Raw genomic sequence first — 115343 nt, 5'->3', positions numbered from 1 at the left:
CGGACGGATGGGCGGCACGTGGCCCCCCGTCCGCCCACCCGCCCCCGGCGCGTGCCGGGGCCCGGGATCAGGCCATGTGCGCGAACATCGCGGCGGACAGAGTGCTCAGGGCGTACTTGAGGTAGTGCTTGACCATGATCGGAACCTCCCTCACAAAGCGCCGCCGGTCGGACGGCGCGGCCAGGTGATGAGCTGCCGCCCGGACAGGGCCGGAGAAGCAGCGGCAGTCTAGGAACGGGCACGAGCACCGCACCAGACGTCATGCGCGGATAAATCGCCTGAACACTCGATTATTTATGGAACCCCTCAGTCCGTATGAGGTTGCCGGAGGCCCGTGCCCCGGCCGAACGCAGTGTGGTCGCCCTCGCCACCCAGGGCGGCGCCGGCCGGGCGGTCACCCCGGGGCCGGCCCTCGGCGTCAGGATGGTGGAGGGCTCCGTCACCCGCGCTCACCCGAACTCGGCGCCGGCTCCCGGGGCGAGATCACCCGCATCCGCAGGGCGTGCCCCTGGGCGCAGGCGGTGCAGCCGCGGCCGGTCGGCGGTGCGCGGAGGGAGACAAGGAGACGGTGGTGCGCGGGCTGACGAGGGGAGGTTGACGGCGCGACAGGGAACGTGGGTGCGGTGCCGGGACGGCCCGCGCTACGACGGGCACCCGCTCGCGTACGGCGAGCCGCGCTGTCCAAGCGGACGGGATCTCTCTACGGTGGGTGCCGGACTGCCTCACGGGGGCGCTGGATCGCTAAGGGGACGGTGTGGAAGCCGAGTTGGCGGCACTTGCCGCGTCGGGGGCGACGACCCTGGTCGGCCTGATGGTGTCGGAGTCGTGGGAGCGCGCGAAGAGCGGGCTGGCCGCGTTCTTCGGGCGGCGCGGCGCGCGGCGCTCCGGAACCGCCGAGAACGACCTGGGGGCGGCGAGGGCGGAACTGGAGCGAGCCAGGGCGGCCGGTGACACCTCCGCCCAGGCCGCCGTACAGGCCAGGCTGCGGCAGCACCTGGAGGCGGTGTTCCGGCAGGACGCCGGGGCCGCCGAGGAACTGGCACGACTGCTGTCCGAGCTGGCCCCGGAGGCGTCGCACACCTTCGTCCACCTCGTCACCGGAGAGGTGAACAACGGCCCGGTCTTCCAGGGTTCGCACATCCACGGCGGCATCATCTTCAACGTCCCCTCGCCCCCGCTGCCCGCCTCGGCACCCGCCTTCACACCCGATCAAGTGCCGCCGGTGACCGTCCCGTTCAGCAACCGGACAGCCGAACTTGCCGCGCTGGACGCGGTGCTCGGCGGACGGGCGCGCGGTTCCGCGCCCACGGAAGGCACGGCGGGGCCCGCCGGTATCGGCGTAGGCGTCCTGAACGGGCTCCCCGGCGTCGGCAAGACCACCACGGCCTGGCGGTGGGCGTCGCTGGCCCGGGAGCGTTTCCCGGACGGACAGCTGTACGTCGACTTCGCGGCCCTGCGCGACCGCACGGGTCCCTCCCGGCAGACCGGCCGGACCACGCCGGGGGCCGGGGACGGGACCTCGAACGGGGCCGGGAGCGGCGCCGGGGACGGAACCGGGACCGGCACCCGCACCGGTGCCGGAACCGGCGCCGGGACGGCCGGCGCGGACGTCTCGGAGGCCCTCGCCATGTGCCTGCGGTCGCTGCCCGGAGGCGACGACGCCATCCCGGGCTCACTCGCGGAACGGACCAACCTCTTCCGTACGCGCTCGGCGGGTCTGCGCATCCTGCTCGTACTGGACGACGTGGACCAGCCCGCCCAGGTACGCGCGCTGATCCCCAAGGGCCCGGGCAGCGCGGTCCTGGTGACGAGCCAGGGCAGACTGGGCGAACTGACCCTCGACGGAGCGCGGTTGATCTCCGTACGGCCGCTGGACGCGCACGGCGGTCTGGCGTTGCTGAGGGACCGCTGCGGCGCGGAGGCCGTCGAGGCGGAACCGGAGGCGGCGGAACGCCTCGTCGAGCTGTGCGGCGGACTGCCGGTGGCCCTGCAGATCGTGGCGGCCCGGCTGGCCACCGACGACGCTCTGAGCATGACGGAACTGGCCGCCGAACTGGCGGACGAGACCGGAAGACTGCCGGGCCTGGCCCTGGACGGCCCGGACCCGGGCGGAGAGGAGATCTCGGTGTCCGCTGTGCTCGGCTCCGCCTACCGGCTGCTGCCCCCGGACGCGGCCCGGCTCTACCGCCTGCTGGGATGGCTGCCCACCGGCGTCTTCGACGCGGGCGTGGCGGCCGTCGCCGCCGGCACCGGCACGGCGGGCGCGAACCGTCTGCTGCGCGCTCTCGCCCGGGCGAGCCTGGTGGAGGCCGTCGGCGACGGCCGTTTCCGCATGCACGACCTGGTCCGCCTGCACGCGCGCGAGTGCGCGGCCCGGGAAGAGGCACCGGCCGAGCAGAGGGCCCTGACGGAGCGGGTGGGCACCCACTACCTCGTCCTCACCGCGTGCGCCGACCGCGCGCTCCGGCGCGACCGGCTGCGGATCACCGACCTGCCCGCCCTGCTGCGCGGCGTCGACGACCCCTTCGCCGCAGCAGGCGGCCCGCCGCCGCTGGAGTGGCTGGACACCGAACGGGCCGCCGTCCTGGCGGTGCTGCGCGCGGCGGTCCGGCAGGAACTGAACACCCTCGCCTGGCAGTTGGCCGAGGTGTTCACCGCGTTCTTCCTCCACCGCCGCTACCTCGGGGCATGGCGGGAGTCACTGGAACTGGGCGGCGGCGGCAGCGGCGGCGTCGGCGGACACGGCCGGACAGGTCGCCGAGGCCACGGCGGCCGAGGCGCGGCTGCGCAGCCTGCTGTCACGCCCCCTGCTGGACCTCGGCGAGAACGACCGGGCGGGCGCGGAACTGGACCGGGCCGTAGCCCTGGCCGAGACGTCCGGCCACCTGGTCCTGCGCGCGTCCGTGCAGGAGTTCCTGGGCCGCTACCGCGACCTCTTCGAGCCGTCGCGCGCCGCCGACGCCTACCGGCGCTCCCTGGAACTCAACGAACGGGCGGGGGAGACGCGCGGAGCGGCCATCGCCGCGTACTTCCTGGGCTGTGCGCAGGACGCGGCGGGGGACCACGCGGAGGCGATGGCCACCCTGCGCCGGGCCCGGCGCGAGCTGGAGGACCGCGAGGAGCCCGACCGGCGCATGGCGGCCCGGGTGACGGCCGCGATCGGCGTCGTGCACGGCCACCTCGGCGAGACGGACGAAGCGATCCGCGAACTCCGGTCGGCAGCCGATGAGTTGGCGGAGGTGCAGGCCACGCACTACGAGGCGCAGGCCCTGGTGCACCTCGCCGACCTCGCGAGCCGGGCGGGCGGGCGCGAGGACCTGGTCCGCGCGTGCCTGAGCCGGGCCGTCGCGATCCACGAGGCGACCGGCAGCCGCCTGGCGGAGGACCTGCGGCGACGCCTGGAGGACCTCGGCCGCTGACGGCGGTCAGCGCAGCGAGCGCCGGGCGTACCCGGGCCGGACACGGAGGACGACGTCCTCGTCCCGCACGTCACCGACCCGCAGCACCACCTGGACACCGGCTCCGACGCCGGAGGGGCCTTCGCCGCCACCGAGTCCGGGGCCGGGTCCCGGGCCGGGGCCGACTCCGGAGGGGCCTTCGCCGCCATCGAATCCGGGGCTGGACGCGGGTGCGGGTCCGGACTCACCTCCGGCAGGGACACCACCTCCGTCAGGGACACCACCTCCGTCAGGGACACCGCATCCGGCAGGAACACCGCATCCGGCAGGGCCACCGTCACTGCTCCGGGCACCTGCTCCGTCCAGCGGGTGACCCGCCCGGAGCAGGGCGTACACGACCGCGGCCGGCAGCCCGGGATCCGCGGCCGCCCCGGTGACGGAGACCTCCACCACCCGCCCGTCCCGGAGCCCGACCAGACAGCAGCCCCCGCGCACGGCCGAAGCCGCGAGGAGGCTGCCGGGCAGCCGGGCCAGCGTCTCCCCGATCCAGCCCAGCGCCGAGACGGAGGACGGCGCGGGCAGCCGCCGTAGGACTACCGAAGCGCTCTCGACGAGCCGGTGATCGCGTTCGTCGTCCGCGCAGGCGAGGTGGGTGAAACAGGACGACGTCTCCGAGGGCACCGTCCCGTACGCGCCGACGGAGGCCGGGAACCGCCGCACGGTGACGTCGGGAGCCGCCTCCGGACCGCTGACCTCGGTGATCACCTGCCAGGAGGTGACGGCCGAGGCGGGCGGCTCCGGCTCGGGCACCGCAAGCATCAGCGAGGAAGGCGGCGGGGAGGGCGGTTCGGGAAGTTCCAGCAGCCGGTACAGGGCGGTGCGGAGGCGGGCGAGGGCGTGCCCCGGTTCGGCGAAGGCCTGCCGGGCGACCGCCGCGTACCGGTCCGCGACGTGCTCACGCACCACGTCCTCCACCTGTCGGCGCAGGTCACCACGGGGATCCAGCCGCGGCGCGAGGGCCGCCATCCGGTGCACCGCGGTCCCGGGCACCGCGTCACCGCCGAACGCGGCCAGCAGCAGCGGCGTACCGGCCGCGGCCCCGTACAGCGTCACCGACCCGTGGTCGCCGACCAGCACGTCCGCGGCGACGAGCGCGGACCGCCAGGTGTGGACGGGCGGCACCAGCAGCAGCCCCGCGTCCACGGCGGCGGCCTGCAGCGTACGGAGCTGCCAGGCACCGTGGGCGGAACGCACGTTGGGGTGGGTGATCAGACCGACCCGGTACTCGTCGCAGGGCAGCCGGGCGAGGAGGCGGGGGAGCAGTTCGGGGTCGGTGCCGAGGAGCGAGGTGGGCCCCCACGTCGAACTGACCACGACCAGTTTCTGCCCCTCCGCGACACCGAGGGCCTCCCGGTACGCGGCCCGGCGCGGCCGGCTCGCGACCAGCTCGTCGAAGCACGGGTCACCTACCAGCAGCGTCCGCCCGGCGGCCTCGGGGCGGTCGGCGACCAGCTGCTCCTCCTGCGTCGGATGCGACACCGCCAGCCAGGCACGCCCCGACTCCAGCAGGGAGTCCGGTACGACCCCGGAGAGCCTGACCCGCGCGCTGCGTGAATCGGGCACGAACTTCTGGAACCCGACCCCGTGCGGCAGCACCAGCACCGGACAGTCGCCCTCCGGCACGTCGATGTTCTCGCTGGCGGAGAGAACGAGATCGGGACCGATCTCCCCCAACTGCTCCCAGGGCATGACCCGGCACCCGGTGCCGTTCAGCAGATCGAGGACCCCGTCGTTGAAGGCCGAGGTGGGGTCGTAGGCGAAGACGACGGCCACCCGGCCGTCGCCCCGAAGGAGCGAGGGCAGCGCCTCCAGCACCCGCACCGTCGAGGTGACCGTACGGGCGGCGACGACCAGGACCCGCTCCCCGCGAAACGTGCTCCACCGGTGCGCGTCGTCCCCCACGGGCACCCGGAGCCACCCCTGACTCCGACTACCGAACAAACCGCCCCGCCCCCCACCGGCTCGCGGCTCGCGGCTCGCGGCTCGCGGCTCGCGGCTCGCGGCTCGCGGCTCGCGGCTCGCGGCTCGCGGAAATTCTGAGCTTCTATCCCATTTCAAGCCGATTGACAATCTTCTGGCGGAATTCGACGGCAGGCCCTCGCGTGAAGGTACGTTCGGACGAGGTACACGGTAACGAATCGCCCCTGCAGGGAATCGCGGGAGGACGACGCCCTGGCCGACGGCCGTTAGGGTGACGTCGTGGTCGTTCTCACCGAGGCGAAACTGAGGGCACTGGCCGGGGCACGTTCCTTCGAACGCGGACGCGGATACGTGGACGCCGTGTCGGGGATCGAGGTCGGTGACGACTGGGTCAGAGCGTCGGTCCGCGGCACCGAGCGGTACGAGGCGGAACTGACCCTCGGCGGCCCCGGCGGCCTCGCGGGGGAGTGCGACTGCCCCTACGGCCAGGAGGGCAACTTCTGCAAACACCTGGTCGCGTTGGGCCTGACCATGATGACCCGCAAGGCCGACCTCCCTCGCCAGAGGAGAACGGCCCGGGACCGGGCGCGGGCCCTCGACGCCTGGCTGTCCGATCTCTCGCGCGACGAACTGCTGACTCTCGTACGGGACGAGATCGCCGAGGACCGGAACGTGCGACGCCGGCTGGAGCTGCGGGCGGCGAGCGCCGCGGGAGACCTGGCCGCGCTGAGATCCCGTCTGCGCGAGCTGTTCGACATCCGCCCGTTCGCTTCCTACGGCTACGTCGAGTACGCCGACGCCCGCGCCTACGCGGCCCAGGCCGGGCAGGCGGTGTCCGCGATCAGGGACCTGACCGGCTCGGGTCGCCCCGCGGAAGCGGTGGCGCTGGCCGGGGAGGCGATCGGCCTGCTGGCCGCGGCGGCGGAGAACGTCGACGACTCCGACGGACGGCTCGGACAGCTCGGCGCCGACCTCGCCGCGGCCCACCACGACGCCTGCCGTGCCGCCCGCCCCGACCCGGAGGAACTGGCGCACTGGCTGGTCACGCACGCCGTCGACGACGCGGCCGACCTGACGGACCTCGACCCGCTGGACTACGAGGACGTCCTGGGAGAGCGAGGGATGGACGCCCTGCGCCGGCACGCGGTCCAGGCCTGGCAGGCCCACCGCACCGGCTGGGCGGAGAAGGACCTGATGCGGCGGCTGGCCAAGGCGGGCAGGGACGTCGACACGGTGATCGCCGTACACGCGGCCGACCTCGCCCCGAACGGCCACACCCACCTGCTCATCGCCCACGAACTCGACACCGCCGGCCGCCCGGCCGAAGCCCTGGAGTGGGCGGAGCGAGGCCTCCGTGACGCCGCGGACCTGGCCACCGTCGACACCGCCCTCGTCGACCACCTCACCGACCGCTACACCCGAGCCGGCCGCCTCACCGACGCCGTGACCCTGCGCCGCGACCACTTCACCGCCCGCCGCACTCTCCTCACCTACCGGCAACTGCGCACCGCGGCCCAGGCCGCCGGCTGCTGGCCGACGGAGCGGCAGAAGGCCCTGACCCTGCTGAGCGCGGACACCGCCCACGGCCCGCACGCCCACCGCGGCTCCGTGCTGGTGGACGTCCTGCTGGACGACGAGGACATCGACGCGGCCTGGCAGGCGGCGAGGGAGTTCGGCGCCCACGACGCCCAATGGCGCACCCTCGCCGACCGCACCCGCGCCACCCGTCCCGCCGACGCCCTCACGGTCTACCTCCGCCTGGCCGAGCCTCTCACCCGCCAGACGGGCAACCACGCCTACGAGGAACTGGTGGCCCTCCTCCTGAGCATCCGCGCCTGCCACCACCACCTCGGCACGCAGGACGACTTCACGGCATACGTCACGGATCTGCGCGCCACCCAGAGGCGCAAGCGCAACCTGATGCGGCTGATGGACGAACGCGGCCTGTGACGGACGCCGGTGCGAGGGCCACCCTCGCACCTCTGCGAGCTTGATGGTGTGCCCGGGCGGTGGGCAGGTGGAGTTGAACGAGTCACTGGGGGGTTGGGGCTGGCTCGCGTCGGCCGGGATGGCGCCCCGGGAACGGTAGTTGAGGATTGCAAGGTCACAACCCGATCACCACCTTCACCAATTCCGCACATCGAAGGTGTCGCCGTAGGTAACTTCACCCCTCACGTACTGAAGCAGGGGGGACCTGTGAGCTACTACCAGCCTCAACCGCCGTTCCAACCGCCGCCGGGGCCGCTGGCCCCCCGACCCGCGCCCAAGTGGGCCCGCAAGCGATTCGTGCTGCCCGCCCTGGGTGTGGCGTTCATCATCGGCGTGGGCAGCGCAGGCGCCGCCGGCCAGGACCCGAACGCGACGAAGCCGGTGGCCAACGACAAGGTGCGGCCGACGGCGACGGTCACAGCCACTGCCACAGCCACGGTCACCGCGACGCCCACGGTGACGGAGACGGCGAAGCCGGAGCCCGCGCCGACGGTGACGAAGACGGTCAAGGTCAAGGTGACCGTCACGGCACACGCCCCGGCCGAGGACTCGGGAAGGGACGACGGTTCGACGTCGGGCGGTTCGTCGTCCAGCGGCGGCTCCGGTTCGTCGGGCGGCTCCAGCTCCGACGGTGGCGGCGCGACGGCCCGGTGCAACGACGGCACGTACTCGTACGCCGCTCACCACCAGGGCGCCTGCTCACACCACGGCGGCGTCGCGGTTTTCTACCGGTAGTCAACGCCTCGGGTCGGGGCTCCGACTGGCGGCGTGAGTATGAGGCCACTCGCCCGGCTGATGAAGAGAGGCCGGCCTCGCGTCTCCCGGACTTCTGAACCAGGGGGAGGTCCGGTCCTGCGGCCGACCGGTCTCGGTATGGGGAGCAGGGCAGGGTGGAAGACAGTCCACCAGGGAGGTGCGGTTGCCCTGGCGATCAGGATCGGCCGCGAAGGATCGAGGTCCAGGGAACGTCTCAAGAGCCCGCCACCCGCCGCCCCTCGCAACCCCCGACCTACATCCGCTGGAAGCGGTACCCGCCTGCACAAACACAAAGACCCCGCACTCAGCGTTTCCGCTGGTCACGGGGTCTTTCGGCACCTTCTTCGAGGTGCCCCCGGCAGGATTCGAACCTGCGCACACGGCTCCGGAGGGCGATTGTGTCCCAATCGTCTGTGCAGGTCACGGGTGCCGAGCAACCCGCAGATATGACCGCTCGTCCACAGATAGTCCACGCCTGGGCTGTCCATACCGCTAGGACGCTGGCGAGCATCGCAAGTCGAGCGGGAAACGGCTGGTCGTGTGCCGCCCGGCTGCCGGGTGCGCTCGAACACCGGTGTCGTAGCCATCTGCGCACGAGGGCCAGAGGGGATGGTGGCGAGCTGGCTAGGGTCACTGTAGCGATCACGGTCCCCCCGAGGTTGCGATACGTTAGGGTGGCGCGGTGAACCATGAGCTTCCTGTGATCAGTCTGTTCTCCGGGGCTGGCGGCCTCGACTGCGCCATCGAGAGCTGCGCTGAGCCACCGCTGGTCCAGGACGGCTCCGGGTCTCCGCTACGTGTCGCGGTTGCCACTGACTATGAGCAGACCGCTCTGGATACGCTGTCGGCCAACTTCCCACACACCAAGACGCTGTGTGGGGATATCCAAAAGATCCCGACCGCCGAGTTGCTGGAAGCCGGCGGGCTGAAGCCCGGCGATCCCACCCTGGTTATCGGTGGTCCTCCCTGCACCCCGTTCAGTAAGTCCGGATTCTGGATCGAGGAGAAGCGCAACAGCGCCGACCCCAATGCCTCCCTCCTCGACGAGTACGTCCGTGTGGTTCGTGAGAGCAAGCCCGAAGCCTTCATCCTGGAAAATGTGCAGGGCCTGACGTACAAGACCCATCAGGCTCAGTTCGACCGACTCATTGCGGGTCTCAAGGATGCAGGCTACAACCCGACGTTCCGTGTGCTCCTTGCGGCCGAGTATGGGGTTCCGCAGCTTCGCAGGCGAGTATTCGTCGTGGGGCGACGTGACGGTAAGACTTTCCACTTCCCCGAAACCACGCACTCTGGCGAGTCGGAGCGGGATCGGGTGATTGATCACACCAAGACTCCATTCACGAGTCTTCGCGAGGCGCTTGCCGGACTGCCGGACGTTCCTGAGGCTGGAGAAGTTGTCGAGGGAACCTACGCCGAACTCGCTGCGGAAGTTCCTCCTGGGCAAAATTACCTCTGGCACACCGACCGATATGGCGGCCGCAACGAGTTTAAATGGCGTAGCCGCTATTGGACCTTCCTGTTGAGGGCGGACCCCGACCGCCCTTCTACGACGCTGCAGGCTCAGCCAGGTCCATGGGTCGGACCTTTTCACTGGGAGAACGTGAAGAACGCGAATGGAGAAGAGCGAGCGCGTAGGTTTCGCGTTGCCGAGATGAAGCGGATCATGACTTTCCCTGATGAGTTCGTTTTCACCGGAGTGAAGCGCGAGGTGCAGCGGCAGATCGGTAATGCCGTTCCGGTGGAGTTGGGGAAGGTCGTCGTCCGAGCCTTGATGGAACAACTCGGCTATCTTGATTCTCGCGGTACTACTATTCCTAGTCAGGCTGGCCACGAACAGCTTGAATTGATCTAGAGTGGCATGGGGGGGCAATGGGAATAACAATAAAGAAGAGCACGGCGGAACAGGTTCTGAGGAAGGCGTACGAGGCAGCCGCTTCGGATGATGTATTCCTCGAAGATTGGATATTTCTGGCTACTTCGCTGCGCGAGGTAGATGCTCCAAGGACTTACACGGCTGCGCTTGTGACAGCATTGCTCGCGCGTGCATGTGATGACAGGGTTGACCCACGCTCCATCAAAGAGAAGTACGACGATCGCGCCTTCTCTCTGCGTACCCTTTGCCACGGTGTAGTAGTTCCGATGTCTGTAGAACTTGGATTTGATCTAGGGGCTACGGGTCGTGAGCCGATCAACAATCAGCCGTTCTTCCGTTACGACCATTACAGCGAAATCGTCAGGGTCCAAACGAAGGCGCGCCCCTATCTGGACCGAGTAAGTAGTGCCCTTGCTAGGGTCGACGAAGAAGACTATTCCACTGAAGAGTCGTTCCGAGCGCTTGTCGCTGTCTTGGCAGTGTGTATATCTGTGGCGAACAAAAAGCAGCGCGTTGCCGTCGGTAGTGCCATTGTCGAGGCAAGCCTAATTGCTGAGACACAGAGCTTCGTTGTGAGCGGCCACGACATTCCACGAAAGCTGCAAGCTTGTGTTGCGGCTGGCCTTGACATGGTCTATAGCGAGGTCGTCTCGCGAAGGATCAATGACCCTTCTCGCGACTTTCCCGGTGACGTCCAAGTGCTTTTGGGCGGCGATCCATTGCTGACAGTCGAAGTGCGTGGAAAGAGCGTGTCGGGGGAGGGGCTTGAGCAGTTCGTCAGCAGTGCAACCTATGCCGGCTTCCGACGAGTTGCGCTCATGGTCGATGCGGCGTCGCACGTGTCGCTCATGTCGGCCGATGATCTGACCAGCGCGCTTGAGCGGAAGTACGAGTGCATCGTCAAGGTGAACGAGAGCGTGTCGAGCTTCCTGCGTGACGTATTCGTCTGGTCGCCTCGCAACACCCACTCGATCCTTTCGGCCTTTCCTGAGGCAATGTATCGCCGAATGATAGAGATCGAGGTGCGGGACACCGAGATGGAGCGATGGGCCCAGCTCTTTCCTGAAGAAGCCTGACTCTGCGCTGGCACAGCCTTCCTGGGTGGGTCTCGATGCCGGCAGGAAGTGCATGGGCGGTCCCTCCCGGGCGGCTCGGGAATACCCGCGTGCCGGTCGGCTGGTCAGCGAAGCTGAGAAGCCCACGGCTCAGACCAGGTCGTCAGATGTCGCGGGCTTCCGTGTTCGTAACCGGTGTTGGAGGGTCTGCCCTGTACCGGCTGCGTCCTCCGTCTAGACGCCCGTCGTGTCGCGGCGACGAGCGAGCCTTGGGCCTATGGCTGGTGTAGGCAGCCTCTGGCGACGGCTGCATCCCGTAGCCTGCGCCCAATCTGCTTCCTCTGGCCCTTCGAGGGGACTGAAGTGAAATCTACGGAGGCGTGGTCGGGCTGAGATGTTGCTTCCGCATCGTCTATCGCGATGAGGCTCTCGTTCTGTATCTCGGCGACTGACAGCCCGTAGGTCCCGACCGAGTGAAACCCCAGGTCCTCTGTCCAGCGTCGGTAGGCTTCCGCGGGGCCGACTCTCTCGCGAAGAGTCGACAGCAAGTATTTGTCTCTTTCTGAGGGGACGAAAGCTTCGCTCGACGGCGACCCGTTGGGGAATTGCGACGGGTGAACTTGCCGGAGGAGAGTCTCGTTCACGTCCTGAAGAATGGAGGTCTCTGAAGACTGGGTCAATTCATACTCCCACTCTCAAGGAAGCGAACAAGTGCTGCCTCGTTGAACTCCACCTGCTTCTCTTGGAGTTCATCCGTCACGGTGTTGTCAGCGCAAAGGAACAGTTGGTCATCTGATTCTACGGCGGCGCTCATTTCGACATCGCCGCGTCGCCACTCCAAGACAATCGCCCCCTCCGAATTAGGGACGATGGCGACATCGACTCCGAGCGTGGCGAGACGAGGAATGAGATGCTCAACTTTGCTGGCGACCTCATCGCTAGGCGCCTGACTATCAGGACCAAGCCAAGTATCCGTCAGCTCTCGAATCTTTTGAAGTTGGAGGAGTAGTGTCTTCTCCTCCCACGACCGTACGGCAGTAATACCGGTAACGTTGAAGAGCTGGATGCTCTTCTGAGTGGGGTCGGAAGTCTCCCCCTCTACCTGAACATCAGGGGCGGTAACGCCATCTGCGGCTAGGAATTCCTTGGCGGCCACGGCGAGGTCGTGACGGGTTTGGTCTAGCCTGCACGTTGAGACACCTGAAGCAGTCCTGAGTCGAAAGCTCATGGTGGAACCGTCATACTCGACGATTATTCCCTCAAGCTGAACTCGCTGCGGCGTTGGCACCAGTTCCTCGATCTCCTCGAGGATTTCGCGAACTGCAAGGTCGACAGTGGCTCGCCTAGAATCCTGCTTAGGATCGCCCAGAATAATCGCTTCGGAATCTTGCAGGCTAGAACCGACTCGGCGGATTGCCCTCATCGAATCGGCTGAGAAGTTAATGGGGGTCTGACGAGTCCGTGCGATCTCTTGCAGGGATTCCGTAAGTACGTCACGGGCTCTCGAATAGATGCCGGACCACTCGTCCCAGTCCTGGTCGCTGATTTTTCCTGATGGGCGGTGGAGGACCATGCGAGGTCTAGCGCTGCCACTCGTGACGGCGATAAGGCGCAAGTCGAAGGCCTCATTGAATCCGTTGGGCAGTCGGCGCCTATCAGGGTTGCTCTCGAGCCACAGATCACGAGCAACCTTCAGTACGGCTTCGCGGAAATTGCCGACCTCGCGAGCCGTATCGGCAGGCATGCCAGGGGCATCAAATCGGTCGCCAGTCAGTGAGAAAAAGGCGAAGTAGTCCTCTTCGCTTGCATCCATGATCCACTCCGTCCCCCACTCGCCCTCCTAGAGGGAGACGTCTGAAGCTATCAGGTACCTCTGACAACGCCCCCCGCCGGCCACTCTGTACCAGCTAGGCCTCCTTGGGCAAGCAGGTTGCCACAAGCAATTGGTTCAACGGCGCGGCCATCCTGTCAGCGTGAGGTCGGCGTAGCGACTTTGGCCGGGAGCTGCTTTGGCGCGAGTGATCATGGCCCCGTAAGCTTGCGGCGCGTCGGGCAGTCTGTGGACCTGCCCGGTAAAGCACGACGTTGGGGCCATGATCTTCGAGGCTCGCGCCAAAGTGGCTGGCTAAAGTCGCGGAGCCGACCGCCCCAGCCACAGCGGGGTTCCCGTCTCGCCATGGCTGCGCCCGCCCTCCGGCCGGTGGCCTGGTGCGTGGATCAGCGGGCCGTACGAACGCCGCGCGCATCTGGCAGCGTCGGTCCGCATGCCGCCGCCACCGCGATCCGGCCTCTTGCGGTAACACAAAGCGTCTTTGACCTGCACCGTTGGGGATCACCGCTCGTCCTCGTGCCCGTGTTGGAATGTGGCCGCTGCGTGCGGCGACGGACGGGCGGCGCCGTGCGGCCGGTGGCGAAGACAGGTGAGGCGGCGCGGCGGCGACCGGCCGGCGCCGCCGCGCTTGGCGCGGCCCTCGGTCTTGATCCGACCTACCGGAAGTAGGCAACCGGGTGGAGAGGGGTGCGAGGTGGCCCCGGTAGCGGGTCGTTGGGGTCGAGCTGCTGTTGCGTCTTCCCCTTTCAGAGGCCGGATCGTGGTGGCGGTGGCGTGGGGGCCGGGCGCGGCCGTTGATGCGCTTGGGCGGAGGGCACGGCGGTCGGGTTGGCGATGCTCCAAGAGCGCTGTAGACCACCGGACCAGCGAGCGAAGCGAGCCTTGATGATGTAGAGAAACTTCCACCGCGCCAAGATCCGGAGCGTCTGACCAGGGCTGTCCGTCTGTCCGTCTGGTCCGCTACCGTGCGTTCCATGTCATCTGCTTTGGACACGCCCCAGAGTGCGGCCGAACTGGCTGAGTCCCTGTTGCCTCCGCTCGGAAACCGCTGGTTGCACACCCAAGCTGTCGCCCAACGCGCCCGCGAGGCTTCGCCGGCCGTGGCCGAAGATGACCGTGACCTCCTGGTCGCTGCAGCATGGCTCCACGACATCGGTTACGCGCCGGAACTGCGGGACACCGGTTTCCACCCGCTCGACGGTGCGCGCTACCTGGAAACACTCGGTGCGCCTTCACGCCTCGTGCGGTTGGTCGCCCACCACTCAGGCGCCGTGTATGAGGCTGAGCAGCGCGGTCTGACTGCTGAACTGGCCGTGTACGAACGGGAGGACTCGCCTGTCCTGGACGCGTTGATCTTCGCCGACATGACCACTGGTCCAGCGGGGCAGTCGTTCGACTTTGACCGGCGGATTGACGAGATCTTGGTTCGGTACGAGCCGGGCAGCGAAGTGCACGCCGCGATCAGCAAAGCTCGGCCGTACCTTGGCGCCGCTGTTGACCGTACGCGCGCGCGTCTCGCGGATCAGCCGATGTAGGGCGCGGGCCGGCCAGCCAAGCCGTGATCGATCCGCATGCGCATGGACGGGTGGATGTTCAGCTCGTCCAGCTTGCTCGGAGCGACGAACGCCACTTCCTTGCTCTCGCTGCTCGTCCGTACTTCGCCGCCCGTGATTCGCGCCCGGAAGCAGATGGAGAACTGCTGCCGGACTTCGCCGTCGTCGTACGCCATGACGTGCGCCGGATTCGTGTAGATGCCGACTAGGCCGGTCACCTCCACGTCGATCCCGGTCTCTTCCTTCGTCTCGCGCACGGCTGCGTCGGGCGCTGACTCTCCAACATCAACGCCGCCTCCGGGCAGCGCCCAAAGGTCGTTGTCCGTCTTGTGGATCAAGAGGACTTCACCAGCATCGTTCGTGACCACCGCAGTGACCGAGGGAACGATGCTGTTCGCCTTCGGGGCGTTCGGATCGTTGAAGTAGTCGACTCGTGCCATGCACCTAGCGTCGCATGCCTCGGTGCTGAAGTGATGGGCTACGCGGGCCGTCCTCGCTCCCATGCGCAGTCGAAGCTCCGCATGTAGTGCCGGAAGGTGCGGGCACCGGGGAGGTAGCGGAAGTGCAGGACCGGGTTCTGTCCCGCCGGCGCACCGAGGACGTGTGGGTTCACCAACACGTCATCGTCGAACCGATAAACCGAGTTGTAGAGGATCGTGTCGTGCAGTCGAACCTCAACACCTGGCGTGGTCATCGCCGGCTCGAGGTAGCGCCGGGTGATCCGTGCGCGTGCCGCCAGATCGCCGCCGATGCCTTCCTCCTCGCCCCGCTGCCGGACGGCTTCTGATTCTGGGTCGCCCAGCAGGATGCGCACTTGGGCGCCGGCCTTCGCCTTCTCCGCCAACAGGTCAGGCAGGTCCGGGTGGTTGTCGAAGAGGAACAAGCCTGCATAGACCAGGATCCCGACTTGGTCTGTCGCCTTCTCGATGAGCGATGACCACAGCGGCGCGGGAACCGCGCCTCGGTGCGGGTAGTACGTGATCAGCTCGGAAGTGCTGGCCGTCTCAGTCTGCTTCTCAACGGAGGGCCAGAGGTACACCTCGTCAACGCCCAGGAAGCTAGCGGCCTTCCATCGGTGTCCTCGGTGTGGTGTACGGCCGGTGGTGATCCACCGCTCAACACTCTTCGGGTCTACGCCGACGTGCTGAGCAACCGACTGGATCGTCTCGCCCTTCGCCGAAATCGTCGCGCGCAGACGCTCGTTCGCCATGACGTGCCCTTCTCTGGGACGTGCCGGGGACGTTTTGACGATACCTCAGACGTCCCTAAACGTCCATACGGACCGTGATGTGTCCACCACCTTTCGCGGTCTCCTGATCTCACTGCCGAACAAGGCGGTTCCGGCTCCCGAAATCAGGAGACAGACAATGCGTCAGATCCCCGTCGACACGAACGGCGCGACCCTGATGGTCGCCCAGCCCCCGCAGCCCAAGTACTCCGACCGGAAGACCCAGACGCGCGCCGTCGACACTCAGACCGGCGAGTTCCTGGTGACGCTGGACCTGCTGTTCGTCATGAACGGCAACGCCGAGGTCATCACCGTGTCCGTGGGTGAGTCGGGCATCACCGGTGAGCTCACCATGGGCACCCCGGTCGGGCTGACCGGCCTGATCGCGCGGCCGTGGGAGAACGAGTTCAACGGCCAGAAGCGGCACGGGATCTCGTTCCGGGCGGTCGCGGTCACCTCGCTGGTCGCCGGCGCTGCGAAGCCGAAGGCGGCCTGACCATGACCTGGTCCCTGGTCGCCCTGGTGCTGGTCGTCGCCGCTGCGGGTCTCCTGCGGTGGCGGCGCCCCGCCTGGTACTGGCTTACCTTCGGCGTCTCCCTCGCCGTGGTGCGGGTCCTGATCCGGTACGCGTCCGTGATGGACGCCTGCGGGCTGACGGTCCCGCCCTCGCGCTGGCGCCTCACTCTGGCTCGGGCCACGAACCGACCGGTTCCCGGTACCCGCGCCCCGCGCATCCTGCGTCTGCGGCCGACCCGGACCGGGCTGGTGCTGCGGCTCAAGCTCCGTCCCGGTCAGGACGCCTTCGACGTGGCCGCCTCGTGTGACCGGCTGCGGCACTCGTTCGCCATGTACGGCGTCACCTCGCGGGAACTGCGTTCCGGCGTCGTGGAAGTGCGGATGACCGGCTACGACGTGCTCAAGCGGGTGCAGATGCCGGCCAAGGTCGACACCCGTCCGATGCGGGTCCCGGTCGCGCTGAGGGAAGACGGTGCGGTCCACTACCGCGACTACCGAGCCGTGCCGCACGCGCTGACGCTCGGCGCCACAGAGTCCGGCAAGTCCGTCTATCAGCGCAACCTCGTGGCAGCACTCGCCCCGCAGCGGGTTGCCCTGGTCGGGATCGACTGCAAGCAGGGTGTGGAGCTGTTCCCGCTGGCTCGCCGGTTCTCCGCGCTGGCCGACAACCAGGACTCCGCCGCCGAACTCCTCGACGCCCTGGTGTCCCACATGGAGGACGTCTACCAGCTCATCCGCGCGGAACAGCGGATCACCGCTGACGTGCCAGATGCGGAGATAGCCGCCGACATCTGGGACCTGCCGGAAGACCTCCGCCCGGTGCCCATCGTGGTCCTGGTCGATGAGGTTGCCGAACTCGCCCTGTTCGCCACCAAGGAGGAAGAGAAGCGCCGGGACCGGATCATCACCGCCCTCGCCCGGCTCGCCCAACTTGGCCGCGCCGCCGGCATCTACCTGGAGATCTGCGGGCAGCGCTTCGGCTCCGAACTCGGCAAGGGCATCACCATGCTCCGCGCCCAGCTCACCGGCCGTACCGCCCACCGCGTCAACGACGAGTCCTCGGCGAACATGGCCTTCGGCGACATCGCCCCGGACGCTGTCCTCGCCGCGATCCAGATCCCCACCAACATGCCAGGTGTCGCCATCACCGGCGACTCGACCGGCGGCTGGGCCCGCATCCGTGCCCCGCACACCTCCCTGCGTCAGGCCGTGAACACCTGCAACCGGTACGCCGATCTGGCCCCGGACCTGCCCGCCCTGGCCCCCTTCCGGCCGGCGCTCGCCATCCCGACGCCGGTTGAGGCCCCGGCCGTCGAGTCCATCCCGGCCACTGCCTGATTTCTCCCGCTCCACGGTTGGCGCGACCGCATCGCGCCGGGCCCCTACCCGAGCCATGCCCGAAGAAGGGAGACCGCCCGCCATGTGCCCCGACTGCGAGGACTTCACCCGCACCGTGGTGATGCTCGGCGACCTAGCCCTGTACGCCGACAGGATCGGCGCTGACCAGGACTTCATCGACACCGTGGGCCCGTGCCTGGCGGCGTCGCTGCCCGAGCCGCCGCCCGGCACCTTCCCGCCCGGCTACGACCCGAACGAGGGCCCCGAGTACCCCAGCGAGGGGTGGTGACCGTGCCCGCCGCGAAGAAGCCCACCGCTCGCCGCAAGCCCCGGCCGAAGCCCTGCCCCGACTGCAAGGGCACCGGCGAGATCACCGAAACCGTCCGGGTCGGCGCCCGTAAGGGCCGTGCTACCGACGACCGGCAGACCGGCCTGTGCCTGACCTGCTGGGGATCCGGCGAAGCCACCACCGACTGAACCCGCCGGGGTGGGGCGGCCGGACCTCGATCCCCGCCCCGCCCCTGGCCCAACCCCCAAAGGGAGGTGACGACATGACCCGCTCGATCCGCCCGGACGCCGTCCTCGTACAGGCCGTGATCGCCGGCGCTCTGTCCTTCGCCCACCTTCACGACCTGGCCGCCGCCGCCGGACAGTCCGGGTGGAAGGCATGGGCCTACCCGATCTCGGTTGACCTGCTCCTGGTCGCCGCCTGGCGTCGGCTGCGCAACAGCGGCCCGTCTCGGCTGGCCTGGTGCTGGTTCCTGATCGCGCTGTTCGCCTCGCTCGGCGCCAACGTCGCCACCGCCGGCTTCCTCGACCTGGCCAACCCGCCCGCGCTGCTCCGCCTCGGCATCGCCGGATGGCCCGCGCTCGCCTTCCTCGGCGGCACCCTGCTCGCCCACTCGGCTGGCGATCCCGCACCGGTAACGGCGGCTCCTGCCCCGGCCACCAGTCCGGCCCCCGAGCCCGCCCCTGAACCGGAGCCCGCTCAGGAGCCGGTCACCGCTGCTGACGACACCCCGGCGCTACCTGCCGCTGACCCGGCCCCCGCTCCCGCTTCGGCTCCCGCACCCGCGCCCGAGGTAGCGGTCCCGGCTCCGCTGGTCGCTCACGCGCGCAAGGTCGCCGCCGACCACGAAGCCCGTACCGGCTCCCCGATCGACACCGACACCCTGCGCGCCCGCCTCGGCGTCCCCGCGCCCATGGCCGACGCCATCGCCGCCCAACTCGCCTGACAGACAAGGAGTTCAGCCATGCCCATGCGCGACTTCTTCCACTCCGTGATGCAGATCGGTCCGGTCCAGATCGGCACCCACCGCGACCGCCACGGCCAGACCAAGCACGCCGCCGTGTGCACCTCCGACGATTGCGGCTGGTCCGCCGACTACTCCAGCCAGTCCGCCGCCCAGCTCGCCGCCCGCACCCACCGCTGCCGCGTCCGCTAGGAGTCCACCGCCATGCAGGTTCCCCTTTGGTTCGCGCTGCTCGTCGTCGGCTACCTCGGCGTCAAGCTCGTCCGCCCGCCGGCCTGGCTCATCGCCGTCCTCCTGCTCGGCGGCTTCCTCCTCGCTGACAGCGTCCTGGCCCCGGCCATCAACGGTCTGATCAAGTAACGCCCCCGGAAGGGAGTTTCAACATGCTCCGCCCGAAGATCCCGACCATGCCCACCCCGACCGGGCACGTCACCCCGCCAGCCCCCGTCGAGCCGACCGCCGTCCTTCCCAGCCTCCAGACCCCGCCGGCCGCCCCCACGGCCCCGGCGCCGTCCCGTCCGGTGGTCCAGCTCACCCCCGGCACCGTGCTCGCCCTCGTCGGCGGCGGCACCGCCGTCGTCTTGGTCGTCGGCGCCGTCCTCGTCTCCATGCTCCTGGCGGTCGCCATCACCGGCGCCTCGGTCGCCGTCGTCCTGCGCTCGCTGCTCGCCTCCGAGACCAAGCGGCGCTGACCGGCTCCCGGAGCGGCCTCAACCGCCAAGTTTCCACCGCTCCGGGCGCCTCCCCTTCCCGATCCAACGGACCAGAAAGGCACGGCCCATCATGCCCCAGAGCAACCCGAACCTGCCGATCTGCCGCGACTGCGACGGCTTCGCCTCCGTCGCCATCGACACCGGCACCCGTCACGCCGACGGCACCCGCGTCACCCTCCGCGTCGACTGCCCGACCTGCAAGGGCACTGGCCACACCCTCCGCGCCTCCCTCGTCCGCGTCGGGAGGTGACCCGAGTGACCGTCCTCGACCTCTTCGCCGGCCCCGGCGGCTGGTCCGAGGGACTGCGCGCCCTCGGCCTGACCGACATCGGTATCGAGATCGACCGTGCCGTCTGCACCACCCGCGCCGCCGCCGGACATACCACCATTCGCGCCGACGTCGCCGCCTACCCCACCGCTCCTCTCCGCGGGAAGGTGACGGGGCTGATCGGCTCCCCGCCCTGCCAGACCTTCAGCGCCGCTGGCCTGCGCGCCGGGAACACCGACCTGCCCCTGTGCCACCAGGCTCTTGACGACCTCGCCCGCGGGAGGGACACCCGCGCCGTGCTCCGTGCCGCCTGCGTCGACCCGCGCTCCCTGCTGGTCGTCGAGCCGCTGCGCTACGCCCTCGACCTGCGCCCCGACTGGATCACCCTGGAGGAAGTCCCCGCAGTGCTGCCGCTGTTCGAGCACACCGCCCGCCTCCTGGCGGGCATTGGCTACTCAACGTGGACCGGCGTTCTCAACGCTGCTGACTTCGGCCTTGCCCAGACCCGCCGCCGCGCCTTCCTGGTCGCCTCCCGTACCCGCCCGGCCACGCCCCCGGAGCCCACCCACGCTGACGGCGGCACCCCTGCTGACCTCTTCGGTGACGGGCTCCCGCCCTGGCGGACCATGCTCGATGTCCTGGGCTGCCCGCCCGCTCTCGTCGTCACTCGCGGGAACCACACCACCGGCGGCAGCACCTTCCCCACGACCGGCCCGTCCTGGGCGGTCACCGGCCGCGCCCGGTCCTGGCTGCTCAAGGTCGGCAACCGCCCGGCCGCCACCCGCCGCCGCCTCGACCAGCCCGCCCCGACGCTGCTGTTCGGCAAGGCCCTGAACGACGTGTCCTGGATCGACTCCGAGGGCACCCCTATCCGCCGCCTCGCGGTCCATGAGGCTGCGGTCCTCCAGGGCTTCCCCGCCCCCTACCCGTGGGCCGGCTCACGCACCAAGCAGTTCGAGCAGATCGGCAACGCCGTACCCCCGCCGCTCGCCACCGCGCTCCTGAGGCCCCTCGTCCCGGCCGCGCTGGAGGTGGCTGCGTGAGCGACACCGCGACCTTCGCGGGCCTGGACCCGGTCACCCTGGGGGACCTCCTCCGGGTGGCCGGGCTCCCCGGCTTCGACCGCTGGCAGGACCAGATCAAGCGCACCGGCGGCTGCGCCGACCCGATCCACCTGCGCGGCTGGGTCGTCCACAAGGACAAGGTCACCGGGGAGACCCTGCACCGCTACAGCACTGAGAACGAGCCGGGAGGACGGCTCCGTGTCGCCTGCGGCAACCGCCGGGCCTCCCGCTGCCCCGCCTGCGCTTGGACCTACGCCGGGGACACCTACCACCTGATCCGCGCCGGGCTCGCCGGCGACCCGGACAAGGACATCCCCAGCACCGTCCGGGATCACCCGCGGGTATTCGCCACCTTCACCGCGCCCTCGTTCGGTCCGGTCCACAACCGGCCTGACCGTGGCGCCTGCCGCTGCGGCGCTCGCCACCCCGCCGACGACTCCGCCCTGGGCACGGCGCTCGATCCGGGCACGTACGACTACGCCGGCGCGGTGCTGTTCAACAACCATGCGGGTGAGCTGTGGATGCGCACCATCAACCGGCTCCGCCGTGAGATCGCCAAGCGGGCCGGGCTGACACAGCGCGAATTCGCCGAGGTCTGTCGGCTGTCCTACGGCAAGGTTGCCGAGTTCCAGAAGCGGGGCGCCGTCCACTTCCATGCCGTGATCCGCCTCGACGGCCCGGACGGAGCCGACTCCGCCCCGCCGTCCTGGGCCACCACCGACTTGCTCACCGACGCCATTCGCGCCGCCGCCGCGCACTCGTACAGCCGCGTCAGTGTCCCCGCCGCCGGCGACCAACCCGCCCGCACTTTCCAGTGGGGCCGACAGCTCGACGTACGGCCCATCAAGGCGTTCGGAGACGGCTCCGACCTCACCGAACAGGCGGTCGCCTCCTACGTGGCCAAGTACGCCACCAAGGCGGCCGAGAACACCGGCACCCTGGACCGGCGCATCGGTGAACTCTCCGAACTCGACCGCCACGGCGTCCCCGATCACGCCCGGCGTCTGATCACCGCGTGCCGAGACCTGGATGAGCTGTACCCGGACCGGCGCCTGTGGGCCTGGGCTCACATGCTCGGCTTCCGAGGGCACTTCTCGTCCAAGTCTCGCCGCTACTCGACCACGCTCGGCGCCCTCCGCCAGGTACGCGCCGACTTCCGCGCCGCACAGGAACGCGCCGCCCTCGGCCTGGACGAACGCGAGCCGGACACCGTCCTCGTCCTCGCTGACTGGCAGTACGCCGGCCACGGCCACACCCCCGGCGAGTCCGCCCTCGCCGCCACCATCCGGCGGGACATCGAACTCAACCGCGAAACCGCACGCGAAGCCTTGGAAGGAGAACTGGCGTGAAAGACGAGCTGATGACCGTTCCGGAAATCCTCGCCGAACTCAAAGGAGTATCACGCCGGACCTTCTACCGCTGGCGAGAATTGGGGCAGGCCCCGCGAGCTTTCAAGCTGCCCAATGGTGAACTGCGGGTGTGGCGCAGCGACTTCACGGCATGGCTGAACAGTCGGGAGAGGGCAGCGGCGTGAAGTCACTCGACGTGAAAGTCTGGGGCGTCCGGAAAAGGAACACCAAGAAACCGTCCTATGACGTGAGGTGGATCGTCTCCGGGAACGTGTTCTCCGAACAGTTCCGCACCAAGGGACTCGCGGACAACTACCGTTCCAAGCTCCTGCGTGCAATGCGCGACGGCGAGGAGTTCGACGCGGCTACCGGGCTGCCGGACTCGATGGTCGAAAAGGCGCCCACGATGACGTGGTATGCCTTCGCCTTGAAGTACCTCGCCATGAAATGGCCGCACGCTGCGCCGAACACCCGCGACGGGATCAACGAGTCGTTGACCGCTGTCACCGTGGCGCTCCTCGACGATCGTCCTGGGCGGCCGGCCGATGACCTAGTCAGGAAGGCGCTTCGTAACTGGGCTTTCGTCGTTCCCGGTCCGAACGACCGCGAGTTGCCGACCGAGATCGCGAACACCCTGCACTGGGTGGCTAAGGCATCGCGCCCTCTCTCGGACCTCGCCGACGCAGCGGTTGGCAGGGCCGTCCTGGACTCCCTGAAGCTCAAGCTCGACGGAACGGCGGCTGCGGCAGAAACCGTACGGCGCAAGCGGCGGACTCTGGTTAACGCCATGCACTACGCGGTGGACCTCGGCGAGTTCAAAGAGAATCCGATCACTGCGGTTCGCTGGAAGAAACCGAAAGTGGTCAAGGAAGTAGATCCCCGAGTAGTGGCGAACCCCGAGCAGGCTCGTGCTCTGCTGACTGCGGTCTCGTACGTCGGCGGATATGGGCGTGCGCGCGGCCGGCGACTTGTGGGCTTGTTCGCCTGCATGTACTACGGCGCCCTTCGCCCGGCTGAGGCTGTCGGCCTCAAAGAGGCAGACCTGAAACTGCCGGAAACGGGCTGGGGAACGGCTCTGCTGAATCGCACCCGCCCCAGCGTCGGCAAGCGATGGACCGACTCCGGCGAGACGCACGACGATCGCGGACTCAAGAACCGGCCCGTCGAAGAGGTCCGGCCCGTGCCGATCCCGCCGCAGCTCGTGGCGATCCTCCGAGATCACCTCTACACGTTCGGAACTGCGAAGGACGGGCGGCTGTTCACGAACGAGCGCGGGGGAGTGGTCGGCTCGTCCACGTACTACCGCGTGTGGCAGGAGGCTCGCGCGCTGGCTCTTCCGCCGGCCGTTGTTGCCTCGCCGCTCGCCGCCCGTCCGTATGACCTGCGGCACTCGGCGCTGTCGACCTGGCTCAACTCCGGCGTCGACGCGACCGAGGTCGCCGAGCGCGCGGGCAACAGCGTCGAGGTCCTGCTGAGCCGCTACGCGAAGTGCATCGACGGTCGGCAGGAGATCGCCAACCGCAAGATCGAAGAGCTGCTGCGCGAGTACGAGTGATCCCACGCGCGCCGTACGACGCTTCAGGCCCCTGGATCCGTCCGGAGGCCTTCGCCGTTTCCAGGTCTGACCAGGGTCGATGTCCCAAGATCCTGTCCACGAATAGTCCACGGACCCCGACATAGGGCCGCTCAGCGCTGCACACGCCTGCACATACGCGAAGACCCCGGCCTCAGCGTTTCCGCTGGTGACGGGGTCTTTGGGCACCTCATATTGGGTGCCCCCGGCAGGATTCGAACCTGCGCACACGGCTCCGGAGGCCGTTGCTCTATCCCCTGAGCTACGGGGGCGGGGTTCGTCGCGCTCTGTGGCGCGGCGACGGGTAGAACACTACCAGCTCCCCGGGGGTGGTCATGAACGTTTTCCGGGGGCGGCGGGAGGGGCGCCCGGTCCACTCGGAACCGGGGCGTCCCCCGCAGGGGGTGGAAGTGGGGAAAACCCGGACGCGGTGGCCGGGGGGCACCTACTCTCGAGTTGTGCCAGGGGCTTCCGGCCGGGTGCTTGTTGTGGACGACAACAAGGTCATCCGGCAGCTGATCAGGGTCAATCTCGAGCTCGAGGGGCTCGAGGTCGTGACCGCGGCCGACGGTGCCGAGTGTCTGGATGTCGTGCATCAGGTGCGGCCCGATGTGATCACCCTCGACGTCGTGATGCCCCGGCTCGACGGGCTCACGACCGCCGCGCAGCTGCGGGCCGATCCCCGGACCCGTGACCTCCCGCTCGCCATCGTCAGCGCCTGTTCGCAGGGGGAGATCGACGCCGGGCTCGACGCCGGTGTCGACGCCTTCCTCGCCAAGCCCTTCGAGCCCTCCGAACTCGTCCGGGTGGTCATGCGGTTGGTCGAGGGCCGGGGGAGGGGGCAGCAGCCCGGTTCGGCCGGCGGGGAGGGTGCCGGTCCCGGAGGGAGCGGCGACGCCCGGCGGGCCTGGCGCGGTACCCGGTAGCACCCCGGCCGGCCGGTGCCTCACAAGGCCGGCGGCCCGTGCATGACGATCCCGCCGTCCACATGCCGATACCCCGCGCAAACCGGCTCGCCTCCCCACCCCCCTCCTCCCCTACGCTTGTCCCGTGACCCCCGTCGAGCTCTCCCGTACCGTGCTGTGCGCGGTGCGCCGTGCTGTCGACGCGGGGGACCTGAGCGTGCCGCTCCCGGAGCGGGTCGTCGTCAAGCCGCCCGGCCCTGGCGGCTGCGGGGACTACGCCACCAGCGTCGCGCTCCAGCTCGCCCGGCCCGCCGGGCAGAGCGCGCTGCGCGTCGCCGGCGTGCTGCGGGACCACCTGATGGCCATGACGGCCGACGGCATCGGCGGTGTCGTCGTCACCGGGCCCGGGTTCCTCAACATCAGCCTCCGCGACACCGGCGCCGATGCCGCCTCCGGCCGGCTGGTCGGGGAGATCCTGCGCGGCGGCCGGCGGTACGGGTACGGACAGGACGCCGCCGGGCAGGCCGTTCAGCTGCACTGCGCCGCCGAACCCAGGGCCCTCGTCGTCGCCGACGTCCTCGCGCGGCTGCTGCGCGCCCAGGGCGCCCTCGTGCGCACCACCTGCGAGAGCCCCGTCCCCGCGCCGTGGCAGGCCGTGCTCGGTGTCCGCGTCGATGGGGCCGGGACGGGGCGGCCGGACGTCGACGTGGCGTCCGGGACGGGGCTGCTGGACGTCGACGCAGAGACCGGGACGGGACGGCCGGGCGTCGACGTACGGCCCGTTCCCGTCCCCGCGGCCGAGGTCCCCGCCCTGCTCGCCCTCGGCCGTGACGCCGGACGCTGGGCGCTGCTCCACCCCGCCGGCCACGACCGGCCCCGCACCGGCGCGGACCACCTCGTCCAGCGCGAGAGCAACCCCCTCTTCCGCGTCCGGTACGCCCACGCCCGCACCCGGGCCCTGCGCCGCAACGCGGCCGGCCTCGGCTTCACCGCACAGCCGGGAGCCACGGGCACCCCAGCGGCCCGCCCGCTGCTCGCCGCCCTCGCCGACCACCCCCGCGTCCTCGCCCGTGCGGCGCGCAACCGCACACCCGACCTGCTCGCCCGGCACCTCGTCACCGTCGCCGAGGCCGTGCCGCCCCTGCTGCCGGACGTACTGCCGCGCGGCGAGGAGAAACCCTCGGCCGCCCACCGCGCCCGGCTGGCGCTCGCCGAAGCCGCCGGGACGGTGCTGGCCGGCGGCCTGTCCCTGCTCGGCATCGACGCACCCGACCACCTCTGAGAGCGCAGAGAGACACACCGACATGAGCCGTTCCGCACATCCCGCCGGGCCCCGTCACGCCGATGTACTGCCCGAGGGCCACTACGCCGCCCCGCCGGCCGACCTCAACACCCTCGATCCGAAGGTCTGGGCGCAGACCGTGACACGGGACGCGGACGGTGTGGTGACCGTCGGCGGCGTACCCGTCACGCGGCTCGCCGAGGAGTTCGGCACGCCCGCGTACGTCATGGACGAGGCCGACTTCCGCGCCCGCGCCCGCGCCTGGCGCACCGCCTTCGGGCACGACGCCGACGTCTTCTACGCCGGCAAGGCCTTCCTGTCGCGCGCCGTCGTGCGCTGGCTGAACGAGGAGGGACTCAACCTCGACGTCTGCTCCGGTACCGAGCTGGCCACCGCCCTGTCCGCCGGGATGCCGGCCGACCGCATCGCCTTCCACGGCAACAACAAGTCCGCGGCCGAGATCGAGCGCGCGGTGAGCGCCGGGGTCGGACGGATCGTGCTCGACTCCTTCCAGGAGATCGTGCGGGTCGCGCACATCGCGCAGTCGCTCGGCAAGCGGCAGCGCGTCCAGATCCGGATCACCGTGGGCGTCGAGGCGCACACGCACGAGTTCATCGCCACCGCCCACGAGGACCAGAAGTTCGGCATCCCGCTCGCCGGGGGCCAGGCCGCCGAGGCGGTGCGGCGGGCGCTCCAGCTCGACGGTCTGGAGCTGATCGGCATCCACAGCCACATCGGGTCGCAGATCTTCGACATGTCCGGCTTCGAGGTCGCCGCGCACCGGGTGGTCGGGCTGCTCAAGGACATCCGTGACGAGCACGGCGTCGAGCTGCCCGAGATCGACCTCGGCGGCGGTCTCGGCATCGCCTACACCAGCGACGACGACCCGCGCGAGCCGCACGAGATCGCCAAGGCGCTCACCGAGATCGTGACGCGCGAGTGCGACGCCGCCCGGTTGCGCACGCCCCGCATCTCGGTCGAGCCCGGGCGCGCCGTCGTGGGTCCGACCGCCTTCACCCTCTACGAGGTCGGCACCGTGAAGCCGCTGGAAGGACTGCGGACGTACGTCTCCGTCGACGGCGGCATGTCGGACAACATCCGCACCGCCCTCTACGACGCCGAGTACAGCGTGGCCCTCGTCTCGCGCACCTCCGACGCCGAGCCCATGCTCGTGCGGGTGGTCGGCAAGCACTGCGAGAGCGGCGACATCGTGGTCAAGGACGCCTTCCTGCCGGCCGACCTGGCGCCCGGCGACCTCGTCGCCGTGCCCGCGACGGGTGCGTACTGCCGGTCCATGGCCAGCAACTACAACCACGCGCTGCGCCCGCCGGTTGTCGCCGTCGCCGACGGCGAGCCCCGGGTCATCGTCCGGCGGGAGACGGAGGACGATCTCCTGCGTCTCGACGTCGGGTGACGCAGGCACCGCCGCGCCGGAAGATCTCCTGTCTCCCGGCCCGGCGAAAATGAAATAAACGTCTCACGATCCGGACAAATGACAGAAACTCCGGTCCGGTGAGTGAGACTGGTCCCACCGTAGACGGTATGAGGAAACGAGGTCGGATGATGCGTACGCGTCCGCTGAAGGTGGCGCTGCTGGGCTGTGGGGTCGTCGGCTCAGAGGTGGCGCGCATCATGACGACGCACGCCGACGACCTCACGGCCAGGATCGGCGCCCCGGTGGAGATCGCCGGGGTCGCCGTCCGGCGCCCCTCCAAGGTGCGCGAGGGCATCGACCCCGCCCTCATCACCACCGACGCCACCGCCCTCGTCAAACGCGGCGACATCGACGTCGTCATCGAGGTCATCGGCGGCATCGAGCCGGCCCGGGCCCTCATCACCACCGCGTTCGAGCACGGCGCCTCCGTCGTCTCCGCGAACAAGGCCCTCCTCGCCCAGGACGGGGCCGCCCTGCACGCCGCCGCCGAGGAGCACGGCCGCGACCTCTACTACGAGGCCGCCGTCGCCGGTGCCATCCCGCTGATCCGGCCGCTGCGCGAGTCCCTGGCCGGCGACAAGGTCAACCGGGTGCTCGGCATCGTCAACGGCACCACCAACTTCATCCTCGACAAGATGGACTCCACGGGCGCCGGGTACCAGGAAGCCCTCGACGAGGCCACCGCGCTCGGGTACGCCGAGGCCGACCCGACCGCCGACGTCGAGGGCTTCGACGCCGCCGCCAAGGCCGCCATCCTCGCCGGGATCGCCTTCCACACCCGCGTACGCCTCGACGACGTCCACCGCGAGGGGATGACAGAGGTCACCGCCGCCGACTTCGCCTCCGCCAAGGAGATGGGCTGCACCATCAAACTGCTCGCCATCTGCGAGCGGGCCGCCGACGGCGCCTCCGTCACCGCGCGCGTGCACCCCGCGATGATCCCGCTCAGCCACCCGCTCGCCTCGGTGCGCGGCGCGTACAACGCCGTCTTCGTGGAGTCGGAGGCCGCGGGCCGGCTGATGTTCTACGGGCCCGGCGCCGGCGGCTCGCCCACCGCCTCCGCCGTCCTCGGCGACCTCGTCGCCGTCTGCCGCAACCGGCTCAGCGGCGCCACCGGCCCCGGCGACTCCGCGTACGCCGCGCTGCCCGTCTCGCCCATGGGCGACGTCGTCACGCGCTACCACATCAGCCTGGACGTCGCCGACAAACCCGGCGTCCTGGCCCAGGTCGCCACCGTGTTCGCCGAGCACGGGGTGTCCATCGACACAGTTCGCCAGCAGGGCAAGGACGGCGAGGCATCGCTCGTCGTCGTCACCCACCGAGCGTCCGACGCCGCCCTCACCGGCACCGTCGAGGCGCTGCGCAGCCTCGACACCGTGCGGGGCGTCGCCAGCATCATGCGGGTTGAAGGAGAGTAACCAGCAATGACCCACCAGTGGCGCGGAATCATCGAGGAGTACCGGGACCGGCTGCCGGTGTCCGACAGCACGCCGGTCGTGACGCTCCGCGAGGGCGGTACGCCCCTCGTCCCCGCGCAGGTGCTCTCCGAGCGCACCGGCTGCGAGGTCCACCTCAAGGTCGAGGGCGCGAACCCGACCGGGTCCTTCAAGGACCGCGGCATGACCATGGCGATCAGCAAGGCCAAGGAGGAAGGTGCCAAGGCGGTCATCTGCGCCTCCACCGGCAACACCTCGGCCTCCGCCGCCGCCTACGGCGTACGGGCGGGCATGGTCTCCGCCGTGCTCGTGCCGCAGGGCAAGATCGCGCTCGGCAAGATGGGCCAGGCCCTCGTGCACGGCGCGAAGATCCTCCAGGTCGACGGCAACTTCGACGACTGCCTCACGCTGGCCCGCGCGCTCAGCGACAACTACCCCGTCGCGCTGGTCAATTCGGTCAACCCGGTGCGTATCGAAGGGCAGAAGACCGCTGCCTTCGAGATCGTCGACATGCTCGGCGACGCGCCCGACATCCACGTCCTCCCGGTCGGCAACGCGGGCAACATCACCGCCTACTGGAAGGGTTACAAGGAGTACGCCGCCGACGCGGTCTCCACGAGGACGCCGCGCATGTGGGGCTTCCAGGCCTCCGGCAGCGCCCCGATCGTGCGCGGCGAGGTCGTCAAGGACCCGTCGACCATCGCCACCGCGATCCGGATCGGCAACCCCGCCTCCTGGACGTACGCCCTCGCCGCGCGCGACGAGTCCGGCGGCGCCATCGACGAGGTGACGGACCGTGAGATCCTGCGCGCCTACCGGCTGTTGGCCGCGCAGGAGGGTGTCTTCGTCGAACCGGCGTCGGCCGCGTCCGTCGCCGGTCTGCTGAAGGCCGCCGAGCAGGGCAAGGTCGACCCGGGGCAGCGGATCGTCTGCACCGTCACGGGCAACGGCCTCAAGGACCCCGACTGGGCCGTCGCCGGCGCTCCGCAGCCGGTCACCGTCCCGGTCGACGCGGCCACGGCGGCGGAGCGGCTGGGCCTCGCCTGACGGTTCCCTCTTCCCCCTGTCTGCGGTCCCGGACGGCGGACAGGGGGAAGAAGCGGACGGCGGACAGGGGGAGAAGCGGACGGCGCCGGGGCGGAGACCGTACGGTTCCAGCCGTTCCACCGGCCTCGCCGCCCCGGCCGTCCGGTCCGGGTCGGCCGTGGTCCGGTCGGCCAGGGGGCAGCAGGGCCGTACGGCCGTGAAGGCAGCCTGGCGCGACGGCGGTCGCCGTGACGGCGGTCCGGTCTGCCGACTGCCTCGCCCGTCGGCTGCCCCGGCCCTCGGCCGTCCCGCCCGCCGGCCGTCATCGGACGGCCGGTGCCTGGCGGTTGCCGCTCGGCGGCCGGTGCCTGGCGGTCGGTCCCTGACGCCAGGGCCCCGGCGGCCGCGCCCCAGCGAGACCGCTCGGGCAGTCTTCAACGCGGCCCCGTGGCCGACGTGGGCGCTACCGGCCGTCCGTACGGGTCGGCCGACGTGGGCGTTGCCCCGCCGTCCGTACGGCTCGGCCGTCTGTACGGCTCGGCCGTCTGTACGGCTCGGCCGCCCGCCCGGACGGCCGGGCCGCCGAGGCACCCGGTGCCACCCCCCAGCCCCACGATCCGTCCCCACGCCCCAGCCCCAGCCCCAGCCCCGCCACCCCACCCCGCCGCCCGCCCCGCCCGCGCAACTCCGCGACCTCCCAAGGCGTCCTCCCCCGGGGGATCCTTGGCAGGGGGCACGGAAAGGCTCGCGACACGCATCGTGCGCCTCCTGTGCGCCCTATGTCGCCACAGAACCTTCCTTCGATAGGCTGTAAGGAACCCGCCCACCGCATATGCCGCCGCATGTCGCGGTGCCGCGCCGTCCGTGCGGCCCCCGAGGGTCCTCACGGCCTCACGTGTCCGTCGAATCCCGGTCGATGTCACTCGACCGTCACGCAGCTCAAGGAGAGTCAACGAGCGATGGCCGGTCCAGCGTTCCGCGCCGCCGCCGTCCGGGTGCGCGTCCCCGCCACCAGCGCCAACCTCGGCCCGGGCTTCGACGCCTTCGGCCTCGCGCTGGGGCTCTACGACGACGTCGTGGTCCGGGTGGCCGACTCCGGGCTGCACATCGACATCGCCGGCGAGGGCAGCGAGACCCTGCCGCGCGACGAGAAGCACCTGCTCGTACGGTCGCTGCGCACCGCGTTCGACGTGCTCGGCGGACAGCCGCGCGGCCTGGAGATCGTCTGCGCGAACCGCATCCCGCACGGCCGCGGACTCGGTTCCTCCTCCGCCGCCATCTGCGCGGGCATCGTCGCCGCCCGCGCCGTGACCATAGGCGGCGACTCCAGGCTCGACGACACGGCGCTCCTGGAACTGGCCACCGAGATCGAGGGCCACCCGGACAACGTGGCGGCCTGCCTGCTCGGCGGGTTCACCCTGTCGTGGCTGGAGGCCGGAGCCGCCCGGGCGATCAGGATGGAGCCCTCCGATTCCATCGTTCCGGTGGTTTTCGTGCCCGCGAAACCCGTCCTGACCGAGACCGCGCGCGGACTGCTCCCGCGCACCGTGCCGCACGTCGACGCGGCCGTCAACGCGGGCCGTGCGGCCCTGCTCGTCGAGGCCCTCACCCGGCGCCCCGAGCTGCTGCTGCCCGCCACCGAGGACCGCCTCCACCAGGAGTACCGGGCGCCGGCCATGCCGGAGAGCGCCGCACTGGTGGAGCGGCTGCGCGGGGACGGCATCCCCGCGGTCATCTCCGGCGCCGGACCGACGGTCATGGCGCTGGCCGACGCGGGCACCGCCGACAAGGTGGAACGGCTCGCGGGGACCGGCTGGGCCGCCAACCGGCTGAGTCTCGACGCACAGGGCGCCTGCGTGCTGCCGCTGTCGGGCTGACACGCGATTGCCGGATGTGGAGAGGGGGAATGTTTGTTGGATCCGGTAGTGTTAATCTCAAGTCTGCACCCGACCCCACCATGGCGAGGTGCTTCGTGTCCCAGTCCGGGACCAACATTCTTCCGGGAGCTCCCCAAGCCACTCTGTGTTCCGTACGCCGTATCCGGGCAGTACGTCGTACGCGGACGCTGAGCGGTCCACAGGTGGGGATCCCCCCTCTGGGGGAGCTCCGGAAACGGTGCTACCACGCCACGTGACACCGGGTGCCACGGCTCGTCGCGGCAGCGCCACTCACCAGATATCTCTTCCGCCGCTTTGGCGGACCACCGCCCCGGCACGGTCCACACAGCAAGGACCGAAGCCGGACAGCACAACCGGTCGCCGAGCCAGACAGGCCGACGTCCGCTCCAGGGAAGGACCCTTCGTGAGCGACACCACCGATCTGATGGGCGCACGTGTCGAGGAGACCGCTGCCGCGCCCGCCACGGACGCCTCCGCGCCTGCTACCGGTGCCGGCTCCCGGCGGCGCCGCGGTACCGGCCTCGAGGGCATGGTGCTGGCCGAGCTGCAGCAGGTCGCCTCGGGCCTCGGCATCAAGGGCACCGCGCGGATGCGCAAGGGCCAGCTGATCGAGGTCATCAAGGAGGCGCAGGCCGCGGGAGGTGCCGCGCCCGCGAAGGCCGCGGCCGCCGCCGGCGACGCCACCGAGACCAAGCCGAAGCGCCGCGCCACCTCTCGCACCCGCACGGGCGACGACAGCGCCGCGGGCAAGAAGGCGGCCGAGGCGCCGGCCGAGAAGGCCGCTGCCCAGCAGCAGATCGAGATTCCCGGCCAGCCCGCTGGGGGTCCCGCCCTGGTCGAGCGAAGCCGAGACGTTGGGGGAGACGACGCTCCCGTCGAGCGGCGCCGGCGCCGGGCCACCGCCGAGGCGGGCAGCCCGGAGACCGTCACCGCCGAGGCGAAGGGCGACGCGAAGGCCGAGGCCGCCCAGCAGCAGGCCCAGGGCCAGCAGCAGCCGCAGCAGGGCGACGCCAAGGGTGACGCGGGCGACGGCGAGGGCCGCCGGCGCGACCGCCGCGAGCGCGGCCGTGACCGGGACCGCGACCGGGACCGGGACCGCGACCGTGACCGCCGTGGCGGCAAGGCCGACGACCAGCAGGGCCAGCGCCAGCAGAGCCAGCAGCAGGGCGGCGGCCGCCAGGACCGCAGCAGCGGCCCGCAGGACGACGACGACTTCGACGGCGGACGCCGGGGCCGTCGCGGCCGCTACCGCGACCGCCGTGGCCGCCGTGGCCGCGACGACGTGCAGGAGCCGCAGATCACCGAGGACGACGTCCTGATCCCGGTCGCCGGCATCCTGGACATCCTCGACAACTACGCCTTCATCCGGACCTCCGGCTACCTGCCCGGTCCGAACGACGTGTACGTCTCCCTCGCCCAGGTCCGCAAGAACGGCCTGCGCAAGGGCGACCACGTCACCGGTGCCGTGCGCCAGCCCAAGGAGGGCGAGCGCCGCGAGAAGTTCAACGCGCTGGTGCGCCTGGACTCCGTCAACGGCATGGCGCCCGAACACGGCCGCGGACGGCCGGAGTTCAACAAGCTGACGCCGCTGTACCCGCAGGACCGGCTCCGTCTGGAGACCGAGGCGGGCGTGCTGACGACCCGGATCATCGACCTCGTGTCGCCGATCGGCAAGGGCCAGCGCGGTCTGATCGTGGCCCCGCCGAAGACCGGCAAGACCATGATCATGCAGGCGATCGCCAACGCCATCACGCACAACAACCCCGAGTGCCACCTGATGGTCGTCCTGGTCGACGAGCGTCCGGAAGAGGTCACCGACATGCAGCGGTCGGTCAAGGGCGAGGTCATCTCCTCGACCTTCGACCGCCCGGCCGAGGACCACACCACGGTCGCCGAGCTGGCCATCGAGCGCGCCAAGCGCCTGGTCGAGCTGGGCCACGACGTGGTCGTCCTGCTGGACTCGATCACCCGTCTGGGCCGCGCGTACAACCTCGCCGCCCCGGCCTCCGGCCGCATCCTGTCCGGTGGTGTCGACTCGACCGCCCTCTACCCGCCGAAGCGCTTCTTCGGTGCGGCCCGCAACATCGAGGACGGCGGCTCGCTGACCATCCTCGCCACCGCCCTGGTGGACACCGGGTCCCGCATGGACGAGGTGATCTTCGAGGAGTTCAAGGGCACCGGCAACATGGAGCTGAAGCTCGACCGGAAGCTCGCCGACAAGCGCATCTTCCCGGCGGTGGACGTGGACGCGTCCGGCACCCGCAAGGAGGAGATCCTGCTGAACTCCGAGGAGCTGGGCATCGTCTGGAAGCTGCGCCGGGTGCTGCACGCGCTCGACCAGCAGCAGGCGATCGAGCTGCTCCTCGACAAGATGAAGCAGACCAAGTCGAACGTCGAGTTCCTGATGCAGATCCAGAAGACGACGCCGGCCCCCGGCAACGGCGACTGATCCGCACCGTACGGCAGCGAAGGGCCGCTCCCACCAGGGGGCGGCCCTTCGCCGTGGCCGCGCCCCGGCCCCCGGGCCCGGGCCCCCGGCCCCCGGCCCCGGCCTCCGCGCGCGGCGAGAGCTTCGCCACAGCACCCCGGTGGGCCGCTGTGCAACCTTTGCCCCGGTTACCTCGTCTGACCGTGAAGAGCGACGATGGTGCGGTACGGCTTCGACCCGGCCGGGCCTGACCCAGGCACCAAGGGGTATCCGACCGGATACGAGAGCTGAGGAGCACATGTCCGCCCAGAGCACACCGGACCCCGGCATACCGGGGAAGTCCCGCACCGACAGCACCCGCCGCAAGGGCGCCGGGGGCCGCCGCCGCAAGCCCCCCACGGGGCGGCGCAAGGCCCTGCTGGCCACGGCCTGGACCGCGGCGGGCATCGTGGTGCTGGGCGGTACCGGTGCCGGCTACCTGTACCTCAAGCTCAACGGCAACCTGAAGACGGTCGACATCAACCAGGCCCTCGGCACCGACCGGCCCTCCAAGGCGGACAACGGCTCCGAGAACATCCTGGTCCTCGGCTCGGACACCCGCGCCGGCGGCAACAAGAAGCTGGGCGGCGGCACCGACGACGGCAGCGCCCGCTCCGACACGGCGATGATCGTGCACGTGTACGAGGGCCACAAGAAGGCCAGCGTCGTCTCCGTGCCCCGCGACACCCTCGTGGACCGCCCCGAGTGCACCGACCCCAAGGGCGGCACGCACCCGGCCGCGCACGACGCGATGTTCAACGAGTCCTACGGCACCGGCGGCGCGACCTGCGCGGTGAAGACCGTGGAGTCGCTCACCGGCCTCCGGATGGACCACTACCTCGAGGTCGACTTCAGCGGCTTCCAGAAGCTCATCGACGACCTCGGCGGCGTCCAGGTCACCACGACCAGGGCCATCCACGACCCCAACAGCCACCTGAACCTCGCCGCGGGCACCCACACCCTCGACGGGAAGCAGGCACTGGGCCTCGTCCGCACCCGGCACGGCGTCGGCGACGGCTCCGACCTGGGGCGCATCCAGCTCCAGCAGGCCTTCGTCAAGGCACTGATCGACCAGGTCAAGCACGTCGGGGTCTTCACCAGCCCCAAGAAGCTCTACGACCTCGCCGACACCGCCACCAAGGCCGTCACCACCGACTCCGACCTCGGCTCGGTGAACTCCCTGATCTCCTTCGCCGACGGCCTCAAGGGCATCAGCTCCTCGCACATGACCATGGTCACCATGCCCGTCCGGTACGACCCGGCCGACCCCAACCGCGTGATCATCGAGGAGACCAAGGCCCGCCAGGTCTGGACGGCCCTGAAGAACGACCGGCCGATCCCGAGGACGGCCACCGAGGGCACGGCGACCGGCGAGGCCAAGGGCGTCGTGAGCGGCTCGTAGCGGCGCCGGGGCCGTGCGCCGGCGCGGCGGGGAATACTCCGCACCGAACCCCGGTTTGGGGAGATGGCCCCAGTCCTGGCAGACTGGTACGTCGGCCCCGGTTCACGTCCCCGCATCCCGCGGCGGCGACCCGGCGCCCTCCCGAACCTAGGAGACACCTTGAAGCGCGAGATCCACCCCGAGTACGTCGAGACGCAGGTCAGCTGCACCTGCGGCGCGTCGTTCACCACCCGCAGCACCATCGAGTCCGGCACCATCCGGGCCGAGGTCTGCTCCGAGTGCCACCCGTTCTACACGGGCAAGCAGAAGATCCTCGACACCGGTGGCCGTGTGGCCCGCTTCGAGGCCCGCTTCGGCAAGGCTGCCGCCGGCTCCAAGAAGTAGCGAGCCCCATTTCGCCGGTCCACGGCCGCGCCCCCACCGGGGCGCGCCCGGGACCGGCGTTTTTGGTCGTCCGCCCTTCCCCTCCCCCAGCAGTAGCAGGAGCCCAAGATGTTCGAGGCCGTCGAGGAGCTCGTCGTCGAGCACGCCGACCTGGAGAAGAAGCTCGCCGACCCCTCGGTCCACGCCGACCAGGCGAACGCGCGCAAGCTCAACAAGCGTTACGCCGAGCTGACCCCGATCGTCGCCACGTACCGCTCCTGGAAGCAGACCGGCGACGACATCGACACCGCGCGTGAACTGGCCGCCGACGACCCCGACTTCGCCGCCGAGGTCAAGGAGCTGGACAAGCAGCGCGAGGAGCTGACCGAGAAGCTGCGCCTGCTGCTCGTGCCGCGCGATCCCAGCGACGACAAGGACGTCATCCTGGAGATCAAGGCCGGCGCGGGCGGCGACGAGTCGGCGCTGTTCGCCGGTGACCTGCTGCGCATGTACCTGCGCTACGCCGAGCGCGTCGGCTGGAAGACCGAGATCATCGACGCCACCGAGTCCGAGCTGGGCGGCTACAAGGACGTCCAGGTCGCCGTGAAGGCGCGCGGGCAGATCGAGCCCGGCCAGGGCGTGTGGGCGCGGCTGAAGTACGAGGGCGGCGTGCACCGGGTGCAGCGCGTGCCGGCCACCGAGTCCCAGGGCCGCATCCACACCTCGGCGGCGGGGGTCCTCGTGACGCCCGAGGCCGAGGAGGTCGACGTCGAGATCAACCCGAACGACCTGCGGATCGACGTCTACCGGTCCTCCGGGCCCGGCGGCCAGTCGGTCAACACCACCGACTCCGCGGTGCGCATCACGCACCTGCCCACCGGAGTCGTCGCCTCCTGCCAGAACGAGAAGAGCCAGCTGCAGAACAAGGAGCAGGCGATGCGTATCCTGCGCTCCAGGCTGCTGGCGGCGGCGCAGGAGGAAGCGGAGAAGGAGGCCGCGGACGCCCGCCGCAGCCAGGTCCGCACCGTCGACCGCTCCGAGAAGATCCGCACCTACAACTTCCCGGAGAACCGCATCTCCGACCACCGGGTCGGCTTCAAGGCCTACAACCTGGACCAGGTCCTGGACGGCGACCTCGCCGCCGTCATCCAGGCCTGCGTCGACGCCGACTCGGCCGCCAAGCTCGCGGCCGCGTGAGGCCCGGGCCGCAGGGCACCGCGGCGTGAGGCGGGCACGGCCGCCCGGCACCCCCGCGGGACCCGGCGCCACCGCCGTACGGCCCCGCGGACGCGCGGCCCGCGGGCGCAGGGGCCCGCGGACGTACGGACGCACGGAGTAGTTACCGAGCACGGAGGACCAGCGTGCAGCAAGAATCCGGGGGGCGACCCCCAGGCCCCCGCAGCGTGCTGCTCGCGGAGGTGGCGCAGGCCACCCAGCGGCTGGCCGACGCCGGTGTGCCCTCGCCGCGCAACGACGCCGAGGAACTGGCCGCCTTCGTGCACGGCGTCAAGCGCGGTCAGCTGCACTCCGTCAAGGACGCCGACTTCGACGCCCGCTACTGGGAGGTCGTCGCCCGGCGCGAGCAGCGCGAGCCGTTGCAGCACATCACCGGGCGGGCCTACTTCCGCTACCTGGAGCTGCAGGTCGGACCCGGGGTCTTCGTGCCGCGGCCCGAGACCGAGTCGGTCGTCGGCTGGGCCATAGACGCCGTGCGCGCCATGGACGTGGTCGAGCCGTGCATCGTCGACCTGTGCACCGGCTCCGGCGCCATCGCCCTCGCCCTCGCCCAGGAGGTGCCGCGCTCGCGCGTGCACGCGGTGGAGCTGAGCGAGGACGCGCTGACGTGGACCCGCAAGAACGTCGAGGGATCCAGGGTGGACCTGCGCCAGGGCGACGCCCTGACCGCCTTCCCCGACCTCGACGGCCAGGTCGACCTCGTCATCTCCAACCCGCCGTACATCCCGCTGACCGAATGGGAGTACGTCGCCCCGGAGGCCCGCGACTACGACCCCGAGCTGGCACTGTTCTCCGGCGAGGACGGCCTCGACCTGATCCGCGGCATCGAGCGCACCGCGCACCGGCTGCTGCGCCCGGGCGGCGTCGTCGTCATCGAGCACGCCGACACCCAGGGCGGCCAGGTGCCGTGGATCTTCACCGAGGAGCGGGGCTGGGCCGACGCGGCCGACCACCCCGACCTCAACAACCGGCCGCGGTTCGCCACCGCCCGCAAGGCGCTGCCATGAGCCCGGCGCAGCCCACCACCAGGACTTCAGACCAGCAGTACGTGTACGAGGAGGCCCGCTGACAATGGCACGGCGATACGACACCAACGACGCCACCGACCGCGCGACGGGTCTGCGCGAGGCCGCGTCCGCCGTCCGCCGGGGCGAACTCGTGGTGCTGCCGACCGACACCGTGTACGGCATCGGCGCCGACGCGTTCTCCTCGGAGGCCGTCGCCGACCTGCTCGCCGCCAAGGGCCGCGGGCGCGCCATGCCCACGCCCGTCCTCATCGGCTCCCCGAACACGCTGCACGGGCTGGTCACGGACTTCTCCGAGATGGCCTGGGAACTGGTGGACGCGTTCTGGCCGGGCGCCCTCACGCTCATCGCCAGGCACCAGCCGTCCCTGCAGTGGGACCTGGGCGACACCCGCGGCACGGTCGCCGTGCGCATGCCGCTGCACCCGGTCGCCATCGAACTGCTCAACGAGTTCGGCCCGATGGCCGTCTCCTCGGCGAACCTCACCGGCCATCCCGCGCCGGAGACGTGCGACGCCGCCCAGGAGATGCTCGGCGACTCCGTCTCCGTCTACCTCGACGGCGGCCCGACCCCCGGCAACGCGCCGTCGTCCATCGTCGACGTCAGCCGCGCGGTGCCGGTACTGCTGCGCGCGGGCGCGCTGTCGGCCGAGGAGCTGCGCAAGGTCGTACCCGACCTTGAGGTGGCGAATTGACGGCGCTTGACACCCCCGGGCTCACGGCCCGGCTCCCGCAGGGGGGACCCCCATGCGTGGCATAGGCGGGAAGGACGAGCCGGTGATCCCGACGATCCCGGCCCAGCCGGCGCTGCCCGGCGGGGCCTTCCGCATCCTCCACGTCAGCACCGGCAACGTGTGCCGCTCGCCCATCACCGAGCGGCTGACCCGGCACTTCGTGGCGGACCGGCTCGGCGACCCGGCCGGCGGCGGTCTGATCGTGGAGAGCGCGGGCACCTGGGGCCACGAGGGCGCGCCCATGGAGACCAACGCCGAGACGGTCCTCGCCGACTTCGGCGCGGACGCCTCCGGCTTCACCGGCCGGGAACTGCTGGACGAGCACGTGATCCGCGCCGACCTGGTCCTCACCGCGACCCGTGACCACCGGGCCCAGGTGATCTCGATGGGGCACTCGGCGGGGCTGCGCACCTTCACGCTCAAGGAGTTCACCCGGCTGGTGAGGGCGATCGACCCGGCCACGCTGCCGCCGCTCCAGGACGGTGTGGTCGAGCGTGCCCGGGCGCTGGTGCGGGCCGCCGCGGCGCTGCGCGGGTGGCTCCTGGCCCCGAACGCGGAGGCGGACGAGGTCTACGACCCCTACGGCGCCCCGCTGCCGTTCTTCCGCTCCATCGGCGACGAGATACACGAGGCGCTGGACCCGGTCGTCACCGCCCTGACCGGCGTCCCGGCCCGGACCTGAGCCCGGGCGCCGGTGGTGCCGGCGCCGTCCGGGGCCGCGGCGCCCGCGCGACGGGGGCGCCGCACGGGCCGGTCCGGGCGGGTGCCGGGCGCCGGGTCACCGAGGGCCGCCCGGGCGCCCGGGCCTCACCCGTGCGTGCGTCCCCGTGAAGGCGTAACGGCCGAGCGGCCCCCGCGGCGCGGGCCTACATTGGACGTACGTCACCGTCGACCGTCCGGAGCCCACCATGTCGGTCATCCCCGGCCTAGAGGCCGATGTCCTGCGGCGGCAGGATCCGGAAGTGGCCGACATCGTGCTGGGGGAGCTGGCCCGGCAGTCGACGACGCTCCAGCTGATCGCGGCGGAGAACTTCACCTCGCCCGCGGTGCTGGCCGCGCTCGGCTCGCCGCTGGCGAACAAGTACGCCGAGGGCTACCCGGGCGCCCGCCACCACGGCGGCTGCGAACTCGTCGACGCCGCCGAACGCCTCGCCGTCGAGCGCGCGAAGGCGCTCTTCGGCGCCGAGCACGCCAACGTCCAGTCGCACTCGGGCTCGTCCGCGGTGCTGGCCGCCTACGCGGCGCTGCTGCGGCCCGGCGACACCGTGCTCGCCCTCGGCCTGCCGCACGGCGGGCACCTCACCCACGGTTCGCCCGCGAACTTCTCCGGACGCTGGTTCGACTTCGTCGGCTACGGCGTGGACGCCGAGAGCGGGCTCATCGACCACCAGCAGGTGCGCGCGCTGGCCCGTACGCACCGGCCCAAGGCGATCGTGTGCGGGTCGATCGCCTACCCGCGCCACATCGACCACGCCTTCTTCCGCGCGGTCGCCGACGAGGTCGGCGCCTATCTGATCGCCGACGCCGCGCACCCGATGGGGCTGGTCGCCGGGGGAGCGGCGCCCAGCCCGGTGCCGTACGCCGACGTGGTGTGCGCCACCACCCACAAGGTGCTGCGCGGGCCGCGCGGCGGGATGATCCTGTGCGGGAGCGAGCTGGCCGAGCGGGTGGACCGGGCGGTGTTCCCGTTCACCCAGGGCGGAGCCCAGATGCACACCATCGCGGCGAAGGCGGTGGCGTTCGGCGAGGCCGCCACCCCGGCGTTCGGCGCCTACGCCCACCAGGTGGTCGCCAACGCGCGCGTGCTGGCGGCCCACCTGGCCGCGGAGGGCCTGGCCGTGACCACCGGCGGCACCGACACCCACCTGATCACCGCCGACCCGGCGCCGCTCGGTGTCGAGGGGCGCACCGCGCGCGGGCGGCTGGCCGCCGCCGGGATCGTGCTGGACTGCTGCGCGCTGCCGCACTCCGGCGCCCGCGGGCTGCGCCTGGGGACGGCCGCGGTGACCACACAGGGCATGGGGCAGGAGGAGATGGCGCGGATCGCGGTGCTGCTCGGCAAGGTGCTGCGCGGGGAGCTGGACGGCGCGCGGGCGCGGGAGGACGTGCGCGAACTCACGGCCGCGTTCCCGCCGTATCCGGGCTGAGGCGGGCCGTGCGGGAGGGGCCGGGCAGGGCCTGTACACAGGGCTCGTACGGGGTGAAAGGGCCGCGCGGGGGTAGGCGCGGACCCGTGCGGAGTCCGCGCACAGCCGTATGTGCAACCATCGTCGCTACCCGGAAGTCCCCATACATATGCTCGCGTCGCTAGGGTGTGAGGCTGAGATGGCCAGCGAGACCTGTGGGGAAGCCTGTGCGTGAATACCTGCTGACGCTCTGCATCACGGCCGCGGTGACGTACCTGCTGACCGGGCCGGTGCGCAAGTTCGCGATCGTGGCGGGGGCGATGCCGGAGATCCGGGCGCGTGACGTGCACCGGGAACCCACTCCGCGGCTCGGCGGGATCGCGATGTTCTTCGGCATGTGCGCGGGCCTGCTGGTCGCCGACCACCTCACCAACCTCAACGAGGTCTTCGAGAAGTCGAACGAACCGCGCGCGCTGCTGTCGGGTGCCGCGCTGATCTGGCTGATCGGTGTCCTGGACGACAAGTTCGAGATCGACGCCCTGATCAAGTTGGGCGGCCAGATGATCGCCGCCGGTGTGATGGTCATGCAGGGTCTGACGATCCTGTGGCTGCCGGTACCCGGTGTGGGCACGGTGGCGCTCACCCAGTGGCAGGGCACCCTGCTGACCGTGGCCCTCGTCGTGATCACGATCAACGCGGTCAACTTCGTCGACGGCCTCGACGGTCTCGCCGCCGGCATGGTGTGCATCGCCGCCGCCGCGTTCTTCATGTACGCCTACCGGATCTGGTACTCGTACGGCATCGAGGCGGCGGCCCCGGCCACCCTCTTCGCGGCCGTCCTGATGGGCATGTGCCTGGGCTTCCTGCCGCACAACATGCATCCCGCGCGGATCTTCATGGGTGACTCGGGCTCGATGCTGATCGGTCTGGTCCTCGCGGCCGGCGCGATCTCGGTGACCGGGCAGGTCGACCCGGACGTGATGAAGCTGTTCTCCGGCTCCGAACGCAACGCCGTGCACCAGATGGTGCCCGTCTACATCCCGCTGCTCATGCCGCTGACGATCATCGCGATCCCGGCCTCGGACTTCGTCTTCGCGGTGGTCCGCCGCACGTGGCGCGGCCAGTCGCCGTTCGCCGCGGACCGCGGCCACCTGCACCACCGCCTGCTCCAGATCGGCCACTCGCACAGCCGGGCGGTGCTGATCATGTACTTCTGGGCGGCGCTGATCGGCTTCGGCGCGCTCGGCTACTCGGTCAACTCGGCCTCGATGTGGATCGTGCTCGGGATCGTGCTGCTCAGCTTCCTCGGGCTCGTCCTGCTGCTGCTGCCGCGCTTCACCCCGCGCGCCCCGCACTGGGCGGAGCAGTTCGTGCCGCCGCGCTACCGGCGCCGTCGCCGCCGGGGGGCCGTGGCCCCGGGCGCGGGTGCCCGCGCGGGGACGTCCGCAGGGACCGGCGCCGGGGCCGCCGAGGTGGAGGGGGCCGTGGAGGCCTCCGGTGCGCAGGAGGCCCCTGAGCCGGTCGCGGCCACGGTGGCCGGGGTCAACGGCGCGACCGCCGTGGGACCCCGTTCGCGGGTCCTCGACGGGCGCAAAGCCGGAACGTCACGCTGACGCCCAAGGTAAGAATCTGACTAAAGCGTTGCCTGTTCATGGGGGAGCAAAGCGGTCTAATACCAGACAAGTTGCCCTCGTTTTTGCACAGACGGGCACTGTCACTCTCATGTGTGACAGCCAGCACACCCACTTGGTAAAGACCGCATCAAATAGTTTGTGATACCGTTCACGAGAACCCCGGACAGAGCCGAAGGACCCCGATGCAAGGGTCCCTTGGTGATGAGGTTCCTCTCTCGGACCGGGGACTACGCTCGTCCATGACGACACCCTGCCCCCCTGTGAAAGCGGAGTTGCCGCCATGCCGTCCAATGACGTCCGGAACCTACTGCACACCGCCGTGCCCACCGCCGCCGTCGGTGTGGTCGCCGTGGCGGTCAGCGGTGCGGTCGCCGGAGGCAAGGGCGCGATCGGGGCCGTCGTCGGGGTGGTGCTCGCCATCCTCTACATGGGGATCGGTCTCTACGTACTGCAGTGGACCGCGAAAACGCTTCCGCAGCTCTTCCAGGCCATGGGCCTCATGCTCTACGTGGCCCAACTGCTGCTGCTCTTGATCTTCTTGGCCCTTTTCAAGGGCACCACGCTGTTCAACGCGAAGGCGTTCGCGTTCTCGCTCGTCGTCGCGACCGTCGTCTGGATGGCCGCGCAGGCACGCGCACACATGAAGTCCAAGATCTTCTACGTCGAACCGGACTCCGAGAAGAACGAGAAGTCCGAGAAGACAGGGTCTTCGTCGTGAGGGGTAGGCCCGGGATAAAGGCGTGTGAGATCTCCTGCTATCGTCCGGTGCCAACTGCGGCATCGCGGGCGCGGGCATCTGAGCTGACGCCTGCTCGATCGCGAGGCTCGATGCCCGCCGGCCGCCCCCACATCCGTCACACCAGTCCGGTGCCGACCCGCGGCTGCTCGCCGCGCCGACACAACGAGGTTGCCGTACCCATGCGCCACGCTGAAGGAGCCCGCGGTGAGTGCTGAACAGACCACGCTCGCCTTCGACTGGAGTTGCCGCGTCTTCGCCGACAACGGCTGCGGCTTTCCGTCGCCGGGCCTCCACTCCTTCCTCTTCAAGCCGATGTTCTCGGTCGGCGGCTACGACTTCGACAAGCCGATGCTGCTCGCCATCATCACCTCGCTCGTGGTGGTCGGCTTCTTCTGGGCCGCATTCAGCAAGGCCAAGGTGGTGCCCGGCAAGCTGCAGATGGTCGGTGAGGCGGGCTACGACTTCGTGCGCCGCGGCATCGTCTACGAGACGCTCGGCAAGCGCGAGGGCGAGAAGTACGTCCCGTTCATGGTCTCGCTGTTCTTCTTCATCTGGATCATGAACCTCTGGTCGATCATCCCGGTCGCCCAGTTCCCGGTGACGTCGATCATCGCCTACCCGGCCGCCCTGGCCCTGTGCGTCTACGTGACCTGGATGGTCCTGACGTTCAAGAAGCACGGCTTCGCCGGCGGCTTCAAGAACCTGACCGGTTACGACAAGTCGCTCGGCCCGGTGCTGCCGCTCGTGGTGGTCATCGAGTTCTTCTCGAACGTCCTGGTCCGCCCGTTCACGCACGCGGTGCGACTGTTCGCCAACATGTTCGCCGGTCACCTGCTGCTCGTGATGTTCACCGTCGCGAGCTGGTACCTGATGAACAGCTGGCTGGTCGCGGCCGGCGCCGTCTCGTTCGTCATGGCCATGGTCATGATCCTGTTCGAGCTCTTCGTCCAGGCCGTCCAGGCGTACGTGTTCGTCCTCCTGGCCTGCTCCTACGTTCAGGGCGCTCTCGCCGAGCACCACTGAGCCACCGTCCCGCACCGCCCCCGTCACAGACGTCCGGTGGCCAACCCCCACCGGTCCTTGAAAGAGAAGGAAGAATCAGCATGGCTGCCACTGAGACCCTTGCCGCCGTCACCGGCTCCATCGCCTCCGTCGGCTACGGCCTCGCCGCCATCGGTCCCGGCATCGGCATCGGCATCATCTTCGGCAACGGCACCCAGGCGCTCGCCCGCCAGCCCGAGGCCGCCGGTCTGATCCGTGCCAACCAGATCCTGGGCTTCGCCTTCTGTGAGGCGCTCGCCCTCATCGGCATCGTCATGCCGTTCGTTTACACCTACAAGTAAACCGCGGCGGACGACCCACCCCATTAGGGAAAGGCACTGATGACATGCAGCTGACACAGCAGCTGGTGCAGCTGGCGGCGGAGGAGCAGCAGAACCCTCTCATCCCGCCCGGCCCCGAGCTGGTCATCGGCCTCGTCACCTTCGCCATCGTCTTCTTCTTCCTCGGGAAGAAGCTCCTGCCGAACATCAACAAGGTTCTGGAGGAGCGCCGCGCGGCGATCGAAGGCGGTATCGAAGAGGCCGAGGCCATGAAGGTCGAGGCCCAGAGCGTCCTCGAGCAGTACAAGGCCCAGCTCGCCGAGGCCCGGCACGAGGCCGCGCGCCTGCGCCAGGAGGCGCAGGAGCAGGGTGCCGCGCTCATCGCCGAGATGCGGGCCGAGGGCCAGCGCCAGCGCGAGGAGATCGTCGCCGCCGGCCACACCCAGCTCGAGGCCGACCGCAAGGCCGCCGCGTCCGTGCTCCGTCAGGACGTCGGCAAGCTCGCCACCGAGCTGGCCGGCAAGCTCGTCGGCGAGTCCCTGGAGGACCACGCCCGGCAGAGCCGCGTGATCGACCGCTTCCTCGACGGGCTCGACGAGGCCGCTTCGACGGCTGAGGCGGCTCGATGACAGCGCACGGAGCGAGCCGTGAGGCTCTGAGCGCCGCGCGTGAGCGTCTCGACGCGCTGACGGACTCCACGTCCGCCGACGCCACGCGGCTCGCCGACGAGCTGGCGGCCGTCACCGCGCTGCTCCACCGCGAGGTCGGCCTGCGCCGGGTCCTCACCGACCCGGCGCAGTCCTCGGACGCCAAGGCCACGCTGGTCCAGCGCCTGCTCGGCAGCCAGATCGGCGGCCCCGCCGCGGACCTGGTGTCCGGCATGGTGCGCTCGCGCTGGTCGCAGTCGCGGGACCTGGTCGACGCGCTGGAGGAACTGGCGGACATCGCCGACCTCACCGCGGCGGAGCGGTCCGGCACGCTGGACGACGTCGAGGACGAGCTGTTCCGGTTCAGCCGGATCGTCTCCTCCAGCACCGAACTGCGTGCCGCGCTCACCGACCGTGCCGCGAGCACCTCGGCCAAGGTCGAGCTGCTGCACCGGCTGCTCGGCGGCCGGGCCAAGCCGGTCACCGAGCGACTGGTGACGCGCCTGGTGAGCGCGCCGCGGGGACGTAGCCTGGAAGCGGGACTGGAGTCCCTCTCCAAGCTCGCCGCCGACCGCCGCAACCGCATGGTCGCCGTGGTCACCTCGGCGGTCCCGCTGAGCGACGGCCAGAAGCAGCGCCTCGGCGCCGCCCTCGGCCGGCTCTACGGCCGCCAGATGCACCTCAACCTCGACGTGGACCCCGAGCTGGTCGGCGGAATCCGGGTGCAGGTCGGCGACGAGATCATCAACGGCTCGCTCGCGGACCGGCTCGACGAGGCCGCCCGCCGCATGGCGAGCTAGCAGCAACTCAACACGCAAGACGTACACGACGGCCCTGGTTGGGCCGTGCAGAGGATTCACCTCTTATTGGGGGGAGTCCCGAACTCGTGGAACACCCCCCCAAGTGAAACTTCGGGCCCAACAAGGAGAGCAGGGAACCCAGATGGCGGAGCTCACGATCCGGCCGGAGGAGATCCGGGACGCGCTGGAGAACTTCGTCCAGTCGTACAAGCCGGACGCGGCCTCGCGCGAGGAGGTCGGTACGGTCACCCTTGCCGGCGACGGCATCGCGAAGGTCGAGGGCCTGCCCTCGGCCATGGCCAACGAGCTGCTGAAGTTCGAGGACGGCACCCTCGGCCTCGCCCTCAACCTCGAGGAGCGCGAGATCGGTGCCATCGTCCTCGGTGAGTTCAGCGGCATCGAGGAGGGCCAGCCGGTCACCCGCACCGGCGAGGTCCTGTCGGTCGCCGTGGGCGAGGGCTACCTCGGCCGCGTCGTCGACCCCCTCGGCAACCCGATCGACGGCCTCGGCGAGATCGAGACCGACGGCCGCCGCGCCCTCGAACTGCAGGCCCCCACGGTCATGCAGCGCAAGTCGGTGCACGAGCCGATGGAGACCGGCTACAAGGCCGTCGACGCCATGACCCCGATCGGCCGCGGCCAGCGCCAGCTGATCATCGGTGACCGCCAGACCGGCAAGACCGCCCTGGCCGTCGACACGATCATCAACCAGCGCGACAACTGGCGCACCGGCGACCCGAACAAGCAGGTCCGCTGCATCTACGTCGCCATCGGCCAGAAGGGCTCCACCATCGCGTCGGTCCGCCGCGCGCTGGAGGAGAACGGCGCGCTGGAGTACACGACCATCGTCGCCGCCCCGGCGTCCGACCCGGCCGGCTTCAAGTACCTGGCGCCCTACACCGGTTCCGCCATCGGCCAGCACTGGATGTACCAGGGCAAGCACGTCCTGATCATCTTCGACGACCTGTCGAAGCAGGCCGACGCCTACCGTGCCGTCTCCCTGCTGCTGCGCCGCCCGCCGGGCCGCGAGGCCTACCCGGGCGACGTCTTCTACCTGCACTCGCGTCTGCTGGAGCGCTGCGCCAAGCTCTCCGACGACATGGGCGCCGGTTCGATGACCGGTCTGCCGATCGTCGAGACCAAGGCCAACGACGTCTCGGCGTTCATCCCGACCAACGTCATCTCCATCACCGACGGCCAGTGCTTCCTGGAGTCGGACCTGTTCAACGCCGGTCAGCGCCCCGCGCTGAACGTCGGCATCTCGGTCTCCCGAGTCGGTGGCTCCGCCCAGCACAAGGCGATGCGCCAGGTCTCCGGCCGGCTGCGCGTGGACCTCGCCCAGTTCCGTGAGCTGGAGGCGTTCGCCGCCTTCGGTTCCGACCTGGACGCGGCCTCCAAGTCCCAGCTGGAGCGCGGCCAGCGCATGGTCGAGCTGCTGAAGCAGAACCAGTACCAGCCGATGGCCACCGAGGACCAGGTCGTCTCCGTCTGGGCCGGCACCAACGGCAAGATGGACGAGGTGCCCGTCGCCGACATCCGCCGCTTCGAGAAGGAGCTGCTGGAGTACCTGCACCGCAAGGAGCAGGGCCTCATGACCTCCATCAAGGAGGGCGCCAAGATGTCGAACGACACGATCCAGGCGATCGACGACGCCGTCGCCGAGTTCAAGAAGCAGTTCGAGACCTCGGACGGCAAGCTGCTCGGCGAGGACACTCCGGCCGCTGCCGCCAAGTGACGTAAGGAAGGGACCTGACTCATGGGAGCCCAGCTCCGGGTCTACAAGCGTCGCATCCGATCCGTCACCGCGACCAAGAAGATCACCAAGGCGATGGAGATGATCGCCGCCTCGCGCGTCGTCAAGGCGCAGCGCAAGGTGGCGGCCTCCACGCCGTACGCGCAGGAACTGACCCGCGCGGTCACGGCGGTCGGCACCGGTTCGAACACCAAGCACCCGCTCACCACGGAGGCGGAGAACCCGACCCGTGCCGCGGTCCTGCTCCTGACGAGCGACCGCGGTCTGGCCGGCGCCTTCAACTCCAACGCCATCAAGGCGGCGGAGCAGCTGACCGAGCGCCTGGAGCGCGAGGGCAGGCAGGTCGACACGTACATCGTCGGCCGGCGTGGTGTGGCCCACTACAACTTCCGCGAGCGCACGGTCGCGGGGTCGTTCACGGGCTTCACCGACGAGCCGACCTACGCGGACGCCAAGACGGTCGCGGCACCCCTGATCGAGGCGATCGAGAAGGACACGGCCGAGGGCGGTGTGGACGAACTCCACATCGTCTACACCGAGTTCGTCTCGATGATGACGCAGACGGCGGTCGACCCCCGGCTGCTCCCGCTGCGCCTCGAAGAGGTCGCGGCGGAGGTGGCGCCCAAGGGCGAGATCCTGCCGCTGTACGACTTCGAGCCCTCGGCGGAGGACGTCCTCGACGCCCTGCTGCCGCGCTACGTGGAAAGCCGCATCTACAACGCGCTGCTCCAGTCGGCCGCTTCGAAGCACGCCGCCACGCGGCGCGCGATGAAGTCGGCCACCGACAACGCGGGCGAGCTGATCAACACGCTCTCCCGTCTTGCCAACGCGGCCCGCCAGGCCGAAATCACCCAGGAAATCAGCGAGATCGTCGGTGGCGCCAGTGCCCTGGCCGACGCGACCGCGGGGAGTGACAACTAATGACCACCACTGTTGAGACGGCCACGGCGACGGGCCGCGTCGCGCGGGTCATCGGCCCGGTCGTCGACGTGGAGTTCCCCGTCGACGCGATGCCGGACATCTACAACGCTCTGCACGTCGAGGTCTCCGACCCGGCGAACGAGGGCGCGAAGAAGACGCTGACCCTGGAGGTCGCCCAGCACCTGGGTGACGGCCTGGTCCGCACCATCTCGATGCAGCCCACCGACGGCCTGGTCCGCCAGGCCACGGTGACCGACACCGGCGACGGCATCACCGTCCCGGTCGGCGACTTCACCAAGGGCAAGGTGTTCAACACCCTCGGTGAGGTGCTGAACGTCGACGAGCAGTACTCGGGCGAGCGCTGGTCCATCCACCGCAAGGCCCCGCGCTTCGACGAGCTCGAGTCGAAGACCGAGATGTTCGAGACCGGCGTCAAGGTCATCGACCTGCTGACCCCGTACGTCAAGGGCGGCAAGATCGGTCTGTTCGGCGGTGCCGGCGTCGGCAAGACGGTGCTCATCCAGGAGATGATCTACCGCGTCGCCAACAACCACGACGGTGTCTCCGTGTTCGCCGGTGTCGGTGAGCGCACCCGTGAGGGCAACGACCTCATCGAGGAGATGTCCGACTCGGGCGTCATCGACAAGACCGCCCTGGTCTTCGGCCAGATGGACGAGCCCCCGGGCACCCGTCTGCGCGTCGCGCTGGCCGGCCTGACCATGGCCGAGTACTTCCGCGACGTCCAGAAGCAGGACGTGCTGTTCTTCATCGACAACATCTTCCGCTTCACGCAGGCCGGCTCCGAGGTCTCCACGCTGCTCGGCCGCATGCCGTCCGCGGTGGGTTACCAGCCGAACCTGGCCGACGAGATGGGCCTCCTCCAGGAGCGCATCACCTCGACCCGCGGTCACTCGATCACCTCGATGCAGGCGATCTACGTCCCCGCCGACGACCTGACCGACCCGGCCCCGGCGACCACCTTCGCCCACCTCGACGCGACGACGGTTCTGTCCCGTCCGATCTCGGAGAAGGGCATCTACCCGGCCGTGGACCCGCTGGACTCCACGTCCCGGATCCTGGACCCGCGCTACATCGCGCAGGACCACTACAACGCGGCCATGCGCGTGAAGAACATCCTGCAGAAATACAAGGACCTGCAGGACATCATCGCGATCCTCGGTATCGACGAGCTGGGCGAGGAGGACAAGCTCGTCGTCCACCGTGCCCGTCGCGTGGAGCGCTTCCTGTCCCAGAACACCCACGTCGCCAAGCAGTTCACCGGCGTCGACGGGTCGGACGTCCCGCTGGACGAGTCGATCGCGGCCTTCAACGCGATCTGCGACGGCGAGTACGACCACTTCCCGGAGCAGGCCTTCTTCATGTGCGGTGGTCTCGAGGACCTGAAGAAGAACGCCAAGGAGCTGGGCGTCTCCTGAACTCGCGTCTGAGTTCGTGTGAGGGGGCGGGCGCGTCCCGCCCCCTCACACACGCCCCTTAGAATTGACCCCAACACCCGGCGTCCCTGCCGGGTGGTGACCCGAGGAGCCACTCTTGGCTGCTGAGCTGCACGTCGAGCTGGTCGCCGCCGACCGCCAGGTCTGGTCCGGCGAGGCCACCCTGGTCGTCGCGCGCACCACGTCCGGCGACATCGGCGTCATGCCCGGTCACCAGCCGCTGCTCGGTGTGCTGGAGTCGGGCCCGGTGACCATCCGTACGAGTGAAGGCGCGACGGTCGTGGCCGCGGTGCACGGCGGTTTCGTCTCCTTCGCCGACAACAAGCTGTCGCTGCTGGCCGAGATCGCGGAACTCTCCGACGAGATCGACGTCCAGCGCGTGGAGCGGGAACTCGAGCGCGCGAAGGCGGAGGGCGATGCCACCGCCGAGCGTCGCGCGGACGTCCGCCTGCGAGCGGCGACGGCGGTGCGCTGAACCAGCGACACCATGTAGACGACACCCCTCAGCCGCGGCTGGTACCGGAGCGATCCGGTACCGGCCGCGGCTGAGGCGGATGTGGGTGTTTTTTCCGTTCCATTACCTAGGAGACGAGGAGGTCGGTGCCGATGGTCCTCGCTCTGACTGTGTGCTCGATCGTGGTCGCGCTCGTGGTGGTGGGACTGTTCGTCTTCGGTCTGCGCCGCAGGCTCATCCAGCGTTCCGGCGGCACCTTCGACTGCAGCCTGCGCTGGGACGTGGCCCTGGAGCCGGACACCAGCGGCAAGGGCTGGAGCTACGGGGTGGCCCGCTACAACGGCGACCGCGTCGAGTGGTTCCGGGTCTTCTCCTACGCCCCCCGTCCGCGCCGCACGCTGGAGCGGTCCTCGATCGAGGTGGCCGGCCGCCGGCGTCCCGAGGGCGAGGAGGAACTCGCCCTGCTGTCGGACGCGGTGATCCTCACCTGCCTGCACCGGGGCACTCGGGTGGAGCTGGCCATGAGCGAGGACGCGCTGACCGGTTTCCTGGCCTGGCTGGAGGCGGCACCGCCCGGCCAGCGGGTGAACGTCGCGTAGGACCGTTCGTCCGGCCCGGGGCAGGGCGCGGGCGCGATCACCGAGCCCCGCGAGCCCGGCTCGTCCGGCCCACGGGCCCCGGCTCTGCTGTGGCCCCTGCGCGTGAAGAAGCTCCCCCGGTCCGCCGACCGGGGGAGCTTCGGTGTTTCAGGGGAGCGGACGGTCCTTACGACAGGCCGCTGCTGAGGGCGCTCACCAGTTCACCGTTGCTGGTGTCACCGCTGAACTCCCAGAAGAAGGCGCCGCCGAGGCCCTGGCTGTTGGCCCAGGCCATCTTCGACTTGATGGTCGACGGGGTGTCGTAGGACCACCAGTTGCTGCCGCAGTGCGCGTACGCGGTGCCGGCGACGGTGCCGGTGACGGGGCAGCTGTTCTTGAGGACCTTGTAGTCCTCGATGCCCGCCTCGTAGGTGCCGGGTGCCGCTCCGGTCGCCGTGCCGCCCGGGGCGTCCTGGGTGACGCCGGTCCAGCCGCGGCCGTAGAAGCCGATGCCGAGCAGCAGCTTCTTCGCGGGCACGCCCTGGGCCTTGAACTTGGCCATGGCGTCGGCCGTGTCGAAGCCGTCCTTGGGGATGCCGGAGTACGAGGTGAGCGGGGAGTGCGGGGCCGTCGGGCCCTTCGCGTCCCAGGCGCCGAAGAAGTCGTACGTCATCACGTTGTACCAGTCGACGTACTGCGAGGCGCCCGCGTAGTCGGTGAGGTCGATCTTGCCGCCGGCCGAGCCGTCCGCGGTGACGGCGGCGGTGACCAGCTCCTTGCCGAACTTGGCGCGCAGCGCGGACATCAGGCCCTTGAAGGCCGCCGGTCCGCTGGTGTCGCAGGTCAGACCGCAGGCGTTCGGGTATTCCCAGTCGATGTCGATGCCGTCGAAGACGTCGGCCCAGCGCGGGTCGTGCACCAGGTCGTAGCAGGACTGGGCGAAGGCCGCCGGGTTCTTGGCCGCGTCACCGAAGCCGCCGGACCAGGTCCAGCCGCCGAAGGACCAGATCACCTTGATGTTCGGGTACTTGGCCTTCAGCTCGCGCAGCTGGTTGAAGTTGCCGCGCAGCGGCTGGTCCCAGGTGTCGGCGACGCCGCTGACGGCCTGGTCGGCGGTGAACGCCTTGTCGTAGTCGGCGTAGGAGTCGCCGATCGCGCACTTGCCGCCGGTGACGTTGCCGAAGGCGTAGTTGATGTGCGTGATCTTGGACGCGGAGCCGGACGTCACCAGGTTCTTGACGTTGTAGTTGCGTCCGTAGATGCCCCACTCGGTGAAGTAGCCGAGCTTGACCTTGTCGCCGGTGGGCGGGGTGGTGGTGCCGCCGCCGGTGGTGTGCACGGCGACCGAGCCGCTGACCGGACCGGTCTGGTCGGCGGTGTCGCGGGCCTGCACGGTGTAGGAGTAGTCGGTGCCGGCGGTCAGACCGTTGTCGGTGTAGGACGTGGTCGTGACGGTGGCGACCTTCTTGCCGTCGCGCAGGACGTCGTAGTTCTTGACGCCCTTGTCGTCGGTGGCGGCGCCCCAGGAGAGCTTGACCGAGGTGTCGGTGACGCCGGAGGCGGTGGGGGTGCCCGGCGCGGAGGGCGGGTTGTCGCCGGGGACGCTCGGGCCGCCGTCGCAGCTGCCGCCGTTGAGCGTACAGCCCGAGGGCGAGCCGGAGCCGGTGCCGTTGTAGCCGAAGGTGACCGAGGCGCCGGGGGCGATGGAGCCGTTCCAGCCGACGTTCTTGGCGGTCCAGTGGTTGCCGGAGTTGGTGACCGTGGCGTCCCAGGCGGAGGTGACCTTGGTGTCGGAGGGGTAGTCCCACTCCACGGTCCAGGAGCTGATCGCCGAGGTGCCGGTGTTCTTGACGGTCCACGATCCGCCGAAGCCGCTGCCCCAGTCACCGGTCTTGGTGAAGGTGGCGGTGGCGGTGGCCGCCGCGTCGGCGGCGGCCTGGGCGTGGCCCGAGATGCCGACGATTCCGGCGAGGGGGAGCACGAGGGTCGCCAGCCCCGCCGCGGCTCTGTGTCTGAAGCGCATGCGCGCCTCCTTGTCGGGGGAAGAATGTCAGGGGCATGACTGAGCCTTCACGCCCCGCGGTGCTGCGAGAGTAGAAAGGTCTGGACCATAGGTCAATAGGTCTGGACCAATGCACCGCCGCTTCCCCTGGCTCTCCAACTCCTGCGCCGGCGCGGCGGATTGCGCGCGACCGCGCGGCTCCAGCTTGCCCAGCACACGGCTGACGTGGGTCTTCACGGTGGCCTCCGCCCTCTCCGGGCGGAGCGCGATCTCGGCGCCGGACGGGCCTTCGCCTGTCTCGTGCGAGGAGGCCCGGCGTTCACGGGGGGAAGCGCATCCCATGCCGGCGACGCGGAGCACCGCCACACCGGTTTCCCAGGGTGCGGAGCGGCCCGACGGCCGGCCCGGCGGAGCCGGGGGGCACGAAAACGCGTACCGCGGGCGGCAGCAGGACCGGCCGGCGGCCGGTCCACAGTGCGACCGGCTCGCCGGCCGTCCGCATGCCCCCGGGGACGGACCCGGGGGACGAGGAGGGAGTGCCGGTCAGCGCTCCCCGCCCGGCACCCACAGCACGTCGCCGTTCTCCTTGTTCGCCGTCCGGGCGAGGATGAACAGGAGGTCCGAGAGCCGGTTGAGGTAGGTCGCGGTGAGCGGGTTCATCGTCTCGCCGTGCACCTCCAGCGCGGCCCAGGTGGACCGCTCGGCCCGCCGCACGACCGTGCAGGCCTGGTGCAGCAGGGCCGCGCCCGGGGTGCCGCCGGGGAGGATGAACGAGCGCAGCTTCTCCAGCTCGGCGTTGAAGCGGTCGCAGTCCGCCTCCAGCCGGTCGACGTAGAACTGCTCGACCCGCAGCGGGGGGAACTCGGGGTTCTCCGCCACCGGCGTGGACAGGTCCGCGCCCACGTCGAACAGGTCGTTCTGCACGCGGGTGAGGACCTTGACCGTCTCCGCGTCGAGGCCGCCCAGCGCGATGGCGGTGCCGATCACGGCGTTCGCCTCGTTGGCGTCGGCGTACGCCGAGATCCGCGGGTCGGTCTTGGCGACCCGGCTCATGTCGCCGAGGGCGGTGGTGCCCTTGTCCCCGGTCCTGGTGTAGATGCGTGTCAGATTGACCATGGCACCAGCGTAGTGAGAGCTGCGGACAGAAAGGGAGCCCGATCAGCTGCGGCGTCCGGAGCGTCCGGCGCGTCCGGTGCTTGCGGTGCCTGCGATCGCAAGGCGTCGGAAGGTCCTTGTGGCGGAGCTGTCAGGGCCTTTCGGCGACGCCGCGAGCGTGCGCGCCGGGTGTCGCGAGCCGGGCGCCCCTTTTGTTCGCAGTTCTCAGGCCCCGGCCGTGCGGAAGACCCGGGTGCCCGCGGTCACGGCCAGCGCGGCGAAGGCGACGGCGACCAGGGCGCCGTACAGCATGTGCGCGCTGGTGTACGCGCCGACGTAGGCGTCGCGCACCGCGTCCACCAGATAGCGGAACGGGACGAAGTGCGAGAGCACGTCGAGCCAGGCCGGTGCCAGGGTCATCGGGAGCATCAGGCCGGACAGCAGCATCGACGGCATCGACACGGCGTTGATCATCGGACCGAACTGCTGCGGGGTGGAGACCTTCATCGCGATCGCGTAGGACAGCGAGGCGAGCGCGAGGGTGAGCAGGGCGACGAACACGAAGCCGATGAGGATGCCGGCCAGCGGCGCGCGCAGTCCCATCACGAGGGCGGCCAGCACCAGCAGCACCGCCTGGAAGACGAAGACGGTGGCGTCGCGCAGTACCCGGCCCAGGAGCAGCGCGAGGCGGCTGACGGGGGTCACCCGCATCCGCTCCACCACGCCCTGGCCCTTCTCGATGATGATCGAGAAGCCCGCGAACAGGGCGCCGAACAGCCCCAGTTGGAGCAGCAGTCCGGGGACGAGCACCTGCCAGGAACTGCCGCCGCCGCCCAGCGGGAGACCGGTGAGCAGCGGCCCGAAGAAGAGCAGGTAGAGCAGGGGCGTCAGCACCCCGAAGAGGAGCGCGAAGCGCGAGCGCAGGGACTGCCGCAGGTAGCGGCCGTAGATGAGGGCCGTGTCGTGGAGAAGCATCGGGGTCCTTGAGAAAGGTCTAGACGGCGACGGGTGCGGTGTCGGCGGCCGGGGCGGGGCCGCGGCCGGTGATGGCGAGGAAGGTGTCCTGGAGGGTGGCGTCCGGCGAGCCGCCGTACTCCAGCTTGAGCGCGCTCGGTGTGCCCTCCGCCGCGACCACGCCCTGGTCGACGACGACCAGCCGGTCGGAGAGGGCGTCCGCCTCGTCGAGGTAGTGGGTGGTCAGGAAGACGGTCGTGCCCTGTTCGTCGCGCAGCCGGCGCACCAGGTCCCACAGGTCGGCGCGGCTGCCGGGGTCCAGGCCCGTGGTCGGCTCGTCCAGGAAGAGCACGCGCGGGCGGTGGGTGAGGGCCATCGCGATGTCCAGCCGGCGGCGCTGGCCCCCGGAGAGCGCGGACGTCTTGCGGTCGAACAGGTCGGTGAGGTCCAGCTCGCGCGCCAGTTCCGCGGCCCGCTCGACGGCCCGGGACCTCGGCAGCCGGTACATCCGGCCCTGGGTGACCAGTTCCTCGCGGACGGTGATCTGGCCGTCGACCCCGCCGGACTGGGCGACGTAGCCGCAGGCGAGGCGCACCCCGACCGGGTCGCCGGCCAGGTCGCAGCCCGCGACGGTGGCGGCGCCGCCGGTGGGGGGCAGCAGGGTCGTGAGCATCCGCAGGGTGGTCGTCTTGCCCGCCCCGTTGGGGCCGAGGAAGCCCAGGATCTCGCCCTCGCGGACGGTGAGGTCGATGCCGCGCACGGCCTGCACCGGGCCGCGCCTGGTCTGGAAGGTGCGGGCCAGTCCGGCCGCGCTGATGACTTCTGCTGTCATGCCGCCAGAAAAACAGAGACTCTTAAAATTTGCAACGTCCCCAAAATTTCAGAGACCCTAAGAAGGTTGGCGGGAAGGCTAGGATTCCTCCATGGCAGAGGGGCTCAGGGAGCGGAAGAAGCGGCAGACCAGGCAGTACATCTCGGACGTCGCCACGGGCCTGTTCGTCGAGCGCGGATTCGACGCCGTGACGGTCGCGGAGATCGCCGACGCGGCGAACGTCTCCGTCAACACCGTCTACAACTACTTCCCCGCCAAGGAGGACCTCTTCCTCGACCGCTCCAGCGGGGTGGTCGACCGGCTCGCCCGCTGGGTGCGCGGCCGGGACCCGGGGGAGTCCGCCGCCCGGGCCGTGCTGCGCGAACTGCGCGCGGAGGTCGAGGCCGTCTCGCCGCGCATCGGGCTGTTCCCCGGCTACGCCCCCTTCATGCGGGTGATCGAGGCCGCCCCCGCACTGCGCTCCCGGCTCTGGGCCCTCGGGCAGGACGTGCAGGCCACCTTGGAGCAGGCCCTGCGGGAGGAGACCGGCGCGACGGACGAGGATCCGCTGCCGGGCCTGATGGCCGGTCAGATCGCCTGGCTGCACGGCACCGTCATGGCCTCCGTCGGCCGCGAGATGCTCAGGGAGCGCCCGCCGCAGGAGGTGTCCCGGGAGGTGCTCGGCCTCCTCGACGACATGGAGGACCTGTTGAGCGAGAAGGTCCTCAACTACGCCGTCCGGGGCGCGCAGTGACCCCTCCCGGTGTGATGTCCGTCAATTGAGACGTGACGCGCGTTACTTACCGGTCACACAGCGCCGCGCGGGCGCTAGTGTCCGCCGAGAGGCATACGCAAAGAGCGTGAAAGCCGTCCAACAGCCGCGCGCGCCGCGCGCAGGCGCCTGTGCGGCCGTTCACCGGCGGTGGGCCCTCAGCAGTCGTTCACCAGTGGTCGTTCACATAGGGGAGTCTCAGTGGCACGGAAGCTCGCCGTCATCGGAGCCGGTCTCATGGGATCGGGCATCGCCCAGGTCTCGGCGCAGGCGGGCTGGGACGTCGTCCTGCGGGACGTCACCGACGAGGCACTCAGGCGTGGCACCGACGGCATCAAGGCCTCCTACGACAAGTTCGTGAGCAAGGGCAAGCTCGCCGCCGAGGACGCCGAGGCGGCGCTCGCCCGCATCACCACCACCACCGACCTGGACGCCGCCGCCGACGCGGACGTCGTCGTCGAAGCCGTCTTCGAGAAGCTCGACGTCAAGCACGAGATCTTCCGCACGCTCGACAAGCTGGTGCGCGAGGACACGGTGCTGGCCTCCAACACCTCCGCCATCCCGATCACCAAGATCGCGGCCGTGACGGAGCGCCCCGAGCGCGTCGTCGGCGCGCACTTCTTCTCGCCCGTGCCGATGATGCAGCTCGTCGAACTCGTCCGCGGCTACAAGACCAGCGACGAAGCCCTCGCCACCGCGCGGGAGTTCGCCGAGTCCGTCGGCAAGACCTGCATCGTCGTCAACCGCGACGTGGCCGGCTTCGTCACCACCCGGCTCATCACCGCCCTCGTCGTCGAGGCGACCAAGCTGTACGAGTCGGGCGTCGCCACCGCCGACGACATCGACCTGGCCTGCAAACTCGGCTTCGGCCACGCCATGGGCCCGCTCGCCACCGCCGACCTCACCGGCGTCGACATCCTGCTGCACGCCGCCGGCAACATCTACACCGAGACCCAGGACGAGAAGTTCGCCCCGCCGGAGCTGATGCGCCGGATGGTTGACGCCGGTGACATCGGGCGCAAGAGCGGGCAGGGCTTCTACAAGCACTGAGACCGCCGCGGGGGCGCCGGCATCACCCTCCGGGGTGAATTCGGTATCGGTTCGCACACAGACAGCAACCGCACCGCCGCACAAGCAGTCAGACGTTGCACAGTCAACCGTCACACGGAGCACGCCACCGCATTCACGGGGAGCGCATATGTACATCAGGGGCGACCACGCCGAGGTGGTCGTCGGGGGCCGCCTCGACGTCCGCACCGCGGCGGACGCCCGTACGGTCCTGCACTCGGCCGTGGACGACGGCGCCGGGGACCTGGTCCTCGACCTGTCCGGGCTCGACTCCTGGGACGCCACCGGCCTCGGCGTGATCATGGGCGCCCACCGGCGCGCCGGCCGCTGCGGCCGGCGGCTGGTGCTGCGCGGCGTGCCGGCCCAGATGCAGCGCCTGCTCGTAGCCACCCGGCTGCACCGCATCCTCGCCATCGAGGGTGGCATCGGCGTGGAGTCCCTGCCCCGCGTGTGACCGCCGCGCCCCGTCCTGTCCTCCGCGCCCCACGACGGCCTCCCGCCCGGCGGCGGCCTCCCCTCCCGCGCGGCCTCCCGCCCGGCGAGGTTTCCCGCCCCGCGCGGCCTGCCGTCCCGCTGCGGGAGGCCACGCGCGAAGACCCGGGCGGACGGCACGGAACCGTACGTCGCACGCAATCCTCACGAGACCGTGATGTCTCGGGCCGGGCGGCACCCCGGGCTGTCGTGGATACTGTGCGAAGGTTTAGGGTTCGGTCGCCCGCTGCCTCGCAACCCTCGAGCGGGCCCGGACCAGAAGCGACAGCGCGGAGTGCGGCACACGGCCGGGAGGGCTGGAACAGCAGCACACGACGCCTCTGGGGGGCTTGGAACCTATGGAACCCATGGACCCGAACGTCCGGGAGCCCGAGGACATGGGCCATGACGGCGACGGCCACGCGCCGGACCGGCGCCCGCCCAGGGAACCCCTCGCCGCCGACTTCCCGCCGTCCGCCGCCGCACCGGCCCGCACGGCGCAGCTCGTCACCGGTGACTTCCTGATCACCGTCAACCCCGTCGACGGCAGCGAGATCGAGGTCTGCCCGCCCGGGCGGCTCCCCGGCCCGCCGCCCAGGCACACACCGGCCGCACGCGCCGACGCCGACCGCGCCGCCACCCCGCCCGTCCCGCCCGGCCCGGCCCCGTCCCCCGAGCCCCTGCTGGAGCGCCACGACGAACGCGAGCGGCTGGTACGACTGCTCGCCCGCGGCCGTTCCGTCCGCCTGACCGGGCCCGGCGGCTCCGGCCGCACCAGCCTCCTCGACCTCGTCGCCCAGGACTGCGCGGCCCTCGCCCCCGACGGCGTCGTCCGTCTCGACGGCCACCGCCGCACCGCCGGCGACCTGCTGCACGACCTCTTCCACGCCGTGTACGGCGCGCCCGGGCACCGCCCCGGCCGCGACGAACTCCTCGACCACGTCCGTGAGATCGGCGCCGTCGTCGTCCTCGACGACCTCGAGTTCGGCGGCGCCGCGCTGGACGAACTGCTCGACGCCACCCCCGAGTGCGCCTTCCTCGTCGCCGCCACGCCCGACGTGCCCGCGCCCTCCCCCGACTCCGCCCTCGAAGAGGTCTTCCTCGGCGGCCTCGACCGCGCCGCCGGAGCCGAACTCATCGAGCGCGGCGTCGGCCGGGTCCTCACCGAGGAGGAGGCCAACTGGGCCGGTGACCTCTGGTTCGAGTCCGAGGGCCTGCCGCTGCGCTTCGTCCAGGCCGGCGCCCTGCTGCGCCAGCGCGACCGGCTGCGGGCCGGCACCAGCGCCGTGGAGGAGTTCGGCGTCTTCGCCGACGCCCCGCCCCCCGGCACCGTCCTCGACGGCGGCGACGGCGACGACGTCCCCCTGCCCTCGCTCGGCGAGGCCGCCGCCCCCGCCCCGCTGCTCGCCTCCCGGCTCAGCGCCTCCGCCCGCGCCACCCTGCGCTTCGCCGTCGCGCTCGGCGGCGAGGTGCCCCACCAGGCCCACCTGCCCGCCCTGGTCGGCGACACCCACGCCGACGCCGCGCTCGGGGAACTGGCGAGCTGCGGGCTGGTCTCCCCGGTCGGCGGCCGCTACCGGCTCGCCGCCGGAGTCCTCACCCAGCTGGAGGCCGCCGGATACGCCGAGGACGCCGAGGAGCAGGCCCGTGCGGCCGCCCGGCACTACGCCTGGTGGGCCGGCCACCCCTCGGTGACGCCCGAGCGGGTCACCGCCGAGGCGGACGCCGTCCTCGCCGCGCTGGCCGTGCTCGTGCCGCTCACCACGCCGCCCGGCGAGGACGAGGACGAGGGGAGCACCGCCGTCCGGCTCGCCCGGGCCGCCGCGCCCGCGTTCGCCGCCGGGCTGGCCTGGGGCGCCTGGGAACGCGCGCTGCGCTTCGGCACCGAGGCCTCCCGGCTGGCCGGCGAGGTCGCCGAACAGGCCTACTTCCACCATGAACTCGGCATCCTCGCGCTCTGCGGTGGCCTGCTGGACCGGGCCCGCGCCGAGCTGGAGGCCTCCATCGGCCTGCGCGGAGCCCTCTCCGACCGGCGCGGCACCGTCGCGGGACGCCGTGCGCTCGCCCTGGTCGCGGACCGCTCCGGCACCGCGCCCGGCGTCGGCACCGCGCCCGGTGCCTCGGCGGCCCTGGAGGCGGCGGGGGAGGAGTGGCCGGGCGGCCGCGGCGAGGAGCCCGTGCCCCCGCCCGCCCCCGTGCCCTTCCCGGCGCTCCGGGCAGCGGCCGACGAGCCCCCCGGCACGCTGGTCACCTACCAGCCCTCCACCGCGGGTACGCCCATCACGTCCCCGTCCTCGTCGCCGGCGGCCCCGGCCAGGCACCGGGCCCGCCTGAAGCACTTCGCCCGGCGCAACCTCGTGGCGGTGGGCGCGGGTGCGCTGCTCGCGGCCGTCCTCGGCACGGTGGTGACGCTCGGCGCCACCTCCCACAACGACGCCGACGACCCCTCCGGCCAGGTCGGCGGCAACCCGTCCGCGAGCCAGGGCACCGACGACGACGGCGCGGACACCGGCGTCCCGCAGGACGGTGGCGGAAGCGGGGGCGGCCCGGGCACCGGCGCCGGGACCGTCGCCGACACCGGTGGGGCTACCAGCCGTCCCACGGATCCGGGTCCCGACGGCACCTACGGCACGTCGGACGACCCGACGCCGCCCGCGGGGCCGGGCGAGCCCTCGCCGGGCGCCAGTTCCCCGGCGGCCACGGGCGGCGGGAAGGGCGGAAGCAGCGCGCCGGCACCGTCCGGGCCGGCGAGCACGCCGGGTTCGCCCGACCCGTCGCACACGAGGCCGACGAGCAAGCCCACGGGCGATCCCACCGGGCCGACCGATGCGCCGTCGACTCCGTCCACACCGACCGACCCGTCCACGCCGCCCCCGCCGGACCCGACCGAGTCCTCGACCCTGAGCCCGTCCAGCTCGGACTCGGCCAGTGGCCCCGCCCCCTCCGGCGTCCCCGGCTCCGCCGGCAGCTCGGCCGCCGCCCCCGAGAGCGGCGCCGCGGACACCCCGCAGGGCAAGGTGATCTGAGCAGCGGCCCGCGCAGGGCACATGCGGAGGGGCTCGGTCCGGTACAGAAACCGGACCGGGCCCCCTTCCCGCGGCGCCGCACGGCGCAGGCCGCCTCGGCACGGCGCTTGCCTCAGCCCCGCCACCGCCTCGGAACAGCCGTCGCCTCAGAACAGCCGGCGCCTCAGAACAGCGTCCGGCCTCAGAACAGCCGGCGCCTCAGAACAGCGTCCGGCCTCAGAACAGCCGCAGCTTGTCGTCCTCGATGCCGCGCAGGGCGTCGTAGTCCAGCACCTGGCAGCCGATGCCCCGGTCGGTCGCGAGGACCCGGGCCTGCGGCTTGATCTCCTGCGCGGCGAAGACGCCCCGCACCGGGGCGAGGTGCGGATCGCGGTTCAACAGCTCCAGGTAGCGGGTGAGTTGCTCCACCCCGTCGATCTCGCCGCGCCGCTTGATCTCGACCGCGACGGTCTGCCCGGAGCCGTCCCGGCACAGGATGTCCACCGGACCGATGGCCGTCATGTACTCGCGCCGGATGAGCGTGTAGCCCTCGCCGAGGGTCTCGATGCGGTCGGCGAGCAGTTCCTGGAGGTGCGCTTCCACGCCGTCCTTGATCAGCCCCGGGTCCACGCCGAGTTCGTGCGAGGAGTCGTGGAGGATCTCCTCCATCGTGATGATGAGCTTCTCGCCCGCCTTGTTGACGACGGTCCAGACGCCTTCCTCCTCGCCCGTGCCCTCCTTCAGCGTGCACGGCGGCGACATCCAGTTCAGGGGCTTGTAGGCACGGTCGTCCGCATGGATCGAGACGCTGCCGTCGGCCTTGACCAGGATGAGACGGGGTGCCGACGGGAGGTGGGCGGTGAGCCGGCCCGCGTAGTCGACGGAGCACCGGGCGATGACGAGACGCATGGTCGGCAACGCTACTCGACGCACCGTGCCGGACGCGATTCGCCCGTCCCGCTCCGCTCGCGTCCGACCGGTGCCTCGCGGGGGAGCGCCCCATTAGTCCCTGGATCACCCGTGTTCACTCGTGGCCGATAGTGTGCCCAACTCGACCAGCCGGTACGCGCGTTCGCCTGGTAACGCCTCGTTTCGTTGCCTACCGTAGGAACGGGAGGTCGCGAAGTGTGTACTCACCGTGTTCGGTATCGCGAACTCCCTCATCTGTCCGGCAACCCCTGCTGGTCGGGGGTGCGAGAGGAGAACCCATGTCGCTCGACGTCTCACCGGCCCTACTCGAACAGGCCGAGCGAGGCGAGGTCGACGAAGCTGCCTTCGTCGACTGCGTCCGGACCTCCCTGCCCTACGCGTGGGAGATGATCAGCTCCCTGGTGGCCCAGCTGAAGGTGGACGGCGGAGAATTCGCCGACAACCAGACGCCCCCGCCGGACGAGCAGGCACGCGGTCAGCTGCTGCGTGCGCTCGCGAGTGATGCCATACGCGGCGCGCTGCAGCGGCACTTCGGTGTGCGGCTGGCTTTCCAGAACTGCCACCGGGTCGCGGTGTTCCCGCTGGACGCCTCGGCCGACGAGCGGCTGGCCCGTTTCACGTCGGTGCGCAGTCAGCTGCTCAACCAGTCGCCGGAACTCAGGGACTGCTGAGGGGGGCAGGGTCTTCCGTCCGGATCAGGCCGGATCGGGGTGCGGTGCAAGGCCCCCCGAGCCCGGTGTGACCCGGAGGGGAGGCCCTGGTCATCGGCTTGCCGCCCCGCCCGCGGGAGGTGCATTCGGGCCCGGGGCGGCAGGTCTTCCGACGCCGGCACGGTCAGCTCAGCCGGGGGAGCACCTCGGTGCCGAGGCGTCGTACGTTCTCCTCCGTCGCGGCCAGGTCGCCGGAGCCCTCGACGAGCAGCGCGAAGCGGGTGATGCCGGTGCGCTCGGCGGTGGCCGCGAGCCGGTCGGCGCACAGCTGCGGCGTGCCCACCGGGTGCAGGCCGCACAGCAGCTCGGTGTAGGCCAGCGGGTCACGCATGCGGCGGCTGCGGCCGTCCACCGTGACATGGGCGTCCAGTCCTTGTTTCAGCCAGCCCGGCATCGCCTTCAGCAGGGTCTCCTCCGCGTCCGCGCGCCGGTCCGCGATCTGGCAGACCCCGGCCGACACATGGGCCGCGTCCCGGACCGTGTCGTCCGGGTGCCCGGCGGACCGCGCGCCGCGCTGCCACAGCGCGATCATCTCGGCCTTCTCCTCGTCGCCCACGTGCATCCCGAGCAGCATCGGCAGCCCGCGCTCGGCGGCCAGCCGGACGCTCGCCGGGGAGGTGCAGGCGACGACGACCTCGGGTCCCGGGACGTCGGTCAGCGCCTCGGCGGGGCGGGGCACGACGGCGACCTCCCGGAAACCGAACCGGTCGCCGCGGGCCGAAACCGACGGCTCGCGCAGCCAGCGCACCAGCAGATCGAGTGATTCCGGGAACCCCGTCTCGTACGCGGCGAGGCCCGTCCCGAAGACCTCCAGGTCCACCCAGGGGCCGCCCCGGCCCACGCCCAGCGAGAACCGGCCACCGCTCGTCACGTGCAGCAGGGCGGCCTGCTCGCCGAGCGCGACCGGGTGGGCGGTGGGCAGCACGCTCACCGCCGTCCCCACCCGCAGGCGGCGGGTGCGGCCGAGCAGCAGCGCGGCCAGGGTGACGGCCGACGGGCACGTCCCGTACGGTACGAAGTGGTGCTCGGCCAGCCAGACCGCGTCCAGGCCGGCCTCCTCGCTGACCTCGGCCGTACGGACCGCGCGGTGCAGCGCCTCTCCCTGGCCCTGCCCGGGGAACTGCGCCGCCAACACGAAACTTCCTACGCGCATCGCTTCTTCCTGCTTCCTCGGCTCCGACGCGGCGCTCCCCCACCGGGCATAACCGGCCGACACGTGCCGAGGACACGGCCTGGCGGAGGGATTTCCGGATTGTCTGCGGAATTGACCGTTCCGGAGGGTGACTTGGGCGGTTCGGCGGGGAATCCGGTTCGTTGCGCCTGCGCCCGGCGCCGCCGCGTACGCTGGAGGGACCCCGTCCTTCCGCAGAACCGGTGAGGTGTCCCGTGTCCCCGCGTCGCAACCGTCCCAAGGGTCCTGGCTCGTCCGGCCGGAGCGCGGAGGACGACGCGGCGAGCCGCTACGGCGGCTGGCAGTCCAGCGAGAGCTGGCAGGGCGAGGAGTGGAGCGTGCGCCATGTCGCCGGTGCCAACGCGCAGGGCAAGACGTACCGCTGCCCGGGGTGCGACCAGCTGATCGGCTCGGGCGTCCCGCACGTGGTGGCCTGGCCGGAGTACGCCGGGGTGGACGACCGCCGGCACTGGCACAAGGCCTGCTGGAACGCGAAGGACCGCCGCACCACACGGGTGCAGCGGTCCAGGAACGCGCCGCGGTTCTGAGACCCGGGACCCCGCGGGCGCACGGCCCCCGGTTCCGCGGGTCCTACACGTCCCGCTCCCGCAGCAGCGCCCAGGCGCCCGCGCCGACCACCGCGGTCACACCCAGCAGGATCCACAGCGGGTCCCAGCCGGACGGCCCGGACTCGCCGAGCGAGGTGGAGTAGAACACGCTGAGCTGGTTCGGGATCGAGTACTCGAACAGGGCGGTGCGCACGTTCTCCAGCGACCGCGCGAACATGAACAGCGCGATGACCAGCGGGGCGAGCACGAGGCCGATCATGATGGTGATGCCGGCCGCCGAGTGCCGCAGGATCGAGCCGATCAGCAGCGAGAGCAGGCCCAGCAGAGCCAGGTAGAGGCTGACGCCGACCGTCGCCTTGAACCACTCGGCGCCGCTCGGCTGGCGGACCGGACCGTCGCCCGCGAGCATCGCCATCTGCGCGAAGGCGACGAGCGCGGTGCACACCAGCGTGATCGTGAAGGTGAGCAGGAAGAACACCAGCGCCTTGGCCGCCAGCACCCGGCCGCGGGTCGGGCAGGCCGTCATGGTGGTCCGGATCATGCCGGTGCCGTACTCGGACGAGGTGGTCAGCACCCCGAGCGTGATCACGCAGATGCTGCCCAGCAGCACGCCGATGAAGCCCAGCACCAGCGGGTGCGACTCGTTGGAGACGTCCGCCGAGGAGGACACGGTCACCACGCCGACCAGCAGCCCGACCCCGACCACGATCAGGACGAAGACCCCCAGCGTCCACATCGTGGAGCGCACCGACCTGATCTTGGTCCACTCCGAGGCGAGGGCGTGTCCCAGGTGCGTACGGACGACGGGGATCGGCGAGGTGTAACCGGGGGCGGAAGCGGCGGATGCGGCCTGCCAGGAGGGCTGCGCGGCCTGCGGCATGGGCGTCTGCGGCGTGCTCATCGGGCGTCCTCGGACTTGGTGACGTCTGCTGCGGGGGCGGCCGGCGCGGCGGGCGCGGCCTGTGCGTACGGGTTGGGCGCGCCCGCGCCGGCGGCGCCGTACGGCTGGGGCTGCGCGCCGTAGGGACCGGCGGCGCCCGCGGCGGGCTGCGCCTGGGGCGGCGGCGGGGCGTACCAGCCGGGCTGGCCCTGGCCGGGCACCGGCAGGGGCGGCTGGACACCGGGCGGCAGCGGCTGCATCAGACCGGCCTTCTCGTCGGTCGTCGAGCGGTAGTCCACCACCGACTGCGTCATCCGCATGTACGCCTCCTCCAGCGAGGCCTGGTGCGGCGACAGCTCCCACAGCCGTACGCCCGCCTCGTGCGCGAGGTCGCTGATGCGCGGCAGCGTCAGTCCCGTCACCCGCAGCGCGCCGTTCTGCTCGGGCAGCACCTGCCCGCCGGCCTCGGTCAGCGCGGAGGTCAGCTTCTCGCGCTGCTGCGGCTCGGTGTCGGGGGTGCGGACCCGGGCGAAGTCCGCGGAGTTGGCGGAGATGAAGTCCGTCACGCTCATGTCCGCGAGCAGTTGTCCGCGCCCGATCACGATCAGGTGGTCGGCGGTCAGCGCCATCTCGCTCATCAGGTGCGAGGAGACGAAGACCGTACGGCCCTCGGCGGCCAGCGACTTCATCAGGTTGCGCACCCAGAGGATGCCCTCGGGGTCGAGGCCGTTGACCGGCTCGTCGAACAGCAGCACCTGCGGGTCGCCCAGCAGCGCCGCCGCGATGCCGAGCCGCTGCCCCATGCCGAGCGAGAAGCCCTTCGAGCGCCGGCGGGCCACTTCCTGCAGACCGACGACCCCCAGCACCTCGTCGACGCGGCGGGGCGGGATGCCCGACAGCTGGGCCAGGGACAGCAGGTGGTTGCGGGCGCTGCGGCCGCCGTGCACCGCCTTGGCGTCCAGCAGGGCGCCTACCTGGCGCGGGGCGTTGGGCAGCCGGCGGTAGGGGTAACCGCCGATCGTCACCGTGCCCGCGGTGGGGTTGTCCAGGCCCAGGATCATCCGCATGGTCGTCGACTTGCCCGAGCCGTTCGGCCCGAGGAAGCCGGTCACGGCGCCGGGCCGCACCCGGAAGGAGAGGTTGTTCACGGCGGTCTTGGCGCCGTAGCGCTTGGTCAGGCCGACTGCCTCGATCATGCTCCGGTCCCATCGGAAGGTAGCCGTCCCGAGGTTCAGGACAGCGGGGCACACGCCCCCGTAAGGCTGAGAGCTGCGAACAAAAGTGGGTCCCGGCGGGCGGCGCCCGGCGATCGGAACCCACTTTTGTCCGCAGCTCTTAGGAGGATATCCGGGCGCTGACGGTTCCGGCCAAAAGAAAGTAAAGACGTGGAGGCCCGGTACCGCATGATCTGCGGCGGTATGTACTCAGGCGTCCCGCTTGCGCAGAAGCGCGTAGCCGGCCGCGAGCGCCGCGATCACCCACAGCGTCATGATGCCGAGGCCGCCCCACGGGCCGTAGGGGGTGTCGTCGCCGACCCGGGGGATCACCCGCAGGATGCGGCTGCCCGCCTGGTCGGGCAGGTACTGGCCGATCTTCTTCGTCACCGAGACGTTGCCGAGGATGTTGGAGATCAGGAAGAAGAACGGCATCAGAATGCCCAGCGACAGCATCGGCGAGCGCAGCATCACGGCCACGGCCATGGAGAACACGGCGATCAGGGTCATGTAGAGGCCGCCGCCGATGACCGCGCGCAGCACACCCGGCGCGTCCAGCGAGGTCCGCAGCGAGCCGAGCATCGCCTGCCCGAGGAAGAAGGCGGCGAAACTGGTGGCCATGCCGACGAGCAGGGCCAGGGCGGCCGCGACGGCCACCTTGCTCGCCAGGAAGGTCCCGCGCCGGGGGACCGCGGCCAGTGAGGTGCGGATCATGCCGGTGCTGTACTCGTTGGACACCACCAGGACGCCGAAGACGATCATCGCCAGCTGACCGAGGGTCATGCCCGCGAAGCTGATGAAGGTGGGGTCGAAGGAGAGCCGCTCCCGGGCGGGCATGTTCCCGAACTCGCTCCTGGTCAGGGCCGAGATCAGCATGCCGAGGGCGATGGTGACCACCGCCGCCAGGGACAGCGTCCACACCGTCGACGCCACCGACCGGATCTTGGTCCACTCCGAGCGGATGATCTGCGCCACCGCCATGCCTCAGCCCTCCACCGTCGTCCGCGCCGCGCTCTCTTCCGGCCCCGCGTACGGCCCTGCTCCCGGCCCCGCATCCGGACCTGTTCCCGGTCCCGCATGCGGTCCTGCTCCCCGGCCGGACCCCGGTCCCGGCCCCGCCGGACCCGCCGCCGTCCGGCCGCCCCAGTCCGCGCCCCACCGCCGCTCGGCCGGCTCCGCGTGCGCGTGGTACTCCACCGAGGACGCGGTCAGCCGCATGAACGCCTCCTCCAGCGAGGACTGCCGGGTGCTCAGCTCGTGCAGCACCACCTGGTGGCGCGCGGCCAGCTCGCCGATCTCCTCGGACCTGCCGCCGTCCACCTCCAGCGCCCCGTCCCCGCTCTCCACGGCCTGGATCCCGGCGCCGTGCAGCGCGTCCAGCAGCCGCTCGCGGTCGGGCGTGCGGACGCGGACGCGGGAGCGTGCGTTGCGCTCGATGAAGTCGGCCATGGAGGTGTCCGCGAGCAGCCGCCCCTGCCCGATGACCACGAGATGGCCGGCGGTCAGCGCCATCTCGCTCATCAGGTGCGAGGAGACGAAGACCGTACGGCCCTGCGCGGCCAGCGACTGCATCAGACTGCGGATCCAGTGGATGCCCTCGGGGTCGAGCCCGTTGACCGGCTCGTCGAACATCAGGATCCGCGGATCGCCCAGCAGCGCGCCCGCGATGCCCAGGCGCTGGCTCATGCCGAGCGAGAACCCCTTCGCCTTCTTCCGGGCGACCGCCGTCAGACCCACCGTCTCCAGCACCTCGTGCACCCGGGCGGTGGGAATGCCGTTGCTCTGCGCCAGGCACAGCAGGTGGTGGTACGCGCTGCGCCCGCCGTGCACGGCCTTGGCGTCCAGCAGGGCACCGATGTACGTCAGCGGGTCCTTCAGCTCGTGGTACTGCCGGCCGTCGATGCGCACGTAGCCGCCGGTGGGGTGGTCCAGGCCCAGGATCATCCGCATGGTCGTGGACTTCCCGGCGCCGTTGGGCCCCAGGAATCCGGTGACGGTGCCCGGTCGCACCGTGAAGGTGAGGTCGTCTACCGCCACTTTCTCGCCGTAGCGCTTGGTCAGCCCCGCCAGCTCGATCATGCGGCCACGCTAAGGGCGCACCGCGCCCCGCGCCACCGGGCACCTGAGCCGTCCGGCCCCGCGGCACCCGGCGGGCCGCGGCCGGCCACCGCGTCCGCAAGCCCCTCCCGGGCGGTGACGGCCGCGGCGTCCGTACCCGCCCGGACACAGCACAACGCCGGCCCCCACGACCGCGAGGGGTCGTGAGGGCCGGCGTCACGCTCGTGCCCGGATTCGCCGACAGTGTCCCGGTGGCCGGCGCGGGGCCCGCTCACCGGGACCGCTGCCCCCGGGTTACCGCGTCTGCTGCGCCGGGACCCCGCGGGAGACCGGCTCGTCCTCGGCCGGGTTGCCCGCGGCGGCCACCGCGGCACCGGTCAGCGTCGCCAGCATCTCGCGGACGTTCGTCAGCTGGGCGTTGATCGAGTCGCGGCGGTTGGTCAGCGCCGCCAGCTCACGCTCGGACTCCGAACGGATGCGGTCCGCCTTGGCGTTGGCGTCGGCCACGATGTCCTCGGCCTGGCGCTGCGCCGTCTCCACGGTCTGGCGGGCGCGGCGCTCCGCGTCGGTGCGCAGCTTCTCCGCCTCCAGACGCAGCTGCTCGGCGCGGTGCTCGATCTCCGCGAGCCGCTTCTCCGCCTTCTGCTGACGGAGCGTCAGGTCGCGCTCGGACTGCTCGCGGCGCTTGGCCAGGTTCGTCTCGAAGTCGGCGGCGGCCTGCGCGGCCTTGGCGCGGGTCTCCTCGAAGAGGGCGTCCGCCTCCTCCCGCTTGGACTGCGCGTCCTTCTGCGCCTCGGCGCGCAGCTGGGAGGCCTCGCTCTTGGCCTTCTCGACGATCCGGACGCCCTCGTCCTCGGCCCTGGCCTTGCGCTCGGCGGCGAAGGACTCGGCGTCGTTGCGGACCTGCTGCGCGGACGCCTCGGCCAGCTCACGGTGCTGCTCGGCAGCGCGCGCGGCCTCCTCACGCAGATCCTTGGCCTCCTCCTCGGCGAGGCGGAGGATCTTCTCGACCCGGGCGCCGAGACCCGCGTATGACGGTTCGGCGTCGGAGATCTGGGCCTGCGCCGTCTGCGTCTCGAGGTGGAGCTCCTCGATGCGCTTCTCCAGCATCTTGGTCTGCGCGCGGGCCTCTGCGAGGTCGGAGTCGAGCCTGGCGATGTAGTCGTCCACCTGAGCGCGGTCGTACCCACGCCGCACATGCTCGAAGCCGTAGGGGGAAGTGTCGCTCATGGGGTTCCTGTCGAATGAGACCGGTGAGGTGATAGGTCGAATCCTAGGGGCCGAAGCGGTGTGTCATCGAGCGGATACGTGTTTGATCTGGAGAATGACACCTCTTTTGGGTGGCTGACCGCCGGAGCACTTGCCAAGTACCCCGGCGAAACCTTCGGAAGCTCCCCCGTGAGGCCCCGAATTCACCCTAAAGGCTAACCTTCTGACGACTTGCCACCGGACCGGGGTGCGCCCACCGTCGCGCCCGCCCGGACCCCGGTCTCCTTCCCGGACCCCGGCGCCTCGAAGGACTCCAGCGCCTCCAGCACATCCTGGACCCGGGAGATCTCGGCGTTGATGTCCTCGCGCCGGCGCACCAGGATCTCCAGCTCGCGCTTGCCCTCCTCGACCGTGCGCCGCGCCTCCTGGACCGCCTCCGCCTTCAGTTCCTCGGCCTCCTTGACGAGCTTCGCCTTCTTCTGCTCGGCCTCCTTGAGCAGCCCCTCGGCCTTCTTCACCGCGGCGATGCGCACCTTGCCCGCCTCGGTGTTGGCGTCCGAGACGATCTCCTTGGCCTTGGCCTGCGCCTTCGCCAACTGCTCCTCGGCGGCCTTGATCAGCGCGTCGCAGCGGTCGCCGGTCGACTTCATCGTCTCGGCGGCCTCGCGGCGGGCCCGCTCGTGCAGTTCCTCGATCTCGGTGGTGAGGCGCTGGCGCAGCTCCTCGGCGCGCTCGCGGATCTGCGTCGCGTCCCGGCGGGCGCCGACCAGCAGTTCGTCCGCGTCCGTACGGGCCTTCTCCACCGCCGTGTTGCCCTGGACGGTGGCCTCGGCCAGGATCCGCTCGGCCTCCTGGCGGGCCGCGCCCACCATCGTGTCGGCCTGCGACTCCGCGTCCGTCTTGGTCTTGACCGCGTTCGCCTGCGCCTCGGTGAGCAGCTTGTCGGCCTCGGCGGTGGTCTCGGTGATCAGCTTGTCGACCTGCTCGGCCGCCTCCGAACGCCGCTTGTTCGCCTCCTGGCGGGCCTCGTCCAGGGTCCGCTCGGCCTCCTCGCGGGCGGCCGTCATCAGCCGCTCGGCCTCCGCCGCCGCCTCCGCCTTGACCCGCTCCGAGTCGGTGCGGATCCGCTCGGCGCGGGACTGCGCGGAGCCGACCGTCTCCGCGGCCTCGGCGCGCAGCCGCTCCGCGTCCCCGGTGGCGTCCGAGATCAGCTTCTCCGCCTGGGCGACGGAACGGGTCCGCACCCGCTCGGCCTCGGTGAGCGCCTCGGTCCGCACCCGCTCGGCCTCCGCGGCCGTCTCCGTGCGCAGCCGGTCCGTCTCGGCGATCGTGTCGGCCCGCAGCTGATCGGTCTCCGCGACGGTGTCCGCGCGCAGCCGGTCCGTCTCGGCGATGGTGTCCGCGCGCAGCCGCTCGGCCTCCTCCGCCGTCTCCGTCTGCAGCCGCTCGGCCTCCGAACGCGCCTCGGAGATCAGCGCGTCCGCCTGCGTCGCCGCGTCCGAACGGATCCGGTTGGCGTCGTCCCGGGCGTCCGCACGCGTCCGCGTGGCGTCCTGCTCGGCCTGCGCGATCGTGTCGGACGCCTCGGTCCGCACCCGCTGCGCGTGCTCGGCGACGTCCGTACGGATCCGCTCGGCCTCCGCGATGGCCTCGGACACCGTGCGCTCGGCCAGCGCCTTGGCGGCCTCGGTCTCCTCGCCCGCCTCGCGCCGCAGCCGGGCCGCGTCCTCGCTCGCCCGCTCCCGCTCGGCGTAGGCGTCGGACCGGACCCGGTCCGCCTCCTGCTCGGCCTCCCGCTTCGTACGGTCCGCCGCGTGCTCGGCGGCCGAACGCAGCCCGGCGATCTCCTCCTGCGCCTGCTCGTGCAGCCCGGCCACGGAGTCCCGTACCTGCTGGGCGTGCTGCTCGGCGGCCGACACCATCTCGGTGGCGCGCCGGTCGGCCTCCTCCACCAGCCGGGTGGCCTCGGCCTGCGCCTCCTCCACCCGCCTGCGCGCCGACGCCAGCAGCTCCTCGCTCTGCTCGCGCGCCCGCTCCCGCTCCTGGCCGGCCTCCTGGCGGGCGGAACCGAGCAGTTCCTCGGCCTCGCGGCGGCGCCTGGCCGCCTCCTCCCGCGCCGCCTCCAGCGTCTCGGACGCCTCCGCGCCCAGCCGCTCCGCGGCGGCCTGCGCCTCGGCACGGACCCGGTCGGCGGTCTCCTGGGCCTCCGTCTTCAGGCGCTCCGCCTCGGCCGCGGCCTCCGACCGCAGCCGCACGGCGACGGCCTCGCCCTCGGCGCGGGACGCCGACGCGTCCGCGGCGGCCTCGTCCCGCAGCCGCACGGCCTCCGCCTCCGCCTGCTGCTGGAGCGTCCGGATCCGCTCGGCGGCCTCGGCGCGCAGCCGCTCGGCCTCCTCGGCGGCCTCGCGGCGGATCCGCTCGGCCTCCTCCCGGGCGTCGGTGAGGGACTGCTCGGCGGCGGCCAGGCGCTCCTCGGCCTCGGTGTGCAGCCGGGTCAGCTCCTCGGTGGCCTCGGCCTGCCGGGCCGCCAGCGCCCGCTCGGTCTCCTCGCGCAGCCCGGCCGCGGCGCGCTCGGCCTCCGCCCGGACCGACTCGGCGTGCTCGTCCGCCTCCGCCCGGTGCCGTTCGGCCTCCGCGCGGGCGCGCTCCAGGGTCTCCTCGGCCTGCCGGCGCAGCGCGGTGGCCCGCTCGATGGCCTCGGTGCGGACCTTCTCGCTGTCCGCGGTCGCGCTGCCGCGCAGCTCGTCGGCGTCCGCCTTCGCCTTGGCCAGCAGCTCCTCGGCGGACTTCGCCGCCTCCTCGATCTGCGCCACGGCCTCGCGCCGGGCCTCCGCGCGGATCTTCTCGCCCTCGGCGACCGCGTCGGAGCGCAGCTGCTCGGCCTCGCCGCGCAGCCTGCGCGCCTCCTCCTGCAGCTCGACCGTCTTGGCGCGGTACTCCTTGGTGTCGTCCTTGGCCGCGCCCTTGAGCTGCTCGGCGATGTCGTGCGCCTCGGCGCGCAGCCGGTCCGCCTCGGCCTCGGCCTCCGAACGGATCCGCTCGGCCTCCTCGGCCGCCGCCTTCGTGGTCTTCTTGGCGTCCTCGGACGCCTTGTTCAGCACGTCCTCGGCGGTCTTGGCCGCCTTGGACAGCTGGGTGGCCGTCTCCTCCGCGGTGACGCTGCGGGCCTTCTCCGAGGCCTCGGCGACGATCTTCTCCGCCTCGGCACGGGCGTCCGCGACCAGCTGCTCGGCCTCGGACTTCGTGCTCTCGGCCTCCTTGGTGGCCTCCTCGACCAGCCGGGCGACCTGCTCCTTGGCGGTGCGGGTGCGCTGCTCGTTGGCCGACTCGGCGCTCGCCAGCGCCTTGGCGGCGCTCTCCTTGGCCTCGGTGACCAGCTTCTCGGCCTCGGCCTGCGCCTTGCGCAGCGCCTCCTCGGCCTGCGCCATCCGCTGCTCGGCGGCCCGGCTCAGCTCGGCGCTCTGCCGGCGGGCGGCGTCCGACTCGCTGGCCGTGGTGGTGCGCAACTGCTCGGCGTGGTCGGTGGCCTCCTGCGCCTGGGTGGAGGCCGCGTTGAGCAGGCGCTCGGCGTCGGTGCGGGCCCGGCGCAGGATCTGCTCGGCCTCCGCACGCGCCGACTCGGCCTCGCCGCGCAGCCGCTGCCGGGCCTCGGCGGTCAGCCGCTCGGCCTCGGCGCGGGCCGCGGCCATGGCCTGCTCGGCCTCGGCGCGGGATTCGTCGAGGAGGCGGCGGGCCTGCTGCTCGGTGCGGGCGCGCAGCTGCTCGGCCCAGGCCACGTTCTCGTTGACGTGGGACTCGACGGTCTGCCGGCGCTCGGCCAGCTCCTGGTCGAGCTGCTGGCGCCGGGTCACCGCCTCCTGGTGCAGCTCAGCCTGGAGCCGGGCGGCCTGCTCGGCGTGCTCCTGGAGGATGCGCTGGGTCTGCGCCCGGGCCTGGCTCAGCTCGCGCTCGGCGTCGGCGCGGATCTGGTCGGCCTGCACCTGCGCCTGGCGCAGCAACTGCTCGGCCTGGTAACCGATGTCGGCGCTGTCGTAGGCGGGCCGGGTCATGATGGTGCGGCGCGCCTCGTGCAGCTTGGCGCGCAGCACCTCGACCTGGTAGCCGAGGTCCTCGGCGTGCTGGATCGCCTTTTCCCGCTCGGTCTTCAGCCGCTCCATCTCGGCCTCGAACCGAGAGAGGTGGTCGACGTCAGCCGCCGGCTCTCGCTCCTGGCGTTCGTAGCCCCGCACTGCGCGGTCCCATCCGTCCCCTGGTCGCAAGCCTGTCCAAACGAGCTCCGTCCATCCGCCGAACGGGGCCCCCGGGGGAATGGTGTCAGATCGACGGCGGAGCATGGGCTGCTGCCCCGTCGCTCGTCCCCCGAAACCCGGACCCCGGCGCTCCCGCCTTGACGGCAGGACCGGACCGTCCCGTTGCCGGGTACGATCGCCCCCAACCCTACCGGCCCTTATGCACGTCGGTCAGTGCTCGGCCGACTCGACGGGCGCCGAAGTGACCAGTTCTGTGAGGACGCCGTGGCAGTCCTTGGGGTGCAGGAAGGTGATCCGTGACCCCATGGAGCCGCGTCGCGGCTCGTCGTACAGCACGCGGACGCCCTTGTCCCGGATGTCCGCGGCGTCCGCGTCGACGTCCGCGGTGCCGAAGGCGATGTGGTGGACGCCCTCCCCGTTCTTCGTGAGCCACTTGCCCACGGCGGAGTCCTCGCGGGTCGGCTCCAGGAGCTGGAGGTAGGAGGCGCCGCCGTCCGACGTCCCGTTGATCCTGAGCATGGCCTCGCGCACGCCCTGCTCCTCGTTGACCTCGGTGTGGAACACCTCGAAGCCGTACGTGGCCCGGTAGAACTCGACGGTCGCGTCGAGGTCGTGGCAGGCGATCCCGATGTGGTCGATTCGCGTCAGCATGGTTTCAGTGGAGCGCGGGCGGGGTGGTTACGCAACGTGCGCGCGATCACACCGACGGCCCGATGACGGGGCCGACCGCCGCTCAGTACATTCGAAGTAAACCCTCGTTCACTCCTCGGCTGTGCAGGCCGGTAAGGGGAATCGCAGCTCATGTCTTCTGGAAATTCCGGTACGACCGGCTCGGTGATCGTCGCCGGCGCACGCACGCCCATGGGCCGGCTGCTCGGCTCCCTGAAGTCGTTCTCCGGTGCCGATCTGGGCGGTTTCGCGATCAAGGCGGCCCTGGACCGCGCGGGCATCGGCGGCGACCAGGTCCAGTACGTGATCATGGGGCAGGTGCTCCAGGCCGGCGCGGGGCAGATCCCGGCCCGCCAGGCCGCCGTGAAGGCCGGCATCCCGATGAGCGTCCCGGCGCTCACGGTCAACAAGGTGTGCCTCTCCGGCCTCGACGCGATCGCGCTGGCCGACCAGCTCATCCGCGCGGGCGAGTTCGACATCGTCGTGGCCGGCGGTCAGGAGTCCATGACCAACGCCCCCCACCTGCTGCCGAAGTCCCGCGAGGGCTACAAGTACGGCGCGGTGGAGATGCTCGACGCGATGGCGTACGACGGTCTGACCGACGCCTTCGAGAACATCGCCATGGGCGAGTCGACGGAGAAGCACAACACCCGCCTGGGCATCGGCCGCGCCGAGCAGGACGAGATCGCCGCCCTGTCCCACCAGCGCGCCGCCGCCGCCCAGAAGAACGGCGTCTTCGAGGCCGAGATCACCCCTGTGGAGATCCCGCAGCGCAAGGGCGACCCGGTGCTGTTCAGCAAGGACGAGGGCATCCGCGGCGACACCACCGCCGAGGGCCTGGGCAAGCTGCGCCCGGCCTTCACCAAGGACGGCACGATCACCGCCGGGTCCTCCTCGCAGATCTCCGACGGCGCCGCGGCCGTGGTCGTGATGAGCAGGGCCAAGGCCGAGGAGCTGGGCCTGGACTGGATCGCCGAGATCGGCGCCCACGGCAACGTGGCGGGCCCGGACAACTCCCTGCAGTCCCAGCCGTCCAACGCGATCCTGCACGCCCTGAAGAAGGAGGGCCTGGACGTCTCCGACCTCGACCTGATCGAGATCAACGAGGCGTTCGCCGCGGTGGCCGTGCAGTCGATGAAGGACCTGGGGGTGTCCACCGAAAAGGTGAACGTGAACGGCGGCGCGATCGCCCTCGGTCACCCGATCGGGATGTCCGGCGCCCGTCTCGTGCTCCACCTGGCGCTGGAGCTGAAGCGCCGGGGCGGCGGGGTCGGCGCGGCGGCGCTGTGCGGCGGCGGCGGCCAGGGCGACGCGCTGATCGTCCGGGTGCCCAAGGCCTGACGGCCGGGCCGTCCCCCCACCGACCTCTCGCCGTACGTTCGAATCGTCGTACGTGGAACACGTGAACGGAGCTGTGATGCAGGACGTCTCCTCGCTGGTGGCCCAGGCCAGGGACGGCCGGCCGCGGGCCGTGGCCCGGCTGATCTCGCTGGTGGAGGGGGCGTCCCCGCAGCTGCGGGAGGTGATGGCGGCCCTCGCGCCGCTGACCGGCAACGCCTACGTGGTCGGTCTCACCGGCTCCCCGGGGGTCGGCAAGTCGACCTCCACCTCGGCGCTGGTGACGGCGTACCGCAAGCAGGGCAGGCGGGTCGGCGTGCTCGCCGTCGACCCGTCCTCGCCGTTCTCCGGCGGCGCGCTGCTCGGCGACCGGGTCCGCATGTCGGAGCATGCCTCCGACCCGGGCGTCTACATCCGCTCCATGGCGACCCGCGGCCACCTCGGCGGCCTCGCCTGGGCCGCGCCGCAGGCCATCCGCGTGCTGGACGCGGCGGGCTGCGACGTGATCCTGGTCGAGACGGTCGGCGTCGGCCAGTCGGAGGTGGAGATCGCCTCCCAGGCCGACACCAGCGTCGTCCTCCTGGCCCCCGGCATGGGCGACGGCATCCAGGCGGCCAAGGCCGGGATCCTGGAGATCGGCGACGTCTACGTCGTCAACAAGGCCGACCGGGACGGCGCGGACGCCACCGCCCGCGAGCTGAACCACATGCTGGGCCTCGGCGAGGCCCGCGGCCCCGGCGACTGGCGTCCGCCCATCGTCAAGACGGTGGCGGCCCGGGCGGAGGGGGTCGACGAGGTCGTCGAGGCCCTGGAGAAGCACCGGGCCTGGATGGAGGAGCGGGGCGTCCTGACCGAGCGCCGCCGGGCCCGTGCGGCCCGCGAGGTGGAGACCATCGCGGTCACCGCCCTGCGCGAGCGCATCGGCGACCTGCACGGCGACAGGCGTCTGAGCGCCCTGTCGGAGCGGATCGTCGCGGGCGAACTGGACCCGTACCGCGCGGCCGACGAACTGGTGGCGGGCCTGACCCAGGGCTGAACCGCCCCGGCGGACCCCCGGAAACGGCGCCTGCCACGGCGCCTGCGACAGCCCGCGCCGGCGCGGCGCCATGCCCTCCGTCCCGCCCGGCGCGCGAGCACCGGGTCCGACGCAGGAACGGTCGGACGGCAGGACGATCCGACAGCGGGAGCGCCGGGCCCCCACGGAGGCCGCGGTGCCCCACGGAGGCGGCGGTCCGGCGGGTGGCCGGGCCCCCATCGGGGGAGCGGGTCCGACGGGCCGGCACCCCACCGGGGACGCGGGTCCGGCGGACGGGCCGGGGCCCCGGGGACGCAGCGGCCCCTGTGCAGCGCCCGGGGTCGCCGCCGTGGCGGGCCCGGGGGCCGTCCGGTGGCGCCTGCCGTGATGCCCGGAGAGGGCCCGGGGCTAGGGGCGTCCCCGCTGCCCCCGCAGGTGCTCCGCGATGGGCTTCAGCGCCTTGTCCAGTTCCGTCAGTGCCTCCGGATCCAGCAGGTCGATGAAGTGCCGCCGCACCGACGCCACGTGGTGCGGCGCGACCTTCCGCATCGTCTCCATGCCGTGCTCCGTGAGAACGGCGTAGAGCCCGCGGCGGTCGGACTCGCAGTTCTCGCGGCGCACCAGGTCCGCGTTCTCCATGCGGGTGATCTGGTGCGAGAGGCGGCTCTTGGACTGGAGGGTGGCGGACGCGAGATCGCTCATCCGCATCCGTACGTCCTCCGACTCGGAGAGGTTCACCAGGATCTCGTAGTCGTTCATCGTCAGGCCGAACGGCTGCAGGTCCTTCTCGAGCTGGTACGTCAACAGCCTGTTGACCTCCAGGTGGGTGCGCCAGGCGCACTGCTCCGCATCGGTCAGCCAGCGCGTGGCCGTCTCGGTCTCCATGAATGAAGTCTACCTAAGAAGTTGAAAGGCGAACTAGTGAGGGGTGGTGTGACGGCGCGCACGCGTTCGAGCCGTCACACTCCGCAGACTACCGCTCACAGCCCGAAGCGACGCTGGAGGTCTCCCAGCTGTCCGGGAAGGCGCGGTGCGCCGGCCTGCTGTCCCGGCCCTGCCGGGCCCGCCCCGCCGGGCACCCCGGGCTCGTTCGGCGGGGCCCCCACGGCCTGCTCCGCCATCAGTGCCTCCGACGACTGGAGCAGCACCGTCCCGGCCCCCACGAACTCGAACTGGTGCTCCTCCCCGGAGGCGCCGCCGAGCCCCGTCATCGCACGTAGACCGCCCAGGACGCCGGTCATGTACCCGTGGTCGTAGTGGTGGCACGGGGAGGGGCAGTCGGCCCAGCCGACGAGCGCCTGCGGGTCCACCCGGATCGGGGGCTCCATGAAGACCACCGGCCCGTTCGACGCGGCCACGAACTTTCCGGTTCCGATCAGCGTCAGGAAGCCCGGCACGATCGACTGCTTCAGCGCGAGACTTGGCTGAAAAGCAAGCAAGTTGCCCGAGCGAATGGTCAGGTTGCCGTCGTCCAGGTCGAAGGAGTTCACGTCGAAGGCCCGGTCGGCGAGGAGCATCTTGCCCGAGCCCTCCGCCACCACCCAGTCCGCGGCGTGCAGAGGCGAATGGAACGACGTCCGCACCAGACGGTCCAGCCGCCCGTGCCCGAAGCCGTTGAACTCGATCGCCCCGTAGTAGGCGATCATCTTCCCCTTCTGCAGGAACCACTGGCTGCCCTTCAGCTCCACACAGAAGGTGTAGTGGTTGACGTTGTCGTCGGCCGGCAGGGTCGCCGGGTCGTACACCACGGGCCCGGCGCCGGGCGTTCCGTACGCGCTCACAGCTTCTCCTCCGACGCCTGGACGTAGACCATGCCGCTGCCGCTCAGCTCCAGCTGGAACGCCTCCCCGGACCCCCGCCCCACCATGTCCCGCCAGCCCAGCGCGGCCGACAGCTTGTTGCGGACCTCGCCGTGGTGGGCGACGTAGGCCTGCGGGTCGACGTGGACCGGGCGCTGCGGGGTGATCGGAATCTCCAGGACCCCGCCGTGCGCCATGACCGCCACCGCGCCGTGCCCCTTGAGCGTGGTCGTGAACAGTCCCTGGCCCGTCACCTGACCGCGCACCATGCCCATGACCCCGCCCTGCGAGCCCATGAACATCGTGCCCTGCTGGAGGGTGCCCTCGAAGGCGAGCAGGCGGTCGGCCTCCACGTACAGCGTGTCGCCGGACAGGCCGATCACCTGGACGTGGTGCCCGCCGTGCCCGAAGAAGACCGTGCCGCTGCCCTCCACGGTCATCAGGGGCGTCGCCTCGCCGGCGACCCGGCGTCCGATCATGGACATCAGGCCGCCCTGACCGCCCTGGATGTTCGGGGTGAAGGAGACGTCGCCCCGGTACGCCAGCATCGCGCCCCGCTGACTGAACAGCCGTTGCCCCGGCACGACGGTGGCCTCGACCATCTTCGAGTTGATCTCACGGAAGGTCATCTCACACGTCCCCCGCGATCGTGTTCCGCTCGCTCGGCTGCACGTACACCAGGCCGTCCCCCTCGAAGCGGATCTGGAAGGCCTCCCCGCCGCCCTCGCCGAGGAAGGTGCGGAAGGTCACGCCGGACTGGAACGTCTGCCGCAGGTTCCCCTGGTGCGCGATGTACGCGCCGGGGTCGACGGTCAGCGGGTACTGGGCGCTCACCCGCAGCACCACGGCCGGCCCGTCCGACATGATCGCCGCCTGGCCGTGGCCCTCGACGGTGGTCGTGAACAGCCCGTTGCCCTGCGAGGCGCCGCGCAGCCCCGTGAACGTCGTGCCCGTTCTGAGGGCCGCGTCGGTCGCGAGCAGGTTGCTCGACTCCACGTACAGCTTCTCCCCCTGGAGCCGGACGAGATTGATCTCGGACGCCCGGTCCGCGAACCAGCAGGTCCCCTGCCCCCGCACCTCCATCACGGTCATCTGCTCACCGGTGAGCCGCCGCGTCACCATCCCGCGCAGGCCCTCACCGCCACCTGTCAGCTTCTTGAAGGCCATCTGCCCGTCGTACGCGACCATCGAGCCGTTCTTCGCCTTCACGGCGTCCCCGGTCATGTCGACGGCGAGCACCTTGCTGCCTTGCAGTCGGAACATCGCCACGGACAGAAGGTAGCGGCGAAGGGGGAGGAGAAGACAGGTCCCACGGGTGGAGACGGCCCCTGAGCGTCCCCCTAGGGAATCGAAGACGGATCGAAGACGGATCGACCACGGATCGAAGACCCTAGGGACTGTCCGCTCCCGGTGGTTTGCCACAATGGACGAAACTTTGTGCCTGCGTTCACAAACCCGGCCGCAGCTCCCGTGTCTCTCCCACCGAAGGTGACCTGTGGACATCAAGACCGCCACCGCCCTCCGCCGCCTCCGCCTGGTCTCCGCCCCCGAGGCGGTGAGCTTCATCCTCCTGCTGGTCTGCTCGGTCCTGAAGCGGACCACCGACTTCAACGCGGTCCCCGCGATGGGCTCGATCCACGGCGTCCTCTTCGTCCTCTACGTGATCTTCTGGGCCGACGCCTGGAACCGCACCAAGTGGCCGCTGAAGACCGCCGCCCTCTACTTCGTCCTGTCGGTCCTGCCCACCGGCGGCTTCTTCGCCGAGCGCAAGCTCAAGCGCGAGGCCGAGAACGCGGTCATCGCCTCCCGCGCCCGCCGCGAGGGAGTGGTGAACGCGTGATCGTCGCCTTCTCCGTGACCCCGCTGGGCGTCGGTGAGGACGTGGGCGAGTACGTCGCCGACGCCGTCCGCGTCGTCCGCGCGTCCGGCCTGCCGCACCGCACCGACGCGATGTTCACCTCGATCGAGGGGGAGTGGGACGAGGTGATGGACGTGGTCCGGCGCGCCGTCGCCGCGGTGGAGGCCCGCGCCCCCCGCGTCTCCCTCGTCCTCAAGGCGGACATCCGCCCCGGGGTGACGGACGGCCTCACCTCGAAGGTGGAGACGGTCGAACGGCACCTGGCGGGGGAGTAGCCCCGGCGGGCACCTCGCACCGGACCCGAGGCGGTCGCGCCCCTGTGAGACCGCCCCGGGCCACCTCGGTGTCTCTCATCGCCGCCGTGTCCGTGCCGTGTCCGTGCCGTGTCCGTGCCGTGGCCGGGCACCCGTCCGCCGCCGTGCCCCCTGCCACGCCCCCGGGCGCGGCCGTTGCCGTGGCCCAGCCCTGCCCGCCCCGGCCACCCCGCGGCCGGGCGCACCGCCCCCGCGCCCGCCTGCGCTCCCACCCCCGCTCACCGCGCCTCGCCCCCGGACGCCGCCAGTGCCATCCCCAGCGGTGTCCGCTCGTACAGCACCCGGTGCCCGTACCGCCGCGCCGTGAGCAGCCCCGCGTCCCGCAGCACCGTCAGATGCGCGGACACCGACGAGGGGGCCAGCCCGAGCCGGTGCGCCAGGTCCGACGTCGTCGCCGGGTCGGTCAGCGCGCCCAGCACCGCCGCCCGCCTCCGTCCCAGCAGCCGTACCAGCGCCTGTGCCCCCGCCGTGCCCGGCTCGGTCCACAGCCCCGCCAGGCCCCGCGCCGGATACACCAGCGTCGGCTGCCACGGAGGCTCGAAGCCGCTGATCACCTCCGGCCAGGAGAACACGCTGGGCATCAGCACCAGCCCCTGCCCGCCCAGATCGCGGCCGTGCTCGCCGTGCCAGTCCACGGTCAGCGTCCGCCCGTCCCAGGACAGCCGGCGGTCCAGTTCGGGCAGCAGCGTCTCCAGCCCCACCTCGGCCAGCCGCCGCGAGTGGAAGGCGATGTCGGCCTCCAGCAGCGCCCGCAGCCGCGGCCACTCCGGCTCCACCAGCACCCGCCACGCGGCTTCCAGCAGGTCCGCCAGCTCCCGCACCGCCCGCTCCGGATCCGCCAGCAGCGCCCGGCCTGCCCGCGACCGCAGCGCGCCCGGCGTGTCCGCCAGGGCCCGCCCCAGGTCCTCCCGGGCCGCCACCGGATCGGCCGCCCGCACCGCGGCGATCTCCTCCTCGAACGTCGCCGCGGGACCCAGCGGCGGCGGCCCCAGGAAGTCCGGGCTGTGCCCGCGCCGCGGCATGAGCAGCCACAGCGGCGCCAGGTCCAGCCCGCGGGCGGCCTCCCGGATGCGCCGCAGCCAGTGCGGGTGGTACCCGTGCCGGTCCGGCCGTCCCAGCGTCCGCACCGCCTCCTGCGTCTCCCACAGCGGCGACAGCGCGAACCGGCAGCGCAGCAGGTCGTCGTCGCCGAAACGCAGACGGAACGGCATGCGCACACCCCAGGGGAGGAAGATTCGGCCTGAGCCGAAAGACTAGGGTCCGCGACGGTCCGGCCGCACGCTGCCGTGCATGTCCCAGCGCTACACCCAGGTCTTCGCCGTCCCCGAGTTCCGCGCCGTCTTCGCCGCGCACGCCCTCTCCCTGCTCGGCGTCATCGTCAGTGAGATCGCGCTGTCCGTCCTCGTCTACGACCTCACCGGCTCGCCCCTGCTCAGCGCCCTCACCTTCGCGCTCGGCTTCCTGCCGTACGTGGTCGGCGGCACGCTCCTGGCCGGGCTGGCCGACCGCTTCCCGGCCCGCCGGGTCCTCGTGACGTGCGACCTGGTGTGCGCGGCGTGCGTGGCGCCCATGGTCGCGCCGGGGGCGCACATCGGCGTCCTGCTCGCACTGCGATGCGCCCTCGCCGTCGTCTCACCGGTGTTCCAGGGCACGCGCATGGCGACCCTCGCCGACATCCTCGGCGACGGCGACCTTTCGTCCTGGGCCGCTCCCTGCTGCGGATCGTGTCGCAGAGCGCGCTGCTCGTCGGTTACGGCCTCGGCGGGCTGCTGCTCACCGTGGTCAGCCCCCGGCACGCGCTGCTGATCACCGTGGGCACCTTCCTGGCCTCCGCCGCACTGCTCCGCCTCGGCACCCGGCACCGCCCGGCGCGCACCGGGCAGCCCGGCGCCCTGGTGGGCGACTCGCTGCGCGGCGCCCGGCGGGTGCTCGCCGACCGCAGGACCCGCGTCCTGCTCCTGCTCTTCTGGGTGCCGCCCGCGTTCTCGGTGGTGCCCGAGGCCCTGGCGGCCCCGTACGCCGCGGCGCTCGGCACCGGATCCACCGGGCTCGGCCTGCTGATGTGCGCGCTGCCCGTCGGCACCGTGGCCGGCGAGCTGTACGCGGGCTCACGGCTGGTGCCCGCCGCCCGCGAGCGCATCGCGCTCCCGCTGGTGAGCCTCGCGCTGCTGCCCTACCTCGGCTACGCCCTCCGCCCCGGCCTCGCGCTCTCCCTGCTGCTGCTCCTGGTCTCCGGCGCCGGGTCGGCGTACACGCTGGGCCTGGACCAGTGGTTCGTCGCCGCCGTTCCCGAGGAACTGCGCGGGCGCGCTATGACCCTGCTCACCGCCGGGCTCATGACCGTCCAGGGCGTGGGCATGGCCCTGGCGGGCGTCGCGGCCGAGTTCGCCGGGGTGCGCGCGACGGTCGCGGGGGCGGGGGCCCTGGGCACGGTGGCCTGCCTGCTGCTGGCCGGCGCCGCCCGGCGCACCACGGCTCCCGCACCGGCCGCCCCGCAGACCCGCGGGGACCGCACGGACCGCCCCGCGGCGTCCCGCACGGACCGTCCGGACCGAAAGGCGAGACGGGGCTGACCACGATATGACCGGCGGGTAGGGTCTGGTGCCGTGCCGAAGCCCCTCAGTCTCCCCTTCGACCCCATCGCCCGCGCCGACGATCTCTGGAAGCAGCGGTGGGGAAACGTGCCGTCCATGGCGGCGATCACCTCCATCATGCGCGCGCACCAGATCCTGCTGGCCGAGGTCGACGCGGTGGTCAAGCCGTACGGGCTGACGTTCGCGCGCTACGAGGCGCTGGTGCTGCTCACCTTCTCCAAGGCCGGCGAACTGCCGATGTCCAAGATCGGTGAGCGGCTCATGGTGCACCCCACGTCCGTCACGAACACCGTCGACCGCCTGGTCAGGTCCGGCCTGGTCGCCAAGCGCCCCAACCCCAACGACGGCCGCGGCACCCTCGCCGTCATCACCGACAAGGGCCGCGAGGTGGTCGAGTCGGCCACCCGCGACCTGATGGCGATGGACTTCGGCCTGGGCGCCTACGACGCCGAGGAGTGCGCGGAGATCTTCGCGATGCTGCGGCCCCTGCGCGTGGCGGCGCACGACTTCGACGAGGACTGACGCCCCTGTCGCGGGCAGTGCGCCCCGGGGCAAGATCTCCCGGAACGGACGGTTACGCTCGACCCCATGAAGAAGAGCGTGCTGACCCGCTACCGCGTCATGGCCTACGTCACCGGCGTGCTGCTGGTCCTGCTGACCCTCGGCGTCATCGCCAAGTACGGCCTCCAGATCGACGGCGCGGCGAAGTTCACCACCGTCATCGGTATCGCGCACGGCTGGCTGTACGTGATCTACCTGGTCGTCGCCTTCGACCTGGGCTCCAAGGCGAAGTGGCCGGTGGCCAAGCAGCTGTGGGTGCTGCTCGCCGGGACCGTGCCGACCGCCGCCTTCTTCGTCGAGCGCAGGATCAGCCGCGAGCTGGAGGCCAAGGTCACCGACCGCGCTCCGGCGGTCGCCGAGGCGTAACCGCACCGCCGTACCGCACGCGTACGGCGGTCAGCCGTCGACTTTTACTAGGACGTCCTAGTAAATTTGAAGCATGGACGCTGACGCCATCGAAGAGGGCCGCCGACGCTGGCAGGCCCGGTACGACGCCGCGCGCAAGCGCGATGCTGACTTCACCACGCTCTCCGGGGACCCCGTGGAGCCGGTGTACGGGCCCCGGCCGGGGGACGGGTACGAGGGCTTCGAGCGGATCGGCTGGCCCGGCGAGTACCCCTTCACCCGCGGGCTGTACCCGACCGGCTACCGCGGGCGGACCTGGACCATCCGCCAGTTCGCCGGGTTCGGCAACGCCGAGCAGACCAACGAGCGCTACAAGATGATCCTCGCCGCGGGCGGCGGCGGTCTCTCGGTCGCCTTCGACATGCCCACGCTCATGGGCCGCGACTCCGACGACCCGCGCTCGCTCGGCGAGGTCGGCCACTGCGGGGTGGCCATCGACTCCGCCGCCGACATGGAGGTCCTGTTCAAGGACATCCCGCTCGGCGACGTCACCACCTCGATGACGATCAGCGGGCCCGCCGTGCCCGTCTTCTGCATGTACCTGGTCGCCGCCGAGCGCCAGGGCGTGGACCCCGCCGTCCTCAACGGAACCCTCCAGACGGACATCTTCAAGGAGTACATCGCCCAGAAGGAGTGGCTCTTCCAGCCCGAGCCGCACCTGCGCCTCATCGGTGACCTGATGGAGCACTGCGCCGCGAACATCCCCGCCTACAAGCCGCTGTCCGTCTCCGGCTACCACATCCGCGAGGCCGGGGCGACGGCCGCGCAGGAGCTGGCGTACACCCTCGCGGACGGCTTCGGCTACGTCGAGCTGGGCCTCAGCCGCGGCCTCGACGTGGACGTCTTCGCGCCCGGCCTGTCCTTCTTCTTCGACGCGCACGTCGACTTCTTCGAGGAGATCGCCAAGTTCCGCGCCGCGCGCCGCATCTGGGCCCGCTGGATGCGCGACGTGTACGGCGCGCGGACCGACAAGGCGCAGTGGCTGCGCTTCCACACCCAGACCGCCGGTGTCTCGCTCACCGCCCAGCAGCCGTACAACAACGTCGTGCGCACCGCCGTCGAGGCGCTCGCGGCCGTGCTCGGCGGCACCAACTCCCTGCACACCAACGCCCTGGACGAGACCCTCGCGCTGCCCAGCGAGCAGGCCGCCGAGATCGCGCTGCGCACCCAGCAGGTGCTGATGGAGGAGACCGGCGTCGCCAACGTCGCCGACCCGCTGGGCGGTTCCTGGTACGTCGAGCAGCTGACGGACCGGATCGAGGCGGACGCCGAGAAGATCTTCGACCAGATCAAGGAGCGCGGCCTGCGCGCCCACCCCGACGGCAAGCACCCGATCGGACCGGTCACCTCCGGCATCCTGCGGGGCATCGAGGACGGCTGGTTCACGGGCGAGATCGCCGAATCCGCGTTCCGCTACCAGCAGGCGCTGGAGAAAGGCGACAAGCGGGTCGTCGGAGTCAACACGGCGACCGGCTCCGTCACCGGGGACCTGGAGATCCTGCGGGTCAGCCACGAGGTGGAGCGCGAGCAGGTGCGGGTGCTCGGCGCACGCCGCGGGGCGCGCGACGACGCGGCGGTGCGGGCGTCGCTGGACGCCATGCTGGCCGCCGCGCGGTCGGGGGCCAACATGATCGAGCCGATGCTCCGGGCCGTGCGCGCCGAGGCGACGCTGGGCGAAATCTGCGGGGTGCTGCGCGACGAGTGGGGGGTGTACACGGAGCCGGCCGGGTTCTGAGGCGGCTCGGCGGCGGTGGGGCGGCGGCCAGGAGGGCGTGCGGCGGCGGGCGTCACCGCCGCGCTGAGACCGCTGCCGCCACCGGCGCCGCCCCCGCGCCCGCCCGGCATCCACGGCGCCGCCCGCTCGCGCGGCCGGCGCCCCTCACGGGGACGCGGCGCCCAGCCCCAGCAGCAGCAGGCGGGTGAAACTGCGGACCCACTCCTCGTCGGCCGGTTCCGCGCTGACCAGGGTGCGGTGGACGACCGCGCCCGCGACGACGTCGAAGATGAGGTCGGCGGTGCGGACGGCTTCCCGCGGGTCCGTCTCCGGGGGGAGTTCGCCGCGGGCCTGGGCCCGTGCGCGGCCCTCCAGGACCAGCCGCTTCTGACGCTCCACGATCGAGCCGCGGATCCGCTCGCGCAGGGCGTCGTCGCGGGTCGACTCGGCGACGACGGCCATCAGCCCGCTCTTGGCCTCCGGCCGGGCCAGGATCGCCGCGAACTGCAGGACCACGCCCTCGATGTCGGCCGCCAGGCTGCCGAGGTCGGGCAGCCGCAGCTCGTCGAAGAGTTCGGCCACGGCGTCGACGACCAGCTCGTTCTTGCCGGCCCAGCGGCGGTACAGCGTCGTCTTCGCAACCCCGGCCCGGGTGGCGACGTCTCCCAGGGTGAGCTTCGACCAGCCCAGCTCCACCAGGGCCGCACGCGTGGCCGCCAGGATGGCCGCGTCCGCGGCGGCGCTGCGCGGGCGGCCGGCGCGGGAGGGCGGGGTGCGGCTCTGCATCCCCCGACCCTAACCGGCCGTCTCGCGGCCGTGACCGGGCGGGAAACCGGTGGGACCTGTGTGGTGGTGAGGGAGATCACCGGGAGACGGTTTCGCTGAGGCACTCGGTGCCATTACGCTACGGGTCGTAGCGAAAGCGCGGGCGTGGCCCGTGCGGGCGACGACCACGAGAGCACCGACCACAAGAGCATCACGCACGCGGCACACCCGGTCATCCCTTTGGCCGGAAGCGGACACGGACCATCAGAAACCGGCGCCCGGTGGGGACCAGGCGCCCGGCACGGTCCGGTTCATCCGGCCGTTTTCACTCAGACACGCGGAACGGGGGAGGATAGACGCATGCAGCCACGGAACATGTCCATGAGCGGAGTCGTCGACCTCGCCGCGGTGAAGGCGGCCCAGGAGGCCAAGGCGAAGGCGGAGCAGGCGCGCGCCCAAGCGGCCCGCGAAGGCGGGGCGGGGGCCGTGTCGCCCGCCGACCTCGTCATCGACGTCGACGAGGCCGGCTTCGAACGCGATGTCCTGCAGCGCTCCGCCGAGGTACCGGTCGTCATCGACTTCTGGGCCGAATGGTGCCAGCCCTGCAAGCAGCTGAGCCCGGTCCTGGAGCGGCTGGCCGTCGAGTACAACGGGCGCATCCTCCTCGCCAAGATCGACGTCGACGCCAACCAGATGCTGATGCAGCAGTTCGGGGTCCAGGGGATCCCCGCGGTCTTCGCGGTGGTCGCCGGGCAGGCCCTGCCCCTCTTCCAGGGCGCGGCGGGCGAGGCGCAGATCCGCCAGACCCTGGACCAGCTGGTGCAGGTCGGCGAGGAGCGCTTCGGCCTGACCGGTCTCACCGTCGACCCGGACGCGGTACCGGGCGGTCAGGCCCCCGCACAGGCCCCGGCCGCCGGTCCGCACGAGTCGCTGCTCAACGCGGCGGCCCAGGCGCTGGACGCCGGTGACCTCGGCGGCGCGGTCCAGGCGTACAAGAACGTGCTGGCCGAGGACCCCGCCCACCCCGAGGCCAAACTGGGTCTCGCGCAGGCGGAGTTGCTCCAGCGGGTGCAGAACCTCGACCCGCAGAAGGTCCGTCAGGAGGCGGCCGAGAAGCCCTCGGACGTGCAGGCGCAGATCTCCGCGGCCGACCTGGACCTGGTGGGCGGTCATGTGGAGGACGCCTTCGGCCGGCTCATCGACACCGTGCGGCGCACCGCGGGTGAGGACCGGGACGCGGCGCGGCTGAGACTGCTGGAGCTGTTCGAGGTCGTCGGCGCCGAGGATCCTCGGGTGAGCGAGGCACGCCGGGCGCTGGCACGGGCCCTGTTCTGACCCCCGCCGGGGCCGGGGCGCCGACCAGTCGCTAAACGCCAGGGCCTGTGATGCCCGGGTGAAAGATCTGCCGACGGTTCACCACAGCGGCCGCGCTTTGCCAAAACTTGGCAATCGCGGCCGCTGTTACTGCGAGTAAATGCAGGCTGTCGGTCTGCCCGGTTCCGTCCGGGGATCAACATCTTTGTTCTGCCCATTGTTGCCACCCACCGTCGCCGTTCGGGACCAGCGTGTCGAACGACGGTTATCCGGCCGTTACTAGCGAGTAACGAACCCCCTTGTGCGGGCGGCGAGAATGCACCACGATCGGCGACGCTCGGTCCATTCCCGTACCCCGGCAGCCGGCCGGGACGCGGGATGTCAGGGTCCCCACCGAGCAGGGCCGGCGACAGTGGCGCCGGACCTAGGACAGGGGGGTCTTCGCCGTCCGGCGAAGCCTGTCCAGCAGGGTTGTGCGTGATGCGTGTCAGGCGCGACCAGTGGTTGTCGCTCGGGGGTGATCGCCGGTGATTCGGGCGCGTTGAGCGCCACCGAGCGCGGGCGCTCTCCTTCCCGAGGACGTAGCACTTCTCCCATCCCTGCCCGGCCGAGCCCCCGTCGGGGGCGGGCCGAGGCCAGGAGATGTACGTCCGAGAAGGAGGAAATATGGAGTCCCAGGTGCGTGGCGGGACCAGATGGAAGCGGTTCGCTGTGGTGATGGTGCCCAGCGTTGCCGCCACGGCGGCGATAGGCGTGGCCCTGGCCCAGGGCGCGCTGGCCGCTTCGTTCAGTGTGTCGGGGCAGGAGTTCAAGGTTTCGGCCAAAAAACTGCACGGCACCGGCTTCGCTCAGTACGGGGCGGTCGACTCCGGCTACACCCTCACGGGTGGCAAGGCCACTCGCCCGGTTGCGGTCTCGTCGTTCAAGGACGCGACGATCGAGAGGCTGTGCCAGTCGGTCACCACCCCGATCGGTCTTCCGGGACTCGCCTCGGTCACCCTGCGGTTGGAGGCGGGTAACAGCTCCGAAGAGAAGAAGCAGGTCTCGGCCAACAACCTGTACATCGACGTCGCGGACCTCAACGCCAAGGGCGGTGCCGTCTTCAAAGGCATCGACATCGGCGTCGCGGCCGGTGACACGAGCGAAGCCAAGGGCGGCAAGGGCCCGGGCATGAAGGGCGGCGGCGAGCAGGCCAACCCCTACGGCTTCGCGCAGCAGGCCACTTCGGCGGACCTCTACGACGTGGAGCAGACGGCGTGGGCGACCACCGCCGGCACCTTCACGCTGCCCGGTCTGCACATGTCGCTGTCGACGGACACCAAGAAGGCCGAGTGCTACTAGGCACCTGGTGATGGGCGGGGGGCGTCAGCGGCCCCCGCCCGTCCACAGTCCTCGGCCACGGCCCCACACCCCCCACCACCGCACCACAACTCACAGCAACGCTGCACCAGGGAGCTGTTTTCCATGAGCGCCGAGACTTCCGCCGTGCCCGGGCAGTTCACTCGCCGGAGGCTGCAGTTCCGCGCCTGGCGGGGCAGTCGGCCGTTCTGGGCCGGCCTGTTCGTCCTGCTCGCAGGCTGGCCGATCATGTACTTCCCGTACGCGCATCTCCGGGTCGGCCACCTGACGCTCGCGATGTCCACCACCGCGGGCGCGGGCTCCCTGATCATCGGCGTGCTGCTCGTGGTCCTCGGCATCAGTCTCTGGTTCCAGAAGCACATCAGGGTCTTCGCGGGCGTCGCGTCGATCCTGCTGGGGCTGGTGTCCCTCCCCGTGTCCAACTTCGGTGGCTTCCTCATGGGCTTCCTGCTCGCCCTCTTCGGCGGCGCGATGGCCGTCTCCTGGGCGCCGGGCGTACCGCCCGCGCCGAAGGACGCCGAGGACGCGGACGGTCCGGACGCGGTGGGTGAATCGAACGACCTGTCAGGAACGAGCCCGGCCAACGGGGCGAACGGGAGGCACAGTGCCGGCTGACGAGGTGACCCACGGGGCTGATGTGGAAGAGTCCCGTGCGAGAACCGGGCCGCGCCACGCGGCACCCAAGAGGCCGCTGTTCACCAGGTTCCACATGCCGGCGGGCAAGGCGATAGCGACCGTGGCGATGCCCACGGCGGTCCTCATGGGGATGGGCTTCACGTCCTCGCTGGCGCTCGCCGACACCAACCACACCTCGACCAAGTCCGCGTCGTCGTCCGAGACGATGTCGCCGGAGGACTACAAGAAGTGTGTCGAGGCGCTGGAGAAGTCCAAGGACGACTCCTCGGCCTCGCCGTCCCCTTCCGCCTCCGCGAGCGCCACCGACGCCGCGAAGGACAAGGAGAAGGACAAGAGCAAGGAAAAGGACGGGGAGAAGGCCGAGGGGAACGACGACGGGGGCAGTACGCCGTCTCCGTCGGCCACCGCCTCCACCAGCAAGCCGGACGCGCAGGACGACGCCGTCTCGGGCACGGCCTCTTCGCCGGATTCAGGTTCCGACGACAAGGCGCAGCCCACGGCGTCCGCCACCGCGTCCCCGTCCCCCTCGGCCACGGCGACCAAGAGCGGCGGCCTGCTCGGCGGCCTTGGCGACGCCCTCGGCGACCTCCTGACCGGCGGCAAGCAGGACGCGCAGCCCAGCAACCAGGCCACCACCCCGTCCCCGTCCGCCACCCCCTCGGCGGACGGGACGAAGAAGGACCTGGGCCAAGCCGCGTCCGACACCGTCAAGGACACCACGAAGAAGGTCACCGACACGGTCGACGGCACCGTGAAGGGCGCGACCGACGCGGCGTCCAAGGCGGCCGAGGACACCACCGGCGCGGTCAAGGGCACCGTGAAGGGCACGGTGGACGACGCCACGAAGAAGGCCGGGGACGCCGTCGACGGGGTCACCTCCTCGCCCAGCCCGTCCGCGAGCGCGAGCACGGACCCGGCCGACTGCCCGGCGGCCACCGACGCGCAGGGCGGCGTCGACAACACCGTGCCCCTGGCGGACGACCCGTGGTACCTGGACGCCAGTTCGCTGACGCTCAAGGGCGCGAGCTACAAGGGCGTCGTCCAGGTCAGGACCGCCAACGGCAGCGTCAAGAAGGTCCTGAAGTACGTCATATCCGCGGGTACCGACATCGGTGACCTGCACCAGACGGTGAAGGACAAGCAGGCCGGCAAGACCTATCACGTACAGGCGGCCAAGGGGTCGATGTCCAAGATCACCGGCGGCGACACGGTGATGTACACCGAGAGCATCTCCGGCAACCTGCTCGGACTGCTGCCCATCACGTTCAGCCCGGACAGCCCGCCCCCGCTGGACATCCCGCTGATCTACTTCACCAAGGTCCACGTCGTCCAGGCGGCCCAGTTCGGCGGCAACCTGAACATCCCCGGGATGCACATGTACACCACCGACGGCGTCTGAACGCCGCACCGAGCCCGTTCCGGGAGCCGCAGAACCGAGGGCGCCCCCGCCGGATCCCGGCGAGGGCGCCCTCGAACGCGTACGCGAGCCCGTACGGGCCCGGCCCGGCGACGGACGTACGTCAGTCGCGCTGGCCGCCGCCCAGGTGGTGGACGCGGACCATGTTCGTGGTGCCGGGGACCCCGGGCGGGGAGCCGGCGGTGATGATCACGACATCGCCCTCGTTGAACCGCTTGAGCTTGATCAGCTCCTGGTCGACCAGGTCGACCATCTCGTCGGTGCTGTTGACGAAGGGCACCACGTGCGACTCCACGCCCCAGCTGAGCGCCAGCTGGTTGCGGGTGGACTCGTCGGTGGTGAAGGCGAGGATCGGCTGGGTCGCGCGGTAGCGCGACAGCCGGCGGGCCGTGTCGCCGGACTGGGTGAAGGCCACCAGGCCCTTGCCGCCCAGGAAGTCGGCGATCTCGGCGGCGGCACGGGCCACCGAACCGCCCTGCGTGCGCGGCTTCTTGCCCGGGACGAGCGGCTGCAGGCCCTTGGAGAGCAGTTCCTCCTCGGCCGCGACGACGATCTTCGACATCGTCTTGACGGTCTCGATCGGGTACGCGCCCACGCTCGACTCGGCGGACAGCATCACCGCGTCGGCGCCGTCCAGGATGGCGTTGGCCACGTCGGAGGCCTCGGCGCGGGTCGGACGGGAGTTGGTGATCATCGACTCCATCATCTGGGTCGCCACGATCACCGGCTTGGCGTTGCGCCGGCACAGCTCGATCAGGCGCTTCTGCACCATCGGGACCTTTTCGAGCGGGTACTCGACGGCCAGGTCACCGCGGGCCACCATCACGCCGTCGAACGCCATCACGACGTCCTGCATGTTCTCCACCGCCTGCGGCTTCTCCACCTTGGCGATGACGGGGACGCGGCGGCCCTCCTCGTCCATGACGCGGTGGACGTCGGCGACGTCCTTGGCGTCGCGGACGAAGGACAGCGCCACCATGTCGCAGCCCATGCGGAGCGCGAAACGCAGGTCCTCGACGTCCTTGTCGGACAGCGCGGGCACGTTCACCGCCGCGCCGGGCAGGTTGATGCCCTTGTGGTCGGAGATGACACCGCCCTCGATGACGATCGTCTTCACCCGCGGGCCCTCGACGTCCAGGACCTTCAGCTCGACGTTGCCGTCGTTGATCAGGATCTGGTCGCCGCGCGAGACGTCACCCGGCAGCCCCTTGTACGTCGTGCCGCAGATCTGCTTGTCGCCCGGGACGTCCTCGGTGGTGATCGTGAACTCGTCACCCCGCTCCAGCTCGACCGGGCCCTCGGCGAAGGTCTCCAGCCGGATCTTCGGGCCCTGCAGGTCGGCGAGGACGGCGATGGCCCGGCCGGTCTCCTTGGACGCGGCACGGACGCGGTCGTACCGGCCCTGGTGCTCGGCGTGCGTGCCGTGGCTGAAGTTGAAGCGGGCCACGTTCATGCCGGCTTCGATCAGCGCGACGAGCTGCTCGTGGGAGTCGACCGCGGGGCCGAGAGTACAGACGATTTTCGAACGGCGCATGGGGCGATCCTATCGGTTTGTTTCGCTGCGGAATATTCCGTCTGGTGGAATATACAAATGGGCGGGTCTGCGCTCAGTCGAGTGCCGGTGGGGATGCCGGTCGAATTCGGTTGTCCTCGCTTGTCCTTGATTGTCTTCGCCCGCTCCTCTCCCGCTCCTCCTTACTCGTCCTTTCCGACAAGGGCGTAGGTCTGCGCGGCGATCTCCATTTCCTCGTCCGTGGGGACGACGGCCACGGCGACCCGCGCCCCGTCGGGCGAGATCAGCCGCGCCTCGTCGGCGCGTACGGCGTTCCGCGCGCCGTCCACCGCGAGACCCAGCCCCTCCAGGTCCGCGAGGGCCGCCGCGCGCACGAAGTCCGCGTTCTCCCCGACCCCGGCGGTGAAGGCGACCGCGTCCACGGTGCCGAGTACCGCGTAATAGGCACCGATGTACTTCTTCAGCCGGTGGATGTAGATCTCGAAGGCGAGCCGCGCCTGCTCGTCGCCCTCGTCCATCCGGCGCCGTATCTCCCGCATGTCGTTGTCGCCGCAGAGGCCGAACAGACCGCTCCTCTTGTTGAGGAGAGTGTCGATCTCGTCCATGGACATTCCGCCGACGCGCTGCAAATGGAAGATGACCGCCGGGTCCAGGTCTCCTGAACGCGTGCCCATGACCAGCCCCTCCAGCGGGGTGAGCCCCATGGAGGTGTCTACGCACCGCCCGCCGCGCACCGCCGAGGCGGACGCCCCGTTGCCCAGGTGCAGCACGATCACGTTGACGTCCTCGGGCGCCTTGCCCAGCAGCTCGGCCGTCCTGCGGGAGACGTAGGCGTGCGAGGTGCCGTGGAAGCCGTAGCGCCGCACCCGGAAGCGGTCCGCGAGCTTGGGCTCGATGGCGTAGCGCGCGGCCGGCTCCGGCATGGTGGTGTGGAACGCGGTGTCGAAGACGGCGACCTGCGGCAGGTCGGGGCGGAGCGCGGTGGCGGTGCGGATGCCGGTGAGGTTGGCCGGGTTGTGCAGCGGCGCCACCGGGATCAGCCGCTCGATCTCGGTGAGGACGGCGTCGTCGATGACGGTCGGCTCGGTGAAGAACATGCCGCCGTGCACCACGCGGTGGCCGATCGCGGCCAGCTCGGGGGAGTCCAGGCCGAGCCCGTCCCTGGCCAGCTCCCCGGCGACGGCCTTGAGCGCGCCGTCGTGGTCGGCGATCGGGCCGTTCTGCTCGCGCGTGTCGCCGGTGGCCACACAGGTGTGCTTGAGCCGGGAGGTCTGCTCACCGATGCGCTCCACCAGGCCGACGGCGAGCCGGCTCGCGTCGCGCATGTCGAGGAGCTGGTACTTCAGCGACGAGGAGCCGGAGTTGAGGACGAGGACACGGGTCGCGTTCACGGTGTTCAAGGGTTCTCTCTACGACGTCAGTGGGCGGGGGCGGCCGGGGTGCGGGCCTGGTCCTGGGCCTGGATCGCGGTGATGGCGACGGTGTTGACGATGTCCTGGACCAGGGCGCCGCGGGACAGGTCGTTGACCGGCTTGCGCAGGCCCTGCAGGACCGGGCCGACCGCGATCGCGCCGGCCGAGCGCTGCACGGCCTTGTACGTGTTGTTCCCGGTGTTCAGGTCCGGGAAGACCAGCACGCTGGCCTGCCCGGCGACCTCCGAGCCCGGCAGCTTGGTCGCGGCGACCGACGGCTCCACGGCCGCGTCGTACTGGATGGGACCCTCGATCATCAGGTCCGCGCGGCGCAGCCGCACCAGGTCGGTCGCCTCGCGCACCTTGTCCACGTCGGCGCCCGTGCCGGAGGTGCCGGTGGAGTACGACAGCATCGCGATCCGCGGCTCGACGCCGAACTGGGCGGCGGTGGCCGCCGACTGGACGGCGATGTCGGCCAGCTGCTCGGCGTCCGGGTCCGGGTTGACCGCGCAGTCGCCGTAGACGAGCACCTTGTCGGCCAGGCACATGAAGAACACGGAGGAGACGATCGACGCCTCCGGCTTCGTCTTGATGATCTCGAAGGCGGGCCGGATGGTGGCGGCCGTGGAGTGCACGGAACCGGAGACCATGCCGTCGGCCAGGCCCTGCTGCACCATCAGCGTGCCGAAGTAGTTCACGTCGGAGACGACGTCGTACGCCAGCTCGACGGTGACGCCCTTGTGGGCCCGCAGCCGGGCGTACTGCTCGGCGAAGGAGTCCCGCAGCTCGGAGACGGCCGGGTCGATGAGCTGGGTGTCGCCGAGGTCGATGCCGAGGTCGGCGGCCTTCCTGCGGATGGTGTCGACCGGCCCGAGCAGCGTCAGGTCGCACACCCCGCGGCGCAGCAGCACCTCCGCCGCGTGCAGCACGCGTTCCTCGGTGCCCTCGGGCAGCACGACCCGGCGGACGTCGGAGCGGGCCTGTTCGAGCAGCTTGTGTTCGAACATCATCGGGGTGAGCCGGTCGCTGCTCGGCGCGGAGACCCGCTTGCTGAGGTCGGTGGTGTCGACGTACCGCTCGAACAGGCCGAGGGCGGTCTCCGCCTTGCGCGGGGTGGCCGCGTTCAGCTTGCCCTCCAGGGAGAACAGGCGTTCGGCGGTGGGGAAGCTGTTGCCGGACACCGAGACGACCGGGGTGCCGGGGGCGAGCCGGGCGGCGAGGGTGAGGATCTCCTCGCCGGGCTCCTCGTCCAGGGTGAGCAGCACGCCGGCGATCGGCGGGGTGCCGGCGCTGTGCGCGGCGAGCGAGCCGACCACCAGGTCGGCGCGGTCGCCGGGGGTGACGACCAGGCAGCCCGGTGTCAGCGCCTTGAGCAGGTTGGGCAGCATGGCGCCGCCGAAGACGAAGTCGAGCGCGTCGCGGGCCAGTCCCGAGTCGTCGCCCAGCAGGATCCTGCCGTCCAGGGCATGGGTGATCTGCGCGACGGTCGGCGCGGACAGGGCCGGCTCGTCGGGCACCACGAAGCAGGGCACGGGCAGCCGGCCGGTCAGCCGCCCGGCGATCTCGTCGCGGTCCTCGCGGGCCACCCGGTTGGTGACCATGGCCAGGACGTCGCAGCCCAGGCCGTCGTAGGCGCGGTAGGCGTTGCGGGTCTCGGCGAGCACCGACTCGGCGCTCTGCTTGCGGCCGCCGACGACGGGGAGCACGGAGGCGCCGAACTCGTTGGCGAGCCGGGCGTTGAGGGACAGCTCGTCGGGGAGCTGGGTGTCGGCGAAGTCGGTGCCGAGGACCAGGACGACGTCGTAGTCCCTGGCCACCCGGTGGAAGCGGTCGACGAGGGTGGAGACCAGCTCGTCGGTGCCCTGTTCGGCCTGGAGGGAGGACGCCTCGTGGTAGGCCATGCCGTAGACGGTGGCCGGGTCCTGGGTCAGCCGGTAGCGGGCGCGCAGCAGTTCGAAGAGGCGGTCCGGGCCGTCGTGGACGAGCGGGCGGAAGACGCCCACCCGGTCGACCTGCCGGGTCAGCAGCTCCATGACACCCAGCTCGACGACCTGGCGGCCGTCACCGCGGTCGATGCCGGTCACGTACACGCTGCGGGTCACGCGGGCTCTCCGTTTCGTCGAGTGGGGGGTGCACCGGAGGTACAGAGGACGTACAGGGGTGGCGTACGGCGGACAAAAATCGCCCACCGAGGTGAGCGGAACCCTCTTGACAATACCCCCGCCGCTAGATAAGGCGCCCGTCAGGAGACCGGGGCTCCCGGCGGTCGGCCGCGGCCCCCGGTCAAGACGTGGCCGCCCCCGGGACGTGAAACAATCGGACTGGATCACCGGTGTCAACAGTGGGCAGGAGACACAGCACGATGCGTATCGGAGTTCTCACGGCAGGCGGCGACTGTCCGGGACTGAACGCGGTGATCCGGTCGGTGGTGCACCGAGCGGTCACGACGTACGGCGACGAGGTCATCGGTTTCGAGGACGGTTACGCCGGCCTGCTCGACGGCCGCTACCGCGAGCTGGACCTCAACGCGGTCAGCGGCATCCTGGCCCGCGGCGGCACCATCCTCGGCTCGTCCCGGCTGGAGCGCAACCGGCTGCGGGAGGCGTGCGAGAACGCCTCCGACATGATCCACCGGTTCGGCATCGACGCGCTCATCCCGATCGGCGGCGAGGGCACGCTGACCGCGGCGCGCATGCTCTCGGACGCCGGGCTGCCGGTGGTGGGCGTCCCGAAGACGATCGACAACGACATCTCCTCCACCGACCGCACCTTCGGCTTCGACACCGCCGTCGGCGTGGCCACCGAGGCGATGGACCGCCTGAAGACCACCGCCGAGTCCCACCAGCGGGTGATGGTCGTCGAGGTCATGGGCCGGCACGCGGGCTGGATCGCCCTGGAGTCCGGCATGGCCGCCGGCGCCCACGGCATCTGCCTGCCCGAGCGGCCCTTCGACCCGGCCGACCTGGTCAAGATGGTCGAGGAGCGCTTCGCCCGCGGCAAGAAGTTCGCCGTGGTCTGCGTCGCCGAAGGCGCCCACCCCGCCGAGGGCAGCATGGACTACGGCAAGGGCGCCATCGACAAGTACGGCCACGAGCGCTTCCAGGGCATCGGCACGGCCCTGGCGTACGAGCTGGAGAAGCGGCTGGGCAAGGAGGCCAAGCCGGTCATCCTCGGCCACGTGCAGCGCGGTGGCGTCCCCACCCCCTACGACCGCGTCCTCGCCACCCGCTTCGGCTGGCACGCGGTGGAGGCCGCGCACCGCGGCGAGTTCGGCCACATGACCTCGCTGCGCGGCACCGACATCGTGATGGTGCCGCTCGCGGAGGCGGTGACCGAGCTGAAGACGGTGCCCAAGGACCGCATGGACGAGGCGGAGTCGGTCTTCTAGACCTTCCCGCTCGCCTCGCCCTCCTCGCCCTTCCCGGTCTTCGCCCCTTCGGGCCCTCGGCCCTCGGCCTCCCCCTGGGCCCTCGGAGTCCTCCGGCCCGGCCCTTCCGGCCCGGGTCCCGGCTCCGGGCTCACCGCTCCGGGCCTTCCGGTTTCGGGGGCCTGGGGGCCTTCGGGCTCCGCGCTCTGCGGCGCGGGCTTCCTTCGGCTCCCGGGACGTCCTACGGGGCCGCCTCGACCCGGGTCCAGAAGTGCTCGACGATCCGGTCGAGGAAGTCCCGGCCGGCGTCGCCCGCCTCCCCGGCCGCGCTGGTGCCGCCCCAGCTCAGCGAGGCGACCATCTGCCCCTGGTAGTCCTGGTGCAACTGCTGGAGGACCTTCTCCAGCAGCGCCCGCCGCAGAGGCACCACCTTGCCCACCGGGCGGACGTAACCCTGCCAGCGGGTGCCGACGGCACTGCGCAGCAGGCCGGCGAGCTGCTCCTCGCGCCCGGTGACGGCGACGAAGTCGGGCAGGGCCAGGGCGAGGACCTCGGCCAGCGCGGCCGACTGCCGCTCGGTGCCGCGCCAGTCGTCGCGCTCCTCCATCCGCAGGTAGCGGGGCGGTTCGAGACCGACGGCACGGGCCACGTCCTCCGGCCGCAGACCACGGGCGATGCGGTGCTCGCGCAGGCTGCGCGGCCGTCCGATCAGCTCGCCCGGCGCGCACCACAGCACCCCGGCCAGCCCGGTCAGCTCCGGTCCCGACGGCGAGGCGGCCCCGCGCTCCCAGGCGACCACCAGGTCGGGGGTGACGTACGGCAGCCCGTAGGAGACCCGCATGCCGTGGGCGACGTGCTCGGGCCCCATGCCGAGCGCGGCACGGATCCGCCGGGCGGCGGGGGCGTTGAACGGGAGGGCGGAGGGTGGTGGCTGCACCCGCACAAGCTAGGAGCCCGCGGCGCCGGTGACTACGGGCCGTTCCCACAGGATGACGGGTTGTACGAACCTACGGCCGTGGGCCCTGCCGCGCCCGGGGCGGGCCGTCTCACCGTCCCGGTCCCCACCGGTACACCAGTTCCGGCCTGCCCACCTGGCCGTACAGGGGGCGGCGGGCGGCGCGGCCGGTGTCCACCAGGTGCTCCAGGTAGCGGCGGGCCGTGATGCGGGAGATGCCGACCGTCTCGGCGACGCCGGCGGCGGTGAGGCCCTCGGCGGCCTCCCGCAGGGCGCCCGTCACCCGTTGCAGGGTGGGGGCGCTCAGGCCCTTGGGGAGGGCGGCCGGGCCGGGGGCGCGCAGGGCGGCGAGGGCACGGTCGACCTCTTCCTGGCCGCTGGCCTCACCGACCGCCGCCTGGAACTCCGCGTAGCGCACCAGCCGGTCGCGCAGGGTGGCGAAGGTGAACGGTTTGAGGACGTACTGGACCACGCCCAGCGAGACGCCCTCGCGGACCACCGCGAGGTCCCGTGCCGAGGTCACCGCGATGACGTCCGCGTGGTGGCCGGCGGCCCGCAGGGAGCGGGCGAGCTGGAGGCCGTGCACGTCCGGCAGGTGCAGGTCGAGCAGGAGCAGGTCCACCGGGGTGCGCTCCAGCGCGCGCCGGGCCTGCGCACCGGTGTGCGCCTTGCCCACCGCGACGAACCCCGGGACCCGGCCCACGTACATCACGTGGGCGTCGGCGGCGACCGGGTCGTCCTCGACCACCAGGACCCGGATGGGCCGTCCCTCCCGCTGCCCCGCGCCTTGCTCCCGAGGCTGTTCCCCGGGCCGTCTGCCGGTGCCGCCGTCCGTCATGCGCTCCGCCCCGCCGTCCTCGTACCGTCGCTGTCGCCGGTGCCGGCGTGCGCCGCACCGGGTGTCCGGCGGGGCCGGGGGGCGGCCGCGGGGCCGCCCAGCGGCAGCCGCGCCTCGAAGGCCGCACCGCCCTCCGCCGCGTCGGTGACCGTCAGTGTCCCCTGGTGCCGCAGCACCGCCTGCCGGGCCAGCGCGAGCCCGAGCCCCCGCCCGCCGGGTCCGGCCGGCTTGGTCGAGAAGCCACGCTGGAAGACCAGGTCCGTGTGGTCCGGGTCGACACCCGGGCCGCTGTCCGCGACCCGCAGCAGCACTTCGGCGCCGGCCGCGCACACCGTCACCGTCACCCGCGCCCGCGCGCCGCCCTGGGCCGCGTCCACCGCGTTGTCGATCAGGTTGCCGAGGATCGTCACCAGGTCACGGGCGGGCAGGGAGCGGGGGAGCAGCCCGTCGTCCAGGCCGCTGTCCTCGGACACCACCAGCTCCACGCCCCGCTCGTTGGCCTGCGCGGTCTTGCCGAGCAGCAGCGCGGCCAGCACCGGCTCGCCGACCGCCGCGACCACCTGGTCGGTCAGGGCCTGGGCCAGTTCCAGTTCCGCCGTGGCGAACTCCACCGCCTCCTCGGCGCGGCCCAGTTCGATCAGGGACACCACCGTGTGCAGCCGGTTCGCCGCCTCGTGGGCCTGCGACCGCAGTGCCTGGGTGAAACCGCGCTCGGAGTCCAGTTCGCCCATGAGCGACTGGAGTTCCGTCACGTCGCGCAGGGTCACCACGGTGCCCCGGCGCTGCCCGCCCGAGACCGGGGAGGTGTTCACCACCAGGACGCGGGCGTCGGTGAGGTGCACCTCGTCCACCCGCGGCTCGGCGGCCAGCAGGGCGCCCGTCAGCGGCGCGGGCAGGCCCAGCTCGGTCACCGGCCTGCCCACCGGTTCCGCCTCGCCGGCCGCGCCGCCCACGCCGAGCAGTTCGCGTCCGCCGTCGTTGATGAGGGCCACCCGGTGGTGCGAGTCCAGCATCAGCAGCCCTTCGCGCACCGCGTGCAAGGTGGCCTGGTGGTAGTCGTGCATCCGGCTCAGCTCGTCGGCGTTCATGCCGTGCGTGTGCCGGCGCAGCCGCGCGTTGATGACGTACGTGGCGACCGCGCCCAGCGCGAGGATGCCGCCCGCGACCCCGAACAGGGCCGTGACCTGCTCCTGGACCCGCCGGCTGATCGCCTCGACCTTGATGCCGGCGCTGACCAGGCCGATGACGCGGCCGTTCTCCTCGACGGGGGTGACCGCGCGGACGGAGGGGCCGAGGGTGCCGGTGTAGGTCTCGGTGAAGGACCGCCCGCGCTGGGCACGGGAGATGTTGCCGAGGAAGGGGCGGCCGATCTCGTCCGGGTCCGGATGGGTCCAGCGGATGCCCTGCGGCGTCATGATCGTCACGAAGTCGACGCCCGTGTCCCGCTGGACCTGGAGCGCGTAGGGCTGGAGGTGGGAGGTGGGATCGGCGGTGTGGATCGCGGAGCGCACGGAGGGGGAGTCGGCGATGGAACGGGCCACCGCCGTGGTCTGGCGGCGGGCCGCGCTCTCCGCCTGACCGCGGTCGCTGACGAAGGTGAACAGCGCGTATCCGGCCACGACGAGCGCCAGCAGCACGGCCTGCATGGCGAAGAGCTGGCCCGCCAGGCTGCGCGGTCTGGGGAGGGCGGGTATGCGCATGCCGTCAGTCTGCCTCCGAGCGGTGGCGTGAACTAAATGAACGGAAGGGTGACCGCCCTCACACGGCACGAGATAGTCACGGCATCCCCGAAATCCCCCGGACGTGAGCCGCACGCCGGTGATGCCGACGACGTCGTCAAGGAGGGCCGCCGTGACCAGCGCAGCCGATACGGCACCTGCCGCACCCGCCAGCGGGCCCGGCCCCGCAGCCAAGCGGGACCGCACCCATTACCTCTACATAGCGGTGATCGCCGCGGTGGTCCTCGGCGTCGTCGTCGGGTTCGCCGCGCCGGACTTCGCCAAGGAGCTGAAGCCGCTCGGCACCGGCTTCGTGAACCTGATCAAGATGATGATCTCCCCGATCATCTTCTGCACGATCGTGCTCGGCGTCGGTTCGGTGCGCAAGGCGGCGAAGGTCGGCAAGGTGGGCGGCCTCGCCCTCGGCTACTTCGTCGCGATGTCGTTCGTCGCGCTCGCCATCGGCCTGGTGATCGGCAACCTCGTCCACCCCGGCAGCGGCATGCACCTCACCGAGGCGGTCAAGGGTGTGGGCCACGCCCAGGCCGACGCCGCGAAGGAGGGCCCGGTCGACTTCGTGCTCGGGATCATCCCGACCACGCTCGTGTCGTCCTTCACCGAGGGCCAGGTGCTCCAGACCCTGCTGGTCGCCCTGCTCGTCGGGTTCGCGCTGCAGGCCATGGGCCGCAGGGGCGAGCCGATGCTGCGCGGGGTGGAACACATCCAGCGCCTGGTCTTCCGCATCCTCTCCATGATCATGTGGGCCGCGCCGATCGGTGCCTTCGGCGCCATGGCCGCCGTCGTCGGCGAGACGGGCATCGACGCCCTGAAGGCCCTCGCCACGATCATGTTCGGCTTCTACGCCACCTGTCTGCTCTTCGTGATCGTGGTGCTCGGCGCCATGACCCGTCTGGTGGCCGGCGTCAACATCTTCCAGCTGCTGAAGTACCTGGGCCGCGAGTTCCTGCTGATCCTGTCGACCTCGTCGTCCGAGTCCGCGCTGCCCCGGCTGATCGCCAAGATGGAGCACCTCGGCGTCAGCCGCCCGGTCGTCGGCATCACCGTGCCGACCGGCTACTCCTTCAACCTCGACGGCACCATGATCTACCTGACCATGGCCTCGCTGTTCATCGCGGACGCCATGGACCAGCCGCTCTCCATCGGCCAGCAGATCACCCTGCTGCTGTTCATGATGATCGCCTCCAAGGGCGCCGCGGGCGTCACCGGCGCGGGCCTCGCCACCCTGGCCGGCGCCCTCCAGTCCCACAAGCCCGCGCTGGTCGACGGCGTCGGCCTGATCGTCGGCATCGACCGCTTCATGAGCGAGGCCCGCGCCCTGACGAACTTCGCGGGCAACGCCGTCGCCACCCTGCTGATCGGCACGTGGACCGGCGAGGTGGACCAGGACCGGGTGCGCCGGGTGCTCGCCGGTGACCTGCCCTTCGACGAGCGCACCCTGCTCGACGACTCCGAGAGCGGCCCGGCCGGCTCCGCCCTGCCGGAACAGCGCGAGGACGGCGAGAAGGAACTGGCCAAGGCCTGACCCGGACGCGCCGGACCTCGGCCGTCAGGCCCGGCCCGTCAGCCCTGAACCGTCAGGGCAGACCTTCAGGCCGGATCCGTCAGCCCTCAGCCCTGACGTGCCAGGCCGGACCCGTCAGCCCTGAACCGCCGGGCCCGACCCGTCAGGCCGGCCCGCCCGCACACGGCCGCTCGCCCGCGACACGCCCCGCGTCCCCCACGCCTCCGGCGTCCGCCCGCGACCGTCCCCGCTCTCCGGACGCCCGGCCCCGCCTGAACCCGGGCCGGGCGTCCGGCACCCATAAGAGCCGCGAACAAGAGGGGCGCCCGGCTCGCGACGCCCGGCACGCACGCTCGCGGCGCTGCCGGAAAGTCCTGACAGCTCCGCCCCAAGGACTTCCGGCGCCTTGCGCTCGCACGCACCGGACGCCGCGAGCCGACCGGACTCCCCTCTTGTCCAACAGCTCCAAGAAGAAGCCGCCGAGCGGCCGAGGCTCTCCCCCCGTGGGCCCGGCCGCTCGGCTCTTCGCGTCCCGCCCGCCGTGGGGCCTTCCGGTCAGCCGCCGAGCTTCGACACCAGTGCCCCCGCCCGTGAGGCCGGCACCCCGGCCGACGTGAGCACCGTGACGGCGGCCGAGGAGCCGGCCTCACGGGCGTCCAGCAGATCGTCGTTGACGGCCTCCATCAGCGCGAACAGGATCTGCTCGTGCACGTGCGCGAGCGCGGGCGCGGGCAGCGGTGAGCTGAACGCACCCCGCTCGACGCCGCGCTGGAGCAGGTCCGCGCAACTGCTGCGGACGGGGGCCAGACGCTCGCGGATGCCCTCCATGGTCACGGTGCGCTGGGCGAGCGCCACCAGCAGCCGGTAGCGGTCCGCGATCGGCCAGATCGCCAGTACCGAACGCGCCAGCGCCTCCGCCGGGTCCTCGACGCCCTCGCGGCCCCGCGCGTGCGCGTCGGCCAGCACCTGCACGGCGTCGTCGACGAGCGTGCTGATCAGCGCCTCGCGGCTGGGGAAGTGCCCGTACACCGTGCGCCGTACGACACCCGCGGCGCGCGCGATCTGGTCCATGGACGCGTCGGGGTCGCGCAGCAGCTCGGCGAGGGCGACGTCGAGGATGCGGCGCCGGTTTGCGTCCGCGCGCGTGGTGTTACCCGTGGTCATGGCTGACATTGTGCCTCCCTCGCGACTTGCACAGCACTGTGCAACGACGTACATTGCACATGGTTGTGCAAATGCACATCGCTGTGCAAGTAGCTGTACGCACAGGTCCACGATCCGACGCGCACCCGAGGAAGGCGACCCCTGCCATGCGACTCGTCATGACCGAACCGGTCGAGAGGACGGACCGCCCCTACGCCCGGCGCTGGTGGGCGCTCCTGGTGCTCTGCCTGAGCCTGCTGATCATCGTGATGGCCAACACCGCCCTCACCGTCGCCGCGCCCGACATGACCCGCGACCTGGGCCTGTCCGGCGCCGACCTGCAATGGGTGATCGACGGCTACACCGTCCCCTACGCGGCGCTGATGCTGCTGCTCGGCGCGATAGGTGACAAGTACAGCCGGCGCGGCGCCCTGGTCCTCGGACTGGTCGTCTTCGGCGGCGGAGCCGTCTTCGGCTCGCTGGCCGGCAGCGCCGCGACCGTCATCGCCGCCCGCGCGGTCATGGGCGTCGGCGCCGCCCTGATCATGCCGGCCACGCTGTCCCTGCTGGCCGCGACCTTCCCGCGCGCCGAACGCGCCAAGGCCATCACCCTGTGGACCGCCACCGCCGGCCTCGCGATCGCCGCGGGCCCGGTCGTCGCCGGCGCACTGCTCCGCAACCACGGCTGGGCCTCGACTTTCCTGATCAACGTGCCGATCGCCGCCGTCGCCCTGGTCGCCGCCTTCGTCCTCGTCCCGCCGTCCCGGGCCGCCCGGCCCGAGGGCGGCGACCACCGCATCGACTACGTCGGCGGCCTGCTGTCCGTGCTGTGGACCGGCTCGCTGGTCTACATGATCATCGAGGGGCCGCACTTCGGCTGGGACGTCAAGGCGGTCACCGCCGCCGTCGTCGCGGGCGCCGGCCTGCTGGCCTTCGTCCTGTGGGAGCTGCGCCACCCGCGCCCCATCCTCGACGTGCGCCGCTTCACCAGCCGCCGCTTCGCCGGTTCCAACCTCGCCGTCGCCCTGTTCTTCCTGGCCGTCTTCGGCGCCTTCTACTACCTCACCCAGCACCTCCAGTTCGTCCTCGGCTACGACGCCCTCGCCACCGGTGTGCGCATGCTGCCGCTGGCCGGCGCGGTCTTCGTCGGCTCGGCCCTGACCGGCTACCTCACCCCGCGCGTCGGCATGAAGTGGACCGTCACCGCGGGCATGGTCGGCGGCACCGTCGCCCTGGCCCTGCTCACCCAGGTCGACGGCTCGTCCTCCTACGGCTCCTTCGTGGCGCCCCTGATCGTCCTCGGCCTGGCCATCGGCCTCGCCCTCTCGCCCTGCACCGACGCGATCATGGGCGCCTTCCCGGAGCCCGAGCTGGGGGTCGGCGGCGCCGTCAACGACACCTCGATCGAGCTGGGCGGCTCGCTCGGCATCGCGATCCTCGGATCCCTCCTGTCGACCTCGTACTCCGGGCACCTCGCCGACGCCACCACGGGCAGCAAGCTCCCGGCGAGCGCCCTGGCCACCGCGCAGGACTCGGTGGGCGGCGGATACGCCGTCGCCCAGGGCATCGGCGAGAAGGCCCGGCACCTCGCCGCGCAGGCCGCGCAGACGACCGACCCCCACCAGGCCGCCCAGCTGAAGGCCCAGGCGGGGCAGCTCGCCCAGGGCGCCCGGCAGATGAAGGACGCCGTCGGCTCCTCCTTCGCCGACGCCGTCTCCCACACCAGCCTGGTGGGTGCCGTCGTCCTCGGCGTCGGCACCCTCGCGGTGGCCCTGCTGCTGCCGCGCGGCACCGGCCGTACGACGGAAGCGGCGGACGAGACCAGGGAGCCGGCCGGCAGCGCCGTGAACTGAAACGCCCTGGTCGGCGTCTCTTAGAACTGCGAACAACCGCGATGCACTACCGTGCCGTGCCGTGCCGGATCGACCGGCGCGGCACGGCCGCGTTCTTCCGCGCGGTCACGGAGACCGCGCGGACGCACGGACACAGCGGCAGCAGAGACACAGAGACACAGACGGAGGCAACGGGGGATGGCGATCGACTGGGACCGGCGCACCTGCGCGCGCAAGGGCCATGTGACGTACGCGCCGGACGACCCCCGGCTGCGCATCCGGCTGCACGCCGACACCGCCCTCGGCGAGGTCTGGCGCTGCCTGCGCTGCGGTGACTTCGTGCTCGGCGAGCCGCACGGCTCGGGCCCGGCCGCCGACGCGCCGCTGGTGCCGCGCGGCAAGGTGCTGCGGGACCTGTTCATCCTGCGCTTCCTGGCCCTGGAGCGGGTGGTGCGCGGGGTGTTCATCGTCCTGGTCGCCGTCGCGGTCTGGCGCTTCAGCAACAGCCAGGACGCGGTGCGCCGTCTCTTCAACGAGTACCTGGACGTCTTCCGCCCCGTCTTCCGGCACTTCCACTACGACCTCGACCACTCGCCGGTCGTCGGGACCATCCAGAAGACCTTCGGCTACAAGCACTCCACCCTGCTGCTGGTGGCCGGGCTGCTGCTGGCCTACGCGCTGATCGAGATCGTCGAGGCCGTCGGCCTCTGGTACGCCAAGCGCTGGGCGGAGTACCTGACGGTGGTCGCCACCGCGGCCTTCCTCCCGCTGGAGGTCTACGAACTCACCGAGCACGTCAGCGCGGTGAAGATCGCCACCCTGACCCTCAACATCCTCGCCGTCCTCTACATCGCCCTCGCCAAGCGCCTCTTCGGCCTGCGCGGCGGACGCAGGGCCTTCGAGGAGGAACGCCACAGCGCCTCCCTGCTGGAGGTGGAGCACTCGGCGGGCGTCCCGGTCTGAGCGGGCCGCCCGTCCGCCCTTGCCCTGACGCCGACGTCAACCCGTACCGTCGGGGTCATGCGAATCGGCGAGCTGGCCGAACGGGCCGGGACCACCACGCGGGCGCTGCGGTACTACGAGTCGCGCGGGCTGCTGCCCGCGCGGCGGGACGCCCAGGGCCACCGCACCTACGACGAGCGGGACCTGCGGCTGCTGCGGCAGATCAGGACGCTGCGGGACTTCGGGTTCGACCTGGAGGAGACGCGGCCCTTCGTGGAGTGCCTGCGCGCCGGGCACCCGGAGGGCGACTCCTGCCCGGCCTCGCTCCTGGTCTACCGGCGCAAGCTGGAGGAGCTGGACGCGCTGATCGGGGACCTGCGGGCGGTGCGCGCGCAGGTCGCCGGGCAGCTGGCGCGTGCCGAGCGGGCGCGGCAGGAGCTGGCCGCCGAGTCGCTGGTTCCGGGGGGCCCGGAACCCGTGTGCGAACTGGGAGGGCACGAGCGGTGATCAAGCAGGTGGAAGGGGTCGGGGACGTGGGCGACGACGACTTCGCGGCGGAGGTCCTCGGGTCGGACCTGCCCGTGCTGGTGCAGTTCACGGCCGAGTGGTGCGGGCCGTGCCGGCAGCTGGCGCCGGTCCTCGCGGCCGTCGCCGCCGAGCAGGGCGAGCGGCTGCGGATCGTCCAGCTGGACGTGGACCGCAACCCGGCGACGACGATCAGGTACGGCGTGCTGGGCACGCCCACCCTCATGGTCTTCAAGGACGGCGAGCCGGTGCGGTCCATGGTCGGCGCACGGCCCAAGCGGCGGCTGCTCGAGGAGCTGTCCGACGTGCTGTGACCCAGCCGCCCCGACGAAAGAAATCCCCCGGGCAATTGCGCCCGGGGGATTTCTTTGCGTATATTCGGTGGTTCGCGACTTCACGAAGAATGTGGTCGCGGAGAAGTCCAGTGACCACAGTATATGCGGGCGGGAGCGGAATTGTCAAACACCGGATTCTCCGACGATGAATTGCGACAGGAACAGGAATTCATCGACGGGCTGTACGCACGCGTCGACGCGCTGCGCGGTGACACCGAGGCCGCCGTCACGGACGCCCTCGCCCAGGGCGACACGCCCATGCAGGCCCGGCTGGAGCGGGACATCCTCGTCGCCGAGCGCTCGGGACTGCTCGCCGCCCTGAACTCCGTGGACGGCTCGCTCTGCTTCGGACGGATCGACCTGACCGACGGCGTCACCCATCACATCGGCCGCGTCGGACTGCGCGCCGACGACGCCGAGCGCACGCCCGTCCTGATCGACTGGCGGGCCGCCGTGGCCCGCCCGTTCTACCTGGCCACCGGGCACACCCCGATGGGCCTGCGCCGCCGCCGGCACATCGCCGGCGAGGGCCGCCGGGTCACCGCCCTGCACGACGAGATCCTCGACCTCGGCGACGCCACCCGCACCGGCCACGAGGACCCGGCCGGCGACGCGGTGCTGCTGGCCGCGCTGAACTCCGCCCGCACCGGCCGGATGGGCGACATCGTGCGCACCATCCAGGCCGACCAGGACCGCATCATCCGCGCCCCGCACCGCGGCGTGCTGGTGGTCGAGGGCGGCCCCGGCACCGGCAAGACCGCCGTCGCCCTGCACCGGGCCGCCTACCTGCTCTACGAGCACCGGGAACTGCTCGCCCGCCGGGCCGTGCTGATCGTCGGCCCCAACCCGGCGTTCCTCGGCTACATCGGCGAGGTGCTGCCCTCGCTCGGTGAGACGGGCGTGCTGCTGGCGACCGTCGGCGAGCTGTTCCCCGGCGTGCGGGCCACCGCCCAGGACACCCCCGAGGCGGCCGCCGTCAAGGGCCGCGCCGACATGGCCGACGTGCTCGCCGCCGTCGTACGCGCCCGCCAGGCGCTGCCCGACCCCGTCATCGCCATCGAGCACGACCGCGAGGTCCTGATGCTCGACGACGGCCTCGTGCGGGTCGCCCGCGAGCGCACGCGCGCCGCGAAACTGCCGCACAACGCGGCCCGCGAGCACTTCGAGGGACACATCCTCAACACCCTCACCGACATGGTCGCCGAGCGCATCGGCACCGACCCCTACGACGGCTCCAACCTCCTCGACGCGAGCGACATCACCCAGATCCGCGACGAACTCGCCGAGAACCCCGAGGTCTGGTCCGCCGTCGACCGGCTGTGGCCGCGGCTGACCCCGCAGCGGCTGGTCGCGGACTTCCTGGCCGCACCGGAGGGGTACGTGTCCGAGGAGGACGCCGACGCCGTCCGCCGCCCGGTCACCCGGGCCTGGACCGTCGCCGACGTGCCGCTGCTCGACGAGGCCGCCGAACTGCTCGGCGAGGACGACCGCCTCGCCCGCGCCCGCGCCGAACGCGAGCGCGAGACGCAGGTGGCGTACGCGCAGGGCGTGCTCGACGTGTCGTACGCCTCGCGGACCTACGAGTTCGACGACAAGCACGAGGAGGACTCCGAGGTCCTGTCCGCGCACGACATCATCGACGCCGAGCGGTTCGCCGAACGCCAGGAGGAGGACGACCACCGCAGCGCCGCCGAGCGTGCGGCGGCCGACCGCACCTGGGCGTTCGGGCACATCATCGTCGACGAGGCGCAGGAGCTGTCGCCGATGGCGTGGCGGCTGCTGATGCGGCGCAGCCCGACCCGTTCCATGACCTTGGTGGGCGACCCCGCGCAGACGGCCGAGGCGGCCGGTGCCGGCTCCTGGGAGGGCATCCTCCGGCCGTACGTCGAGGACCGCTGGGAGCACACCCGGCTCGGCGTCAACTACCGCACGCCCGCCGAGATCATGGACGTGGCGGCGGCCGTGGTCCGCGCCGAGCACCCCGGTTTCGAGCCGCCCAGCTCGGTGCGCTCCACGGGCGTACGGCCCTGGGTCCGCGCCACCGACGACCTGCCCGGCGCGGTCGAGAAGGCCGTCGCCGAACTCACCCCCGAGGAGGGCCGGCTCGCCGTCATCGCCCCGCGCGACCTGCACCGCCGCATCGCCGCCCGGCTGGAGGGGGTCACCGCGGGCGCGGAGCCCGACCTGACGCACACGGTCGTCCTGCTCGACCCGCGCCAGGCCAAGGGCCTGGAGTTCGACTCCGTACTGGTCGTCGAGCCGGCCCGCTACGGCACGAGCGACCTGTACGTGGCCCTGACCCGCGCGACCCAGCGGCTGGGCGTGCTGCACACGGGCGCTTTGCCGCCGGCGCTGGCGGAGGCGTTCGCGCGGTGACGGGCGTCCGCGACGTGACGGGGCCGCCGGGCGCCGGGGCCCTCACGCCGGGCGCAGCCACACCGTCGCCAGGGGTGGCAGGGTCAGCCGGATGCTCGCCGGGCGGCCGTGCCACCCCTGGGGGTCCGGCTTGACCGGGTCGGGGCGGACGACGTCGCTGCCGCCGTAGCGGGCCGCGTCCGTGTTGACCGCCTCCCGCCAGGCGGGCACGTCGTCGGGGACGCCCAGGCGGTAGTCGTGGCGGACGACCGGGGCGAAGTTCGACACTGCCAGCAGCGGGGTGCCGTCCGTGGCGCGGCGCAGGAACGCCAGTACGTTGTCGTCGGCCGCGTCCCCGACGATCCACTCGAACCCGTCGGGGTGGACGTCCCGCTCCCACAGGGCCGGGGTGGCGCGGTAGACGGAGTTGAGGTCGCGGACCAGGTCCAGCACGCCCCGGTGCTCGGCGGCGGCGCCGTAGGACGGGTCGAGCAGCCACCAGTCCGGGCCGCGCGCCTCCGACCACTCCGAGCCCTGGGCGAACTCCTGCCCCATGAACAGGAGCTGCTTGCCGGGGTGGGACCACATGAAGGCCAGGTAGGCGCGCAGGTTCGCGCGCTGCTGCCACCAGTCGCCGGGCATCTTCGACACCAGCGAGCCCTTGCCGTGCACCACCTCGTCGTGCGAGATCGGCAGCACGTAGTTCTCGCTGTACGCGTACACCATGGAGAACGTCATCTCGCCGTGGTGGTAGGCGCGGTGCACGGGTTCGTGGCTCATGTACTGGAGCGAGTCGTGCATCCAGCCCATGTTCCACTTCAGCCCGAATCCCAGGCCGCCGAAGCCGCTCGGACCCCGGTGGTGGGTGGCCCGGGTGACCCCGTCCCAGGCCGTGGACTCCTCCGCGATGGTCACCACGCCCGGCACCCGCCGGTACACGGTGGCGTTCATCTCCTGGAGGAAGGCCACCGCGTCCAGGTTCTCCCGGCCGCCGTGCTCGTTCGGCGTCCACTGACCGGGCTCGCGCGAGTAGTCCAGGTAGAGCATGGAGGCCACCGCGTCCACGCGCAGCCCGTCGATGTGGAACTCCTCGCACCAGTAGACGGCGTTGGCGACCAGGAAGTTGCGCACCTCGCGGCGGCCGAAGTCGAACTCCAGGGTGCCCCAGTCGGGGTGGGCCGCGCGCAGCGGGTCGGAGTGCTCGTACAGCGGGCGTCCGTCGAACTCGGCCAGGGCCCACGCGTCGCGCGGGAAGTGCGCCGGCACCCAGTCCATGATCACACCGATGCCCGCCCGGTGCAGCGCGTCCACCAGGTACTTGAAGTCGTCCGGGGTGCCCAGGCGCGCGGTGGGCGCGTAGAAGCCGGTGACCTGGTAGCCCCAGGAGCCGCCGAAGGGGTGCTCGGCGACCGGCATCAGCTCCACGTGCGTGAAGCCCAGGTCCTTGACGTACGCGGGAAGCTGCTCGGCCAGGTCCCGGTAGGTCAGGCCCGGCCGCCAGGAGGGCAGGTGGACCTCGTACACGGACAGCGGTGCCTCGTGCGCGGGCCGCCGCGCACGCCGGGCCAGCCACTCCTCGTCGCTCCACTCGTGGTGCGAGGCGTGCACGACGGACGAGGTGGCCGGCGGCACCTCGGTGCGGCGGGCGAGCGGATCGGCGCGCAGCGTCCTGGAACCGTCCGGCCGGGTGATCTCGAACTTGTACAGCTCGCCCTCGCCGACGCCGGGCACGAACAGCTCCCACACGCCCGTGCCGCCCAGCGAGCGCATCGGGTACGCGGTGCCGTCCCAGAAGTTGAAACCACCGGCCACCCGCACGCCCCGCGCGTCGGGCGCCCACACCGCGAAGCGGGTCCCGGCGACCCCCTGGTGCGTCGTCGGGTGCGCGCCGAGCGCCCGCCACAGCTCCTCGTGCCGGCCCTCGCCGATCAGGTGCAGGTCCAGCTCACCGAGGGCGGGCAGGAAACGGTACGCGTCCTCGGTGCGCTGCACCGTGCCCTCGTACGCGACCTCCAGCCGGTACTCCGGTACGTCCCGCAGCGGCAGCAGCCCCGAGAAGAAGCCCTCCCCGTCGTGCCGCAGCTCCACCTGGAGGCCGCCGGCGAGGACGGCGACACCGAGGGCGTACGGCCGGAACGCCCGCACGGCGACGCCACCGGGCACGGGGTGCGCGCCGAGCACGGAGTGCGGGTCGTGGTGCGTACCGGCGAGCAGCCGCTCGCGGTCCGCCATGGCGAGGGCGGGGGAGACCTCCGGCGGGGGTGCGGTCTTCCGCGGTGCGGATTCTTCGGCCGCGGTCCTCTTCACCGCCGCCTTCCCTGCCGTCGCCTTCTTCGTCTCCGCCCGCGCGGTCGTCGTCTTCGCCACCGGCGTTCTCACCGCCGCCTTCCCTGCCGTCGCCTTCTTCGTCTCCGCCCGCGCGGTCGTCGTCTTCGCCACCGGCGTTCTCACCGCCGCCTTCTTCGCCGTCGTCCCACGGGCCGCGGCCTTCGCGGGCGCCGCCTTCTCGGCCGCTGTCTTGTCGGCCGCCGCCTTCCGGGTCGCGGTCCCGGCCGTCGTCTTCTCGGGTGCCGCTTTCTTGGCCGCGGTCTTCTTGGCCGCCGTCTTCTTCGCGGCGGGCTTCTCGGCGGGGGCCTTCTTCGCGGCGGCCTCGGGCGGCTGCTTCGGGTCCGGACCACTGGAGGGGGGACGGGCAGTCACGGGCGGGGCCTCCTCGGCGAAGGATCGGGGCAGGGCGGTGGCGGACGGTGGTGCCCCGGCGGGCGGCCGGGTCGGGCGGGTCAGGCGGGCTGGGCGCCCATGGCCAGACGGCGCACCGCCGCCAGCGGCACGGGCAGCCAGTCCGGGCGGTGCCGGGCCTCGTACAGGACCTCGTACACCGCCTTGTCGGTCTCGTAGGCCCGCAGCAGCACCGGATCGGTGCGCGGGTCGCGGCCGCCGGCCTCGGCGTACCCGGTGCAGTACGCGGCGCGGCAGGCCGCCGCCCACCGGGGCGCGGGCGGCCCGCCGGCCGAGTGCGCCGCGTAGTCGAAGGAACGCAGCATTCCGGCGACGTCCCGCACCACGGGCTGGGCCATCCGCCGCTCGGCGAGCGGCTTGGCCGGTTCGCCCTCGAAGTCGATCAGCGACCACTGACCGGAGGGGGAGCGCAGGCACTGCCCCAGGTGCAGGTCGCCGTGGACGCGCTGGGCGGTCCAGGTGTGGCCCTCGGCGGCCAGGTCGGCCAGCGCCTCGAAGGCGGAGTGCAGGCCGGGGGCGTACGGCCGGAGCGCGGGCACCGCCTGGGCCGCCGCCTGCAGCCGTTCGGTCATGCCGTCGACCAGCGACTGGAGCTGGAGGTGGGCCAGGCTGACCGTGGGCAGCGCGCGGGCCAGCGCCGTGTGCACCTCGGCGGTGGCACGGCCCAGCGCCCGCGCCTCAGCGGTGAAGTCCTCGCCCTTGGCCAGCTCGCGCAGGGCCAGTTCCCAGCCGTCCGACGCTCCGCGCACGAAGGGCTGGAGCACCCCGAGGACGTAGGAGTCGTCGCCCGTGTCCCCCACCTCGGCGGTCATCCAGGCGGCCGGCGCCGGCACCCGGGCGCAGCCCTCGCGGGCCAGCGCCAGCGGCAGTTCGAGATCGGGGTTCACGCCGGGCAGGACACGGCGCAGCAGTTTCAGGATGAACGTGTCTCCGTAGATCACCGACGAGTTGGACTGCTCGGCGGTCACCATGCGCGGCACCAGGTCGGGGCGTATCTCCTCGCGCCGCTCGAAACGCAGCCCGCCGATGCGCGCCTGGGTGCGCAGGGCCTCCAGGAGCACCTCGGCGGGCCGGGGGTCGTACAGGGCGTCGTACACGGTGCGCCCGGCGAGCGGGCCGTCGTGGACGTGACCGATCAGCGCGGGCGCCAGTCTCGGGGGCAGCGCCTCGCGCACGCCTATGAGCAGCTGGTAGCAGTCCCCGGGGTGCGGGACACCGCCGCCCGGCGCGGGCGAGAGCGGCTGGTGGGCGCGGACGAGCAGGTGGTGCAGGCCCAGCTTGGCGTCAAAGGGGAGCAGCTCGGTGGCCGCGACCAGGGAGAATCCCGTGACCGGGCGGCCCTTGCCCGCGAACCAGCGCTGCCGGGGCAGCCACTCGCGCAGCAGCGGGTCCAGGGACGCGAGGAGACCGGCGCTGCCGGCGGTGACAGAGCGTGTGACGGCTTGCGACATGGCTTCCGACATGGCGTCGCGTCCAATCGCTGGTCGGGTGTGTCTCACGCGTGCCCACGGGCGGGGCGGGGAAACCGCCCCGCCCGCCGGCACGCTAAGCAACGGCGTCCCTGCGGAGCCGGAACCAGTAGAAGCCGTGGCCCGCCAGGGTCAGCAGGTACGGCAGCTCCCCGATGGCCGGGAAGCGCACCCCGCCGAACAGCTCGACGGGGTGCCGCCCGATGAACGAGCTGAGGTCCAGCTCGGTGGGCTGGGCGAAGCGGGAGAAGTTGTGCACGCACAGCACCAGGTCGTCGTCGTACTCGCGCAGGAAGGCGAGGACGGCGGGGTTGGAGGAGGGGAGTTCGGTGTAGGTGCCGAGGCCGAAGGCGGGGTTCTGCTTGCGGATCTCGA

General features: G+C 71.4%; 102 protein-coding genes, 1 tRNA gene and 2 pseudogenes. 70 read left to right on the top strand and 35 right to left on the bottom strand.

Going from position 1 to position 115343, the window contains the following annotated elements:
- Nucleotides 1–754: 754 nt before the first annotated feature.
- Complete coding sequence (locus ABZ719_RS10805; RefSeq protein ID WP_366724861.1) at nt 755–3229, top strand: NB-ARC domain-containing protein; 2475 nt, start codon at nt 755–757, stop codon at nt 3227–3229.
- A 10-nt stretch (nt 3230–3239) separates the two neighbouring features.
- Nucleotides 3240–3419 carry a hypothetical protein gene (locus tag ABZ719_RS10800; protein ID WP_366724860.1) on the top strand — a complete coding sequence of 60 codons (180 nt, stop codon included), beginning with the start codon at nt 3240–3242 and terminating at the stop codon, nt 3417–3419.
- A 6-nt stretch (nt 3420–3425) separates the two neighbouring features.
- On the opposite strand, the gene ABZ719_RS10795 is transcribed toward ABZ719_RS10800, so the two are convergent.
- Nucleotides 3426–5366: a hypothetical protein gene (locus ABZ719_RS10795; protein WP_366724859.1), complete on the bottom strand. Its 1941-nt coding sequence runs from the start codon at nt 5364–5366 to the stop codon at nt 3426–3428.
- Nucleotides 5367–5657: 291 nt separating this feature from the next.
- On the opposite strand from ABZ719_RS10795, the gene ABZ719_RS10790 reads away from it, so the two are divergent.
- The 4 genes from ABZ719_RS10790 (at nt 5658) to ABZ719_RS10775 (ending at nt 11075) form a co-directional block, all read left to right on the top strand.
- A complete protein-coding gene (locus tag ABZ719_RS10790) occupies nt 5658–7328 on the top strand; it encodes a DUF6880 family protein (RefSeq protein ID WP_366724858.1) in 1671 nt (556 codons plus the stop codon).
- Between the two features lie 246 nt (nt 7329–7574).
- On the top strand, nt 7575–8102 hold the full coding sequence (locus ABZ719_RS10785; RefSeq protein WP_366724857.1) for a DUF3761 domain-containing protein: 528 nt from the start codon (nt 7575–7577) through the stop codon (nt 8100–8102).
- A gap of 703 nt (nt 8103–8805) precedes the next feature.
- On the top strand, nt 8806–9978 hold the full coding sequence (locus tag ABZ719_RS10780; RefSeq protein ID WP_366724856.1) for a DNA cytosine methyltransferase: 1173 nt from the start codon (nt 8806–8808) through the stop codon (nt 9976–9978).
- A 17-nt stretch (nt 9979–9995) separates the two neighbouring features.
- A complete protein-coding gene (locus tag ABZ719_RS10775; protein ID WP_366724855.1) occupies nt 9996–11075 on the top strand; it encodes a restriction endonuclease, SacI family in 1080 nt (359 codons plus the stop codon).
- Between the two features lie 655 nt (nt 11076–11730).
- Here the strand turns inward: ABZ719_RS10775 and ABZ719_RS10770 are convergent.
- A complete protein-coding gene (locus tag ABZ719_RS10770) occupies nt 11731–12867 on the bottom strand; it encodes a hypothetical protein (protein ID WP_366724854.1) in 1137 nt (378 codons plus the stop codon).
- 992 nt (nt 12868–13859) lie between these two features.
- Between ABZ719_RS10770 and ABZ719_RS10765 the strand changes: the two genes are divergently transcribed.
- Nucleotides 13860–14420 (top strand): HD domain-containing protein, encoded by a 561-nt coding sequence (locus tag ABZ719_RS10765; RefSeq protein WP_366724853.1) that lies wholly within the window; start codon nt 13860–13862, stop codon nt 14418–14420.
- On the opposite strand, the gene ABZ719_RS10760 is transcribed toward ABZ719_RS10765, so the two are convergent.
- Both ABZ719_RS10760 and ABZ719_RS10755 read right to left on the bottom strand, forming a co-directional pair.
- The gene (locus ABZ719_RS10760; protein WP_366724852.1) at nt 14408–14878 is read right to left on the bottom strand and encodes an NUDIX domain-containing protein; all 471 of its coding nucleotides are present in this window, start codon (nt 14876–14878) and stop codon (nt 14408–14410) included. The genes ABZ719_RS10765 and ABZ719_RS10760 overlap by 13 nt on opposite strands.
- Nucleotides 14879–14916: 38 nt before the next feature.
- Complete coding sequence (locus tag ABZ719_RS10755; protein ID WP_366724851.1) at nt 14917–15648, bottom strand: XRE family transcriptional regulator; 732 nt, start codon at nt 15646–15648, stop codon at nt 14917–14919.
- A gap of 157 nt (nt 15649–15805) precedes the next feature.
- Between ABZ719_RS10755 and ABZ719_RS10750 the strand changes: the two genes are divergently transcribed.
- The 13 genes from ABZ719_RS10750 (at nt 15806) to ABZ719_RS10690 (ending at nt 23722) form a co-directional block, all read left to right on the top strand.
- The gene (locus ABZ719_RS10750) at nt 15806–16162 is read left to right on the top strand and encodes a hypothetical protein (RefSeq protein ID WP_366724850.1); all 357 of its coding nucleotides are present in this window, start codon (nt 15806–15808) and stop codon (nt 16160–16162) included.
- A 2-nt stretch (nt 16163–16164) separates the two neighbouring features.
- Nucleotides 16165–17520, top strand: a complete 1356-nt coding sequence (locus ABZ719_RS10745) for an FtsK/SpoIIIE domain-containing protein (protein ID WP_366724849.1) — start codon at nt 16165–16167, stop codon at nt 17518–17520.
- An 82-nt stretch (nt 17521–17602) separates the two neighbouring features.
- The gene (locus ABZ719_RS10740) at nt 17603–17809 is read left to right on the top strand and encodes a hypothetical protein (RefSeq protein ID WP_366724848.1); all 207 of its coding nucleotides are present in this window, start codon (nt 17603–17605) and stop codon (nt 17807–17809) included.
- A gap of 2 nt (nt 17810–17811) precedes the next feature.
- Nucleotides 17812–17997, top strand: a complete 186-nt coding sequence (locus ABZ719_RS10735; RefSeq protein ID WP_366724947.1) for a hypothetical protein — start codon at nt 17812–17814, stop codon at nt 17995–17997.
- A 74-nt stretch (nt 17998–18071) separates the two neighbouring features.
- Nucleotides 18072–18755 carry a DUF2637 domain-containing protein gene (locus ABZ719_RS10730; protein WP_366724847.1) on the top strand — a complete coding sequence of 228 codons (684 nt, stop codon included), beginning with the start codon at nt 18072–18074 and terminating at the stop codon, nt 18753–18755.
- An 18-nt stretch (nt 18756–18773) separates the two neighbouring features.
- Nucleotides 18774–18965: a mobile element transfer protein gene (locus ABZ719_RS10725; RefSeq protein ID WP_030610028.1), complete on the top strand. Its 192-nt coding sequence runs from the start codon at nt 18774–18776 to the stop codon at nt 18963–18965.
- Nucleotides 18966–18977: 12 nt separating this feature from the next.
- Nucleotides 18978–19133: a hypothetical protein gene (locus ABZ719_RS10720; RefSeq protein WP_366724846.1), complete on the top strand. Its 156-nt coding sequence runs from the start codon at nt 18978–18980 to the stop codon at nt 19131–19133.
- 23 nt (nt 19134–19156) lie between these two features.
- Entirely contained in the window at nt 19157–19465 is a 309-nt protein-coding gene (locus ABZ719_RS10715) for a SpdD-like protein (protein ID WP_366724845.1), read from the top strand.
- Between the two features lie 91 nt (nt 19466–19556).
- Nucleotides 19557–19736, top strand: a complete 180-nt coding sequence (locus ABZ719_RS10710) for a hypothetical protein (protein ID WP_366724844.1) — start codon at nt 19557–19559, stop codon at nt 19734–19736.
- 5 nt (nt 19737–19741) lie between these two features.
- Nucleotides 19742–20797 (top strand): DNA cytosine methyltransferase, encoded by a 1056-nt coding sequence (locus ABZ719_RS10705; protein WP_366724843.1) that lies wholly within the window; start codon nt 19742–19744, stop codon nt 20795–20797.
- Nucleotides 20794–22167, top strand: coding sequence for a replication initiator protein RepSA (repSA, locus tag ABZ719_RS10700; RefSeq protein ID WP_366724842.1), 1374 nt, complete (start codon nt 20794–20796; stop codon nt 22165–22167). Before ABZ719_RS10705 ends, repSA begins: the two co-directional genes overlap by 4 nt.
- Nucleotides 22168–22178: 11 nt before the next feature.
- Nucleotides 22179–22352: a helix-turn-helix domain-containing protein gene (locus ABZ719_RS10695; protein ID WP_078917071.1), complete on the top strand. Its 174-nt coding sequence runs from the start codon at nt 22179–22181 to the stop codon at nt 22350–22352.
- Nucleotides 22349–23722 (top strand): site-specific integrase, encoded by a 1374-nt coding sequence (locus tag ABZ719_RS10690; protein ID WP_366724946.1) that lies wholly within the window; start codon nt 22349–22351, stop codon nt 23720–23722. The genes ABZ719_RS10695 and ABZ719_RS10690 overlap by 4 nt, the downstream gene beginning before the upstream one ends.
- 218 nt (nt 23723–23940) lie before the next feature.
- Here ABZ719_RS10690 and ABZ719_RS10685 read toward each other — a convergent pair.
- Nucleotides 23941–24012: transfer RNA gene (locus ABZ719_RS10685), tRNA-Arg, on the bottom strand.
- A 63-nt stretch (nt 24013–24075) separates the two neighbouring features.
- Here ABZ719_RS10685 and ABZ719_RS10680 point away from each other — a divergent pair.
- From ABZ719_RS10680 to ABZ719_RS10560, 25 genes are all read left to right on the top strand, one after another.
- Complete coding sequence (locus ABZ719_RS10680; RefSeq protein WP_366724841.1) at nt 24076–24666, top strand: response regulator; 591 nt, start codon at nt 24076–24078, stop codon at nt 24664–24666.
- 124 nt (nt 24667–24790) lie between these two features.
- Nucleotides 24791–25927, top strand: coding sequence for an ArgS-related anticodon-binding protein NrtL (gene nrtL, locus ABZ719_RS10675; protein ID WP_366724840.1), 1137 nt, complete (start codon nt 24791–24793; stop codon nt 25925–25927).
- A gap of 22 nt (nt 25928–25949) precedes the next feature.
- Entirely contained in the window at nt 25950–27341 is a 1392-nt protein-coding gene (lysA, locus tag ABZ719_RS10670; protein ID WP_366724839.1) for a diaminopimelate decarboxylase, read from the top strand.
- A gap of 146 nt (nt 27342–27487) precedes the next feature.
- A complete protein-coding gene (locus tag ABZ719_RS10665; RefSeq protein WP_366724945.1) occupies nt 27488–28780 on the top strand; it encodes a homoserine dehydrogenase in 1293 nt (430 codons plus the stop codon).
- Between the two features lie 6 nt (nt 28781–28786).
- The gene (gene thrC, locus ABZ719_RS10660; RefSeq protein ID WP_366724838.1) at nt 28787–29845 is read left to right on the top strand and encodes a threonine synthase; all 1059 of its coding nucleotides are present in this window, start codon (nt 28787–28789) and stop codon (nt 29843–29845) included.
- A 938-nt stretch (nt 29846–30783) separates the two neighbouring features.
- Nucleotides 30784–31701, top strand: coding sequence for a homoserine kinase (gene thrB / locus ABZ719_RS10655; RefSeq protein ID WP_366724837.1), 918 nt, complete (start codon nt 30784–30786; stop codon nt 31699–31701).
- 424 nt (nt 31702–32125) lie between these two features.
- Nucleotides 32126–34171 (top strand): transcription termination factor Rho, encoded by a 2046-nt coding sequence (gene rho, locus ABZ719_RS10650; protein ID WP_366724836.1) that lies wholly within the window; start codon nt 32126–32128, stop codon nt 34169–34171.
- 277 nt (nt 34172–34448) lie between these two features.
- Complete coding sequence (locus tag ABZ719_RS10645; protein ID WP_366724835.1) at nt 34449–35591, top strand: LCP family protein; 1143 nt, start codon at nt 34449–34451, stop codon at nt 35589–35591.
- A 159-nt stretch (nt 35592–35750) separates the two neighbouring features.
- Nucleotides 35751–35975 (top strand): 50S ribosomal protein L31, encoded by a 225-nt coding sequence (gene rpmE / locus ABZ719_RS10640; RefSeq protein WP_009190627.1) that lies wholly within the window; start codon nt 35751–35753, stop codon nt 35973–35975.
- Between the two features lie 108 nt (nt 35976–36083).
- The gene (gene prfA, locus ABZ719_RS10635; protein ID WP_366724834.1) at nt 36084–37151 is read left to right on the top strand and encodes a peptide chain release factor 1; all 1068 of its coding nucleotides are present in this window, start codon (nt 36084–36086) and stop codon (nt 37149–37151) included.
- Between the two features lie 206 nt (nt 37152–37357).
- A complete protein-coding gene (gene prmC, locus ABZ719_RS10630; protein WP_366724944.1) occupies nt 37358–38197 on the top strand; it encodes a peptide chain release factor N(5)-glutamine methyltransferase in 840 nt (279 codons plus the stop codon).
- A 64-nt stretch (nt 38198–38261) separates the two neighbouring features.
- Complete coding sequence (locus ABZ719_RS10625; protein WP_366724833.1) at nt 38262–38909, top strand: L-threonylcarbamoyladenylate synthase; 648 nt, start codon at nt 38262–38264, stop codon at nt 38907–38909.
- A 52-nt stretch (nt 38910–38961) separates the two neighbouring features.
- Nucleotides 38962–39630: a protein-tyrosine-phosphatase gene (locus tag ABZ719_RS10620; protein ID WP_366724832.1), complete on the top strand. Its 669-nt coding sequence runs from the start codon at nt 38962–38964 to the stop codon at nt 39628–39630.
- A gap of 226 nt (nt 39631–39856) precedes the next feature.
- Nucleotides 39857–41095, top strand: coding sequence for a serine hydroxymethyltransferase (gene glyA / locus ABZ719_RS10615; RefSeq protein WP_366724831.1), 1239 nt, complete (start codon nt 39857–39859; stop codon nt 41093–41095).
- 206 nt (nt 41096–41301) lie between these two features.
- On the top strand, nt 41302–42687 hold the full coding sequence (locus ABZ719_RS10610) for an MraY family glycosyltransferase (protein WP_366724830.1): 1386 nt from the start codon (nt 41302–41304) through the stop codon (nt 42685–42687).
- A 301-nt stretch (nt 42688–42988) separates the two neighbouring features.
- Entirely contained in the window at nt 42989–43426 is a 438-nt protein-coding gene (locus ABZ719_RS10605) for a hypothetical protein (RefSeq protein WP_037851822.1), read from the top strand.
- A gap of 225 nt (nt 43427–43651) precedes the next feature.
- Nucleotides 43652–44470: a F0F1 ATP synthase subunit A gene (atpB, locus tag ABZ719_RS10600; RefSeq protein WP_037851820.1), complete on the top strand. Its 819-nt coding sequence runs from the start codon at nt 43652–43654 to the stop codon at nt 44468–44470.
- A gap of 80 nt (nt 44471–44550) precedes the next feature.
- Nucleotides 44551–44790, top strand: coding sequence for an ATP synthase F0 subunit C (gene atpE / locus ABZ719_RS10595; RefSeq protein WP_018571456.1), 240 nt, complete (start codon nt 44551–44553; stop codon nt 44788–44790).
- Between the two features lie 44 nt (nt 44791–44834).
- On the top strand, nt 44835–45398 hold the full coding sequence (locus ABZ719_RS10590; protein ID WP_366724829.1) for a F0F1 ATP synthase subunit B: 564 nt from the start codon (nt 44835–44837) through the stop codon (nt 45396–45398).
- Nucleotides 45395–46216, top strand: coding sequence for a F0F1 ATP synthase subunit delta (locus ABZ719_RS10585; protein WP_366724828.1), 822 nt, complete (start codon nt 45395–45397; stop codon nt 46214–46216). Before ABZ719_RS10590 ends, ABZ719_RS10585 begins: the two co-directional genes overlap by 4 nt.
- Before the next feature lie 142 nt (nt 46217–46358).
- Nucleotides 46359–47951, top strand: a complete 1593-nt coding sequence (gene atpA / locus ABZ719_RS10580; RefSeq protein WP_360969317.1) for a F0F1 ATP synthase subunit alpha — start codon at nt 46359–46361, stop codon at nt 47949–47951.
- Nucleotides 47952–47972: 21 nt separating this feature from the next.
- The gene (locus ABZ719_RS10575) at nt 47973–48890 is read left to right on the top strand and encodes a F0F1 ATP synthase subunit gamma (protein ID WP_366724827.1); all 918 of its coding nucleotides are present in this window, start codon (nt 47973–47975) and stop codon (nt 48888–48890) included.
- Nucleotides 48890–50326 carry a F0F1 ATP synthase subunit beta gene (gene atpD, locus ABZ719_RS10570; protein WP_037851809.1) on the top strand — a complete coding sequence of 479 codons (1437 nt, stop codon included), beginning with the start codon at nt 48890–48892 and terminating at the stop codon, nt 50324–50326. Before ABZ719_RS10575 ends, atpD begins: the two co-directional genes overlap by 1 nt.
- A gap of 115 nt (nt 50327–50441) precedes the next feature.
- Entirely contained in the window at nt 50442–50819 is a 378-nt protein-coding gene (locus ABZ719_RS10565; protein WP_018571462.1) for a F0F1 ATP synthase subunit epsilon, read from the top strand.
- A 131-nt stretch (nt 50820–50950) separates the two neighbouring features.
- Complete coding sequence (locus ABZ719_RS10560) at nt 50951–51397, top strand: DUF2550 domain-containing protein (protein WP_037851804.1); 447 nt, start codon at nt 50951–50953, stop codon at nt 51395–51397.
- A gap of 166 nt (nt 51398–51563) precedes the next feature.
- Here ABZ719_RS10560 and ABZ719_RS10555 read toward each other — a convergent pair whose 3' ends face one another.
- From ABZ719_RS10555 to ABZ719_RS10535, 5 genes and pseudogenes are all read right to left on the bottom strand, one after another.
- Nucleotides 51564–53399 (bottom strand): glycoside hydrolase family 18 chitinase, encoded by a 1836-nt coding sequence (locus ABZ719_RS10555; protein WP_366724826.1) that lies wholly within the window; start codon nt 53397–53399, stop codon nt 51564–51566.
- 27 nt (nt 53400–53426) lie between these two features.
- Nucleotides 53427–53672, bottom strand: a pseudogene (locus ABZ719_RS10550) (hypothetical protein); the annotation flags it as partial.
- Between the two features lie 249 nt (nt 53673–53921).
- Entirely contained in the window at nt 53922–54494 is a 573-nt protein-coding gene (locus tag ABZ719_RS10545) for a cob(I)yrinic acid a,c-diamide adenosyltransferase (protein WP_366724825.1), read from the bottom strand.
- A gap of 204 nt (nt 54495–54698) precedes the next feature.
- Nucleotides 54699–55448 (bottom strand): ABC transporter permease, encoded by a 750-nt coding sequence (locus ABZ719_RS10540; protein WP_366724824.1) that lies wholly within the window; start codon nt 55446–55448, stop codon nt 54699–54701.
- 19 nt (nt 55449–55467) lie between these two features.
- Complete coding sequence (locus ABZ719_RS10535) at nt 55468–56259, bottom strand: ATP-binding cassette domain-containing protein (RefSeq protein WP_366724823.1); 792 nt, start codon at nt 56257–56259, stop codon at nt 55468–55470.
- A gap of 91 nt (nt 56260–56350) precedes the next feature.
- On the opposite strand from ABZ719_RS10535, the gene ABZ719_RS10530 reads away from it, so the two are divergent.
- The 4 genes from ABZ719_RS10530 (at nt 56351) to ABZ719_RS10515 (ending at nt 61575) form a co-directional block, all read left to right on the top strand.
- Nucleotides 56351–56992 carry a TetR/AcrR family transcriptional regulator gene (locus ABZ719_RS10530; RefSeq protein WP_366724822.1) on the top strand — a complete coding sequence of 214 codons (642 nt, stop codon included), beginning with the start codon at nt 56351–56353 and terminating at the stop codon, nt 56990–56992.
- A 219-nt stretch (nt 56993–57211) separates the two neighbouring features.
- Entirely contained in the window at nt 57212–58060 is an 849-nt protein-coding gene (locus tag ABZ719_RS10525; protein ID WP_366724821.1) for a 3-hydroxyacyl-CoA dehydrogenase family protein, read from the top strand.
- A gap of 148 nt (nt 58061–58208) precedes the next feature.
- Nucleotides 58209–58532 (top strand): STAS domain-containing protein, encoded by a 324-nt coding sequence (locus ABZ719_RS10520; protein WP_037851779.1) that lies wholly within the window; start codon nt 58209–58211, stop codon nt 58530–58532.
- 385 nt (nt 58533–58917) lie between these two features.
- A complete protein-coding gene (locus ABZ719_RS10515; RefSeq protein WP_366724820.1) occupies nt 58918–61575 on the top strand; it encodes an ATP-binding protein in 2658 nt (885 codons plus the stop codon).
- A 216-nt stretch (nt 61576–61791) separates the two neighbouring features.
- Here the strand turns inward: ABZ719_RS10515 and nucS are convergent, their stop codons facing one another.
- Nucleotides 61792–62463: an endonuclease NucS gene (gene nucS / locus ABZ719_RS10510; protein WP_037851774.1), complete on the bottom strand. Its 672-nt coding sequence runs from the start codon at nt 62461–62463 to the stop codon at nt 61792–61794.
- Nucleotides 62464–62762: 299 nt separating this feature from the next.
- On the opposite strand from nucS, the gene ABZ719_RS10505 reads away from it, so the two are divergent.
- Nucleotides 62763–63155, top strand: a complete 393-nt coding sequence (locus ABZ719_RS10505; protein WP_355900354.1) for an SCO5389 family protein — start codon at nt 62763–62765, stop codon at nt 63153–63155.
- 163 nt (nt 63156–63318) lie between these two features.
- Here ABZ719_RS10505 and ABZ719_RS10500 read toward each other — a convergent pair whose 3' ends face one another.
- A complete protein-coding gene (locus tag ABZ719_RS10500) occupies nt 63319–64347 on the bottom strand; it encodes an LLM class flavin-dependent oxidoreductase (RefSeq protein ID WP_366724819.1) in 1029 nt (342 codons plus the stop codon).
- A gap of 233 nt (nt 64348–64580) precedes the next feature.
- Between ABZ719_RS10500 and ABZ719_RS10495 the strand changes: the two genes are divergently transcribed.
- Entirely contained in the window at nt 64581–64913 is a 333-nt protein-coding gene (locus ABZ719_RS10495) for an ATP/GTP-binding protein (RefSeq protein WP_366724818.1), read from the top strand.
- Nucleotides 64914–64956: 43 nt separating this feature from the next.
- On the opposite strand, the gene ABZ719_RS10490 is transcribed toward ABZ719_RS10495, so the two are convergent.
- The 7 genes from ABZ719_RS10490 to mce all read right to left on the bottom strand — a co-directional run bounded on the left by ABZ719_RS10490 (nt 64957) and on the right by mce (nt 75196).
- Nucleotides 64957–65835, bottom strand: coding sequence for an ABC transporter permease (locus ABZ719_RS10490; RefSeq protein ID WP_366724817.1), 879 nt, complete (start codon nt 65833–65835; stop codon nt 64957–64959).
- Entirely contained in the window at nt 65832–67010 is a 1179-nt protein-coding gene (locus ABZ719_RS10485) for an ABC transporter ATP-binding protein (RefSeq protein WP_366724816.1), read from the bottom strand. The genes ABZ719_RS10490 and ABZ719_RS10485 overlap by 4 nt, the downstream gene beginning before the upstream one ends.
- A gap of 228 nt (nt 67011–67238) precedes the next feature.
- Nucleotides 67239–68009, bottom strand: a complete 771-nt coding sequence (locus ABZ719_RS10480) for an ABC transporter permease (RefSeq protein WP_366724815.1) — start codon at nt 68007–68009, stop codon at nt 67239–67241.
- Nucleotides 68010–68012: 3 nt separating this feature from the next.
- Complete coding sequence (locus ABZ719_RS10475; protein WP_366724814.1) at nt 68013–69107, bottom strand: ABC transporter ATP-binding protein; 1095 nt, start codon at nt 69105–69107, stop codon at nt 68013–68015.
- Nucleotides 69108–69380: 273 nt separating this feature from the next.
- Entirely contained in the window at nt 69381–70316 is a 936-nt protein-coding gene (locus ABZ719_RS10470) for a cellulose-binding protein (protein WP_366724812.1), read from the bottom strand.
- 194 nt (nt 70317–70510) lie between these two features.
- The gene (scy, locus tag ABZ719_RS10465) at nt 70511–74524 is read right to left on the bottom strand and encodes a polarized growth protein Scy (RefSeq protein WP_366724811.1); all 4014 of its coding nucleotides are present in this window, start codon (nt 74522–74524) and stop codon (nt 70511–70513) included.
- 231 nt (nt 74525–74755) lie between these two features.
- Nucleotides 74756–75196 carry a methylmalonyl-CoA epimerase gene (gene mce, locus ABZ719_RS10460; RefSeq protein ID WP_366724810.1) on the bottom strand — a complete coding sequence of 147 codons (441 nt, stop codon included), beginning with the start codon at nt 75194–75196 and terminating at the stop codon, nt 74756–74758.
- Between the two features lie 150 nt (nt 75197–75346).
- Here mce and ABZ719_RS10455 point away from each other — a divergent pair, with 150 nt between their 5' ends.
- The gene (locus ABZ719_RS10455; RefSeq protein WP_107474140.1) at nt 75347–76555 is read left to right on the top strand and encodes an acetyl-CoA C-acetyltransferase; all 1209 of its coding nucleotides are present in this window, start codon (nt 75347–75349) and stop codon (nt 76553–76555) included.
- A 76-nt stretch (nt 76556–76631) separates the two neighbouring features.
- Entirely contained in the window at nt 76632–77588 is a 957-nt protein-coding gene (gene meaB, locus ABZ719_RS10450; protein WP_037851748.1) for a methylmalonyl Co-A mutase-associated GTPase MeaB, read from the top strand.
- A gap of 387 nt (nt 77589–77975) precedes the next feature.
- On the opposite strand, the gene ABZ719_RS10445 is transcribed toward meaB, so the two are convergent.
- From ABZ719_RS10445 to ABZ719_RS10430, 4 genes are all read right to left on the bottom strand, one after another.
- Nucleotides 77976–78452, bottom strand: a complete 477-nt coding sequence (locus tag ABZ719_RS10445) for a MarR family transcriptional regulator (protein WP_366724809.1) — start codon at nt 78450–78452, stop codon at nt 77976–77978.
- Nucleotides 78453–78547: 95 nt separating this feature from the next.
- Nucleotides 78548–79348, bottom strand: coding sequence for an AIM24 family protein (locus tag ABZ719_RS10440; RefSeq protein ID WP_366724808.1), 801 nt, complete (start codon nt 79346–79348; stop codon nt 78548–78550).
- Nucleotides 79345–79995, bottom strand: coding sequence for an AIM24 family protein (locus ABZ719_RS10435; protein ID WP_366724807.1), 651 nt, complete (start codon nt 79993–79995; stop codon nt 79345–79347). The genes ABZ719_RS10440 and ABZ719_RS10435 overlap by 4 nt, the downstream gene beginning before the upstream one ends.
- Nucleotide 79996: 1 nt before the next feature.
- Nucleotides 79997–80629, bottom strand: coding sequence for an AIM24 family protein (locus tag ABZ719_RS10430; RefSeq protein ID WP_037851741.1), 633 nt, complete (start codon nt 80627–80629; stop codon nt 79997–79999).
- Between the two features lie 232 nt (nt 80630–80861).
- On the opposite strand from ABZ719_RS10430, the gene ABZ719_RS10425 reads away from it, so the two are divergent.
- Nucleotides 80862–81206 carry a DUF3817 domain-containing protein gene (locus ABZ719_RS10425; protein WP_366724806.1) on the top strand — a complete coding sequence of 115 codons (345 nt, stop codon included), beginning with the start codon at nt 80862–80864 and terminating at the stop codon, nt 81204–81206.
- A complete protein-coding gene (locus ABZ719_RS10420; RefSeq protein ID WP_037851736.1) occupies nt 81203–81499 on the top strand; it encodes an MTH1187 family thiamine-binding protein in 297 nt (98 codons plus the stop codon). The genes ABZ719_RS10425 and ABZ719_RS10420 overlap by 4 nt, the downstream gene beginning before the upstream one ends.
- A gap of 257 nt (nt 81500–81756) precedes the next feature.
- Here ABZ719_RS10420 and ABZ719_RS10415 read toward each other — a convergent pair whose 3' ends face one another.
- Entirely contained in the window at nt 81757–82749 is a 993-nt protein-coding gene (locus ABZ719_RS10415; protein ID WP_366724805.1) for a DUF5937 family protein, read from the bottom strand.
- A 79-nt stretch (nt 82750–82828) separates the two neighbouring features.
- Between ABZ719_RS10415 and ABZ719_RS10410 the strand changes: the two are divergent.
- The 4 genes and pseudogenes from ABZ719_RS10410 (at nt 82829) to ABZ719_RS10395 (ending at nt 86833) form a co-directional block, all read left to right on the top strand.
- Nucleotides 82829–84111, top strand: a pseudogene (locus ABZ719_RS10410) (MFS transporter).
- A gap of 33 nt (nt 84112–84144) precedes the next feature.
- Nucleotides 84145–84654, top strand: coding sequence for a MarR family transcriptional regulator (locus ABZ719_RS10405; protein ID WP_366724804.1), 510 nt, complete (start codon nt 84145–84147; stop codon nt 84652–84654).
- Nucleotides 84655–84720: 66 nt separating this feature from the next.
- The gene (locus ABZ719_RS10400; protein ID WP_037851732.1) at nt 84721–85059 is read left to right on the top strand and encodes a DUF3817 domain-containing protein; all 339 of its coding nucleotides are present in this window, start codon (nt 84721–84723) and stop codon (nt 85057–85059) included.
- A gap of 73 nt (nt 85060–85132) precedes the next feature.
- A complete protein-coding gene (locus ABZ719_RS10395) occupies nt 85133–86833 on the top strand; it encodes a methylmalonyl-CoA mutase family protein (protein ID WP_366724803.1) in 1701 nt (566 codons plus the stop codon).
- Between the two features lie 144 nt (nt 86834–86977).
- Here ABZ719_RS10395 and ABZ719_RS10390 read toward each other — a convergent pair whose 3' ends face one another.
- Nucleotides 86978–87598 (bottom strand): TetR/AcrR family transcriptional regulator, encoded by a 621-nt coding sequence (locus tag ABZ719_RS10390; RefSeq protein ID WP_366724802.1) that lies wholly within the window; start codon nt 87596–87598, stop codon nt 86978–86980.
- Nucleotides 87599–87937: 339 nt separating this feature from the next.
- Between ABZ719_RS10390 and ABZ719_RS10385 the strand changes: the two genes are divergently transcribed.
- The 4 genes from ABZ719_RS10385 to ABZ719_RS10370 all read left to right on the top strand — a co-directional run bounded on the left by ABZ719_RS10385 (nt 87938) and on the right by ABZ719_RS10370 (nt 92285).
- Nucleotides 87938–88912 (top strand): tetratricopeptide repeat protein, encoded by a 975-nt coding sequence (locus tag ABZ719_RS10385; protein WP_366724801.1) that lies wholly within the window; start codon nt 87938–87940, stop codon nt 88910–88912.
- Nucleotides 88913–89557: 645 nt separating this feature from the next.
- Nucleotides 89558–90232 (top strand): DUF6230 family protein, encoded by a 675-nt coding sequence (locus ABZ719_RS10380; protein ID WP_366724800.1) that lies wholly within the window; start codon nt 89558–89560, stop codon nt 90230–90232.
- Nucleotides 90233–90355: 123 nt separating this feature from the next.
- Complete coding sequence (locus ABZ719_RS10375; protein ID WP_366724799.1) at nt 90356–90865, top strand: DUF6114 domain-containing protein; 510 nt, start codon at nt 90356–90358, stop codon at nt 90863–90865.
- Nucleotides 90855–92285, top strand: coding sequence for a hypothetical protein (locus tag ABZ719_RS10370; RefSeq protein WP_366724798.1), 1431 nt, complete (start codon nt 90855–90857; stop codon nt 92283–92285). Before ABZ719_RS10375 ends, ABZ719_RS10370 begins: the two co-directional genes overlap by 11 nt.
- 121 nt (nt 92286–92406) lie before the next feature.
- Here ABZ719_RS10370 and pyk read toward each other — a convergent pair whose 3' ends face one another.
- The 3 genes from pyk to pta form a co-directional block, all read right to left on the bottom strand.
- On the bottom strand, nt 92407–93837 hold the full coding sequence (pyk, locus tag ABZ719_RS10365) for a pyruvate kinase (protein ID WP_366724797.1): 1431 nt from the start codon (nt 93835–93837) through the stop codon (nt 92407–92409).
- Between the two features lie 161 nt (nt 93838–93998).
- Nucleotides 93999–95207: an acetate kinase gene (locus tag ABZ719_RS10360; protein WP_366724943.1), complete on the bottom strand. Its 1209-nt coding sequence runs from the start codon at nt 95205–95207 to the stop codon at nt 93999–94001.
- A 26-nt stretch (nt 95208–95233) separates the two neighbouring features.
- Nucleotides 95234–97330, bottom strand: coding sequence for a phosphate acetyltransferase (pta, locus tag ABZ719_RS10355; protein WP_366724796.1), 2097 nt, complete (start codon nt 97328–97330; stop codon nt 95234–95236).
- A 260-nt stretch (nt 97331–97590) separates the two neighbouring features.
- Between pta and ABZ719_RS10350 the strand changes: the two genes are divergently transcribed.
- On the top strand, nt 97591–98616 hold the full coding sequence (locus ABZ719_RS10350) for an ATP-dependent 6-phosphofructokinase (protein WP_366724795.1): 1026 nt from the start codon (nt 97591–97593) through the stop codon (nt 98614–98616).
- 220 nt (nt 98617–98836) lie between these two features.
- On the opposite strand, the gene ABZ719_RS10345 is transcribed toward ABZ719_RS10350, so the two are convergent.
- The 3 genes from ABZ719_RS10345 to ABZ719_RS10335 all read right to left on the bottom strand — a co-directional run bounded on the left by ABZ719_RS10345 (nt 98837) and on the right by ABZ719_RS10335 (nt 102088).
- On the bottom strand, nt 98837–99532 hold the full coding sequence (locus ABZ719_RS10345) for an XRE family transcriptional regulator (protein WP_366724794.1): 696 nt from the start codon (nt 99530–99532) through the stop codon (nt 98837–98839).
- A 109-nt stretch (nt 99533–99641) separates the two neighbouring features.
- On the bottom strand, nt 99642–100388 hold the full coding sequence (locus ABZ719_RS10340; protein WP_366724793.1) for a response regulator: 747 nt from the start codon (nt 100386–100388) through the stop codon (nt 99642–99644).
- Nucleotides 100385–102088 carry a sensor histidine kinase gene (locus ABZ719_RS10335; RefSeq protein ID WP_366724792.1) on the bottom strand — a complete coding sequence of 568 codons (1704 nt, stop codon included), beginning with the start codon at nt 102086–102088 and terminating at the stop codon, nt 100385–100387. Before ABZ719_RS10335 ends, ABZ719_RS10340 begins: the two co-directional genes overlap by 4 nt.
- A 151-nt stretch (nt 102089–102239) precedes the next feature.
- Between ABZ719_RS10335 and ABZ719_RS10330 the strand changes: the two genes are divergently transcribed.
- Complete coding sequence (locus ABZ719_RS10330; protein ID WP_366724791.1) at nt 102240–103649, top strand: cation:dicarboxylase symporter family transporter; 1410 nt, start codon at nt 102240–102242, stop codon at nt 103647–103649.
- Between the two features lie 534 nt (nt 103650–104183).
- Here ABZ719_RS10330 and ABZ719_RS10325 read toward each other — a convergent pair.
- Complete coding sequence (locus ABZ719_RS10325) at nt 104184–104801, bottom strand: TetR/AcrR family transcriptional regulator (protein ID WP_366724790.1); 618 nt, start codon at nt 104799–104801, stop codon at nt 104184–104186.
- A gap of 137 nt (nt 104802–104938) precedes the next feature.
- Between ABZ719_RS10325 and ABZ719_RS10320 the strand changes: the two genes are divergently transcribed.
- From ABZ719_RS10320 to ABZ719_RS10300, 5 genes are all read left to right on the top strand, one after another.
- Nucleotides 104939–106624: a DHA2 family efflux MFS transporter permease subunit gene (locus tag ABZ719_RS10320; protein ID WP_366724789.1), complete on the top strand. Its 1686-nt coding sequence runs from the start codon at nt 104939–104941 to the stop codon at nt 106622–106624.
- 177 nt (nt 106625–106801) lie between these two features.
- A complete protein-coding gene (locus ABZ719_RS10315) occupies nt 106802–107566 on the top strand; it encodes a DUF2127 domain-containing protein (protein WP_037851709.1) in 765 nt (254 codons plus the stop codon).
- 57 nt (nt 107567–107623) lie between these two features.
- A complete protein-coding gene (locus ABZ719_RS10310) occupies nt 107624–108052 on the top strand; it encodes a MerR family transcriptional regulator (RefSeq protein WP_366724788.1) in 429 nt (142 codons plus the stop codon).
- Nucleotides 108052–108384: a thioredoxin gene (gene trxA / locus ABZ719_RS10305; RefSeq protein ID WP_366724942.1), complete on the top strand. Its 333-nt coding sequence runs from the start codon at nt 108052–108054 to the stop codon at nt 108382–108384. Before ABZ719_RS10310 ends, trxA begins: the two co-directional genes overlap by 1 nt.
- 123 nt (nt 108385–108507) lie before the next feature.
- A complete protein-coding gene (locus tag ABZ719_RS10300; RefSeq protein ID WP_366724787.1) occupies nt 108508–110781 on the top strand; it encodes an ATP-dependent DNA helicase in 2274 nt (757 codons plus the stop codon).
- A 42-nt stretch (nt 110782–110823) separates the two neighbouring features.
- Here ABZ719_RS10300 and glgB read toward each other — a convergent pair whose 3' ends face one another.
- The 3 genes from glgB to ABZ719_RS10285 form a co-directional block, all read right to left on the bottom strand.
- Complete coding sequence (glgB, locus tag ABZ719_RS10295; RefSeq protein ID WP_366724786.1) at nt 110824–113460, bottom strand: 1,4-alpha-glucan branching enzyme; 2637 nt, start codon at nt 113458–113460, stop codon at nt 110824–110826.
- 80 nt (nt 113461–113540) lie between these two features.
- Nucleotides 113541–114950, bottom strand: a complete 1410-nt coding sequence (locus ABZ719_RS10290) for a maltokinase (RefSeq protein WP_366724785.1) — start codon at nt 114948–114950, stop codon at nt 113541–113543.
- Nucleotides 114951–115044: 94 nt separating this feature from the next.
- The coding region (locus tag ABZ719_RS10285; RefSeq protein ID WP_366724784.1) for an alpha-glucosidase C-terminal domain-containing protein at nt 115045–115343 on the bottom strand (299 nt) is incomplete at its 5' end.

This window comes from Streptomyces sp. NPDC006743 (assembly GCF_040703815.1).
Taxonomy (GTDB): domain Bacteria; phylum Actinomycetota; class Actinomycetes; order Streptomycetales; family Streptomycetaceae; genus Streptomyces.
Note: the sequence above shows the minus strand (reverse complement) of the source record. Positions and strands in the feature narration are given on the sequence as shown.

Excerpts from the sequence above, each read along its gene's own strand:
- ABZ719_RS10730 (WP_366724847.1), top strand. The coding sequence starts at position 18,072 with ATGACCCGCTCGATCCGCCCGGACGCCGTCCTCGTACAGGCCGTGATC.
- ABZ719_RS10435 (WP_366724807.1), bottom strand. The coding sequence starts at position 79,995 with ATGACCTTCCGTGAGATCAACTCGAAGATGGTCGAGGCCACCGTCGTG.
- ABZ719_RS10310 (WP_366724788.1), top strand. The coding sequence starts at position 107,624 with ATGCGAATCGGCGAGCTGGCCGAACGGGCCGGGACCACCACGCGGGCG.
- ABZ719_RS10760 (WP_366724852.1), bottom strand. The coding sequence starts at position 14,878 with ATGGCACGAGTCGACTACTTCAACGATCCGAACGCCCCGAAGGCGAAC.
- ABZ719_RS10445 (WP_366724809.1), bottom strand. The coding sequence starts at position 78,452 with ATGGAGACCGAGACGGCCACGCGCTGGCTGACCGATGCGGAGCAGTGC.
- ABZ719_RS10555 (WP_366724826.1), bottom strand. The coding sequence starts at position 53,399 with ATGCGCTTCAGACACAGAGCCGCGGCGGGGCTGGCGACCCTCGTGCTC.
- ABZ719_RS10385 (WP_366724801.1), top strand. The coding sequence starts at position 87,938 with ATGCAGCCACGGAACATGTCCATGAGCGGAGTCGTCGACCTCGCCGCG.
- atpE (WP_018571456.1), top strand. The coding sequence starts at position 44,551 with ATGGCTGCCACTGAGACCCTTGCCGCCGTCACCGGCTCCATCGCCTCC.
- ABZ719_RS10710 (WP_366724844.1), top strand. The coding sequence starts at position 19,557 with ATGCCCCAGAGCAACCCGAACCTGCCGATCTGCCGCGACTGCGACGGC.
- atpD (WP_037851809.1), top strand. The coding sequence starts at position 48,890 with ATGACCACCACTGTTGAGACGGCCACGGCGACGGGCCGCGTCGCGCGG.
- ABZ719_RS10770 (WP_366724854.1), bottom strand. The coding sequence starts at position 12,867 with ATGGATGCAAGCGAAGAGGACTACTTCGCCTTTTTCTCACTGACTGGC.
- ABZ719_RS10590 (WP_366724829.1), top strand. The coding sequence starts at position 44,835 with ATGCAGCTGACACAGCAGCTGGTGCAGCTGGCGGCGGAGGAGCAGCAG.
- ABZ719_RS10755 (WP_366724851.1), bottom strand. The coding sequence starts at position 15,648 with ATGGCGAACGAGCGTCTGCGCGCGACGATTTCGGCGAAGGGCGAGACG.
- thrB (WP_366724837.1), top strand. The coding sequence starts at position 30,784 with ATGGCCGGTCCAGCGTTCCGCGCCGCCGCCGTCCGGGTGCGCGTCCCC.
- ABZ719_RS10485 (WP_366724816.1), bottom strand. The coding sequence starts at position 67,010 with ATGATCGAGGCAGTCGGCCTGACCAAGCGCTACGGCGCCAAGACCGCC.
- ABZ719_RS10455 (WP_107474140.1), top strand. The coding sequence starts at position 75,347 with ATGTCTTCTGGAAATTCCGGTACGACCGGCTCGGTGATCGTCGCCGGC.
- ABZ719_RS10695 (WP_078917071.1), top strand. The coding sequence starts at position 22,179 with ATGACCGTTCCGGAAATCCTCGCCGAACTCAAAGGAGTATCACGCCGG.
- glyA (WP_366724831.1), top strand. The coding sequence starts at position 39,857 with ATGTCGGTCATCCCCGGCCTAGAGGCCGATGTCCTGCGGCGGCAGGAT.
- ABZ719_RS10340 (WP_366724793.1), bottom strand. The coding sequence starts at position 100,388 with ATGACGGACGGCGGCACCGGCAGACGGCCCGGGGAACAGCCTCGGGAG.
- ABZ719_RS10315 (WP_037851709.1), top strand. The coding sequence starts at position 106,802 with ATGGCGATCGACTGGGACCGGCGCACCTGCGCGCGCAAGGGCCATGTG.
- ABZ719_RS10430 (WP_037851741.1), bottom strand. The coding sequence starts at position 80,629 with ATGTTCCGACTGCAAGGCAGCAAGGTGCTCGCCGTCGACATGACCGGG.
- prfA (WP_366724834.1), top strand. The coding sequence starts at position 36,084 with ATGTTCGAGGCCGTCGAGGAGCTCGTCGTCGAGCACGCCGACCTGGAG.
- ABZ719_RS10680 (WP_366724841.1), top strand. The coding sequence starts at position 24,076 with ATGAACGTTTTCCGGGGGCGGCGGGAGGGGCGCCCGGTCCACTCGGAA.
- ABZ719_RS10530 (WP_366724822.1), top strand. The coding sequence starts at position 56,351 with ATGGCAGAGGGGCTCAGGGAGCGGAAGAAGCGGCAGACCAGGCAGTAC.
- ABZ719_RS10545 (WP_366724825.1), bottom strand. The coding sequence starts at position 54,494 with ATGGTCAATCTGACACGCATCTACACCAGGACCGGGGACAAGGGCACC.
- mce (WP_366724810.1), bottom strand. The coding sequence starts at position 75,196 with ATGCTGACGCGAATCGACCACATCGGGATCGCCTGCCACGACCTCGAC.
- meaB (WP_037851748.1), top strand. The coding sequence starts at position 76,632 with ATGCAGGACGTCTCCTCGCTGGTGGCCCAGGCCAGGGACGGCCGGCCG.
- lysA (WP_366724839.1), top strand. The coding sequence starts at position 25,950 with ATGAGCCGTTCCGCACATCCCGCCGGGCCCCGTCACGCCGATGTACTG.
- ABZ719_RS10585 (WP_366724828.1), top strand. The coding sequence starts at position 45,395 with ATGACAGCGCACGGAGCGAGCCGTGAGGCTCTGAGCGCCGCGCGTGAG.
- ABZ719_RS10725 (WP_030610028.1), top strand. The coding sequence starts at position 18,774 with ATGCCCATGCGCGACTTCTTCCACTCCGTGATGCAGATCGGTCCGGTC.
- ABZ719_RS10575 (WP_366724827.1), top strand. The coding sequence starts at position 47,973 with ATGGGAGCCCAGCTCCGGGTCTACAAGCGTCGCATCCGATCCGTCACC.
- ABZ719_RS10620 (WP_366724832.1), top strand. The coding sequence starts at position 38,962 with ATGCGTGGCATAGGCGGGAAGGACGAGCCGGTGATCCCGACGATCCCG.
- ABZ719_RS10520 (WP_037851779.1), top strand. The coding sequence starts at position 58,209 with ATGTACATCAGGGGCGACCACGCCGAGGTGGTCGTCGGGGGCCGCCTC.
- ABZ719_RS10395 (WP_366724803.1), top strand. The coding sequence starts at position 85,133 with ATGGACGCTGACGCCATCGAAGAGGGCCGCCGACGCTGGCAGGCCCGG.
- atpA (WP_360969317.1), top strand. The coding sequence starts at position 46,359 with ATGGCGGAGCTCACGATCCGGCCGGAGGAGATCCGGGACGCGCTGGAG.
- ABZ719_RS10500 (WP_366724819.1), bottom strand. The coding sequence starts at position 64,347 with ATGCGCGTAGGAAGTTTCGTGTTGGCGGCGCAGTTCCCCGGGCAGGGC.
- ABZ719_RS10380 (WP_366724800.1), top strand. The coding sequence starts at position 89,558 with ATGGAGTCCCAGGTGCGTGGCGGGACCAGATGGAAGCGGTTCGCTGTG.
- ABZ719_RS10335 (WP_366724792.1), bottom strand. The coding sequence starts at position 102,088 with ATGCGCATACCCGCCCTCCCCAGACCGCGCAGCCTGGCGGGCCAGCTC.
- ABZ719_RS10765 (WP_366724853.1), top strand. The coding sequence starts at position 13,860 with ATGTCATCTGCTTTGGACACGCCCCAGAGTGCGGCCGAACTGGCTGAG.
- ABZ719_RS10740 (WP_366724848.1), top strand. The coding sequence starts at position 17,603 with ATGTGCCCCGACTGCGAGGACTTCACCCGCACCGTGGTGATGCTCGGC.
- ABZ719_RS10645 (WP_366724835.1), top strand. The coding sequence starts at position 34,449 with ATGTCCGCCCAGAGCACACCGGACCCCGGCATACCGGGGAAGTCCCGC.
- ABZ719_RS10470 (WP_366724812.1), bottom strand. The coding sequence starts at position 70,316 with ATGAGCGACACTTCCCCCTACGGCTTCGAGCATGTGCGGCGTGGGTAC.
- thrC (WP_366724838.1), top strand. The coding sequence starts at position 28,787 with ATGACCCACCAGTGGCGCGGAATCATCGAGGAGTACCGGGACCGGCTG.
- ABZ719_RS10625 (WP_366724833.1), top strand. The coding sequence starts at position 38,262 with ATGGCACGGCGATACGACACCAACGACGCCACCGACCGCGCGACGGGT.
- ABZ719_RS10665 (WP_366724945.1), top strand. The coding sequence starts at position 27,488 with ATGATGCGTACGCGTCCGCTGAAGGTGGCGCTGCTGGGCTGTGGGGTC.
- ABZ719_RS10605 (WP_037851822.1), top strand. The coding sequence starts at position 42,989 with ATGCCGTCCAATGACGTCCGGAACCTACTGCACACCGCCGTGCCCACC.
- ABZ719_RS10750 (WP_366724850.1), top strand. The coding sequence starts at position 15,806 with ATGCGTCAGATCCCCGTCGACACGAACGGCGCGACCCTGATGGTCGCC.
- ABZ719_RS10775 (WP_366724855.1), top strand. The coding sequence starts at position 9,996 with ATGGGAATAACAATAAAGAAGAGCACGGCGGAACAGGTTCTGAGGAAG.
- ABZ719_RS10390 (WP_366724802.1), bottom strand. The coding sequence starts at position 87,598 with ATGCAGAGCCGCACCCCGCCCTCCCGCGCCGGCCGCCCGCGCAGCGCC.
- ABZ719_RS10325 (WP_366724790.1), bottom strand. The coding sequence starts at position 104,801 with ATGTCAGCCATGACCACGGGTAACACCACGCGCGCGGACGCAAACCGG.
- ABZ719_RS10560 (WP_037851804.1), top strand. The coding sequence starts at position 50,951 with ATGGTCCTCGCTCTGACTGTGTGCTCGATCGTGGTCGCGCTCGTGGTG.
- ABZ719_RS10415 (WP_366724805.1), bottom strand. The coding sequence starts at position 82,749 with ATGCCGTTCCGTCTGCGTTTCGGCGACGACGACCTGCTGCGCTGCCGG.
- ABZ719_RS10480 (WP_366724815.1), bottom strand. The coding sequence starts at position 68,009 with ATGGCGGTGGCGCAGATCATCCGCTCGGAGTGGACCAAGATCCGGTCG.
- ABZ719_RS10535 (WP_366724823.1), bottom strand. The coding sequence starts at position 56,259 with ATGACAGCAGAAGTCATCAGCGCGGCCGGACTGGCCCGCACCTTCCAG.
- ABZ719_RS10290 (WP_366724785.1), bottom strand. The coding sequence starts at position 114,950 with ATGTCGCAAGCCGTCACACGCTCTGTCACCGCCGGCAGCGCCGGTCTC.
- ABZ719_RS10320 (WP_366724789.1), top strand. The coding sequence starts at position 104,939 with ATGCGACTCGTCATGACCGAACCGGTCGAGAGGACGGACCGCCCCTAC.
- ABZ719_RS10400 (WP_037851732.1), top strand. The coding sequence starts at position 84,721 with ATGAAGAAGAGCGTGCTGACCCGCTACCGCGTCATGGCCTACGTCACC.
- ABZ719_RS10715 (WP_366724845.1), top strand. The coding sequence starts at position 19,157 with ATGCTCCGCCCGAAGATCCCGACCATGCCCACCCCGACCGGGCACGTC.
- ABZ719_RS10475 (WP_366724814.1), bottom strand. The coding sequence starts at position 69,107 with ATGATCGAGCTGGCGGGGCTGACCAAGCGCTACGGCGAGAAAGTGGCG.
- nucS (WP_037851774.1), bottom strand. The coding sequence starts at position 62,463 with ATGCGTCTCGTCATCGCCCGGTGCTCCGTCGACTACGCGGGCCGGCTC.
- ABZ719_RS10505 (WP_355900354.1), top strand. The coding sequence starts at position 62,763 with ATGTCGCTCGACGTCTCACCGGCCCTACTCGAACAGGCCGAGCGAGGC.
- ABZ719_RS10490 (WP_366724817.1), bottom strand. The coding sequence starts at position 65,835 with ATGAGCACGCCGCAGACGCCCATGCCGCAGGCCGCGCAGCCCTCCTGG.
- ABZ719_RS10375 (WP_366724799.1), top strand. The coding sequence starts at position 90,356 with ATGAGCGCCGAGACTTCCGCCGTGCCCGGGCAGTTCACTCGCCGGAGG.
- ABZ719_RS10745 (WP_366724849.1), top strand. The coding sequence starts at position 16,165 with ATGACCTGGTCCCTGGTCGCCCTGGTGCTGGTCGTCGCCGCTGCGGGT.
- ABZ719_RS10515 (WP_366724820.1), top strand. The coding sequence starts at position 58,918 with ATGGACCCGAACGTCCGGGAGCCCGAGGACATGGGCCATGACGGCGAC.
- ABZ719_RS10350 (WP_366724795.1), top strand. The coding sequence starts at position 97,591 with ATGCGTATCGGAGTTCTCACGGCAGGCGGCGACTGTCCGGGACTGAAC.
- ABZ719_RS10720 (WP_366724846.1), top strand. The coding sequence starts at position 18,978 with ATGCAGGTTCCCCTTTGGTTCGCGCTGCTCGTCGTCGGCTACCTCGGC.
- ABZ719_RS10300 (WP_366724787.1), top strand. The coding sequence starts at position 108,508 with ATGCGGGCGGGAGCGGAATTGTCAAACACCGGATTCTCCGACGATGAA.
- pyk (WP_366724797.1), bottom strand. The coding sequence starts at position 93,837 with ATGCGCCGTTCGAAAATCGTCTGTACTCTCGGCCCCGCGGTCGACTCC.
- ABZ719_RS10540 (WP_366724824.1), bottom strand. The coding sequence starts at position 55,448 with ATGCTTCTCCACGACACGGCCCTCATCTACGGCCGCTACCTGCGGCAG.